Raw genomic sequence first — 113379 nt, forward strand, 5'->3', positions numbered from 1 at the left:
GAGGCCAGCTTGTCCTTGATCGCAATGGGCGGCTGCGTGATCTCGCGCAATTCACCGTCCACGCGGAACCGCACCCGGTAGTGGTACTCATAGGGCTCGAAGTGCAAGTCCGAGGCGCGCAGATTGATGGCATCCACCAGCATTTTCTGTAGGAAGCGCACCACCGGTGCGTCCTCCACGTCGGCCATGTCCTGCGCTTCTTGTTGCGTCGGGCCTTCCTCTTCGGCGATGTCGAAGTCGAAATCGCCGCCAGCAATGCTCTCCAGGGCCTCCGCGGCACTGGTCGCCGAGCCTTGCAGAATCTTGGTGATCTTGTCGTACTCGACGATCACCCATTCGGGCGACAGCTGGGTGGCGAACTTGATGCGCTCGACGACTTCGGGTTCGGTCGGGTCGGCACCGCCGATGAAAAGGCGGTTGCCGCGGCGGCCGAGCACCAGAACCTGGTATTGCTGAGCCAGCTTGTTGTCGATGATGTTCTGCGGCAGGCGCTGGGCATCTACCGCATTCAAGTCCATCAGTGGCACAGCCAGCGCCGTCGCCAGCGTATGCGCCAAGTCAGCCGAGGAGATCGCGCCCGACGCGATCACGGCGCTCACGAAGCTGGACTTCTTCTCCTTGGATTGCCGTACCAGATCCTCTGCGGCCTTGGCCTGCAGCTTGCCCGCGTGCACCAACACGCGAGCCACCCCCGAGAGGGCGGAATGGGGCGGGTCAGCCAGGGTTGTATCCACGTGCCGTGATTCGCTGTGCTCGGTAGTCGGAGGCGAGAGGCGCACCGGGTGCGCGCTTACTCAGCAATGGCCACACTGTATACCCACCATGCAAGGGGGCAATCGGTGGAAATGTGTGTAAGCGCACGGAATGCGCGCACGGCCGTTGCCAGTGATGCTGATTTGCATCATGGCGCCAGGGCTGGGAATGGAAATTGAGAAGACCTGGTCGGGGTGAGAGGATTCGAACCTCCGGCCTCTACGTCCCGAACGTAGCGCTCTACCAGGCTAAGCTACACCCCGATTTGTTCCGACTGATCCACTGCTGCGGAGTGTCGTCACTGTCTTCTTGATCGCTCAGAACGAGCGGTCGATTGACTGAACGGCGAATTCTAGCAGAGCTTCTCGCCATTTGTTAAGTGGTAATGCATTTAAGCATTGTTGCGCGAGTGCTGCCTCGGCACGCGCCGCGTCGCGCGTGGCTTCAAGGGCGCCCGTGCGTCGCACGATGGCCACGATGTCGGCCAAGCGTGCGACCTCACCCTGTTCGATGGCGTGACGTATCAGATCGCGTTCCTCGGCACTGCTGCGGTTCATGGCGATCAGCAGTGGCAGCGTGGGCTTGCCCTCGCGCAGATCGTCGCCGATGTTCTTGCCCAGGGCTTGCGTGTCGCCCTCGTAGTCAAGCACGTCGTCGATGAGCTGGAAGGCGGTGCCGAGTGCACGGCCATAGCCGGCGCAAGCGTCTTCGATCTCCGGCGTGCTGTTGGCCAGCACGGCGCCCAGGCGCGCACTTGCTTCGAACAGCTTGGCGGTCTTGAAGCGGATGACGCGCAGATAACTCTCGACGCTGATGTCCGGGTCGTGCATGTTCATCAGCTGCAGGACCTCGCCCTCGGCGATCACATTGGTCGCGTCTGCGAGTACCTCCAGCACGCGCAGGCTGTTGGCCGAGACCATCATCTGGAAGGCGCGCGAATACAGGAAGTCCCCCACCAGCACGCTGGCGGCATTGCCGAACAGGGCGTTGGCCGTCTGCTTGCCGCGCCGCAACGACGACTCGTCGACGACGTCGTCGTGCAGCAGGGTCGCGGTGTGGATGAACTCCACCACGGCGGCAAGTTCAAAGCGCTCGTGCTGGGTATAGCCAAGCGCGTTGGCGAATAGCAGTACCAGCTTTGGCCGCATGCGCTTGCCGCCAGCATGCACGATGTAGCCGGCAATCTGATTGATCAGGGCGACATCGGAGGTGAGGCGGCGCGCAATCACGGCATCCACCTCGCGCATTTCCGCGTTCAGCGCGGCCAGAACCTCAGCAACAGGGGACGAGGCAGACAGGTCTTGCACTCTCAGCTCACTTTGGGGCGAAGCGGTCATTATAGGAAGCTCGTGGGAGGCCCAAGTTCGCTCCGGCCGCGCGGCGCGGCGCGCCTCAGACAGGCCGGCAATGCCGCTTGATTCAGGGTTAACGCCTGTGCTACACTCGCGGGCTCTGCGCTCAGGTCATGGGCGTAGTCAAGGCTTGCCGTCAATCATTGGCGGCGAGTGGTTTCACTGAAAGGGCTGATATGTACGCGGTCATAAAAACCGGCGGCAAGCAATACAAAGTTGCTGCTGGCGAAAAGATCAAGGTAGAACAGATTGCTGCGGATGTTGGCCAAGAGATTGTGATCGACCAGGTTCTGGCTGTCGGAAACGGCGCTGAACTCAAGGTTGGCACTCCCTTGGTTGCTGGCGCAAGCGTCAAAGCCACTGTTGTGGCACAGGGCAAGCACGACAAGGTGCGCATCTTCAAGCTGCGTCGTCGCAAGCACTACAAGAAGAGCCAGGGCCATCGCCAAACGTATACCGAGCTGGAAATCAGCGCGGTGAATGGCTAATCCGGCTTTCGCCAACAGTTCAAGGAGTTAATCCATGGCACAGAAAAAGGGCGGCGGTTCCACACGAAACGGCCGCGATTCCAAACCGAAGATGCTGGGTGTGAAGGTCTATGGCGGCCAGACTATCTCTGCAGGTTCCATCATCGTGCGTCAGCGCGGTACCAAGTTCCACGCCGGCACGAACGTCGGCATGGGCAAGGACCACACGCTGTTCGCGCTGATCGACGGTCAGGTCTCGTTCGCCATCAAGGGCGAAAAGAGCCGTTCGACGGTCATCGTCACGCCGGTCTAAGTTTTTCGGACCAGCGGTCGCGGTGGGGTGGCAGCAGCCGGCCACACCGTGCAGCAACAGCCCCGGCTCAGTCCGGGGCTTTTGTTTTTCTACGGCTGCATCGAGTCGGGCTCCTTGAGGGGCCTGGCTTACCATAGCCCCGCCCGGGCTCAAGGGATCTGACATGAAGTTCGTAGACGAAGCCACTATCGATGTTGTGGCCGGCAATGGTGGTGCCGGCTGTGCGAGCTTTCGCCGCGAGAAGTTCATTCCCTTCGGCGGACCGGACGGTGGCGACGGTGGTCGTGGTGGCAGCGTGTTTGCCGTTGGCGACCTGAACCTCAATACCCTGATCGATTACCGCTACGCGCGCCGCCACGAGGCGCGCAATGGCGAGGCAGGGCGAGGCTCCGATCAGTACGGCGCCGCGGCCGACGACATCGTGCTGCGCATGCCGGTGGGTACCATCATCAAGGATGTTGAGACCGATACGGTGATCGCCGAGTTGCTGGAGCCGGGCGAGAAAATTCTCATCGCCAAGGGCGGTGACGGTGGCTTTGGCAATCTGCACTTCAAGAGCAGCACGAACCGCGCGCCGCGCCAGAAGACGCCCGGTTGGCCCGGCGAGGCCAAGAAGCTCAAGCTTGAGCTGCGCGTGCTGGCTGATGTGGGGTTGCTGGGCCAGCCCAATGCCGGCAAGTCGACGCTGATCTCGGCGGTCTCCAACGCCCGGCCCAAGATTGCCGACTACCCGTTCACGACCCTCCACCCCAACCTCGGCGTCGTGCGTGTCGCGCCCGAGAAGAGTTTTGTGGTGGCCGATATCCCCGGGCTGATCGAGGGCGCCGCCGAAGGCGCCGGCCTGGGTCACCAATTCCTGCGCCACCTGCAGCGCACGCGACTGCTGCTGCATGTGGTCGACCTGGCGCCGTTCGATCCGGCCGTGGATCCGGTGGCGGAGGCCAAGGCCATCGTGGGCGAGTTGAAGAAGTACGACCAGGCCCTGTACGACAAGCCGCGCTGGCTGGTGCTCAACAAGCTGGACATGGTGCCGGCAGAGGAGCGTGCCGCGCGCGTGAAGGACTTCGTCAAGCGCTACAAGTGGAAGGGCCCGGTGTTCGAAATCTCCGCCCTTACGCGCGAAGGCTGCCAGCCCTTGATCCATGCGATCTATGAGCATGTCGCCGAGGCCCAGCGCGTGCATGTGGAAGTCGATCCGCGCTTCACGCCTGTGGAGGGCGGCGAGCAGGAGCAGGCATGAGCCAGGGGCCGCTGAAGAATGCGCGCCGCATCGTCGTCAAGGTGGGTTCCAGCCTGGTGACGAACGAGGGGCGCGGCGTCGATGCCGAGGCGATCGGCAACTGGTGCCGTCAACTCGCTGCCTTGGCGGCGCAGGGGCGTGAGCTGGTGATGGTGTCCAGCGGTGCGATTGCCGAAGGCATGAAGCGCCTGGGCTGGGTGACGCGGCCCAAGGAAGTGCATGAACTGCAGGCGGCTGCGGCCGTCGGCCAGATGGGCCTGGCGCAGATGTACGAGAGCAAGCTGCGCGAGCAGGGCATGGGCAGCGCCCAGGTGCTGCTCACGCATGCCGACCTGGCCGATCGCGAACGCTATCTGAATGCGCGTTCCACCCTGCTGACGCTGCTGCAGCACCGTGTGCTGCCGGTCATCAACGAGAACGACACCGTCGTCAACGACGAAATCAAGTTCGGCGACAACGACACCCTGGGTGCGCTGGTCGCCAACCTGGTGGAGGCCGATGCCCTGGTGATCCTGACCGATCAGCGCGGCCTGTACTCGGCCGATCCACGCAAGGATCCAGCCGCGCGCTTCATCGATGAAGCGATTGCGGGCACGCCCGAGCTGGAGCAGATGGCCGGTGGTGCCGGCTCCAGCATTGGCCGCGGCGGCATGATCACCAAGATCCTGGCCGCCAAGCGTGCCGCTGGCAGTGGCGCCAACACCGTGATCGCCTGGGGGCGTGAGCCGGATGTGCTGTTGCGGCTGGCCGCGGGCGAAGCCATCGGCACGGCGCTGCTGGCCAGTACGCAAAAGCTCGCGGCGCGCAAGCAATGGATGGTTGACCATCTGCAGATGCGCGGCGCCGTGCTCGTCGATGCTGGCGCTGCCGCCAAGCTGCGCGACGAGGGCAAGAGCCTCTTGCCGATCGGCGTCTACGAGGTGCAGGGCGAATTCCATCGCGGCGATGTGATCGCCGTGAGGGATGCCAGCGGCGCCGAGCTGGCGCGTGGGCTCACCAACTATTCAAGTGCCGAGGCGCGCCTGATTGCGCGTAAGCCCTCGTTCGAGATCGAGGGCGTGCTCGGCTATGCGGCCGAGCCCGAACTCATCCACCGCGACAACCTGGTGCTGCGCTAAGCCGGATCTTTGGGCGTCTCGCCGGCGTCCTCGGGGGCATGCTGCTCATGCTCACCGGCAGCGTCATGCGGCCCGCGCCCGCCTTCGCCGCGATGCTGCGGGCGCATGCCGGCGCGCAGGTAGCGGTTGTGGTGGTTCATGCGTGGCAGGAAGCGCGCCAGCTCGGTCAGCGCCATCTGGTAGACGCCGCGCTTGAACTCGATCACCGCTTCCAGCGGAACCCAGTACTCGTTCCAGCGCCAGGCATCGAACTCGGGGTGGTCGGTGGCGCGCAGATTCATGTCGCTGTCGCGGCCCATCAACTGCAGCAGAAACCAGATCTGCTTTTGCCCGCGGTAATGTCCGCGCGCGTCGCGCCGTATGAAGTGCTCGGGCACTTCGTAGCGCAGCCAGTCGCGTGTGCGCGCAATGATGCGCACATGCTCGGCCCTCAGCCCCACCTCTTCATGGAGCTCTCTGAACATCGCCTGCTCGGGCGTTTCGCCATGCTTGATGCCCCCTTGCGGGAACTGCCAGGAATGGGTGCGGATGCGCTTACCCCAGAACACTTCGTTCCTGTGGTTGAGCAGGATGATGCCGACGTTGGGCCGGAAGCCTTCACGGTCGAGCATAATCAACCTCAAATCTATAGTTGGTTTGATTATTGCATTGGGCCCACGGTCCTGCATGATCCTCGCTTACCCTCAGACCCCCGTGCGTTCAGACCTGACCCTGGATGCGCCCACACCTCAGTCCCGTTCCGATGAAAGCCTCCCAGTTCTTCATTTCCACGCTCAAAGAAGCGCCCGCCGATGCCGAGGTGGTGAGCCACAAGCTGATGATGCGCGCCGGCATGATCAAGCGCCTGGGGGCCGGTATCTACAACTACATGCCCATGGGGCTGCGTGTGATCCGCAAGGTCGAGGCCATCATCCGCGAGGAGATGAACCGCGCCGGCGCGGTGGAGCTGCTGATGCCGGTGGTGCAGCCGGCCGAGCTGTGGCAGGAGACCGGGCGTTTCGACAAGATGGGCCCCGAGCTGCTGCGCGTGAAGGATCGCCATGACCGCGACTTCATCATCCAGCCGACTTCCGAAGAGGTGATCACCGATATCGCCCGGCAGGAACTGCGCAGCTACAAGCAGCTGCCCAAGAATTTCTATCACATCCAGACCAAGTTCCGTGACGAGCGCCGGCCGCGCTTCGGCATCATGCGCGGCCGCGAGTTCACCATGAAGGACGCTTACTCCTTCGATCGCGATGTCGCCTCCGCCGGGCGCAGCTACGAGAACATGTACGGCGCCTACTGCAAGATCTTCGATCGCCTCGGCCTGCAGTACCGCGCCGTCGCCGCCGATACCGGCGCCATTGGCGGTGATCGTTCCCACGAATTCCAGGTGATCGCCGATACCGGCGAAGACGCCATCGTCTACTGCCCGAGCAGCGATTTCGCCGCCAACATCGAGCTGGCCGAGGCCGTGGCCCTGCTGGACGCGCGCGGCACGGCCGCACAGGCGCTGGTGAAGACGCCGACCCCGGGCAAGGCCACTTGCGAGGACGTGGCGGCGCTGCTGGGCCTGCCGCTGACGCAGACCGTCAAGTCCCTGGTGCTCGCCACCGACGAGCTCGATGAGCAGGGCGTCATCGTCAAGTCCACCGTCTGGCTGCTGCTGGTGCGTGGCGATCACGAGCTCAACGAGGTCAAGGCGGGCAAGGTCGAAGGGCTGAAGGGAGGCTTCCGCTTCGCCAGCGTGGCCGAGATCGACGACCACTTCGGCTGCAAGCCGGGCTATCTGGGCCCGATCGGTCTGAAGAAGCCGGTCAAGATCGTGGCCGACCGCACCGTGGCCCAGATGTCGGACTTCGTCTGTGGCGCCAATGAGGCCGACTTCCACTACACCGGTGCCAACTGGGCGCGTGACCTGCCCGAGCCCGACCTGGTGGCCGACATCCGCAACGTCGTGGTGGGCGATCCCTCGCCGGACGGCAAGGGCGTGCTGGCGATCCAGCGTGGTATCGAGGTGGGCCATGTGTTCTATCTGGGCACCAAGTACTCAGCCGCGATGAACGCCAATTTCCTGGACGAGAACGGCAAGCCCCAGCCGATGGAGATGGGCTGCTACGGCATCGGCGTGACCCGCATCCTGGGCGCCGCCATCGAGCAGAACCACGATGCGCGCGGCATCATCTGGCCGGATGCGATCGCGCCCTTCACCGTGGTGCTGTGCCCGATCGGCATGGACCGCAGCGAGGAAGTGAAGCTGGCGGCCGAGCGCCTGCACGACGAGTTGCAAGCCCTTGGCGTCGATGTGCTGCTGGATGATCGCGGCGAGCGCCCCGGTGCCATGTTTGCCGACTGGGAGCTGGTGGGCGTGCCGCATCGCGTGGTGCTGTCCGATCGTGGCCTCAAGGAAGGCCAGGTCGAGTACCAGGGCCGCCGTGACGCCGAGGCTACCAAGCTGGCGCTGGCCGAGGTGCTGGCCCATCTGAAGGGCAAGCTCAAGCTTTGAAGCGTCGCGGCCTGTTCTTCGCAGCGCTGGCGGGGCTGGCGCTGCCCGGTCGTGGCTGGGCCGGCGCACAGATCGAGGAGCCGCTGCAGGACCAGGTGCGCTCGGCGCTCTCCTCGGCGATCGCCAACAGCGCGCCGCCCAAGCCACGCTTCGATTCCACCGATACCCGTCTGGCCTATCTGCGCTGGCTGGGCGTGATGAGCGAGCGCCTGAAGAGCCGCAAGAGCGAGGCGCTCACCCGCATCGAGTTCCTTGAGACCGTCTGGTACGAGGCCAAGCGGGCCGGGCTGGAGCCCGCCCTGGTGCTGGGCCTGGTGGAAGTGGAAAGCGGTTTCCGCAAATACGCCATCAGCGTGGCCGGCGCGCGCGGCTATATGCAGGTGATGCCCTTCTGGGCCAAGTCCATCGGCGATGGCCAGGCCTCCAGGCTGTTCCATATGCAGACCAATCTGCGCTTTGGCTGCGTGATCCTGCGCCACTACCTGGACCGCGAACAGGGCGATATGTTCCTCGCCCTGGGCCGCTACAACGGCAGCCGCGGCCGGCCCGAATATCCGAATGCGGTGTTCGCCAACCGGCGCAAATGGCTGCTGCCGGAGGAGCGCTGATCAGCGCAGGCCCTGCCAGCTCTTGGGCGTGGCGCCCACCAGGCCGGCCAGTTCCAGCACCCGCTCGGCACTCTCGTTGACCATCTCGGCGATGCTTTGCGGGTGATGATAGAAGGCCGGCAGGGGCGGAAAGATGATGCCGCCCATCTCGGTGACCGCCGTCATATTGCGCAGATGCGCCAGGTTGAAGGGCGTCTCGCGCACCATCAGGATGAGGCGGCGGCGTTCCTTCAGGGTGACGTCGGCCGCGCGCGTCAGCAGGTTGTCGCCAAAGCCATGCGCGATGGCGGCCAGGCTCTTCATCGAGCAGGGCGCCACCACCATGGCGGTGCTGGCAAAGCTGCCGCTGGCCACACAGGCGCCCACATCGCCGGGCGCGTAAGCCGCATCCGCTTCGCGCTCCAGCGCGTCGCGGCTCAGCCCCAGCTCATGATGGGCATTCAGCACCCCGGCCGGGGTGAGTATCAGATGGGTCTCCGCGCCCAGCTCGCGCGCGCGCTGCAGCAGCCGCAAGCCATAGGCCGCGCCGGTGGCGCCCGTGATGCCGACAACCAGGCGTTGCCGCATGCCTCAGGCCTGCTGGCCCAGCATCTGCTGCAGCTCGCCGGCCTCGTACATCTCCATCATGATGTCCGATCCGCCCACGAACTCGCCGTTCACGTACAGCTGCGGAATGGTGGGCCAGCTGGCGTAGTCCTTGATACCCTGGCGCACTTCCTCGTCTTCCAGCACGTTGAAGGTCTTCAGGTCATTGACGCCGCAGGCCTTGAGGATCTGGATGGCGCGGCCGGAGAAGCCGCACATCGGAAACTGGGCCGTGCCCTTCATGAACAGCACCACGCGGTTGCTCTTCACCAGGCTGTCAATGCGTTGTTGAACGTCGCTCATGTCGTCTAGTCCTTGCAGGGTTGGAGGGCGCTGCGGCCGCGGATAAAAAAACAATGGCCGCGCATGGCGGCCATTATCGGCGAGGGGCAATGCCCGGACGCGCGGCGTGGGCGGATGCTGGCTCAATAGCTGTATGACAGGCCCAGCTGCAGCACCGGCTTGTAGCGCATGTCGCGCAGCAGATCTTCCACCGCCTGGGCGCTGCTCTGGCCCAGACGGAAGCCGCCATAGCCGCCACCCACCAGCCCCAGGTCGGCACTGAAACCCCAGCCGCCACGCAAGGAGTGCCCTGTATAGCCGATGCCTAGATAGGACAGCGAGGCGCTCGGATCGCCGCGCTCGGCGCCCGACAGCATGCTGACGCTGCGTTGCCCCAACGCGAAATTCTGGCTCTGCAGCGCGGCGCCCTGGCCCAGTGCCAGGCCCGAACTGCTTTGTGAGAGCGACAGTGGCCCCATCAGCAGACCGCCGGTGGCGCGCAGGCCGCCCTGGATGCCATGGCCGAGGCCCGAACCGGTGAGGTAGTAGTCGCCCAGCAGATTGGCGCTCAGCAGGCGCGAGCCGCCGCTGCGCAGCGGTTCGGCCAGCAGGCCGATGTTGACGTCCTGGCTGCTCAACTGGATGCGGGCCTGCCAGCGTCCCAGGCCCTGGGGCTCCAGCTTGAGCCCGTTGTCGGCCCAGGCGCTGTGGGCGGCACACAGTCCCGCAACAGCCATCAAGAGCCCCGCCAGATGAGTGCGTGAAACTCGAGCTATGACCCGCATGACGATCTCCCGGTGCGTGGAGGAGGGCGCGCATTGCGTGACCCTCGGAGCTTGATGCTACGCCCCGGCCCGGCCCTTGTGCAGCGCAAATTGCACGGTGTTGGGCTTTCTGTTGCGGGCTTGCCCAGGCGCGGCTTCAGCCCGGCCAGCGGCCCCCGCTGGCACGTTGCTGCTCGCCCAGGTCGCGCCGGCAATCGACGTCGGCAAACCCTGCCGCCTGTAGCGCGGCCGCGACGGCCGGGGCTTGGTCGTAGCCATGCTCCAGCAGCAGATGGCCACCCGGCCGCAGATGCGCCGGTGCGCCCTGGGCCAGGCGGGCCAGGTCGGCCAGGCCATCGCCACCCGGTGTCAGCGCCGCCAGCGGTTCATGCCGCAGCGCCCGCAAATGCGGGTCATCGCCGGCGATATAGGGCGGGTTGCTGACGATCAGGTCGAAGCGCTGCCCGGCGAAGGGCTCCCACCAACTGCCCAAATGGAACTGCACGGCCAGCCCCAGGCGCTGCGCATTCGCCGCCGCGACGGCCAGCGCCGCGGGGCTGCGGTCCGAGGCATGCAGCTCGGCGCGGGGGCAGCGGTGCTTGATGGCCAGCGCGATCGCACCGCTGCCGGTGCCCAGGTCCAGCACCCGCGGCGTGGCCAGGCTGCTGGCCTGCAGCAGCTCCAATGCCCAATCCACCAGCAGCTCGGTGTCGGGGCGCGGCACCAGCGTGGCGGGGCTGACCTGCAGGCGCAGGCCATGGAATTCCTTTTCGCCCGCCAGATAGGCCAGCGGCACGTCGTCGAGGCGCTGCGCCAGCCAATCCGCAAAGCGCGCGCTCAAGGCCGGCGGCACGGTGGCGTCGTCATGGGCGATCAGCCAGGAGCGATCGCACTGCAGCAGCTGCGCCAGCAGCAGCTGGGCTTCCAGGCGCTCCAGGCCGGCCGCGCGGGCCTGTGCCAGGGCCTCGGCGACGGTCATGCCCGGCCTTCCAAGGTGGCCAGCTGCTCGGCAGCCTGGGCCTGTTGCAGGCCCTGTACAACGTCGCCCAGGTCGCCGTCCATGATGGCGCCCAGCTTGTAGAGCGTCAGGTTGATGCGGTGGTCGGTGAGCCGGCCCTGCGGAAAGTTGTAGGTGCGGATGCGGTCGCTGCGGTCGCCGCTGCCGATCAGGCTCTTGCGCGTGGCAGCCTCCTTGGCGGCGCGCTCGTTCTTGTCCTTGTCGCGCAGGCGGGCGGCCAGCACGGCCATGGCCTTGGCCTTGTTGCGGTGCTGGCTGCGGTCGTCCTGGCATTCGGCCACCAGGCCGGTGGGCAGGTGGGTGATGCGGATCGCGCTGTCGGTCTTGTTGACGTGCTGGCCGCCAGCACCGCTGGCGCGGAAGGTGTCGATGCGCAGCTCGGCTGGGTTGAGCTGGATCTCCTCGGCCTCGTCGGGTTCCGGCATCACTGCCACGGTGCAGGCGCTGGTATGGATGCGCCCCTGCGATTCGGTGGCCGGCACGCGTTGCACGCGATGCCCGCCCGATTCGAACTTGAGCCGGCCGTAGACCGAGGGGCCTTCGATGCGCAGCACCAGTTCCTTGTAGCCGCCCAGATCGGATTCATTGGCCGAGAGGATTTCGGTGCGCCAGCCCTGGCTTTCCGCGAAGCGCATGTACATGCGCGCGAGATCGCCCGCGAACAGTGCCGATTCATCGCCACCGGCGCCGGCGCGGATTTCCAGAAAGGCCGGGCGCTCGTCATCCGGATCGCGCGGCAGCAGGGCCAGCTGGAGTTCTTCGTGCAGGCGCGCGAGATCGGCCTCGGCGCTGCCGATTTCCTCGCGCGCCATCTCGGCCACCTCGGGGTCGGACAGCAGTTCGCGTGCGGCGATCAGGTCGCGCTCGCGCTGCAGATAGGTCTGGTAGCGCGTCACCAGGTCCGAGACTTCGGACTGTTCCTTGGTGAGGGCGCGGTAGCGCTTCATGTCGGCGGCGATGGAGCCGTCGGCCAGGGTGGAGTCGAGTTCGTGCAGTCGGAAGCCAAGGCGTTCGAACTGCTGGCGCAGGGAGTCTTTCATGGGAGCGTCAGGGGGCTGGAGCACGAAGGCCGCGCCCAGCATGCGGGCGCGGGGTTGCGGGCTGGTGCAGCGCCGCTAATGCTCGGCCGGGTCGCGGGTGCTCTTGCGCAGGAACAGGCGCGAGACGGTATGCGCCAGGGCCACGCGCTGTTCGCCGTCGGCGGCGTGCAACTCGGCCAAGGTGCCATGCAGCATCTTCTGGGTGAGGCCGCGCGAGAGTGCTTCCAGCACCGCCTCGACGTCCTCGCCGCGCGCCAGCAGCTTGCGGGCGCGCTGGATCTCGAGGGCGCGCCAGTCATCGGCCTGGGCATTCAGAGCCTGGATCAGCGGCACGGTGTGGCGCTGGCCCAGCCAGTGCACAAAGCTCTGCACGCCGTTCTCGATGATGGCCTCGGCCTGCTCGACGGCGGCCTGGCGCTTTTCACCGGCAGATTGCACCAGCTGCGCCAGATCGTCGACGGTGTAGAGATACACGTCGTCCAGCTGGGCGACTTCCTGCTCGATGTCGCGCGGCACGGCCAGATCGACCATGAACATGGGCTTGCGCTTGCGCTTCTTCAGCGCCCGCTCCACCGCGCCCAGGCCGATCAACGGCAGGCTGCTGGCGGTGCAGGAAATCACCGCGTCGAATTCGTGCAGGCGATCGGGCAGGTCCGACAAGCGCATCGCCTCGGCACCCAGATGGCCGGCCAGCTTCTCGCCGCGCTCCAGCGTGCGGTTCGCCACCGCCATGGCCTTGGGGTTCTTGGCCGCGAAATGGGTGGCCACCAGTTCGATCATTTCGCCGGCGCCAACGTAGAGAACCTTGATTGCGCTGAGATCCTCGAACAGCTGGGCTGCCAGGCGCACCGAGGCGGCCGCCATGCTGATGGAGTGGGCGCCGATCTCGGTGGAGCTGCGCACTTCCTTGGCCACCGAGAAGCTGCGCTGAAACAGCTGGTGCAAGGTGGTGCCCAGGGTGCCGGCCTGGTCGGCCTCGCGCACCGCCTGCTTCATCTGGCCCAGGATCTGCGGCTCGCCCAGCACCATTGAATCCAGGCCGCTGGCCACGCGGAAGGCGTGGCGCGCCGCGGCGCTACCCTCCATCACATAGGCATGGTCCATCAGCGCCGAACTGCCCACGCCGCCCACCTCGGCCAGCCAGGCCACCGTGGGTTGCACCAGGGCCGGGCTGCCGGCCACATAGAGCTCGGTGCGGTTGCAGGTCGAGAGCATGGCCGCCTCGGGCGTGGCCTTGCGGGGGGCATGGGCCTGCACCTGGTCGCGGAAACCGAGCAGGGTGGGCGCCAATTGCTCCAGCGAGAACGCGAAACGTCCGCGCAGGTCCAGGGGCGCGGAGTTGTGGTTCAGGCCGAGAGCGAAGACCGTCATGGGGCGATTATAAAATTTGAGCCGAATCTTTGCGGGCGGCCGGGGCCGGCTTTCCGCTCTCGAACTTGATGCGCATCAAGCTTGCCTGTTTTTCAGAACCGTTGGGCACACCGTGAACCTCGTCGACGCCCTCGGGCACCTGGTCAATCTGTTCGCGCCCGCCTGGGGCGTGGCCGCCCTGATGGCGCTGGCGATCAAGCTCGTCTGGCGGCGCGAGCATCATGCCCTGGCCTGGCGCCGCCTGCTGCTGTGGGGTGGCTTGGGCGGTAGCCTGGCGGTGCTGGTGGCGCTGGCCTGGCTGGCGCGCGACGGCACCATGCTGGGCTACGGCCTGACGCTGCTGGGCGTGGTGTTGCCTCAATGGTGGCTGACGCTCAAACGCTGAGGGCCGCGCCCAATTCGGCCTGCAGGGGCACCTCGGCGCGCAGCGAATGCGCGAAGGCCTGGCTGATCTGCACATCGATCAGCTGATTCATCAGGCGCGGGTGACCCTTGAAGTTGACGATGCGGTTGCACTCGGTGCGCCCCATCAATTCGCTGGCGTCCTTGCGGGCGTTGCCCGAAACCAGGATGCGTTGCGTCGTGCCCACCATGCGCTGGCTGATCGCAAGCGTGTTGGCCTCGATCACGGCCTGCAACTCCTGCAGGCGCCTGACCTTGGTCTCATACGGCGTGCTGTCCTCCAGGTTCGCCGCCGGCGTGCCCGGGCGGGGGCTGAAGATGAAGCTGAAGGAGGCGTCGAAGCCTACGTCGTCGACCAGCTTCATCAGCTTGGCATGGTCGTCCTCGGTTTCGCCCGGGAAGCCGACGATGAAGTCGCTGGCGATGCGGATGTCGGGCCGGATGGCGCGCAGCTTGCGGATCGTGCTCTTGAACTCCAGCGCCGTGTAGCCGCGCTTCATCGCCATCAGGATGCGGTCGCTGCCGTGCTGCACCGGCAGATGCAGATGGTTCACCAGCTGCGGCACCTTGCCATAGGCCTCGATGAGGCGCTGGCTGAATTCATTCGGATGGCTGGTGGTGAAGCGCAGGCGCTCGATGCCGGGGATCTCGGCGCAGTATTCGAGCAGCAGGGCCAGGTCGGCGTATTCGCCGGTGTCCCCCATCTTGCCGCGGTAGGCGTTGACGTTCTGCCCCAGCAGATTGAATTCCTTCACGCCCTGGTCGGCGAGGCCGGCGATCTCGGTCAGCACGTCCTCGAAGGGCCGCGACATTTCCTCGCCGCGGGTGTAGGGCACCACGCAATACGAGCAGTACTTGGAGCAGCCCTCCATGATGGAGACGAAGGCGCTGCCGCCATCGACCTTGGCGGGCGGCAGATTGTCGAACTTCTCGATCTCGGGGAAGCTGATGTCCACCTGCGGGCGCGCCTGCTCACGGCGCGCGGCCAGCATGGCGGGCAGGCGGTGCAGGGTCTGCGGGCCGAACACCACGTCCACATAGGGCGCGCGCTCGATGATGGCCGCGCCTTCCTGGCTGGCCACGCAACCGCCCACGCCGATCATCACGCCCTTGGCCTTCAGATGCTTGACGCGGCCCAGGTCGGAGAACACCTTCTCCTGCGCCTTCTCACGCACCGAGCAGGTGTTGAAGAGGATCAGGTCGGCCTGTTCAACGTCGTTGGTGGGCTCGTAGCCTTCGGCGGCGCCCATCACATCGGCCATCTTGTCCGAGTCGTACTCGTTCATCTGGCAGCCAAAGGTCTTGATGAATACTTTTTTCGTCGTGCTCATGGCATTGCTCCGACCGGGCGGGGCGACGCGCGCGCCCGCCGGGCCTGGTGAATCAGTGGCGGATCAGGGCTTGGACCAGACCTGCGCGGCGCGGTCAAACTGCCAGCTGGCAGCCTCTTGGGGCGTGCGGGGCCAGGTCTTGTTGGCCAGCTCGGCCTCGTTGAGGACCCACAGGTCCATCAGCAGGCCCGAGATGTCCACGGTGTAATGCACCACCAGCTTTTGCCCGACCAGGGCGGCCGACATCTGCAGCAGGTTCTCGGTGCCGCGGATGCGGCTGCCGGGTGCCAAGCGCGCTGGCTGGCCGTTCAGCAGCACGTCGGGCGGCTGCAGCACCGTCAGCTCGCCGCGCAAGGCTTGGGCGGGAAACTGGCGATGGACTTGCGCATGAGCCGAGAGGCTCATCGTTGCGGCCGCCAGGGCGGCAAGTACACAGCGGTACATGGTATGTGTCCAGTGGCTGCGGAGGTCAGGAATGCTAACCAGAAAAGACAACGGCCCGGGAAACTTTGCTTTTGAAGGCGGGTTCCTCGGGCCGTCTGTGCCCGACCGTGAGGTCGGGTGTCGGTGTTTTGGTGGCGCTTCAGGGATTCGAACCCCGGACCTGCGGATTATGATTCCGTCGCTCTAACCGGCTGAGCTAAAGCGCCTCAAGCCCACCATTGTAGCCAGGTTTTCGAGGACAATGCAAGCACTCGCGCAAGGGTCACAAAAAATATCTGTTCGCGCCGGGTTCCAGCTCGTCCAAGAGCGCACCGAAAGCAGCATTCATGTTCAGTTTCTTCAAGAAGAAGTTTGGCGCCACACCCGCTCAGGAGCCGGTTCTGGTGCCAGTGCCGCCGGCGAGTTCCGCGGCACCCGACCTGGTGGCGCCAGCCGCTGCGCCGCAATCCACTCAGCCGGTGGTGGCCGAAGCCGCGCCGCGCAAGAGCTGGCTGGAGAAACTCAAGCAGGGGCTGCGCAAGACGGGCTCCAGCATCGCCCAGGTCTTTACCGGCACGCAGATCGACGACGCGCTGTATGAGGAACTGGAGGCGGCGCTGCTGATGGCCGATGCGGGCGTGAAGGCCACCGAGTTCCTGCTCGAGGACCTGAAGCGGCGCGTCAAGGAGGCCAAGGCCACCGAGCCCTCGGCGGTGCGCGGCTTGCTGATCGAGTCGCTGACCGAGCTGCTCAAGCCGCTCGAAAAGGCGCTGAGCGTGGGCGAGCATCAGCCCACCGTGGTGATGGTGGTGGGCGTGAACGGTGCCGGCAAGACCACCAGCATCGGCAAGCTCACGCGCCACCTGGCGGACGCCGAACAGAAGGTGTTGCTGGCCGCGGCCGACACCTTCCGCGCCGCGGCGCGCGAGCAACTCTCGGTATGGGCCGATCGCACGCGGGTGGAGATCGTCAGCCAGGAGGGGGGCGATCCGTCGGCGGTGACCTTCGATGCGGTGGTGGCCGGCCGCGCGCGTGGCTGCGATGTGGTGATTGCCGACACCGCCGGCCGCCTGCCCACCCAGCTGCATCTGATGGAAGAGCTGAAGAAGATACGCCGCGTGATCGGCAAGGCCCAGGCCGAGGCACCGCACGAGGTGCTGCTGGTGGTGGATGGCAATACCGGCCAGAACGCGCTGACCCAGGTGAAGGCCTTCGACGATGCGCTGGGCCTCACCGGCCTGATCGTCACCAAGCTCGACGGCACGGCCAAGGGCGGGGTGCTGGCGGCGATTGCACGCGAGCGGCCCATCCCGGTCTACTTCATCGGCGTGGGCGAGAAGCTGGAAGACCTGCAGACCTTCAGCGCGCGCGAGTTCGCGCAGGCGCTGCTGGAGTGAGGCGGGAGGGGCTCAGCCCATGCCTCCCATGCCCTTGAGCCCCTTCATCCCGCCCATCTTCTTCATCATCTTCATCAGGCCGCCGCCGCTCATCTTCTTCATCATGCCCTGCATCTGGTCGAACTGATTCAGCAGGCGGTTGACGTCCTGGATCTGTACGCCGGCGCCGGCGGCGATGCGGCGCTTGCGGCTGGCCTTGCTCTTACCGTCCATCAACAGGGCGGGTTGGCGGCGCTCCTTGGCCGTCATGGCATTCAGGATGCCTTCCATGCGCTTCATGTCTCGCTCGGCGCGGTCCATGTCGGCCTGACCCGCCTTGGCAGCCATTTGCGTAGGCAGCTTGTCCATCAGGCTGGAGAGGCCGCCCATCTTCTTCATCGACGAGATCTGCGCGAGGAAGTCGTTGAGGTCGAAACCGCTGCCGCTCTTGAGCTTGCCGGCCAGCTTCTCGGCCGCCGCCAGGTCCACGCCCTTGCTGACCTCTTCCACCAGGGCCACGATGTCGCCCATGCCCAGCACGCGGCCGGCATGGCGCTCGCCGTCGAACACCTCCAGCCCATCGATCTTTTCAGACACGCCGGCAAACTTGATCGGCGCGCCGGTGACCTGACGCACCGAGAGTGCGGCCCCGCCGCGCGAGTCGCCATCCAGCTTGGTGAGGATCACGCCGGTGAGCGGCAAGGCCTCCTTGAAGGCCCTGGCGGTGTTGATCGCATCCTGACCCTGCATGGCGTCCACCACGAACAGGGTCTCGACCGGGTTGAGCGTGGCGTGCAGCTCCTTGATCTCGGCCATCAAGGCCTCATCGATCGCCAGGCGGCCGGCGGTGTCGACCAGCAGCACGTCGAAGTAATGCTTCTTGGCGTAGTCCAGCGCCGCCAGCGCGATCTCGCGCGGCTTTTGGTCGGGTGAGGAGGCGAACCATTCGCCTCCGGCCTGGGCGGTGACGGTCTTGAGCTGCTCGATGGCGGCGGGGCGGTAGACGTCGGCCGAGACCGTCAGCACCTTTTTCTTGCGCTTCTCGATCAGGTGCTTGGTGAGCTTGGCGGTGGTGGTGGTCTTGCCCGCCCCCTGCAGGCCGGCCATCAGGATCACCGCCGGCGGCTGGGCCGCCAGGTTGATGTCGCTGACGCCCTCGCCCATGGTGGCGGCAAGCTCCTTGTGCACGATGCCCACCAGGGCCTGGCCGGGGGAGAGCGAGCCCACCACCTCGGCGCCCAGGGCTTTTTCCTTCACCCGCGCGATGAAGTCGCGCACCACCGGCAGGGCCACGTCGGCCTCCAGCAGGGCCATGCGCACTTCGCGCAGCATGTCCTGCACATTGCTTTCGGTGATGCGGGCCTGGCCGCGCATCGTTTTCACGAGCAGGCTCAGGCGGTCGGTCAGGGTGGATGCCATGGGGGGAGGCGCCACCGGGAAGGTGGTCGCGCATAAGTACACTGTGGCGATGATTTTATCGTTCGCCACTCCAGAGTCCGTGAGCGCCTGGCTTGCGGGGCTCAGTTTGCTCTGCGCGGCCGGCTATACGGCCGCGGCTTTCACCGCCGAAACGCGCCAGCAGGGCCTGCGCGGCATGCTGGTGGCGGTGTGGGCGGTGCACCTGCTGGCGCTGCTGCTGGACATCGCCGGCATCGGCCTGCCGCAGCCCGGCGCGCGCTTCGGCTTTGCGCCGGCGCTGTCGATGACGCTGTGGCTGGTGCTGGGCGTCTATCTGGTGGAGAGCCGCTTCGTGCCGCTGCCGGGGGCGCGCCGCGTGCTGTCGGCGCTGGGGGCGGCCGTGGTGCTGCTGGCCTGGGCGTTTCCGGGCGAGAGCCGGCCGCTGGCCGCCTCGCCCTGGGCGCCGCTGCATTGGGTGATGGGGCTGGCCTCGTACGGCTTGTTCGGTGTGGCCGTGCTGCATGCCGCGATGCTGAATCGCGCCGAGCGAGAGATGCGTTCGCGCAAGGGCCAGGGCGTGGTGGCGCTGGGCATGCCCTTGCTCAGGCTCGAGCGCCTGACCTTCCAGTTCGTGGGCGCGGGCGTGACCGTGCTGTCGCTGGCCCTGCTGCTGGGCTGGTGGTTCACGCCGCATTGGCGCTGGGACCACAAGAATCTGCTGTCCGTGCTGGGCTGGCTGGTGCTGACCGGCCTGCTCACCGGCCGCCATGTGTTCGGCTGGCGCGGCCGGCGCGCCACGCGCTGGCTCTACTTCGGCGCCGCGCTGCTGCTGCTGTCCTATGCCGGCTCGCGCTTTGTGCTTGAGGTGGTGCTGCAGCGGGGAGTGGTCTGAATGTTGAAATTCCTGGTCCTGATCGCCTTGCTGGCGCTGCTGTTCTACATGCTGGGCCTGAAGCGCGCGCGGCCGCCACAGGCTGGGCGGCGCGATGAAGCGCCTGCGCCGTCGCCGGCCCAGCCCCAGGCGATGGTGAGCTGCGCCGAGTGCGGCCTGCATCTGCCGCAGCAGGACGCCTTGCCCGGCCGCGGCGGGCAGTTCTGCAGCGCTGCGCACAGGGCGGCCTTCGAGGCGCGCAACCCGCCTCCGGCATGAGGCAAGACCTGCCCCCGGCCGATCGTCGCGGCACCGAACGCCGCCGTGCCGAGCGCCGGCGCAGCCAGCGTCGCGGCCCCGATGCCGGGGCGGACGCACAGGCCTCGTGGTTCGGCCCCAGCCAGGGCGATACCGACTGGGGCGGGCTGGCCCATGAGGCGCCGGAGGGCGCGGGCGGCGATTCGCAGTTCTTTTTCCAGCCGGCGCGTCACCTGCATGGCGATGCGAGCGGCGATGCCTTCCAGCGCCTGTATCGCGCCTTCCTCGGCGCGCGCGCGGCGCTGGGGCTGGCGCTTGCCGCGACGCAGCTGATGGCGCGCGCCTTCGGCACGCTGGCGCCCGATTGGCTGCTGGGCCTGTCGGTGGGTTATGCGGCGCAGGCGCTGGGGCTCTGGCTGTGGTCGAACTTCGTGCAGGCCGGCGCAGCGCGCCAGCTGGCGCGGCTGACGGGCTGGCAATGGCTGCTCAGCATCGGCTTTGACCTGGCCCTGTTCGGCGCCTTGCACATGCTGGACGCGGGCAGCGGCCTCAGCTTTGCCGCGCTCTTCATCATGCCGGTGTTGATGGCCGGCGTGCTGACGCCCCGGCTGTTTGCGCTCGCCACCGCGGCGCTGGCGACCCTGGTGCTGCTGGGGGCGGCACTGTGGTCGCTGGCGCATGGCGTGGATGCCGGCCTGCGTCTGACCCAGGCCGGCCTGGTGGGCAGCGGCTTCTTCGTCGTCAGCCTGCTCGCCAGCGAGCTGGCCAGCCGGCTGGCGCGCGAGGAGCAATCCGCGCGCGGCAGCATGGAGCTGGCGCGCCAGCAGGCCGAGCTGAACCGGCTCGTGATCGACGAGATGCAGGAGGGCGTGCTGGTGGTGGACCGGCGCGGCCGCGTGCGTGCCGCCAACCCGGCCGCGCGGGCGCTGCTGTCGGACGGCGGCATGGTGCGCACCGCGCCGTTCCAGCTGCGCGGCGTGCTCGCCTGGGCCCCGCTGGTGGCGGCGGTGGAGCGCGCTTTTGCGGAGGGCGTCTGGCCGGAGGCCGGGCGGGACGTGCAGCTGGAATTCCATGTCGCGCTGCAGCGCAGTCTGCGCGTGCGCATGCGCTTCACGCGCCGGCGCGAGTCCGATGCCAGCGAGGACCTCTGCGTGCTCTTTGTCGAGGACAACCGCAATGTGCAGGCGCGCAGCCGCCAGGAGAAGCTGGCCGCGATGGGGCGCGTGTCGGCGGGCATCGCCCACGAGATCCGCAACCCGCTGGCGGCGATCGCCCAGGCCAATGCCCTGCTGGCCGAGGACGGCCTGGACGCGCGCAGCGCGCAGCTCACCGGCATGGTGGCTTCCAATGTGCAACGCCTCAAGCGCATCGTCGACGATGTCATGGAGGTGGCCCCCGGCGTGGTGCCCGAGCCGATGCCGGTGAATGCCAGCGAGCTGGTGGCGCAGGTCTGTCAGGACTGGGCGCGCACCAACGGCCTCGAGCTGGCGCCGCGCAGCGAGTTGCTGCGCGTGGAACTGGCCGAGCATGCCATCCAGGTCAGCTTCGAGCCCGAGCATCTGCGCCGCATCCTCGTCAATCTGCTGGACAACGGCCTGCGCCACGCGCATGAGCTGCCGGGGGCGGTGCAGGTGAGCCTGCGCGCGCAGTCCGAGCAATGGGCGGTGTTGTCGGTGCTGAGCCTGGGCGATGCCATACCGCCGGATGTGGAGCGGCATCTGTTCGAACCCTTCTTCTCCACCCGCAGCCGCGGCTCCGGGCTGGGCCTCTATATCTGCCGCGAGTTGTGCGAGCGCTATGGCGGGCGCATCGAGTACGCCCGGCGGGTCGAGCTGGAGCCGCCCGGCAATGAGTTCTCCGTCATACTCAAGCGCGTGGCCGCCCACGCCGTCCCGACATGAGCACAGCAGCACCCGCATTCAGCCTTCTGGTCGTCGACGATGAGCCCGATCTGCGCACGCTTTACGAGCTGACCCTGCTGCGCGAGGGTTATGAGCTGGACACCGCGGGCAGCGTCGAAGACGGCCTGGCGCGACTGAAGGCCAGGCGCTACAGCGCCGTCATCACCGATATGCGCCTGCCCGATGGCAGCGGCCTGGACATCCTGCGCTGGCTGGAGCAGCAGGGCCGCCAGGAGAAGACGCTGGTGATCACTGCCTATGGCTCGGCCGAGAACGCGGTGGAGGCGCTCAAGGCCGGCGCCTACGACTACCTTACCAAGCCGGTGGACCTGCGCCAGTTCCGCATGGTGGTGGCCTCGGCACTGGGGCGCATGCCGGCCAGCCTGCCCTCGGTCGTGCCCTCGCAGCTGCCCTCCGAGGCGGCCACCCAGGAGCCGACCCTGCCGACGCCGCGCGCGCCGGCGCCGCTGCCCCGCAAGGCGGCGCCCAGTGCCCAGGCGCTGGCCGACACGCGCGCGGCCACCGCCCTGGATCGTTTGGTGGGCGACTCGCTGGCGATGCAGCAGGTGCGCGCGCTGATCGAGAAGGTGGCGCGCAGCATGGCGCCGGTGCTGCTGCACGGCGAGTCGGGCACCGGCAAGGAGCTGGTGGCGCGCGCCATCCACGATGTCAGCGCGCGTTCGGCCCAGCCCTTCATCGCGGTGAACTGCGGCGCCATTCCCGAGCAATTGCTGGAGGCCGAGTTCTTCGGCTATCGCAAGGGCGCCTTCACCGGCGCCAGCGAAGACCGCGAGGGCTTCTTCCAGGCGGCCAATGGCGGCACCCTGTTCCTGGATGAAATCGGCGACCTGCCGCTTGCCATGCAGTCCAAGCTGCTGCGTGCGCTGCAGGAGCGCTCGGTGCGGCCGGTGGGGGCGGTGGTGGAGGCGCCGGTGAATGTGCGCCTGCTCAGCGCCACCCACAAGGATCTGGCGCTGGAGGTGGGGGCGGGGCGCTTCCGGCAGGACTTGTATTACCGGCTGAACGTGATCCAGATTCGCGTGCCGCCGCTGCGCGAGCGCATCGAGGATCTGCGCCCCATCAGCGAGCGCGTGCTGACGCGCATTGCCCAGGATGCCGGGGTGACGCCGGTGCCGGTGCTCACCGCGGCGGCGCTGGCGCAGTTGGCGCGCTATGCCTTCCCGGGCAATGTGCGCGAACTCGAGAACCTGCTGCACCGCGCCCTGGCGCTCTCAGGCGGCGAGCGCATCGACGCCGACGACCTCGGCCTGCCCGAGTCGCTGCTGGACGATGCCGAGTTCACGCCCAGCGAGCTGGGCGGCCTGCCCGGCGAGGCGAACACCGTGGTGGCGCCCGGCGGTGCCGAGCAGCCCCTGCCCAGCGATCTGGCGGCCTATCTGGACGAAGTGGAGCGCGGCATCCTGATACGGGCGCTGGAGCAGCACCGCAACAACCGCACCGCCGCAGGCGCCAGCATGGGCTTGTCGCTGCGACAGATGCGCTACCGCATGGCGCGTCTGCACATCACCGTGGGTGAGAGTGATGGCAGCGAGGGGCTCTGAGTCCGGCGCGCCGGGGTGGCCAGATGGGTGGTGTGAAGGCTGGTGGCAGGCGGCCACGCGTCTGGACTCGCCCAACTTCGGCACGCGCCCCGAGGGCATGCCCATCGATCTGCTGGTCTTGCACAGCATCAGCCTGCCGCCGGGCGAGTATGGCGGCGATGCGATCGAGCGCCTGTTCACCAACCGGCTCGATTTCGATGCCCATCCGTATTACCAGACCATACGCGGCCTGCAGGTCTCGGCGCATTTCCTGATACGCCGCGATGGCGCGCTGCTGCAGTTCGTCTCCTGCGACCAGCGTGCCTGGCATGCCGGCGCCTCCAGCTATTGCGGGCGCGAGAACTGCAATGACTACTCCATCGGCATCGAGCTCGAAGGCCTGGAGGGCGAGCGCTTCGAGGCGGCGCAGTACGAGGCCCTGCAGGCACTGCTCGCGGGCCTGCGCCGTGCCTACCCGATTCGCAGCGTGGTCGGGCATGAGCATGTGGCGCCCGGCCGCAAAAAAGACCCCGGCCCGGGCTTCGACTGGGCCCGGCTGCGCAGCAGCGTGGCGAGTGCCGGTCTTGAGCTGCCGATGATCTAGGGGTCTGCACCAGGGCTGGGCCGGCGGCAGGATTTCCGGCCCGCGATGAGGTGCCGCCGACGCGGTCCGCGCCGGCCCTGCGAGATCCCGCCGCGACGCTTATTTGGCGCGGCCTCGCGGCCGATTTGGCGCTGCAGGCCCGGCAAACAAAGGCCCCTGTGTGCACAGCCCCGATGCCATCGGGCCTGGCGCTAGGCCGCAGCCCCGCGGCAGCCCTTGGATGGCGGCGGGCGAGCCTTTCGCTAGCGTGTCAGGTCTTGCCCGTCAACGGGGTTCGCACGCTATTGGTAGTGCTTGAAGAGGCCTGGACCCCCAGATATAGTGTCTCTTCATGCTATCCTTCTGACTTGGGAAATCACTGACATGCCCGTCGCAGCCGCTGCCGTCAGCCCTCGAACCTTGGTGTCTGCCAAGCGTTCAGGCGATCAGGCAATGCGTGGATGGGCCCGGAAAGGCGCCGCTCACTGCGGCGCTTTTTTGTCGGTGATCACCCGGTCAGCACCATCGCATGCGCCGGAACGCGCAGACCTCGTCTTGCGTTCCGTGGAGTGCCGCTTTGACCGGGCGCCTCCCAAACCATTTGAAGCCTGAAGCCCGACCGCCCGGTGGCGCGTCGTGGTTTTGCCCATTTCAGATTCGAACGAGACCAGACGAGGAAAGAAAAGCATGCAAACCGTTGTTGCCAGCACGCCTGCCGAGCACGCGCACACCGCCTCCGTGGGCGGCGGCGCACCCAAGCAATCGACCCATTCGGCCTATGCGGCCTACCAGATCATCCGCCGCAACGGCGCGGTGGTCTCGTTCGAGCCCAGCAAGATCGCCATCGCCCTGATGAAGGCCTTCCTGGCCGTGCATGGCACGACGGGTGCGGCCTCGGCCAGCGTGCGCGAGACGGTGGACGGCCTGACCGAAGCGGTGGTGCGCGCACTGCTGCGCTCGCGCCCCAGCGGCGGCACCTTCCATATCGAGGACGTGCAGGACCATGTGGAACTGGGCCTGATGCGCGGCGGCCACCATGAAGTGGCGCGCGCCTATGTGCTGTACCGCGAGCGCCGTTCGCAGGAGCGCCTGCGCCAGGGTGAGGTGGCGGCGCCGGTGGCCGAGGCCCAGCTGACGGTGATCGACGGCGGCGTGCGTGTGCCGCTGGACCTGGCGCGCCTGCAGGGCCTGATCGTGTCGGCCTGCGCCAATCTGGGCGCCGACGTGAAGCCCGATCCCATCCTGGCCGAGACCAAGCGCAACCTCTACGACGGCGTGCCCATCGACGAGGTCTACAAGGCCGCCATCCTGGCCGCCCGCACCCTGATCGAGAAGGACCCCGGCTACACGCGCGCCACCGCGCGCCTGCTGATGCACACCATCCGCCGCGAGATCCTCGGCGAAGAGGTCACGCATGAGCAGATGCAGGCCCGCTATGTCGACTACTTCCCCGGCTATATCAAGAAGGGCGTGCAGGCCGAGTTGCTGGACGAGCGCCTGCAGCAGTACGACCTGGTCAAGCTGGGCGCGGCCCTGAAGGCCGAGCGCGACCTGCAGTTCGATTACCTGGGTCTGCAGACCCTGTTCGATCGCTACTTCCTGCACAGCGATGGCAAGCGCATCGAGATGCCGCAGGCCTTCTTCATGCGCGTGGCGATGGGTCTGGCGCTCAACGAAATTGACCGCGAAGCGCGCGCGATCGAGTTCTACGAGGTGCTCTCGAGCTTCGACTTCATGAGCTCGACGCCCACGCTGTTCAACTCCGGCACGCGCCGCTCGCAGCTCTCCAGCTGCTACCTGACCACCGTGGCCGACGATCTGGACGGCATCTACGAGGCGCTGAAGGAAAACGCGCTGCTCTCCAAGTTCGCCGGCGGCCTGGGCAATGACTGGACCCCGGTGCGCGCGCTCGGCTCGCACATCAAGGGCACGAACGGCAAGAGCCAGGGCGTGGTGCCCTTCCTCAAGGTGGTGAACGACACCGCGGTGGCGGTGAACCAGGGCGGCAAGCGCAAGGGCGCCGTCTGCGCCTATCTGGAAAGCTGGCACCTGGACATCGAAGAGTTCCTGGAGCTGCGCAAGAACACCGGCGACGATCGCCGCCGCACCCACGACATGAACACCGCGAACTGGATCCCCGATCTGTTCATGCGCCGTGTCATGGATGGTGGCGACTGGACGCTGTTCAGCCCCTCGACCTGCCCCGACCTGCACGACCTGTTCGGCAAGGCCTTCGAAGAAGCCTATGTGGCCTACGAGGCCAAGGCCGACCGCGGCGAGATCAAGCTCTTCAAGCGCATGCCAGCCAAGGACCTGTGGCGCAAGATGCTCTCGATGCTGTTCGAGACCGGCCATCCCTGGATCACCTTCAAGGACGCCTGCAACGTGCGCTCGCCGCAGCAGCATGTGGGCGTGGTGCACTCGTCCAACCTCTGCACCGAGATCACGCTCAACACCAACGACAACGAGATCGCGGTCTGCAACCTTGGTTCGGTGAATCTGGTGCAGCACCTGAAGGACGGTCAGATCGACCACGACAAGCTGAAGAAGACGATTGCCACGGCCATGCGCATGCTGGACAACGTCATCGACATCAACTACTACGCCGTCAAGAAGGCGCGTGACTCGAACCTGCGCCACCGCCCGGTGGGTCTGGGCATCATGGGCTTCCAGGACGCGCTGTATGCGCTGCGCACGCCCTATGCCTCCGAGGCAGCCGTCGAATTCGCCGACCGCTCGATGGAAGCCGTCTGCTACTACGCCTACTGGGCCTCGACCCAGTTGGCCGAAGAGCGTGGCCGTTACTCCTCGTACCGCGGCTCGCTGTGGGATCGCGGCATCCTGCCGATCGACTCGCTGAACCTGCTGGCCGAGGCACGCGGCGGCTATGTGGAAGTGGACCGCAGCAGCAGCATGGACTGGGATGCCCTGCGTGGGCGCATCGCCGCGCATGGCATGCGCAACAGCAACTGCGTGGCGATCGCCCCCACGGCCACCATCTCCAACATCATTGGCGTGGATGCCTCGATCGAGCCCTGCTTCGGCAACCTCTCGGTCAAGTCCAACCTCAGCGGCGAGTTCACCGTCATCAACGAATCGCTGGTGCGCGACCTGAAGAAGCTGGGTCTGTGGGACGACGTGATGGTGATGGACCTGAAGCACTTCGACGGTTCGCTGCGTCGTATCGACCGCGTGCCCGAAGAGCTCAAGGCCCTTTACGCCACCGCGTTCGAAGTCGAGACGCAGTGGTTGGTGGAAGCCGCGGCGCGCCGCCAGAAGTGGATCGACCAGGCGCAGTCGCTCAACATCTATATGGCTGGTGCCTCGGGCAAGAAGCTCGATGAGACCTACAAGCTCGCCTGGTTGCGCGGCCTGAAGACGACCTACTACCTGCGCACCATGAGCGCCTCGTCGGCCGAGAAGAGCACGGTCACGAAGTCGGGTCAGTTGAACTCGGTGTCGAACGCTGGCGGCATGAACGCAGCACCCGCAGTGGCCGCGCCGGCACCGCAGGCAGCACCTGTTGTCAGCGCGGATGCAACGCCCGCCACCGACATCAAGTTCTGCTCGATCGACGATCCGGGCTGCGAGGCTTGCCAGTAATTGAAGTGCTTGCCGCGATCGCCGAGAGGTGGTCGCGGCAAATCATGAACGCCCGCGATGCGAGTGTTCATCGATGCAAACGGCGATCGGCTGTTTTTCGAATGCATCGATGAGCGCTTGAACAGCAGCACTGCAGAGCGCGCTCAGGCTGCGCAAAATCGATGCAGGCCAGCAACAGCGAACACGCTGCGCTGTCAAGAAGTCCTTGGTGTTTGAACACAACACTCTGATAATTCACGACGATAGGAAGGCCACCATGTTGGTTTGGGAAGAAGAACTGAAGCCCACGCAAAGCGCGACTGTTAGCGCCCACACAAACGCAGCGACGAGCACTCCGCCGGTCGCGCGTGCCGAAGCCTCCGCGCAGCATTCTTCCGCCGCCTCTTCGCATGACGCCGCCAGCACGCGCCGCGTCAACGCCGCCGACAAGCGCATCATCAATGGCCAGACCGATGTAAATCAGCTGGTGCCGTTCAAGTACAAGTGGGCCTGGGAGAAGTACCTCGCCACCTGCGCGAACCACTGGATGCCGCAAGAGGTCAACATGTCGCGCGACATCGCGCTGTGGAAGGACCCGGCCGGTTTGAGCGAAGACGAGCGCCGCATCATCAAGCGCAATCTCGGCTTCTTCGTCACCGCCGATTCGCTGGCCGCCAACAACATCGTGTTGGGCACCTACCGTCACATCACCGCGCCCGAGGCCCGCCAGTTCCTGCTGCGCCAGGCCTTCGAGGAAGCGATCCACACGCACGCCTACCAGTACATCGTCGAGTCCCTGGGCCTGGACGAGAGCGAGATCTTCAACGCGTATCACGAAGTGCAGTCGATCCGGGACAAGGACGAGTTCCTGATCCCCTTCATCGACGCCATCATGGATCCGCACTTCGTCACCGGCACGCCGCAGAATGACCAGACCCTGCTGAAGAGCCTGATCGTGTTCGCCTGCCTGATGGAAGGCCTGTTCTTCTACGTCGGCTTCACGCAGATCCTGGCCATGGGGCGCCAGAACAAGATGACGGGTGCAGCCGAGCAGTACCAGTACATCCTGCGCGACGAGTCCATGCACTGCAACTTCGGCATCGACCTGATCAACCAGATCAAGTTGGAGAACCCGCATCTGTGGACGGCCGAGTTCAAGGCCGAGATCAAGGCCCTGTTCCTGAAGGCGGTGGAGCTGGAGTACCGCTATGCCGAGGACACCATGCCGCGCGGCGTGCTCGGCCTGAATGCATCGATGTTCAAGGGCTATCTGCGCTATATCGCGAACCGTCGCGCCACGCAGATCGGCCTCGAGGAGCTCTTCCCGAACGAGGAAAACCCGTTCCCCTGGATGAGCGAAATGATCGACCTGAAGAAGGAACGCAACTTCTTCGAAACCCGCGTCATCGAATACCAGTCCGGTGGCGCGCTGAGTTGGGACTGACAGGGCACCCGTGGGTACGGCGCCGAACAGTCCTTTGTTGAAAGCTCATCAATGAGATCAAGCTTTGCAAGCCCTCAACCGACCGACATAGAAGCGGCGGTGTGGGCTTGTGCCCCCATTCATCGTACTGAGGCGCTCCTCCTGGGCGACTCTCAGGCGGTGAATAACTGCACTGCGGCGGACCGGTCCGTGGCGGGCAGTGACTTTTCCACTTGATCAAGGAGAAACGAAATGGCAACTGCAAAGAAGGCGCCGGCCAAGAAGGCCGCTCCCGCGAAGAAGGCTGCTCCGGCTAAGAAGGCCGCAGCTCCGGCAAAGAAGGCCGCTCCGGCCAAGAAGGCTGCCGCACCTAAGAAGGCTGCTGCGCCTGCCAAGAAGGCTGCTGCACCGAAGAAGGCTGCTGCTCCTGCCAAGAAGGCCGCTGCACCGAAGAAGGCTGCCGCTCCTGCCAAGAAGGCCGCTGCACCGAAGAAGGCTGCCGCTCCTGCCAAGAAGGCCGCTGCACCGAAGAAGGCTGCTGCTCCTGCCAAGAAGGCCGCTGCACCTAAGAAGGCTGCCGCTCCTGCCAAGAAGGCCGCTGCACCGAAGAAGGCTGCTGCTCCTGCCAAGAAGGCCGCTGCACCGAAGAAGGCTGCTGCTCCTGCCAAGAAGGCCGCTGCACCCAAGAAGCCGCCCGTCAAGGCTGCTGCAAAGGCCAAGCCGGCTGCCAAGGCTGCTGCAAAGCCCGCCGCCAAGCCGGCTGCCAAGAAGCCTGCCGCCAAGAAGGCTGCTGCTGCCCCTGCTCCTGCTGCCAAGCCTGCCGCTGCTCCCGCAGCCAAGACCGCACTGAGCCCGCAAGCTGCCTGGCCCTTCCCGACCGGCAACAAGCCCTGAGCTTGAACGCATGGGCCCCACGGGGCCTTGTGTATGAAACCCGGCCCCGGCCGGGTTTTTTTATGGGTGGAAGATTTCCACCGTATAGCCGGTGACGCGCTGCTTGCCGGTGCTGAGCACCAGTTGCAGCCCCTGCTCAGCACCGGCCGCCAGGCTGTTCTTGCCAAGGTTGAACTCTGCCGGCGAGAGTGCGCGGCGCGCCACGATGGCGCCGTTGGCGTCGGTGAGGGTCAGGTCCACCCAGGGCAGGGCGAGTTCCCAGCCGCTCTTGTTGCGCAGGCTCAGGCTCAGCTTGTAGTGATTGCCCGAGGCCGCGAGCGTCAGCGCGCTGCTTTCCACGCTGATCGCGTCGATACGCTTCCAGGGCTTGATCTCGCAGCCGAGCTGGGCGCAGGCGGCCCGCAGCTGGGGCAGGGCCTGCGGATAGATGGCGGCCGCGGCATCGCGGAAATGCCAGAGCACCTGGGCCGCCAGGCCCATTGCCAGCAAGCTGCTGCCCAGGGCCAGCGCCAGGCGCACCGGGCGGCGCTGCCAACGGGCCTGCCCTTCGGCGCGCTTGAGAAAGCTCGGCACCGGCGCCGCGGCCGGCGGCGCTGCATCGGCGGCGCTGCTGGCCGCGGCGGCCAGGCCGGGCGCCAGCACCACGTCCTGGTCGTCGGCCGGCGGCAGCAGGGGCTCGGGCGCTGGCGGCAGGCCGCGCGGCTCGGGCAGGGGTGCTTCGGGCTCCGGCTCTTCGGCCGGCTCGGGCTCCCAGTAGGGTTCGCGCCGGTCCGCGGCCGTGGCCGGCTCCTGCGCGTCCCGTATCAGCTGGGGGTCAGGGCTTGCCTCGGCGGGCGCAGCGTCGGCGGCCGGTTCGGCGGCGGGCCTGCGCGTATCCGCGGGGATGACCCAGGTGACCTGCTCGGCCGGTGCCGGGGCCTGCTCCAGCGGGGTGTGGCCGGTGGGCTCGGGCACCTGCGCCTGCGGTGGCCAGGGTGGCGGCGCCTCGCGGTCCATGTCGAAGAGCTGCTCGCGGGCGTCGAACACCTCGGCACAGCGGCCGCAACGCACCCAGCCATCGGAGACACGCAACTGATCCTGCACCACCCGGAAGATGGTGCCGCAAGCGGTACAACGGGTGGCCAGGCTCATGCGCGGATCATGCCATTACTTCACTGAGCCTCTCAGGCCTGGCGCTGCGCCGTCATCAGGATCCAGCCCTCTTCGCTGTCGCTCACCTCGAGCTTGGCCCAGGGCGCATAGGCGGCCTTGAGCTCATCGGCCTGACGCTCCAGGATACCGGCCAGCACCAGGTGCGCGCCGGGGGCCAGATGCGCGCAGAGCAGGGGCGCGAGCAGCTTCAGCGGCGAGGCCAGGATGTTGGCCAACACCAGCGGGTACTCGCCCTTGGCGGCATCGGGCAGGGCGGCGTGCAACTGCACGTGGTTGGCTTCGGCATTGGCCAGCGAGGCGGTGATGGCCGCCGGATCGATGTCCACCGCGTCGATCTGCTTGGCACCGTGCAGGGCCGCGCCGATGGCGAGGATGCCCGAGCCGCAACCGTAGTCCAGCACGCGATCCCAGGCGGGTGCCTGGTGGGCATGCTGCGCAATCCAGCGCAGGCACATGCGCGTGGTCGGGTGCGTGCCGGTGCCGAAGGCCAGGCCCGGATCCAGGCGCATCACCTTGGTGGCCTGGGCCGGCGCCTCATGCCAGGAGGGCACGATCCAGAACTCGGGCGTGATCTCCACCGGCGCGAACTGCGATTGCGTCAGGCGCACCCAGTCCTGCTCGGCCACCGCCTGGATGGTCTGCACATGCACATCGGCAGCCCAGTCCTGCGCCAGCACCAGGGTGGCGGCCTCGGTGGCCTCGGCCTCGGTGGCGAACAGGGCCTTCACCACCGAGCGCTCCCAGCCGCCCTTGGGCGCGGGCATGCCGGGTTCGCCAAACAGGGCCTGTTCGGCGGGCGTGTCGGCATCGGCGTCTTCCACCGAGACGGCCAGCGAGTCGATCTCCATCAGCGCGTCGCTGACGACCTCGACATCGTCCTCGCGGCAGACCAGGATCAGTTCGTGCAGGGTGGCGGACATCAGCGCTTGTGCTGGGACATCCAGCCTTCCAGGTAATGGATGGAGGTGCCGCCCTCGATGAACTTGGCGTCCACCATCAGCTCGCGGTGCAGCGGGATATTGGTCTGTATGCCTTCCACCACCGTCTCCGACAGCGCGATGCGCATGCGCGCCAGCGCCTGCTCGCGCGTGTCGCCATGGGCAATGATCTTGCCGATCATGGAGTCGTAGTTGGGCGGCACGAAGTAGTTCGTGTAGGCGTGCGAATCCACGCGGATGCCGGGGCCGCCGGGCGGGTGCCACATGGTGATGCGGCCGGGCGAGGGCACGAACTTGACCGGGTCCTCCGCATTGATGCGGCATTCGATCGCGTGGCCGCGCATGGTGATGTTGCGCTGGGTGAAGGGCAGCTTCTCGCCGGCGGCGATGCGGATCTGCATCTGCACGATGTCGATGCCGGTGACCATCTCGGTGACCGGATGCTCCACCTGCACGCGCGTGTTCATCTCGATGAAGTAGAACTCGCCGTTCTCGTAGAGGAACTCGAAGGTGCCGGCGCCGCGGTAGCCCATCTTGCGGCAGGCGGCCGAGCAGCGGTCGCCGATCTTCTCGATGACGCGGCGCGGGATGCCCGGTGCCGGTGCTTCCTCGATGATCTTCTGGTGGCGGCGCTGCATCGAGCAGTCGCGCTCGCCCAGCCAGACGGCGCTCTTGTGGCTGTCGGCGAGGATCTGGATTTCCACATGGCGCGGGTTCTCGAGGAACTTCTCCATATAGACCTCGGGATTGCCGAAGGCAGCACCCGCCTCGCTGCGCGTCATCTGCACCGCGTTCACCAGCGCCGCCTCGGTGTGCACCACGCGCATGCCGCGGCCACCGCCGCCGCCGGCCGCCTTGATGATGACCGGATAGCCCACCGAGCGGGCGATGCGGATGATTTCCTTGGGGTCGTCGGGCAGGGCGCCTTCCGAGCCGGGCACGCAGGGCACGCCGGCGCGGATCATGGCCTGCTTGGCCGAGACCTTGTCGCCCATCATGCGGATGTTTTCCGAGGTCGGGCCGATGAAGGTGAAGCCGCTGCGCTCGACGCGCTCGGCAAAGTCGGCGTTCTCGGAGAGGAAGCCGTAGCCGGGATGGATGGCCTCGGCATCGGTGACCTCGGCGGTGGCGATGATGGCCGGCATGCTCAGATAACTCTGGGCTGAAGCGGCCGGGCCTATGCAGACGGCCTCGTCGGCCAGCTTCACATACTTGGCGTCGCGGTCGGCCTCGGAATACACCACCACCGATTTCACCCCCAGCTCGCGGCAGGCGCGCTGGATCCGGAGCGCAATCTCGCCCCGGTTCGCAATCAATATCTTCTTGAACATGGCCGGGCCTTACTCGATCACGAACAGGGCTTGACCGAATTCCACGGGTTGGCCGTTCTCGACCAGGATCTTGGTGATGGTGCCGCTCTTGTCGGCGTCGATCTCGTTCATGATCTTCATCGCCTCGATGATGCAGATCGGCTCGCCTTCCTTGATCTGCTGGCCCACCTCGGCAAAGGACTTGGCGTTCGGGCTGGAGGCGCGATAGAAGGTGCCCACCATCGGCGACTTCACCACATGGCCGGTCTCGGCCGCGGGGGCGGGCGCGGCCACGGGCGCTGCGGCCACCGGGGCGGCGGCAGCCACCGGCGCGGCGGCAACGGGCATGGCCTGGGCCATCGGCACCATCACCGTGCCGTCGGACTTGACGATGCGCACCTTGCCATCGGCTTCGGTGATTTCAAGTTCAGAAATGTTCGACTCGGACACCAGGTCGATCAGGGTCTTGAGCTTGCGCAGATCCATAAGGCTTACCTCCAACGGGAAGATTGATTGTTGTGCTTCTAATGCCGGCCAGGCTGGCGGCTGGCTCGATCTCAGCCCGCCGGACTGAGCTTGGCCAGCGCGTACTGCAAGGCCAGCTGATAGCCCTGGGCGCCCAGTCCGCAGATCACGCCATCGGCCAGATCCGAGAAATAACTGTGCTGCCTGAAGGCCTCGCGCTTGTGGATATTGGACAGGTGCACTTCCACAAACGGCAGCGCCACCGCCGCCAGGGCGTCGCGCAGGGCGACACTGGTGTGGGTGTAGGCTGCCGGATTGATGATGATGAAGCGGCATCCGTCCTGCACCGCCGCCTGGATGCGGTCTACCAAGGCACCCTCGTGGTTGCTTTGGAAGGATTCCAGCGTGATTCCGGCTTTTGCTGCTGTCTCGGCGAGATCAGCATCGATTTGCGGCAAAGTTCGCGCGCCATAGATCCCAGGCTCCCGCGTTCCGAGGAGATTGAGATTGGGGCCGTGAATCACGAGAATCTGCATCAGCGACGTGCGTAGCGGTTTAGAGCCTGGACACTAGAAGCTTGAAAGGCTGAACTTTAAGCGTTTTAGGACCAGATCCCGCCAACTAGCCAAAAATAATCTGCTTGACCAGTTTGGCGCTTTGCGGCTGACTTTCGGCAGGCCGGTGGGGCTCGCGCTAGCTCAGGCCGCGCGCCATCTGGCGCAATTCGTCCAGCTGGGTGGCGCCCAGCTTGCGCCACACCGGCTCGCCCTGCGCGTTGAAGGCCACCGAGAAGGGCAGGCCGCCCTGCGTGTTACCAAGTGTGCGTGCCAGATCGGTGCCGGTCAATCCGGCCAGGGCATTGGGGAAGTTGAGCGGCAGCTTGCTCAGGAATTCCGCCACCGGCTTGGCGGAGTCGACCGCCAGCCCCAGCACCTGCCAGTTTCCATGCTCGCCCGCGAAGCGATTGATCTCCGGCAGCTCCTTGACGCAGGGCGCACACCAGGTGGCCCAGAAATTCAGCAGCAGGGGTTTGCCGCGCAGGCTGGCGCTGGCCAGGCCCTGGCCGTCCAGGGTCTCGAAGCGGGCGGCCCAGAAGGCGGATGCGGCGTCCGAGAGCGCGGGCTCACCGCCGCGCTGGCGCAGCGCCGCGACGACGCCAAGCAAGGCCGCGCCGGCACCGGCGGCGCCCAGCAACAGGGTTTGGCGGCGCTTCATTCGGCTTGCTCCAGCATCAGTTTGCGCAAAGCGGCCAGATCGCCGCGTTCGCTGCGGCCGCGCGCGTCGCGCTTGAGGGCGCCGCGCTGGTCGTCATAGTCCAGGATGGTCATGGCAATGGTCACGCTCTCCTGCAGCGCGCGGCAGGGTGCGGCAAAGCTCAGCACCTGCACCGCTTCGCCGCGCGGCCCGGTGGTCTCGCCCGTCTCGTAGTCCACGCTCATATTGATGAGCGCAATCTCGGCGGCCTTGCTGTCGTCGCAATAGAGTTGCAAATGGATGTTGTTGAGCCGGGTGGCGGTGCCGCGCCAGACCGCGCCGCACAGATGCGGGCGGAACTCGCCCAGGCGTTCCATCCATTGCGCCGCCAGCTCGCGCAGGGCCAGCAGCTCCTGCGGCTGGGTGTCGGCGCAGAACAGCGCCAGGTAGTCGCGCACCTCGTCTTCCAGCTCGTCGTTGCTGGGCAGGGGGGCATGCTTGCCCAGGCCCAGCTGCTTGACGGCGCGACGCTTGGCGGGGCCGTACTCCAGGCCTTCTTCCACCACTAGGCGGGCGGCGGTGGCGGCGATCTCGGCGCTGACGGGATGTTGTTCCATGCTCATTCGGGTAGTGCCACGGCCGGCATGCGGGCCTCGATGGTCGCCGATCTGGCGATCACATAGGGGCTGGAGGGGCGTTTCTCGAAGCGCTTGGGCGCCGGCAGCATCACCGCCAGGCGCGCCGCCTGCCAGGCGCTGAGCTGGCCGGCATCGACGCGGAAGTAGTGGCGTGCCGCCGCCTGGGCACCGAACACGCCCTCGCCCCATTCGACATTGTTCAGGTAGATCTCGAGGATGCGCTGCTTGCCCAGCAGGGCCTCCAGCATCAGCGTCAGCACGAACTCCTGGCCCTTGCGCAGCAGATGGCGTTCACCGCTGAGGAAGAGGTTCTTGGCGAGCTGCTGGGTGATGGTGGAGCCGCCCACCACCTTGGGTGCGGGCTTGGCCGCCAGGCGTGCCGGGGCGCGGTTGCCCAGCTTGGCCAGGCGCGCTTCCTCGCGCTGGTTCTTCTCCCAGGCCTTCTCCAGCGCATCCCAGTCGACGCCGCCATGCTCGCTGAAGCCGGCATCCTCGCTGGCGATCACCGCGCGCTTGAGCTGTTTGGAGATGCGCGCATCGTCCACCCATTGCTGGCTCCACAGGATCTGGTGCTTCTCCACCGCCAGCCGCCAGGCTTCGGAGCGCTGGAAGCTGGTGGATTCGGGCGCCAGCACATTCATCAAGGCGATGCGCGCGGCGAAATAGAGCTGCAAGGCCAGCACCGCCATGGCCAGCAGCAGCAACAGGCGTAGCAGCGACCTCATGCGCCGCTCACTTGCTTCTTGCCAGCTGCGCGCGCAGCGCGGCCAGCACCGGCGCGGTCTCGGGCCGCACGCCGCGCCACAGCGCAAAGGCCTCGGCCGCCTGCTCGACCAGCATGCCCAGGCCGTCGCGCCCCTCGGCGCCCTGGGCTTCGGCCCAGTCCAGGAAGGGCCGGGCCGCCGCGCCATACATCATGTCCACCGCCAGGCCGCCGCTGCGCAAGACCTGACCCTGGACCGGCACGCCCGCGCCGGCCAGGCTGGCGCTGGTGCCGTTGACGAGGATGTCGAAGCCGCCGCTGCAGCCGTCCAGGGTGGTGGTGGCGAGCCGCACGCCATGTTCGGCGGCCCAGGCCTGGTGCGAGGCCACCAGGGCGGCGGCCTTGTCCAGCGTGCGGTTGGCCAGCACCAGCTCCGCCGGCCGACCGGCGATCAGGCTACCCAGCACCCCCGCCGAGGCACCGCCGGCGCCCAGCAGCAGCACGCGCCGGCCCGCCAGCGGGCGGCCGGCATTGCCTTCGATGTCGCGCACCAGGCCCAGGCCATCGGTGTTGTCGCCCCACCAGCCCTGGCTGTCGAAGCGCAGGGTGTTGACGGCACCTGCCAGCGCGGCGCGCGGGCTGTGCCGGCGCGCCAGCGCGAAGGCCTCGAACTTGAAGGGCACGGTGACGTTGCAGCCGCGTCCGCCGGCGGCCGCGAAGGCCTCCACCGTCGGCCCGAAGGCGTCCAGCGGGCACAGCAGGCGCTCATAGACCAGCGCCTGCCCGGTCTGGGCCGCGAAGGCTGCGTGGATGAAGGGCGATTGGCTGTGGGCGACGGGATTGCCGGCCACGGCATAACGGTCGGGGCTGCTCATGGTTGTGCACTGAGGCTGGTTTCCAGCCCGTCCTCGCGGGTGAACTTGAAACGTGAGGTGATCACCAGCACCTCGGCGCCCTGGCGCATCGCGGCCGTGAAGGGGCCGAAGGGGCCGGCGGCGCGGGCGATGGCAATGGCGCGCCGATCCAGCACCGCATTGCCCGAGCCCTGCACGATGTCGGTCTCGACCACCTTGCCCTTGAAATCCACGTGGATGTTCATGGTCAGCTCGCCATACAGCTTGCGGCCCTTGTACTGCGGGAAGTCGCGCGTGCCGCGCTCCTCGATGCGGCGGCGCAGCGCGTCGTAGTACTGGGCATAGACCACCTCGCGCGTGGCCGGGCTGATGTAGCGCTTGCGCGGGCGCGCGTTTTCCTCGTTCACGCGCTTCTCGATCTCGGCCAGCAACTGCACCAGCTGGCGGCGCTTCTCGGCCTGCTCGCGCGCCTCGGGCGTGCCCTTGTCGCGCTGCGGGTCGGGCGGCGGCAGCAGGGCCAGCTCGCGGCGCACCTGGGCCAGCAGCTGCTGCTGCACCTCCTGCAGCTTGGCGATCTGGGTGTGCGACAGCTCGGTGCTCTCGCCCTGCTCGGTGCGCGGCGAGGGCGCCAGCGGCGAGGTGGCGCGCCCCACCGTGCCTTCACCGCCGCCGGTCAGGCTGGCCTGGGCCAGCGCCTGCGCCTTGGTTGGGGTCTCCTTGCTCTTGGCATTGACCAGCACCACCTCGAGCGGCGTGTCCTCGAACAGGCGGTTGAAACGCTCCGGATCGACGATGCGCAGCATCAGCAGGCCCGCATGCAGGCCCACGGAGATCAGCAGCGCAAGGTGCAGTGTGGAGAGCTTGCGCACGGCTCAGGTCGGTGCGGCCTCGGCCTTGGTGTCCGCCGGCTCGTCCGCGCCTACATCGGCGTTCATGTCGATCGCCAGCGTCAGCGGGCCGCTGGCCTCGGTCTCGTCATCCTCGGGCAGTTCGACATCCTCGTCCGGCGCCTGGGCCTCGTCCAGGCGCTCGACCAGGCTGGCATGCACGTCCAGCGTCATCTCGTCGCAACCGGTGATGCGCACGCGCACATGGCTGCCGCGCGCCAGGCCTTCGCAGCCCAGCGCCTTGAACACCAGCGGCAGGGTGTCGGCGCGCACCAACCCATCCTTCATCACCGAGGCGGTGAGTTCGGTGATGGCGTTCTGCTGCAGATAGCGCAGCGTCCAGTAGCGCTCGATGCCCGACTGGAAACCGTTGTAGGCGGTGTAGGCCGCGTCGAAGCCCGAGATGATGGAGAACAGCTGCGCGTCCTTGGGCTTGAAGGGCGCGGCCAGCGCGGCGGTGCGGCCGTGGCGGGCGCAGGCAATGATCTGCCACTGGTTCACCAGGTCCACATAGCGGCGCAGCGGCGAGGTGGCCCAGGTGTATTGCGCCACGCCCATGCCGGCGTGCGGCAGCGCCTTGGTGCCCATGCGGACCTTCACGCCGGGCGCCAGGCTGGCCTGGCTGCGGTAGATGGCGGGCAGGCCCAGCTCGTTCAGCCAGCCGCCCCAGCTGCTGTTGGCCAGGATCATCGCCTCGGCCACGATCAGGTCCAGCGGCGCACCGCGCACGCGCGTGCCTATGCTCACCAGCTCGCCGCCCTCGGGTTCGCTCAGGCCGCCGCTGTCGAGGCGGAAGTTGTAGTCGGGGCGGTTGAAGTTCTCGGGCTTGCCGCGCACCACCTCGCGCTGCGCCTTCAGCGCCTGTGCCAGGCGGAAGGCAAAGGCGAGCTCGGCGGCATGCGCGTAATCGGCCGGCGCGGCGCCGGTCAGCGTGGCCTCGGTGATCACCGCGTCCAGCTTGTCGTGGCGCAGATTGGAGACGATGGCGACGCGCTCCAGCCGCGTCTCGCTGCCCTGAATGGCCAGCGTGGCCTCGTCCAGCGTCACGTACAGCGACACCGCCGGGCAATCGCGCCCCTCGATCAGCGTGTAGGCCTGCACCACCTCGTCGGGCAGCATGGTGAGCTTCCAGCCCGGCATGTAGACGGTCGAGAGGCGTTCGCGCGCTACCTTGTCCACCGCCGAGTCCGGCTGTATAGCCAGGCCCGGCGCGGCGATGTGGATGCCGAACACCACCGTGCCCGTGCCCAGGCCCTGCACCGAGAGCGCATCGTCGATCTCGGTGGTGGCCGAGTCGTCGATCGAGAAGGCGCGGGCGCTGGAAAGCGGCAGCTCGTCCTTGATCTCGGGGGCCGTGAGGGCCGGGAAACCGGTGCCCTTGGGGAAGTTCTCGAACAGGAAGCGCTTCCAGTGGAACTGGTAGGCGCTCGTGATCGCGCCGGCGCCCTTGAGCAGGTCCAGCGGCGCTTTCTGCGCGCGCTTGGTGGCCTCGACCACGGCCTTGTACTCGGGGCCGTTCTTGTCGGGCTTGAAGAGGATCTTGTAGATCTGCTCGCGGATCGCATCGGGGCAGCGGCCGGCGGCCAGCTCCTCGGCCCAGGCCTCGATCTGCAGGGCTTGCTGGCGCTTGCGCTCCAGGCCCAGCAGGGCCGCCTTGACGATCTCCTCGGGCGCCTTCTTGAATTGGCCACGGCCCATGCGGCGGAAGTAATGCGGCGCTTCGAACAGGCGGAACAGCGCGGCGGCCTGGTGCGTGACCCCGGCCTTGGCATCGAAATAGTCGCGCGCCAGGTCCGCAAACGCGAACTCGCCCTCGGGGGCGAATTCCCAGGCCAGATCCAGGTCGATCTCCTGGGCCAGGCGCTGGCCTTCGGCGAGCAGCTCGGCCGGCGCGGGTTTGTCGAACTTGAGCAGCACATTGGCCGCCTTTACTTTGACGCGCTTGCCCGAATCGAGCTCGATCTGCATCGAGGACTCGGCTTCGGACATCACACGGCCGGCGAGGAATTTTCCGGCTTCATCGAACAGGGCAAACATATGGGCGGCATTGTCGCTGATCGGCCGGGGCCGCCGGAGCGCTTCGGTAAGAGCGTGTTTGCGATCCCCTCATGGCGCCCGTTGCCCCGCAAAGGCAGGGGATGCAAGGCGCAAACCGCAGCCGGGTTGGACACCCGGCGAGGATTTGCAACGCTGCAGACGCTGTCTTTGCGGGGCAACCCGAAGGGCAAGGCAGCCCAGGGGCGCACTCGTCGTTGCACCCCTTGGCCAGGCGGCGAGCCTGGCCTGCGGCGCGCGCCTAGATTGCGCCCCTGGGCTGCCTTGCGGGCACCATGAGGGGGTCGTAAACACGCTCTAAGATGCGCGGCTCGGCTGTTACCGCAGCTCATGCAAAGGCAAATCATGAAACTTGCTCTCACTGCCCTGGCCCTGGCGGCCTGCACCCATGTCGTGGCGCAAACGCCCTACCCGAGCACGCCGCAAAAGCCGGTGAGCGACAACTACCACGGCACCGTGGTGGTGGATCCCTACCGCTGGATGGAGGACATGAAGTCCGCCGAGTTCCAGGGCTGGCTGCGCAGCCAGGCCGATTACGCCAAGGCCAGCCTGGCGCAGATCCCCGGCCGTGCGGCCCTGCGCGAGCGCCTGGGCCAGCTGGCCGACGCGGGTGAGAGCACCGGCGGCTACGAGATCGTCGCGGGCAAGCTGTTCTACATGAAGCGCGCACCGGGCCAGAACCAGTCGCGCCTGTGGGTGCGTGCCGGCGTCGAGGGCGTAGACCGGGAGCTGCTGGACCCCAACAACATTGCCGGCGAGCCGGGCAAGCATGCGATCGACTGGTACACCCCCTCGCCCGATGGCCGCCTGCTGGCGGTGGGCCTGTCCAGCGGCGGCTCCGAGAACAGCGTGCTGCGCGTGCTCGAGGTGGCGAGCGGCAAGTTCCTCGACGAGGCGATTGCCCACACCGGCCTGAACCAGTACGGCGTGGCCTGGTTCAAGGACATCAGCGGCTTCGCCTACAACCGCCATCCGGCCGACGAGCGCTACAACAAGAGCGCCGTGTTCATGCACAAGTTGGGCCAGGACCCGAGCAAGGACCAGCCGCTGTTCGGCTGGGAGGTGAGTGCCAAGGAGAAGTTCGCGATCGCCGATCTGCCCTATGTCTACCTCAGCAAGGGCTCGCGCTGGGCGCTGGCCGAGGTGCTGCATGGCGACGCGGTGGAGCGCTCCTACTGGGTGGCCCCGGCCGACCAGTTGCACCTGGGTGCCGCAACGCCCTGGCGCCGCATCATCAGCCCGGCCGACAAGATCACCCAGGCGGTGATCTCGGGCGACCAGGTCTATGCCCTGAGCCAGAAGAAGGCCTCGCGCCGCGAACTGCTGAGCCTGGATCTGCGCGCCAAGACCACGCTGTTCCGCGGCGTGCTGCCGGCCGGCGAGAGCGTGCTGCAGCACATCAGCGCGGCCGACGATGCCGTCTATGTGAAGGCGCTGGATGCGGGCGTCAGCAAGCTCTGGCGCGTGGCCAAGAAGGGCGGCGCGGAGGTTGCCACGGTGGCACTGCCCTTCGAGGGCACGCTGCGCGAGATCAGCCCGCTGGCTGGCGGCGAATTGCTGGTGCTGCACGAGGGCTGGACCGAGGCGCCGCAAAGCCTGGTGCTGAATCCGGGCAAGGCCGCAGCACCGGCCCGGCGCGTCGACGTGCAAAAGCCCAACAGCCTCGACACCTCGGGTGTGCAGGCGAAACGCGTGATGGTGAAGAGCCATGACGGCGTGATGGTGCCGCTGTCCATCCTCTCGTCCAAGAGCGCGCCGCTGGACGGCAAGCGCCCCACCGTGCTGAGCGGCTACGGCGCTTATGGCATCACGCAGGAGCCGCGCTTCGGCGCCACCCGCCTGGCCTGGCTGGAGCGCGGCGGCGTGCTGGCGATCTGCCATGTGCGCGGCGGCGGCGAGCTGGGCGAAGACTGGCACCAGGGCGGCTACATCCTCACCAAGCAGAACACGGTGTCGGACTTCATCGCCTGCGCCGAGTACCTGATCGCGCACCAATACGCCTCGCCCGCCACCCTGGCTGGCACCGGCGGCAGTGCCGGTGGCATCACCATCGGTGGCGCCATCACGCAGCGCCCCGAGCTGTTTGCCGCGGCGCAGAGCGCGGTGAGCCTTTCGGACATGCTGCGCATGGAGTTCACGCCCAATGGCGCGCCGAACATTGCCGAGTTCGGCACCGTCAGCAACCCGGCGCACTTCAAGGCCATGTACGCGATCAGCCCCTATCACCGCGTGCAGGACGGCCGCGCCTACCCGGCCGTGATCGCCACCACCGGCGCCAACGACCCGCGCGTGGAGGCCTGGGAGCCCGGCAAGCTGGCCGCGCGCCTGCAGGCGGCCAACCCCGAGAGCTACAAGAGCCGGCCGGTGCTGCTGCGCGTGGACTTCGAGGGCGGCCACGGCATGGGCTCGGGCGTCGCGCAGCGCCTGGACGAAACCGCCGATGTCTGGAGCTTCTTCCTCTGGCAGTTCGGTGACGCCGGCTTCCAGCCGAAGCCCTGAACAACGAGGGGCCAGCGCAAGCTGGCCCCTCGTGCTTAGACGGTCATGCCGCCGGACACTTCCAACACGGCGCCGTTGACATAACTCGCCTCGTCGCTGGCCAGGAAGGCATAGACGTTGGCGATCTCCTCGGGCTTGCCCAGGCGCTTGAGCGGCACATGGGCGCGCATCTCGTCCATCACCTTGTCGGGGATGGTGCCGAGGATGGGGGTCTCGATGAAGCCCGGGGCCACCGCGTTGACGCGCACGCCCTTGGGGCCCAGCTCGCGGCTCCAGGTCTTGGTGAAGCCGATCACGCCGAACTTGCTGGCGGCATAGTTGGTCTGGCCGAAGTTGCCGTAGATGCCCACCACCGAGGAGGCGTTGAGGATCACGCCGCCGCCCTGCGCCACCATGGTGTCGGCCACCGCCTGGGCGCAGTGGAAGACGCCGCGCAGGTTCACGTCGATGACGGCATCGAACTGCTCCAGGCTCATCTTCTGCAGGCGCGCGTCCTTGGTGATGCCGGCGTTGTTCACCAGCACGTCGATGCGGCCGTACTGTTCCAGCACCGCGGCCGTCATCAGGTCGACCGAGACGCGGTCGGTCACGTCCAGCACGCGACCCATGGCGCTGGCGCCGGCGGCCTCGCAGGCCGCGACCGCGGCATCCACGCCCTCGGCACGCCGGTCGCACACCACCACGGTGGCGCCTTCCTGGGCAAACTTGAGGGCGGTGGCCAGGCCAATGCCCTGGGCGGCGCCGGTGATGATGCAGACCTTGTTCTTCAAACGCATAGGAGAAATTCCGTCAGTTCGTGGAGGTAGTCGTCGAAATCGGACAGGCCGTGATCGCTGCCTTCCAGCAGCTTGATGCGGCAGCCCGCGTAGCGGGCCTGCATCTCGCGCCAGTCCAGCACCTCGTCGCCCTTGGCGATCACCGCCAGCAGGCGCTCGGGATGGGCCAGCTTGCCGAGGGTTTGCGCGCGCAGCTCGTCGACGAACTCGGCGCGGAAGAAGAACTTCTCGTCCGGGTTCTGCCAGCAGCTGTGCTCGCCGATATAGCGCGCCAGGTCGCGCGCCGGATCCACCGCGGGGTTCAAGAGCACGGCGCGGCAGCCGGTGGCCTGCGCCACCTGGGTGGCATAGAAGCCTCCCAGCGAGCTGCCCATCACGGCCATGCGCTCGCGCGGCCAGGTCTGGATCAGCGCCATGACTTCCCGCATGGCCGCGGCCGGCGAGGGCGGCAGCTGCGGGCAGGCCCACCGCAGCTGCGGGCGCTGCTCGCCCACCCAGGCCGCCATGCGCTGGGCCTTGGCCGAGCGTGGCGAGGAGCGAAAGCCATGCAGGTAGAGCAGGTGGGTGGTGCGGTGAGGCATGGGGCCGCAGTCTAGCGGCAGGGCCGCCCGCGGTCTGTCAGCCCGGCGTCACCGGCGACGTGCGATGAAGCACGGTTTTCTGGGTGCGATCGGAGTTTGGCCGCATTGACGGGTGCGGCCGGCACGGCGACAGTCGCGCCTTTGCTGCTCTTTTGCATCTGCAATCCCAATCCCATCCATGAGCTCTACCCAGAACCTCACCGCCGTTGCGGCCGCCCTGCTGCTGCTGGGCGCCACGGCCCACGCGCAGACGACCGCTCCCGCTGCCCCTGCGAACGGCGCTTCCGCACCCGCGGCCACGCCGCCACGTCCGGCCGCCGATCCCGCCGCGCCCAAGCCCTTTGCCGAGGTGAGCAAGGATGCCAAGCGCCAGGACGGCCTGTTCCCGATCTGGCGCAAGGACGAGAAGGTCTGGCTGGAGATCCCCAAGGCGCAGTTCAACAAGCCCTTCATGTTCACCGTCAACTACGCCAATGCGGTGGGCGAGCGTGGCCTCTATGCCAGCCAGATGGGCCGCGCCCTGATGGCCGAGTGGCGCCGCGTCGGCAACCAGGTGCAGCTGATCGCGCTCAACACCAAGTTCCGCGCCGAGGGCGGCGGCAAGCTGGCCGGCGAACAGGCCTTCTCGCCCAGCCTGCTGGCCTCCGGCACGCTGGCCAGCGCCGAGCATCCGGAGCGCAAGTCGGTGCTGGTGGACGCGGCCCTGCTGCTGACCGACATCCCCGGCATGTCCACGCGCCTGGAGATGGCCTACCGCCTGCCCTTCGCGGCCGACCGTGCCAACTCCTATTTCGAGGCCGCGCGCGCCGACGCCAAGCTCAGCACGCTGACCGCGCGCATGCACTTCGCCACCCCGCGCATCCCGGCGCCGCCGCTGACCCCCGCGCCCGTGCCCATGCCCACGCCGCCGCAGGCCACGCCGGACCCGCGCAGCATGTTCCTGAGCTTCGTCTACAACTTCCAGGCCCTGCCCGAGACCGTGATGGCGCCGCGCCGGACCGATCCGCGCCTGGGCCATTTCGCCGAGTCTTTCAGCGATCTGAGCAATGACAACAAGCCGAACCCGCGCGTCCACTACCTGAAGCGCTGGCGCCTGGAGAAGCAGGACGCCAGCGCCGCGCTGAGCGAGCCGGTGCAGCCCATCACCTACTGGATGGACAAGAACATCCCGGCCAAGTACCGCGGCGCGGTGGAGGCCGGCATCCTGGAGTGGAACAAGGCCTTCGAGAAGATCGGCTTCAAGAACGCCGTGGTCGCCAAGCAGCAGCCCGATGATGCCGATTGGGACAATATGGACGCCGGCCATGCCTCGATCCGCTGGTTCGTCGGCGCCGACGTGGGCTTTGCCATCGGCCCCAGCCACGCCGATCCGCGCAGTGGCGAGATCCTGGACGCGGACATCGGCATGAGCGATGTGTTCGCCCGCGGCGGCCGCGCCTTCATTGCCGAGGACGTGGGCCCGGGCAAGCATGCGGCGCATGCCGATGAGGACTTCTGCAACTACGCCCACGAAGCCGCCGCCGAGATGGGCTTCGCGATGGACGTGCTGGAAGCGCGCGGCGAGATCGCGCCCGACAGCCCCGAGGCCGAGGCCTTTGTGCAGGCGCGCATCAAGGACGTGATCATGCACGAGGTGGGTCACACCCTGGGCCTGAAGCACAACTTCAAGGCCTCCACCACCGTCACGCAGGCGCAGCTGAGCGACAAGGCCTACACCGAAGCCAAGGGCATCTCCGGCTCGGTGATGGACTACAACGCCTACAACCTCGCGCTGCAGGGCGAGACCCAGGGCAGCTACAACAACACCACCCTGGGTGCCTACGACTACTGGGCGATCGAATACGCCTACAAGCCGCTGGCCCCCGAGGCGGAGGCGGCCGAGCTGGCCAAGATCGCCGCGCGCAGCACCGAGCTGCAGCTGGCCTATGCCGACGACGCCGACGCCGACCTGTTCGACGGCATCGATCCGCTGGCGAACCGCTTCGACCTCGGCGCCGACCCGATGGCCTATTTCAAGCGCCGCCTCAAGCTCTCGCAGGAGCTGTGGGGCCGCGTGCAGGACCGCAAGCCGCAGGCCGGTGACGATCCGCTGCGCCAGCGCCGCTCGCTGGTGAACGGTTTCAACCAGCTCTACCGCGCGGCCGAGCTGGTGGGCAAGTATGTCGGCGGCATGCATATGCAGCGCGACCTGCCGGGCTCCACCGGCCGCACCGCGTTCAGCCCGGTCGAGCCGGCGCAGCAGCGCGAGGCCCTGAAGTTCCTGGCCAGCGGCCTGTTCAGCGCCGATTCCTTCCGCTTCCGCCCCGAGTTCCTCAGCACCCTGCAGGTGGACTACAACGAGTGGGAGCGCGTCGGCCCGATGAACATCCCGGCCGCGGTGGCGCGTGTGCAGCTGGTGGTGCTGGACCGCCTGCTCAACGCCAATACCGCGCAGCGCCTGATGGACCTGCCGGCCTATGTGCCTGAGAAGCAGCGCAAGGGCATCATCTCGCTCAGCGAGGTCTACGGCACCCTGCAGTCCAGCATCTGGAGCGAGCTCAAGAGCGGCGCCGAGATCGACCGCCTGCGCCGCAATCTGCAGCGCGAGCACCTCAAGCGCCTGCAATCCGTGCTCACCAAGGGCGGTGCCCCCGGCGTGATGGCCGATGCCTACGCGCTGGCGCGCCTGCACGCGGTGCAGCTGCAGAGCGATCTGCGCGCGGCGCTGGGCAAGGGCGGCCAGTCGGTGGAGACGCGCGCGCACCTGGCCGAGAGCCTGGACATGCTGGGCAGCGTGTTGCGCGCCAATATGCAGCGCAGCTGACCGTCAGCCTGAGCGGGCGCCCCGCCCGCAATGCAAAAGCCGGCCTCAGGGCCGGCTTTTTTTGTGTCATTTCGGCGCGCTGCGCCGCCCGTCCTGGGCCACGATGTCCCACACCGCGATGAACATGGCGGCGATCAGCGGCCCGATCACGAAGCCGTTCAGGCCCAGCACCGCCATGCCGCCGAGGGTGGAGACCAGCACCACATAGTCGGGCATCTTGCTGTCCTTGCCGACCAGCAGCGGGCGCAGCAGGTTGTCCACCAGCCCGATCACCAGCACGCCATAGGCGATCAGGCCCAGGCCCTGGCCGATCGCGCCGGTGGCCAGCAGGTAGATGGCCAGCGGCAGCCAGACCAGGCCGGCGCCCACCGCCGGCAGCAGCGACAGAAAGGCCATCAGCACCGCCCACAGCACCGGCGCGTGCACGTCCAGCACCCAGAAGGCCAGGCCGCCGAGCGCGCCCTGCAGCGCGGCCACGGCGATATTGCCCTTCACGGTGGCGCCGATCACGGCGCGGAACTTCTCCATCAGGCGGCGCTTGTGGGCGGCGCGCAGCGGCAGGGCATGGCGCAGCAGCACGGACAGGCGATCGCCATCGCGCAGCAGGAAGAACAGCAGGTAGAGCATGACGAAGAAGCTCACCACCACATCGAAGGTGTCCTGGCCGAAACCGAAGGCCTTGGTGGCGATGGCCTGGCTGAGCTGCTTGAGCGCCTCGGTCAGCTTCTGCTGCAGGTCCAGCGGATCGCTGACGCCGAGTTTTTCCAGCCCGCTGAGCAGGCCGGCGGGCAGGGCCGCGTAGACCTGCTGCACATAGCCGCTGAAGCTGAACTCGCCGGACTTGAGCTTGGCATAGAGCGCACCGGCCTCCTGGGCCAGCGCGATGCTCACCAGCGTCAGCGGCAGTATCACCAGCAGCAGTACCAGGCTCAGCGTCAGCAGCGCCGCCAGGGTGGCGCGCTGGCCGCAGCGCCGCAGCATCCAGCGGTGCAGCGGCGCGAACACGATCGCCGCGGCCGTGCCCCACAGCAGCGCGCCGTAGAGCGGCCAGAGGATCCAGGCGAAGGCCAGCGTCACCAGCGCCAGCAGGACCACGAAGCTCTTGTCCTGCAGGGCGGGTGAGTTGGCGGACGAGTCGTCGGAGGGGGCAGCTGACATGGGGCGCTCTCGGCGGGCTGGAGAGCGGCCATGGTAGCCGGGGCGGCAGCGCCGGCCTCAGCGGCCCTTGGCCTCCAGCGCCGCCAGCAGCTTCTCGTGGATGCCGCCGAAGCCGCCATTGCTCATGCACAGCACATGATCGCCGGGCCTGGCGGCCTTCACCACCGCGGCCACCAGGGCGTCGACATCGGTGCCGACGAGGGCCTGCGCGCCCATCGGTGCGAGTGCCTCCTTGGCGTCCCAGCTCAGCCCGGCCTGGTTGCAGAAGCTCAGGTCGGCTTCCTCCAGGGCCCAGGGCAGCTGCGCCTTCATGGTGCCCAGCTTCATGGTGTTGGAGCGCGGCTCGAACACCGCCAGGATGCGCTCGCTCGGTGCGATCTTGCGGCGCAGGCCGTTCACCGTGGTGCGGATCGCGGTGGGGTGGTGGGCGAAGTCGTCGTAGACCTTGACCCCGCCCGCCTCGCCGCGCAGCTCCAGCCGGCGGCGCACGTTCTGGAAGCTGGCCAGCGCGGCGGCCGACTGCTCGGGCGTCACGCCCACATGCTCGGCCGCGGCCATCGCCGCCAGCGCGTTGAGCTGGTTGTGCTCGCCCAGCAGCGCCCATTCCACGCGCGCCACCTTGAGGCTGCCGCGTAGCACGTCGAAGGCCTGCGGCTCGCCGCGCGCACGCAGCGCGCCGGGCTCTTCCTTGCGCGAACCGAAACGCTGCAGCTCGCTCCAGCAGCCGCGCGCCAGCACGCGCTGCAGCGCCTCCTCGCGTGCGTTCACGATCACGCGGCCCGTGGCCGGCACGGTGCGCACCAGGTGGTGGAACTGGGTCTCGATGGCGGCCAGGTCGGCAAAGATGTCGGCGTGGTCGAACTCGAGGTTGTTGAGGATGGCGGTGCGCGGCCGGTAATGCACGAACTTGCTGCGCTTGTCGAAGAAGGCGGTGTCGTATTCATCGGCCTCGATGACGAAGCATTTGCCCGCGCCCAGGCGCGCCGACACGCCGAAGTTCTGCGGCACGCCGCCCACCAGGAAGCCGGGCTGCAGGCCGGCATGCTCCAGGATCCAGGCCAGCATCGAGGTGGTGCTGGTCTTGCCATGCGTGCCCGCCACCGCCAGCACATGGCGGCCCTGCAGCACATGGCTGGCCAGCCATTCGGGGCCGCTGGTATAGGGCAGGCCCTGGTCCATGATGGCTTCCATCAGCGGGAAGCGGCCCTCGCTGGAGCGCGTCACCACATTGCCGATCACGAACAGATCGGGCTTGAGCTCCAGCTGCTCGGCGCCGAAGCCCTGGATCAGCTCGATGCCCAGGGCCTGCAGCTGCTCCGACATGGGCGGGTAGACATTGGCGTCGCAGCCGGTGACACGGTGGCCGGCTTCGCGGGCGAGGGCGGCCAGGCCGCCCATGAAGGTGCCGCAGATGCCGAGGATGTGGATGTGCATGGGAATGGCGAGGAACGGGGCAAGAGAAGGGCGCCGGTGGGCGCGCGGCGCTTCAGCGCAGCGCGGTGCGGGCGGCCTGCAGCGTGGCCTGGATGTCGGCCTCGCTGTGCGCCGCGCTCACGAAGCCGGCTTCGTAGAGCGCCGGCGCCAGGTAGACGCCGCCGTCCAGCATGCCGTGGAAGAAGGCGTTGAAGCGCGCACCGTCGGTCTTCATGACGGTCTGGTAGTTCTGCGGCAGCTCGGGCATCAGGAAGAAGCCGAACATGCCGCCCTCGCAATCGACGCTGAAGGGCACGCCGTTGTCCATGGCCACGGCCGCCAGGCCGTCCACCAGCTGGCGCGTCCTGGCGCCCAGCGCCTCGTAGAAGCCGGGCTTCTGGATCTCGCGCAGCGTCGCCAGGCCGCAGGCGGTGGCGACCGGATTGCCCGACAGCGTGCCGGCCTGGTAGACCGGGCCCAGCGGCGCGAGCTGCTTCATGATCTCGCGGCTGGCGCCGAAGGCGGCCAGCGGCATGCCGCCGCCGATGACCTTGCCGAACACGCTGACATCGGGCTTGAAGCCGGGCAGCAGCTTGGCGTAATGGCCTTGCGCGCTCGCCAGCCCGACGCGGAAGCCCGTCATCACCTCGTCGAACACCAGCAGCGCGCCATGCTCGCTGCAGAGCTCGCGCAGGCGCTTCACGAAGGGCACGGCGGCGCGCACGAAATTCATATTGCCGGCGATCGGCTCGATGATGACGCAGGCGAGCTCCTTGCCGTGCAGGGCGAAGGCCTCCTCCAGCTGCGCGACGTTGTTGTACTCGAGCACCAGGGTGTGCTGCGCCACCTCGGCCGGCACGCCGGCGCTGGTGGGGTGGCCGAAGGTGGCAAGACCCGACCCCGCCTTCACCAGCAGGGCATCGGTGTGGCCGTGGTAGCAGCCCTCGAACTTGATGAACTTGCTGCGGCCGGTGGCGCCGCGCGCCAGCCGGATCGCGCTCATGGTGGCCTCGGTGCCCGAGCTCACCAGGCGCACCTGCTCGATCGAGGGCACCAGCTTGATGATTTCCTCGGCCAGCTCGATCTCGCGCTCGGTGGGCGCGCCGAACGAGAAGCCGTCCAGCGCCGCCTTCTGCACCGCCTCCAGCACCGCCGGGTGGCCGTGGCCGAGGATCATCGGGCCCCAGGAGCCGATGTAGTCGATGTAGCGCTTGCCCTCGGCATCGATGATGTAAGCCCCTTCACCGCGCTTGATGAATCTGGGCGTGCCACCTACCGCGCGAAATGCGCGCACGGGCGAATTCACGCCGCCGGGGATGGAGCGCTGGGCGCGCTCGAACAGAGCTTGGTTCTGACTCATGGCAGGAAGGGAAGAAAAGGGTTCAGTGGATGCGGCGCGGGCCGCGCGTGGGCGGCTCGTCGGCCATCAGGTCGCCGGGCTCGGTGTCGGGCAGCAGGGGCTGGCTGCCCTCCATGCCCTCTTCGCCTTCTTCGGCGGGCGGCATGGCCCAGAAGAAGCGGTCGGGCACGGCATTGCCCATGCCGGGGCGGAAGCCCGCGTCCAGCGCCTGGTCCAGGAAGGACAGGGCCTCGCCCACCGCGGTGTGGATCTCGGAGCCAACCGACAGCAGCGCCGCCAGCGAGGCCGAGAGCGTGTCGCCCGCGCCCACGAAGCTGACCTCGAAGCGCTCGAACTTCTCGCCGGTGATCGGCCCCTGCGGATTCGCCAGCACGTTGTCGACGAACTGATTGGGCAGGCTGATGCCGGTCACCAGCACATGACCCGTGCCATGCTCGCCGGCGGCCACCGCCAGCTCGCGCGGCGAGGCCGGGCGGTCCGCGTCCCAGTCGGGCAAGAGGAAATCGGTGAGGGTCTTGTGGTTGCCCACCAGCACCAGGGCCTGCGGCAGCACCAGCTCGCGGAAGGCATCCAGATAGCTCTGCTGCTGCTCCTCGTCGAGCCAGGTGATGGCGGGCAGATAGGCCACCAGCGGCACATCGGGGTAATCACTGAGCACTTCGGCCACCGCGCTCACGCCCTCGGCGCTGCCCAGGAAGCCGACCTTCCAGGCCGCCACCGGCACGTCTTCCAGGATGCTGCGCGCCTGCTCGACGATCACGTCGGCATCGAGCTCATGCTGCTCGAACACCTCGGCGGTGTCGCGCAGCAGGATGGCCGTGACCACCGGCAGCGCATGCGCACCCATCGCCGCGATGGTGGCCACGTCGCCGGCGATGCCGCCGGCGCCGCTGGGGTCGCTGGCGTTGAAGCTCATCACGCACGCGGGTGCGGGTTGCTCCTGCTCGTCTTGGCCCTGGATGGTCTCGGCGGGGGAATGGTCAGGGCTGCTCATGAAGTGGGGATTGGGGTTTCACCCGAGGGTGAGGACGTCAGCGCGTCGTGGTCTTGAAGGGCTTGCAGCAGGGCGTGACGAAGGACCGAAAAGCCTGTTGCATCTGTGCCTACTTGCTCAATGGGCGGAGGGGGGCGCGTAGCTACAATCTTCGCATTGTAGTGAGCAAACCATATTCACCGTGACCGAAGCTAGTACCTGGATGTGCCTGATCTGTGGCTGGATTTATGACGAAGCCGCAGGTGACCCCGAGCACGGCATTGCCCCAGGTACCGCATGGGCGGATGTGGACATGAACTGGACCTGCCCCGAATGCGGGGCCCGCAAGGAAGACTTCGAGATGGTCCGCATCTGACGCGGACTGTTTGAAACCTTCTGCCCTTTCCATACGCTGAGGAGAACAAGGGTTGGACACAATGGCTCCCCAAGCACCTGGCGCAGCGACCAAGGTGCTCGTCATCGACGACAGCAACACCATCCGCCGCAGCGCCGAGATCTTTCTCAAGCAAGGCGGGCACGAGGTGGTGCTGGCCGAGGATGGCTTCGACGCGCTTTCCAAGCTGAGCGACTACAAACCCGATCTGGTGTTCTGCGACATCCTGATGCCGCGGCTCGACGGTTACCAGACCTGCGCCATCATCAAGCGCAACCCGCAGTTTTCCGGCGTGCCGGTGATCATGCTGTCCAGCAAGGACGGTCTGTTCGACAAGGCGCGCGGCCGCATGGTGGGCTCGCAGGATTACCTGACCAAGCCCTTCACCAAAGACCAATTGCTGCAGGCGGTGCAGATGCACCGCCGCGGCCCTTGATTCGCCCGGCCAGATGATCGATGAAGCCGGCCAATGAGATGCCCGACAGAGGCGGCGTGACGAGGAGTCCACATGACGATACACAAGATTCTGCTGGTCGATGATTCCAAGACCGAGCTGCATGCGCTCAGCGAGATGCTGAGCAAGCGAGGCTTCGTGGTGCGCACCGCCGAGAACGGCGAGGAAGCCTTCAAGCGCCTGGAAGAGGAAGTGCCAGACCTGATCCTGATGGACGTGGTGATGCCGGGCCAGAACGGCTTCCAGCTGACCCGCGCCATCACGCGCGACGAGCGCTACGCCAATGTGCCGGTGATCATGTGCACCAGCAAGAACCAGGAAACCGACAAGGTCTGGGGCATGCGCCAAGGCGCGCGTGACTACGTGGTCAAGCCGGTCAAGTCCGACGAGCTGTTGGCCAAGATCAAGGCGCTAGGCTGAGCATGGCCAACAAGCAAGCACTGCGCGAACTCCAGCAACGCCTCGCGCAGCGCATGCAGGCCGCGCGCGAAACGCCGCAGGCGGCCTCCTGGCTGGCGGTGGAATGCGCCGGCGTGGCGCTGCTGTTCTCGCTCAAGCAGGCGGCCGAGATCTTCACGCCCGTGGCCATCAAGCCGGTGCCCTACACCGAGCCCTGGGCCCTGGGGGTGGCGAACCTGCGCGGCGGCCTGCACACGGTGGTGGACTTCGCCGCCTTTCTGGGCCTGCGCGAGCCCGGCGTGCGCGGCGATGTGACGCAGCAGCGCCTGGTGTCGATCAACCCCGAACTCAATATCAACTGCGCCTTGCTGGTCGACAAGCTGCTGGGCTTGCGCGGCGACGAGCAGTTGCAGCCGGTGGCGGATGTGCCGTCGGCGACGCCGCGGCCGGCTTTTGCGGGTGCGCTGCGGCGCGACGCCGAGGGCCGGCATTGGCAGGTGATCGACCTGGAGGCCTTGTCCAGGTTCGAACCGTTCTTGCGTATTGTGGTGTGATGCGTGGCGCCAGCCGGCGCGGGCATTGCGTCAATCAACCGACAACATGAGGGTGAGATGAGCTTCCTCGACAAGATCAAGAAATTGGGCGCGACCTCCGAAGGCCAGGAGGCCGGCGAGACCACCGCCCTGGATGCTCAGGCAGGCGTACATGCGAGCGACACCGGTCCGCGCAGCGAGTCCAGCTCCATCATTTCCGAAGCGCTGCCGACCGACAACGTGGCGGCGGACTTTGTCGACACCAATGCGGGCTTCCAGTCCACCGCCTCGGCGCCCGACACCATCAGCGCCGCGCCCGGGCTGATGCCGGCGAAGGCCGAAGACCGCGGCCGCCGCCAGAAGCTGTTCACCGCCCTGGTGGCGGTGGGGGTGCTGGGCACGGCCACCACGGTGGCGCTGAGCCTGGTGAACGCGAACCGCAGCGCGGCCCAGGTGCGCGCCACCGGCCAGGCCATGATGCAGTCGCAGCGCCTGGCCAAGTCGGTGTCCACCGCCCTGGTGGGCAATGTGGGCGCCTTCGCCGAGCTGAAGGAAAGCATCGGCGTGCTGGGCAGCGTGGTGCGCAATCTGCGCAACGGCGAGGGCGAGCTGGCGATTGCGCCCGGCAGCGTGCAGCCGGCGCTGGAGACCGTCGCGCCGATGGTGGAGCGCGCCGAGAAGAACGGCAACACCGTGATCGCGCAGGAGAAGGTGCTGACCCAGGTGGGTAAGGCGCTGCGCACCATCAACCGTCAATCCTCGGACCTGCTGGAAAGCGCCGAGGCGGTGGCCTCGCTGTCGCTGCAGCAGGGCGGCTCGCCAGCCGAACTCTCGGCCGCGGGCCAGCTGGTGATGCTGACCCAGCGCATCGGCAAGAGCGCCAACGAGTTCCTGACCCAGGAGGGCGTGAGCCCGGAGGCGGTGTTCCTGCTCGGCAAGGACCTGAACTCCTTCCGCGAGATCACCGAGGCCCTTATCAACGGCAACCCCGAGCTGCGCCTCAAGGGCGCGCATGACCCGCAGCTGAAGGAGCGCCTCAAGACCCTGCTGTCGCAGTACGAGCAGACGCGCAAGGAAGCCTCGGCGATTCTGGGCAATCTGCAGGGCCTGGTGGCGGCGCGCGAGGCGCAGGCCGCGATCCTCAACGACAGCGAACCGCTGCGCAAGGGCCTGGACGAGATCGCCCAGCAGCTCGAGTCGGCCGGCGGCCTGGGCTTCGGCCTGCTGCTGGCGATGCTGGCTTCGCTGGCGGCCCTGGTGGTGGGCGCTTTGGGCTTTCTGCGCCTGTATGTGGCGGGTCAGGCGCATCGCGCCGAACTGGCCGAGGCGCAGAAGCGCGAGGCCGAGGTGCAGGAGCAGGAGGCCAAGCGCGTCAACGACGCCAACCAGGCCGCCATTTTGCGTCTCATGAACGAGCTGCAGTCGGTCGCCGAGGGCGACTTGACGCAGCAGGCTACGGTGACCGAGGACATCACCGGCGCGATCGCCGACTCGGTGAACTACACGGTGGAAGAGCTGCGCCTGCTGGTGACGCAGGTGCAGTCCACCGCCGGCCGGGTGACCGAAACCACCGGCCTGGTGGACCAGACCTCCACCGAGCTGCTGGCCGCTTCCACCGAGCAGCTGCACGAGATCCGCGCCACCGGCGAGGCGGTGCTGCAGATGGCCGAGCGCATCAACCAGGTGTCGGCGCAGGCGCAGGAAACCGCCGAGGTGGCGCGCCAGTCGCGTGCCGTGGCCGAGACCGGCAAGCAGGCCATGGCCAACACCATCGGCGGCATGAACTCGATCCGCGAGCAGATCCAGGAGACCTCCAAGCGCATCAAGCGCCTGGGCGAGAGCTCGCAGGAAATCGGTGAGATCACCGAGCTGATCTCGGACATTACCGAGCAGACCAATGTGCTGGCGCTGAACGCGGCCATCCAGGCGGCCTCGGCCGGCGAGGCCGGCCGCGGTTTCTCGGTGGTGGCCGAAGAAGTGCAGCGCCTGGCGGAACGCTCGGGCGACGCGACGCGCCGCATTGCCGCGCTGGTGAAGACGATTCAGACCGACACCCACGACGCGGTGGCCGCCATGGAGCGCTCCACGCTGGGGGTGGTGCAGGGTACCAAGCTGTCCGATGCGGCCGGCAAGGCGCTGGACGAGATCGACGAGGTGTCGCGTCGTCTGGACGAGTTGATCGCCCGCATCTCGAACCAGGCGCTCAGCGAGGCGCATTCCGCCAACGAGGTGGCCTCGAACATCCAGCATATTTTTGCGGTGACCGAGCAGACCGGTGAGGGCACGCGCTCCACCGCCCAGATGGTGCATGAGCTCTCGCGCTCGGCCGATGCCTTGAAGCAGTCGGTGGCGCGTTTCAAGGTTGGCTGATCGCTGACAACCGCACCAAGCACAGAACGATAGACAGAGAAAAGTCAAAGGCAGACCCGGCATGGACTTCTCGCGAGATTCCGAGTTTCCGCCCGACCTCAGCCCGCTGGCCTGGGTGCAGGAGGAGTTGCGCCGCTCGCTGGAGTCCGTGCACAAGACGCTGCGGCGCGCGCTGCGCGATGCCGATGCGCGTGTCACGACGCTGGGCCTGGAAACGCATCCCAGCCAGCCCCTGCAGGCCGCCGCGGCGCAGCTGCACCAGCTCGCCGGCGTGCTCTCGCTGGTGGGCCTGCCCGCCGGTGCGGCGCTGCTGCGGGCCGCCGAGCAGGCGGTGGAGCGGCTGGCGCTGGACCCGGTCAACGTCGACCCGCCCACCGTGCAGGCGGTGGAGCGCGCCGACTTCGCGCTGCTCTCGCTGATCGCCAAGCTGCTGGCCGGCAACAAGACCAGCACGCTGGCGCTGTTCCCCAGCTACCGCGCGCTGCAGCAGCTCAACGGCGTGGAGCGCATCCACCCGGCCGATCTGGCGCAGCAGGAATGGAGCTGGCGCGATCTGCCGGCCGATGCCAAGGCCCCGGCCCTGGCGGCCGAAGCGGCACGCGCCGGTTTCGAGGCGGCCCTGCTCAAGCATATGCGCGCCCCGGCGCCCCAGCATGCGCAGCATTTGAGCGATCTGTGCGCCGGCGTGGCGCAGACCCAGCCGGGCGCCCATGGCCGCAGCCTGTGGTCGCTGGCGGCCGCGCATTTCGAGGCCCAGGCCCTGGGCCTGCTGAAGATCGACGCGCTGGTGAAGCGCCTGGGCTCGCGCCTGCTGGCGCAGCTGCGCGCGGGCGCGCAGGGCGATGCGGCGGTGTCCGAGCGCCTGGCGCAGGACCTGCTGTTCTTCTGCAGCCAGGCGCAGGCGCCGGCCGCGAGCCAGCATGCGCCGCGCCTGCTGGCGGTGCGCCGTGTCTATGGGCTGGACGAGGGCGCAGGCCCGACCGATTACGAAGACGACAGCCTCGGCCATATCGACCCCAGCTGGGTCACGCAGGCGCGCAAGCGCGTGGCGCAGGCCAAGGAATCCTGGTCCTCGGCGGCGGAGGGCGAGAGCCACCGCCTGGCCGGCCTGGACGAGCAGTTTGCCGCGGTGGGCGATTCGATCGAGCGCCTGTTCCCGAGCGGCGAGGTGCTGGGCCAGACCCTGCGCCGCGCCGTGGTGGCCACGCTGCGCTCGGGCAAGCCGCCCGAGCCCACGCTGGCGATGGAGATCGCCACCAGCCTGCTGTATGTGGAAGCGGCGCTGGACGACGAGGCCTTTGACCACCCCGACCAGGCCGAGCGCGTGATCCGGCTGGCGCGGCGCGTCGAGGCGGCCTCGCGCGGCGAGCCCGCGGCGCCGCTGGAAGCCTGGATGGAGGACCTGTACCGCCGCGTCTCGGATCGCCAGACCCTGGGCAGCGTGGTGCACGAGTTGCGCAGCAGCCTCTCCGAGGTCGAGCGCCAGGTGGACGAGTATTTCCGCGATCCCTCGCAGCGCCAGCTGCTGATCCCCGTGCCCAACCAGCTCGGCGCCATGCGCGGCGTGTTCTCGGTGCTGGGCGTGGACCAGGGCGCGCTGACCTGCGTGCGCATGCGCGACCAGATCGACGAACTGGCCAATACCGAGGTCGACCCGAGCCGCTCGGGCCCGCGCGAGCAGTTCGAGCGCCTGGCCAACAATCTCGGCGCGCTGGGCTTCCTGATCGACATGCTGAGCGTGCAGCCGCAACTGGCCAAGCGCATGTTCCGCTTCGATGAAGCCCGCGGCAGCCTGATCTCCTCGGTGGGGCGCGAGCGCCTCAGTAAGCCGGTGGCCAGCGAGCCCAGCCTGCTGGCCCAGGTGCAGGCCGCGGCGCAAGCCGTGGCCGAGGGCGAGCGCCCGCAGGCCGAGCTGGCACGCGACCTCGAGCGCCTGACCCTGCAGGCGCGTGCGGCGGACGAAACCGCGCTAGCGAACGCCGCGCAGTCGGCCCAGCGCATGCTGGAGGAGCCGGGCGATACCTCGGCCCTGCCGCTCACGGTGGAGCTCACCGAGCCGGCCGAGCCTGCTGAATCCGCTGAACCCGCCGAGAGCGAGGCAGCGCGTGCCCAGGCGGCGCAATCGCTCAACGACTTCCTGGCCGTGCATGTGCCGGCACCGGCGGTGCCGGTCGCGGCCGCCGCGCCGGCGCCGGAGATCGTCGACGAGGAGATGCTGGAGATCTTCCTCGAGGAGGCCACCGAGGTGCTGGCGAATGCGCGCGTGGCGCTGGCCGAGCTGGAGCTCGACGCCGCCAATCGCGAGCAGCTGACGAATGTGCGGCGCGCCTTCCATACCTTGAAGGGCAGCTCGCGCATGGTCGGGCTGAAGGAGTTCGGCGAGGGCGCATGGGCCTTCGAGCAGCTCTACAACGCGCGCCTGGGCGAGCAGGGCGTGGCGGATGCCGCGCTGCTGAGCCTGAGCCAGCAGGCCCTGGATTACCTGGCCGGCTGGAGCGCCGAGATCGCCGCCAAGGCGCCCATCACCCATGACGCCGAGGTCTTGCGCGCCAGCGCCGACGCGCTGCGCCTGGAACAGCGCCTGCTGCCGGTGGGCGCAGCGGCTGTGGTCGAGCCCGCTGCCGTCGAGCCTGCCGCGGAACCCGCGGTGGAGCCCGTGCCTGAGCCTGAGCCGGTGCTGGAGCTGCCGATCGAGATGCTCGACGCGCCCGCCACCGAGCCTCTGCTGGAAGAGGCGCCGCTGCTTGAGTTGCCCGAGGCCGAGGAGCTGGGCGAGCTGCTGCCCGTCATGGAGGTGGCCGAGCTTTCGCATGCCGATACCGAGTTGCTGGGCCTGGAGCTGAATCTGGACCTGCCCGCCGCGGCGGCTTCGGCGAGCAGCGATTTCGAATTGCCCGAGTTCGAGCTCAAGCTGGATCTGGGCGAGGCGACCGCGGCGCCGGCCATGCCGGTGCTGGACGAGGAGCTGACGCTGGACCTGGGCGCGCTGGACCTGCCGGCCGTGAGCGAGCCGGAGCCCGCGCCCGAGCCCGAAACCCTGGCGCCCAGCCTGGAGCTGGTGGGCGGTACCGATGTGCAGGCCGCCGCCGAGGCGATCGAACCGATCGAACCGGAGGAGGCCGAGCCCGAGTCCGACGAGGGCGTCAAGCTGATCGGCCCGCTGCGCATCAGCATCACCCTGTTCAACATCTTCCTCAACGAGGCGGACGAACTCTCGCGCCGGCTCTGCACCGAGCTGTCCGAGTGGGCGCTGGACCTGGCTTCCGGCCTGCCCGCCAGCTGCGAGCCCCTGGCCCATGCGCTGGCCGGCAATGCCGGCACGGTGGGCTTCGACGAACTCTCGGCCCTGGCGCGCGCGCTCGAGCATGCGCTGGAACGCGCCGCCCAGGTGCGCCAGCTGGGCGCCGACGAGGCGCGCCTGTTCAACGATGCGGCGGAAGAGATCCGCCGCCTGCTGCACCAGTTCGCGGCCGGCTTCCTGAAGAGCGTCGAGGGCGATCTGACCGCACGCCTGCAGGCCTACCAGCCGCCGCCGGAGGATGTGGCGGAGTCGCGCCCCTCCGAGCTGCCGGACGACGCGCTCAGCGAGCCGCAGGCCCTGCCGATCCCGCGCGCGGCGGACGATTTCGAGGTCGGCCTGCCCGACCAGATCGACGACGAGCTGTTCCCGATCTTCGAGGAAGAGGCGCCCGACCTGCTGCGCGATCTGCAGGCCGGCCTGCGCGACTGGATGGCCCATCCCGGCGATGTCGGCCGTGCCGGCGCCTGCATGCGCGCCCTGCACACCTTCAAGGGCGGCGCGCGCCTGACCGGCGCGATGCGCCTGGGCGAGGCCGCGCATTTGCTGGAATCCGCCATCGAGGCCTTGTTGCACCAGGGTCAGGCCGATGCCGCCGAGGTGCGCAGCCTGCAGGACCAGGGCGATGCGCTTGAGCAGGCCTTCGACACCCTCAAGCAGGCGCGGCTGGCGCCCAAGCCGGTGGCGCAGCCCGAGCCGGTGGTGCCGCCGCCGGTCGCTGCCGAGCCAGTCGCTGTGGCCATGGCGCCGGCCGAGGCGCTGCCCGCGGAAGTCGCCGAAGCGGCGCCGGCCGCCGAAGCCGCCCAAGCCACTGAAAGCGGCCCGGCCGGGGCGCAGATCGACTGGTCGCGCTTCACCCAGTTCCAGCCCAGCGATAGCGGGCTGGGCGGCGACGGCGGCCTGGGCGGCGCCCAGGCGCTGGTGCGGGTGCGCGGTGCCCTGCTGGAGCGCATGGCCGCACAGGCCGGCGAGGTCAGCATCCGGCGCGCGCGCCTGGAATCCGAGATGGGGCAGATGAAGAATGCCCTGCTCGATCTGGACGACAACCTGGACCGCCTGCGCACCCAGCTGCGCGAGCTGGAGCTGCAGGCCGAGGCCCAGATGGGCGCGCAGGAAGAGGCCGCCAAGCATGCGGCCAAGGATTTCGACCCGCTCGAGTTCGACCGCTACACGCGCTTCCAGGAACTGACGCGCATGTTGGCCGAGTCGGTCAACGACGTGGCCACGGTGCAGCGCAGCCTGCAGCGCAATGTGCAGACCGGCGAAGACGAGCTGGCGGCGCAATCGCGCCTGACGCGCGAGTTGCAGGACGACCTGTTGCGCACCCGCATGGTCGAGTTCGACAGCCTCAGCGAGCGCATGCACCGGGTGGTGCGCCTGGCCGCGCGCGAGACCGGCAAGCAGGTGCAGCTGCTGGTGAACGGCGCCCAGGTCGAGCTGGACCGCAGCGTGCTGGAGCGCCTGGTGGGCTCCTTCGAGCATCTCTTGCGCAACAGCGTGATGCACGGCATCGAGCCGCCGGTGGAGCGCGTCGCCAAGGGCAAGCCCGAGCTGGGCACGATCCAGGTCCAGCTCGCCCAGGAGGGCAACGAGGTGGCCATCACGGTGCGCGACGACGGCCGTGGCCTGGACCTGGCGCGCATTCGCGAGCGCGGGCTCAAGCAGGGGCTGATCAAGCCCGATGCCACGCCCAGCGATGAGGAGCTGATGCAGCTGATCTTCGCGCCCGGCTTCTCCACCGCCACCGAGATCACCGAGCTGGCCGGCCGCGGCGTCGGCATGGACGTGGTGCGCGCCGAGGTCAACACCCTGGGCGGCTATATCGATCTGCATTCCACGCCGGGGCAGGGCGCGGCCTTCGAGCTGCGCGTGCCGCTCACCACCGCGCTCACCCAGGTGGTGGTGCTGCGCTATGGCGAGCAATCGGTGGCGGTGCCCGCCAGCCTGATGGAATCGGTGCAGCGCATCAGCCCGGCCCAGATCGAGCAGGCCTACGAGGCCGGCGAGCTGGTGGTGGGCGGCGAGCGCTTCCCCTTCTACTGGCTGGGCGGCCTGATGAAGCAGAGCGAGCGCGGCGTGCCGCATGGCAAGACCCTGCCGGTCGCCTTCGTGCGCAGCGCCCATCAACGCCTGGCCGTGCATGTGGACGAGGTGCTGGGCAACCAGGAAGTCGTGGTCAAGAACCTCGGGCCGCAGCTGGTGCATGTGCCGGGCCTGGCGGGCATCAGCTTGCTGGCCTCGGGCGAGGTGGCGCTGATCTACAACCCGGTGGCGCTGGCCAACCGCTACGGTGCCGAGGCGCAGGCCGCGGCGCGCCACGCGCTCGGCCATGCGGCCGCCGGGACGGTGGCGGCCAGCATGGTGGCGGCCGAGCCGCTCGCACCGCTGGTGCTGGTGGTGGACGATTCGCTCACGGTGCGTCGTGTCACCCAGCGCCTGCTGGAGCGCGAGGGTTACCGCGTGCACCTGGCCAAGGACGGCCTGGAAGCGATGGAACGCCTGGCCGAGGAGGAGCTGCCGGCGGTGGTGCTCTCGGACATCGAGATGCCGCGCATGGACGGTTTCGACCTGGTGCGCAATCTGCGCGCCGACAGCCGCCTCGCCACGCTGCCGGTGATCATGATCACCTCGCGCATCGCGCAGAAGCATCGCGACTATGCGCACCAGCTGGGCGTGGACGACTACCTGGGCAAGCCCTATGACGAAGAGCTGCTGCTGAGCCTGATCGCCCGCTACACTGCCCGGTTGCTCACGGGTTGAGCGCTGGAGGCTTGGCGTCATGTCGGAAGTCGTTGATCACCTTGCGGAACTGACCGGATTCCGGGACCGTGACGTCATGGACGTCACCCTGGTGTCGGCCCTGCGCGACATGCTGGAGCCGAGCTCGGTGGCGATCTTCCGCTGCGTGGGCGACGCCGGCCAGCAGCGCTGGGTCACGCGGGCGCGCCTGGCCGCGGGTGATGTGGTGGCGAGCGCCGATTCGCTCTGGGCCGATCCCGACAAGCTGCCGCGCGCCGAGGATCATCCCAAGCGCCTGGATTGCATGCACCAGCGCAGCGTGATGCAGCTGCGCGATGGCGAGCGCTGGACCACGCTGTTCCCGCTCGCGACCGACCGCGAGGTGGTCGGGGTGCTGGAGATCACCACCACCGAGAAGCTCAAGACCTCCGACCAGCGCACGGTGGGCGGCATCCTGCGCATCTATCACAACTTCCAGGGCCTGCTGGACTACAGCGAGCGCGACACCCTCACCGGCCTGCTGAATCGCAAGACCTTCGACGAGAGCTTTCTCAAGGCCGTGGGCGAACTGCCGCGCGCGCATGAAGAAGCGCAGACCCATGCCGATGGCGACCGGCGCCACGAGGACGGCCAGCCGCGCTACTGGATCGGCGTGGTCGACATCGATCACTTCAAGTCGGTGAACGACCGCTTCGGCCACCTGATCGGCGACGAGGTGCTGCTGCTGCTGTCGCGCCTGATGCGCAACAGCTTCCGCTTCCACGACCTGCTCTACCGCTTCGGCGGCGAGGAGTTCGTGGTGCTGATGCGCTGCGAGGACGAGAGCGACGCCGCCCATGCCTTCGAGCGCCTGCGCCACAACACCGAGAGCTACCAGTTTCCGCAGGTCGGCCAGATCACCGTCAGCGTGGGCTTCACCCAGGTGCGGGTGGGCGATTCGCCGGCGATGGCCTTCGAGCGTGCCGACAAGGCCGTCTATCACGCCAAGGCGAACGGCCGCAACCAGGTGCAAAGCCATGCGGTGCTGGTGCAGAGCGGGCAGATGACCGAGGTCGAGCAGCTCAGCGACATGGAACTGTTCTGATGAACTACTGGCGCCGCCGCAGCCTGATGCTGCTGCTGGCGCTCAGCGCCAGCCTGACCGTCGGCAGCCACTGCCGCGCCGATCGCCGCGACCGGCTGGAGGCGCCGCCCGCCGCTATTGCGCAGGCCGCCAGCGCCGAGGCCCCGGCCTACGAGCAGCGCGATCTGGACTGGGTGGATGCCAGCCGTGCGCGCGCCGTGCCGGCCCGCCTCTACTGGCCCAAGCAGGTGGCGGACGGTGCGCGCGTGCCCCTGGTGGTGTTCTCGCACGGCATCGGCGGCTCGCGCCGCGGCTACAGCTATCTGGGCGCCTACTGGTCCTCGCAGGGCATTGCCAGCCTGCATGTGCAGCATGTCGGCAGCGACCGCGAACTCTGGTTCGGCAATCCGCTCACCCTGGTGTCGCGCCTGCAGGATGCGGCGCAGGAGCGCGAGGCCCTCAACCGCGTGGGGGATGTGCGCTTCGCGCTGGACCAGATGCTGCATGGCGAATGGGCGGCGCACATCGACACCGAGCGCATCGTGGCCGCCGGCCATTCCTATGGCGCCAACACCACCCTGCTGCTGGCCGGCGCCCGCGTGACGCGCGCTGGCCAGGCCCTGGATCTGCGCGAGCCGCGCATCAAGGCCGCCATCATCATCTCGGCGCCGCCCTTCTATGGCGAGCCGGATGTGGCGGCCATCCTGCAAGCCATCCGCATCCCGACCCTGCACATCACCAGCACCGAGGACGTGATCCGCATCCCCGGCTACTACTCCGACGCGCGCGACCGCGTGCGGGTCTTCGAGGCCACCGGCAGCGCCACCAAGGCCCTGGCGGTGTTCGAGGGCGGCTCGCACAGCATGTTCACCGACCGCGCCGGCACCGGCGGCGCCCTGCTGAACCCGCAGGTCAAGGCCGCCACCAAGGACCTGACCCTGGCCTTTCTGCGCAGCGTGCTGGATGGCCGGGACGACGGCCTGCGCGGCTGGTCGGAGCGCTATCGAGACATCCTGGCGCGCTGGCTAAGCCAGGGCTCGTGACTTCACCACCGCATAGCGCAAGAGGGTGCGCGTGCGCGCCTGCTCATGGATCACGAGCGGCGCCGGGTAGTCGCGCCCCAGCTGCAGACCGCAGGCCTGCAGCTCCAGCGGCTTGGCCAGCCAGGGCGCATGGATCAGCTTGGGCGGCAGCTTGGCCAGTTGCGGCAGGTAGCGCTTGATGAAGCGCCCCTCGGCATCGAACTTCTCGCTCTGGCTGACCGGGTTGAAGATGCGGAAATAGGGCTGGGCGTCGCAGCCGCTGGAGGCCGCCCATTGCCAGCCACCGTTGTTGGCGGCGAGATCGAAGTCCAGCAACTGCTGCGCGAAATAGCGCTCGCCCCAGCGCCAGTCGACGCCCAGATCCTTGATCAGGAAGCTCGCCACCACCATGCGCAGGCGGTTGTGCATATAGCCGGTCTGGTTCAGCTGCAGCATCGCCGCATCGACGATGGGGTAGCCGGTGCGGCCCTCGCACCAGGCCTTGAACAGGGCCTCGGCGGCCGCGCCGTCCTCCCATTCGATCAGCTCGTACTCGGGCCGGAAGGCGCGCTCCACCACATGGGGGTGGTGGTGCATCACCTGGTGGTAGAAGTCGCGCCAGATCAGCTCGGAGAGCCAGACCTCGGCGCCATGGTCGCCGCCCTGCATGCGCGCATGGGCCGCGCGCGCCAGCCGGCGGATCGAGATGGTGCCGAAGCGCAGATGGGTGCTGAGGTAGCTGGGCCCCTTGACGGCGGGGAAGTCGCGCGTGCGGTCGTACTGGTCCATGCGCGCCAGGAACTCATCGAACAGCCGCGCCGCGCCACGGCTGCCGCCGCGCAGCAGCTCCGGCAGGCCGGCGGGCTCGAAGCCGATCTCGCCAAGACCCGGCACCCGGCCCGCGTGCGGGGGCAGGGCGGCCAGAGCGGCGGCATGGCGCGCCACCGCATAGCTGCGCAGCTGGAAGGCATCGACAGCGCGCAGCCAGGCGTTCTTGTAGGGCGTGAACACGCCATAGGGCCGGCCCAGGCCGGTGAGGATCTCGCTGCGCTCGAAGATCACATGGTCCTTGTGGCTGAAGAAGGCTACGCCCTGGGCCTGCAGGGCCTGCTTGACGGCGGCGTCGCGGGCCAGGGCCTGGGGTTCGTCATCGTGGTTGCAGAACACCGCGTCCACGCCCAGCTCGGCCGCCAGCCGTGGCAGCTCCGCGCGCGCCACCGCGTGGCGCACGATCAGGCCCGCGCCCGGCCGCAGCGCGGCGAGCTCCTCGTTCAGCGCCGTCAGCGCGTCGAGGATGAACTCGACGCGGCGGTCGGCGCGCGGCAGGGCGTCGAGGATCTCGCGGTCCAGCACGAACACGCACAGCACCTCCGCGCTTTGCCTGAGGGCGTGGTAAAGCGCGGCGTGGTCGTCGGCGCGCAGATCGCGGCGAAACCAGACCAGGGCACGTCGGTGGATCTTTTCCATGGCCGCGAGTGTCGATGAAATAAAATGCCCCCATGTCCAAGGCCCGCATCGACCTCACCAACCAATTCCTGATCGCCATGCCGGGCATGCTGGACGATAGCTTTGCCGGCTCGGTGGTCTATATGTGCGAGCACAACGAGAAGGGCGCGCTGGGCCTGGTGATCAACAAGCCGATCTCGCTGACCCTGGGCAATCTGTTCGAGAAGGTCGAGCTGAGCCTGGAGGACGAGGACCTGGCGGCCCGCCCGGTGTTCTATGGCGGCCCGGTGCAGACCGAGCGCGGTTTCGTGCTGCACGAGCCGCTGGACGCGCAGGGCGGCCACTACAACGCCACCCTGGCCGTGCCCGGCGGCCTGGAAATGACCACCAGCCGCGACGTGCTGGAGGCGCTCTCCAACGGTGCCGGCCCCAAGCGCCTGCTCATCACGCTGGGCTATAGCGGCTGGGCCGCCGGCCAGCTGGAAGAGGAGATCGGCCGCAATGGCTGGCTCAATGTGGACGCCGCGCCCGAGATCATCTTCGACACGCCGGTGGAGCAGCGCTACGAGAAGGCGCTCGGATTGCTGGGCATCGACCCGCGCATGCTGAGCCAAGAGGCCGGCCACGCATGAGCCCGGCCGTGCAGACCCCGGCCCGAATTCCACAATCTCTATTGGCATTTGATTTCGGCACCCGACGCATCGGCGTCGCCACCGGCAATGCCTTCCTCAAGTCCGCCGAGGCGCTGCGCCATATCGCCGCCGACACCGACACGCTGCGCTTCGCGGCGATCGAGAAGCTCATCAAGGAATGGCAGCCCGACGCGCTGGTGATCGGCGTGCCTTTCCATCCCGATGGCGCCGAGCATGAGATGACCCTGGCGGCGCGCCGCTTCGGCCGCCAGCTCAAGGGCCGCTTCCGCCTGCCCGTCTACGAGGTGGACGAGCGCTACACCAGCGTCGAGGCCGAGGCCCAGGGCGCGCGCGATGTGGACTCGGCCGCCGCCGCGCTGATCCTGGAACAATTCTTTCGCGAGCATTCATAGCAGCCAACATCATGAGCACTCTCTTACTCGACGCCGAGGCGCTGTACGCCGACCTGCTGAAGGGCGTCAGCAGGCTCTTGCACCCCGACACCGTGCTGGTGGGCATCTGGTCCGGCGGCGCCTGGCTGGCCGAGCGGCTGCAGCGCGATCTGAGCCTGGCCGGCGAGCCCGGCGTGATCTCCAGCTCGCTGCACCGCGACGACTTCGGCTCCAAGGGCATGTCGGCCAGCGCCGACCACACCAAGCTGCCCTTCGAGGTGGAGGGCCGCCACATCCTGCTGATCGACGATGTGCTTTACACCGGCCGCACCACGCGCGCCGTCATCAACGAGCTGTTCGACTTCGGCCGTCCGGCCAGCGTCACGCTGGCGGTGCTGGTGGACCGCGGTGGCCGCGAGCTGCCGATCGAGCCGGCCTTCTCGGCCGCGCGCGTCAACCTGGCCGCCGCGCTGCGCCTGCGCCTGGCGCGCGACGAGAGCGGCCGTTTCAGCTTTGATGTGAAGGGCGACTGAGATGCTCTCCAAACGCAACCCCCAACTGAACAAGCATGGCGAGCTGGTGCACCTGCTCTCCATCGAGGGCCTGCCCCAGGCCACCATCCACCAGATCCTCGACACTGCCGGCACCTTTCTGTCGGTGAACGACCGCGACGTGAAGAAGGTGCCGCTGCTGCGCGGCAAGTCGGTGTTCAACCTGTTCTTCGAGAACAGCACGCGCACCCGCACCACCTTCGAGATCGCCGCCAAGCGGCTCTCGGCGGATGTGATCAACCTGGACATCGCCAGGTCCAGCACCGCCAAGGGCGAGACCCTCTTGGACACGGTGGCCAATCTCAGCGCCATGCATGCCGACATGTTCGTGGTGCGGCACAGCGAGTCGGGCGCTCCCTATCTGATCGCCCAGCATTGCGCACCGCATGTGCATGTGGTGAATGCCGGCGACGGCCGCCACGCGCATCCGACCCAGGGCCTCCTGGACATGTACACGATCCGCCACTACAAGAAGGACTTCCGCAATCTGACGGTGGCCATCGTGGGCGACATCGTGCACTCGCGCGTGGCCCGCTCCGACATCCATGCGCTCAACATCCTGGGCGTGCCGGAGATCCGCGCGGTCGGCCCCAAGACCCTGGTGCCGGGCGATCTGCGCGAGATGGGCGTGCGCGTCTGCCACGACATGGCCGAGGGCGTGCGCGATGCCGACGTCATCATCATGCTGCGCCTGCAGAACGAGCGCATGAGCGGCGCCATGCTGCCCAGCGCCGGCGAGTTCTTCAAGAACTTCGGCCTCACGCCCGAGAAGCTGGCGCTCGCCAAGCCCGATGCCATCGTGATGCATCCGGGCCCGATCAACCGCGGCGTCGAGATCGCCTCCAGCGTGGCCGATGGCGGCCAGAGCGTGATCCTGCCCCAGGTGACCTTCGGTATCGCGGTGCGCATGGCCGTGATGAGCATCCTTGCAGGGAACGAAGCATGAAGATACTGATCAAGAACGGCCGTCTGGTCGACCCGGCCTCGGGCCTGGACCGCATCGGCGATGTGGCGATCGCGGCCGGCCGCATCGTCGGCCTGGGCGATGTGGCGGGCGATTTCGATGCCCAGCGCGTCATCGATGCGACGGGCCTGATCGTCGCGCCCGGCCTGGTGGACCTGGCGGCGCGCCTGCGCGAGCCCGGCCTGGAGCAGAAGGGCATGCTGGAGAGCGAGCTCAACGCCGCCGCGGCCGGTGGCGTCACCAGCCTGGTCTGCCCGCCCGACACCGACCCCGCGCTGGACGAACCCGGCCTGGTGGAGATGCTCAAGTTCCGCGCCCGCAAGCTGAGCCTGTGCCGGCTGTTCCCGCTCGGCGCGCTGACGCGCGGCCTGGCCGGCGAGACGCTCACCGAGATGGCCGAGCTCACCGAGGCCGGTTGCGTGGGCTTCTCGCAGGCCGAGCATCCGATCAAGAACAACCAGTTCCTGACGCGCGCGCTGCAATACGCCGCCACCTTCGACTACACGGTCTGGCTGCATCCCATGGATCCCTGGCTGGGCGGTGGCGTGGCGGCCAGCGGCGCGGTGGCCACGCGCCTGGGCCTGGCCGGCGTGCCGGTGACGGCCGAGACCGTGGCCCTGCACACCATCTTCGAGCTGATGCGCGCCACCGGCGCGCGCGTGCACCTGTGCCGCATTTCCAGCGCCGCCGGCGTGGAGCTGGTGCGCGCGGCCAAGCGCGAGGGCCTGGCGGTGACCGCCGACGTGTCGATCAACTCGCTGCACCTCACCGATGTGGACATCGGCTACTTCAACCCGGCGATGCGCCTGAACCCGCCGCTGCGCCAGGGCCGCGACCGCGCCGCGCTGCGCGCCGCGCTCGCCGATGGCACGCTGGACGCGCTGGTGAGCGACCACATGCCGGTGGAGAGCGACGAGAAGACGCTGCCCTTCGCCGAGGCCATGCCCGGCGCCACCGGCCTGGAGCTGCTCCTGAGCCTGGCGCTCAAATGGGCCCATGACGAGGGCCAGCCGCTTGCCCGCGCGCTCGCGGTGGTGAGCTGCGAGCCCGTGCGCGTGCTGGGCTCGGCGCTGGGCTCGCTGGCGGCCAGCGCCGGCCGCCTGGTGGACGGCGGCGTGGCCGATCTGTGCATCTTCGATCCGAGCCAGCATTGGGCGGTGACGCCCGAGCAGCTGGTGAGCCAGGGCAAGCACACGCCGTTCGCCTTCGAGATCACCGGCTTCGAGCTGCCGGCCCGGGTGCGCTACACGGTGGTGGCCGGGCATATTGCGCACGAAGCCGCCGACCAAGCTGCACAGGCTGCCGCCTGAGATGCGCAGCCTGATCGCCGTTTGGCGCTTGCTGCGCATGGTCCTGCATGTGCTGTGGGGGCTGCTGCTCATCAAGCTGCGCTTCGGCAGCCTGGACCAGGCCGCGCGTCATGCACGGGTGCAGCGCTGGTCGGGCGGCCTGCTGCGCCTGCTGGGGGTGCGCCTGGCTTGCACGGGCCGGGCCCGGCCCGGCGCCAAGCTGCTGCTGGCCAACCATGTGTCCTGGCTGGACATCGCCGCCGTGCACGCGGTGCTGCCCGAGGCGCGCTTCGTCTCCAAGGCGGACGTCAAGCATTGGCCCGTGGTGGGTGCGCTGACCGCCGGCGTGGGCACGCTCTTCATCGAACGCGCCAGCAAGCGCGACGCGCTGCGCGTGGTGCACCAGACCGCCGAGGCGCTCAAGGCCGGCGACACCGTGGCGGTGTTCCCCGAGGGCACCACCGGCGCCGGCCCCGAGTTGCTGCCCTTCCACGGCAATCTGCTGCAGGCCGCCATCGCCACCGAGATCCCGCTCCAGCCCCTGGTGCTGCGCTGGCACGAGCCGGGCGAACGCTTCAGCAGCGCGGCGCGCTATATCGGCGACATGACGCTGCTGCAAAGCCTGTGGGCCATCGCCAGCGCCCGCGGCCTGGGCATCGCGGTGCAGATCCTGCCGGCGATGGAGACCGCGCATGCCGATCGGCGCGCGCTGGCCGAGCATGTGCGCGGCGAAATTGCCGCGGCACTGGAAGCCGGCTGACCCCTAGGATGGGTGGCCGCCAACGGCCGATTTCATAGCTTTTTCAAGACGGCGCTGCCGCTGCGCTGCAACAGTCCGTGGCTTGCAAACCCTCAGGGAGAACAGCCATGAACAAGCATCGTCTACCCAGCCTCACCGCCCTGGCGCTGGCCTGCGCCAGCCTCGGCCCGGCCCAGGCGGGGGTCGTGGTGGGTTCCTACGACCCGCAGTTCGGCCCGACCCTGCCCGAGCTCTCCTACCGTGGCAGCTTCAGCTTCAACCTGCCCGACAGCTGGGTGGACTATGCGCTCAGCCACAACAACGATTTCGTCGATCTCACCGGCGAGAACATCTGGGCCAGCGTGAACCTCACGCTGTTCGAGACCGCCAATCCGGCCAACGCCGTCAGCGCCAGCTTCAATATGCATGTGGACCTGGTGGAGATCGACCGCACGCTGTTGCACCTGCGCAGCTGGAGCAGCTTCTCCGCGGCCACGCCGAACCAGCTGAATGGCTTTGCCGCGGCCAATTTCAACCAGTTTTCCTTCCAGTATGACTACGGGCTGCCGCAACTGACCTGCCTGCATTGCAACGACCCCGATCCAGGCTCGTCGGCCGAGGACGTGCAGGCCGACCTGCTTGGATTCGATCAACTGGTGTTCCACCGGGATGACGCGGGCCAGGGCCGCCTTGGCAAGGACGGCAACGGCCATGAGCTGGGGCTGCGCAGCACCATCAACGACCAGGGGCTTGTGGTCTACAGCCAGGCAGCGCTGCCGGGGAGCGGCCAGCAGGTGCCCGAGCCGGGCACCCTCTATGAGGCGCTGGCGGCGCTGGCGGCCCTGCTGCTGATACCGCGCCGCCGCCCCTGAGCGGCGCGCGCGCTTCAATGCAGGCGCCCGGCGGGTAGCGCCAGCGTCAGCGCCCGGCGCAGCGCCTGGGCGGTATCCCAGTCGCGCGCCTGCTGCCAGGGCGCCTCGAAGAAGGCCTCGTCGGGGCTGGCCGCGCGCAGGCGCGCCAGCAGGGCCTGCCAGCGCCCCTGGGCCAGGCGCGGGCGCGTCAGGCGGGCGTTCTCGCGCAACTGCTGCGTGCAGGAGGCCAGCGCGATGGCCGCCTGCGGCTGCTCCAGCAGCAGGCCCAGCGCGGCATGGTCTTCCAGGCAGCCCAGCAGATGCTCGCGCATGTCGAAGGCATTGAAGGCGCTCAGCGCCTCGGCGAGGCGCTCGCATGCCGGCGCCTGGCGGCCGGCCAGCAGGTCCAGCTTGCCCAGCCACCACAGGGCGTGCGCCGCGCCGCGCCGGTCGCCCGCCGCCAGGCAGATCTTCAGCGAGCGCGCCAGCCCCGCTTCGGCGGCGCCCAGCGCGCCGGCCTCGAAGTCCAGCTGGGCCAGCGAGAGCTCGGCCTCGGCCTCGGTCTCGAGGTGCTTGATCTGGCGCGCCAGCTGCAGCGCGGCCTGCAGGTGCGTGGCGGCCTGGGCGGCCGCGCCGCACCAGGCGTGGATCTGGCCCAGCTGCAGCTGCACCGTGGCCTCGCCGACCTGGTTGCCGCAGAGCTGGAACAGCTGCAGGGCCTCGTGGTCGGCCGCCAGCGCGCCGGCCGCATCGGCGCAGCCCAGGCGCGTCAGCGCCAGCGTGGAGAGGGTGGCGGCCACGTCGAAGGGGTTGTCGCGCTGGCGCCGCAGCGCCAGGCAGGTCTGCAGATCGGCCAGCGCGGCGGCGTGGTCGCTCTGGCTCCATGCCAGCGCCGCGGCCACGTAGAGGGCATGGGCATGGGCCTGCGCGTCGGCCTGCACCGCCGGCAGGGCCAGCAGGCCGCGCAGCAGGGCACGCCCCTCGCCCGAATAGCCGCGCAGGATCCAGAAGCCCTGCAGGGCCACGGCCAGCTTCAGCGCCAGAATCGGGTTGCCGCCGGGGCCGAGCGCATGCCCGGTGGCAGCACGCAGATTGTCCTGCTCGGTCTCGAGCCGGCCCAGCCAGTAGCCCTGCTGGGGGCCGTGCAGGCCGTCGCGCCCCAGCTTGGCGAAGGCGAAGTAATGCGCACCATGCTGCCCACCCATGGCCTCCAGCGTGCCGGCGGCGGCGAGCTTTTCAAGCGCGTATTCGCGTATCGTTTCCAGCATCTGGTAGCGCATACCGTCGGCGGTCTCGGCCTGCATCAGCAGCGATTTCTCCACCAGGGCGCCCAGCAGGTCCAGCACCGCGTCGACGTCGAGCGGCGTGCCGCCGCACACGGCCTCGGCGGCCTCCATGTCCAGCCCGCCCCTGAACACGGCGAGGCGCTGCAAGAGCAGCTGTTCGGCCTCGGGCAGCAGGTCGTAGGACCAGTCGACCAGCGCACGCAGCGATTGCTGGCGCTGCTGCAGCACCTGCGAGCCGCCGGTGAGCAGCTTGAAGCGGTTGCCCAGGCGGCGGTTGATGTCGGCCAGGGAGAGCGTGCGCAGGCGCGCCGCCACCAGCTCGAGCGCCAGCGGTATGCCCTCCAGCCGCGCCACCAGCTCGGCCACCGCGGGGGCCTGCGCCTCGTCCAGTTCGAAGCCGGGCCGGTGCGCCTGGGCGCGCGCGACGAACAGGCGCACCGCGGTGGACTGGCGCAGCGTGGCGAGGTCGTCGCCGGCGCGCGGCACCGGCAGCGGCTGCACCAGATAGGCATGCTCGCCCGGGATGCGCAGGGCCTCGCGGCTGGAGGCGGCCAGGCGCACATGCGGGGCCGCCCTGACGATGGCATGCGCCATCTCGGCCGCCGGCTTGATGAGGTGCTCGCAGTTGTCGAACACCATCAGCACGCGGCGCGTCTGCAGAAAGCTGCACACCGATTGCAGCAGGCTGCGCTCGGGCTCCTCGCGCACGCCCAGCACCTGGGCCGCTTCGGCCAGCGCGAGCGCGGGGTCGCTGATCGGCGCCAGGTCGAGGAACCACACACCGTCGGGGAACTGGTGCATCAGCTCGGCCGCGGCCTGCAGCGAGAGCCGGGTCTTGCCCAGCCCGCCCATGCCCAGCAGGGTCACCAGGCGGGCGCTGCCCAGCAGGGCCTTGATGTCGCGCAGCTCCTGCTCGCGGCCGATGAAGGGGGTGCTCTGCTGCGGCAGGTTGTTGGGAATGGCCTGCACCGGCAGCCAGCGTCCGTCCACCTGCACCACGCGGTAGACCTTGTCGCCATCGGGCGGCGCCGTCGGCAGCTGCTCGGGCGGCCCGACCTCGAAGATCTCCACCGGCGCCGACAGGCCCTTCATCATCCAATGCCCGTGCGAGTCGAGCCGGCAGCCGTCGGGCGTGCCCAGCGCGGCGCGCGCCTCGGCGCTGAGCAGGGTCTGGCCGCCCCGGGCGATCGCCATGACGCGCGCCGCGGTGGGCTTGGCCAGGCCGTCCACTTCCAGCGGCTTGGCGCCGCGCATCACGTCCGCGGCGGCGTTCTCGCGCAGCAGCACCGGCCCGACATGCAGGCCGGCACGCGCGCGCAGCGGCACCGGCAGCGCGGCCAGGGCGCGGTGATAGGCCTGGGCGTAGCCGACCGCATCGGCGGCGGCATCGAACAGCAGCAGCATGCCGTCGGTCTTGTCGATCTCGCGGCCGCGCCAGGGCGGCAGCAGGTCGCGCGCGACGCGGTCATGGTCGGTCCAGACCTGGGCCATCGCGGCATCGCCCAGCGCCTCGGAGAGCTGGGTGCTGTCGACCACATCGGTCAGCAGCAGCGCCTTGGTGTCGTGCTGGGCGTTCACAGCAGGCTCGTGACGCGCACGCTGCTGCCCTCGTGCTCCACCTTCACGTCCTTGCCGCTGCTGCGCGCCAGCCGGATCATGTGCTCGTTGGTGGCGAGGATCTCGGCCACGAAGCCGCGCACGCCGCGCGCGGCCGCATGCTCGGCCAGGCGCTGCTGCAGGCGGCCCCCCAGGCCCTGGCCCTGCCAGTCGGGGTGCACCATGAAGGCGGTCTCGGCCAGATTGGTGCTGGGGTCGACCATGTACATCGCATGCGCCACCAGCTCCGGCTGCTCGCGCGGGCCGCTGGTCGCCACCAGGGCGACCTCGTTCTCGTCGTTGAGATTGCACAGGCGCTGCACGTCGCGGTTGGAGAGGCCGCGCAGCTTGCGGAAGAAGCGCGTGTAGATGTCGCGTTCGGGCAGCTGATGGAAGAGCGCGCGGATCGCGTCGCCATCGCTGGCCTGGGCCGGGCGCAGCAGCAGCGGGCGGCCGTCCTTCAAGCGCAGCTGGCGCTCGTCCTGCACGGCATAGGCATGCAGATTGCGCAGGCCCTGGTCGGCCGGCACATAGCCCAGCGCCTGGGCCGCCTCCAGCAGGCCCGGGCGCGCCGCCGGGTGGGCGATCTGGATCAGCGCCACCGCGCGCTCGCGGATCGACTTGCCGAACAGATGGGCGATGCCGTACTCGGTGATGACGTAGTGCACGTCGCTGCGCGCGATCGCCACGCCCTCGCCGGCCTGCAGGCTGGCGCGGATGCGCGAGCTCAGGCCGTCGTCCTCGGTGGCGGCCAGGCAGATGATGGCCTTGCCGCCGGGCGAGCGCGAGGCCCCCTGCAGGAACTCGGCCTGCGCCGCCAGGCCGCCGTAGAAATCGCCGTGGAACTGGTCCACGCAGACCTGGCCGGTCAGGTCCACCGCGAAGGCCTGCGTCACCGACACCATCTTGTGCTGGGCGGCAATGGTCCAGGCATCGCACACCGCCTCGATGGGCTGGAAGGAGAACAGCGGGTTGCCGTCGATCAGCTCGTAGAGCCGGCGCGAGCCCATCGCGAAGCTCGTGACGATCTTGCCGCGCTGCTGGCTCTTGCGCCGGCCGGTGAGGATGCCGCGCTCCAGCAGCGGGATGATGGCGTCGGTGATGACGTCCGAATGGATGCCCAGGTCCTGGCGGTCCACCAGGTACTTGAGCGCCTCGTTGCTGAAACGGCCGAGGCCGATCTGCAGCGTCGAGCCGTCGTCGATCACGCTGCCGATGTAGCGCGCGATCTGCTCCGAGATCTCGCCCTGCGGTGCCTGGTGCAGGTACTCGATCAGCGGCGTGTCCACCGGCACCAGATGGTCGATCTCGCCCACATGCAGGGTCGAGTCGCCCATGGTGCGCGGCATGTGCGGGTTGACCTCGGCGATCACCAGCCCGGCCTTGGCCACCGCCGCCTTGCTCACGTCCACCGAGACGCCCAGGCTCACGTAGCCGAACTCGTCGGGCATCGAGACCTGGATCAGCGCCACGTCGACCGGGATGCGGCCGATCGCGATCAGCTGGGGCACGCGCGCCAGCGAGATCGGCACATAGTCCGCCAGGCCATGGCGCACCGCGGCGCGCATGTCCTGGCCGACGAAGAAGCAGCGATGCCGGTACTTGGTGAGCGGCGCGCCGGCGGCGTCGTGCTGCACCGCGCGGTCGGTGAGGAAGTGCAGCAGCTCCACGTCCTGCGGCGCCGGCGCGAGCGCCTCCAGCGCCGCCACCAGGCTGCGCGGCGTGGCGCAGGCCGTGCCCACGAACACATGCGAACCGGGCCGTATCAGGCGCAGCGCATCGCTGGCCGAACAGATCTTCTCGGCGCAGGCCAGCAGGCGCGGATCCAGGCCGGCGCCGGGCTGCTCGGAGGGTTCGCTGGCAAGGAAGCGGCTCTGCCAGGCATGGGCCAGGCGGGCCAGCAGGCCCGCCGCGGTGGCCGGGGCCGGGTCGTGGCGGGCGTCGGGGCGTGCGTCGTTTGGCGTCATGTTCATGCGGGGCTCCCCGTCGTGTTAACTGGCCCTAGCGGCAGCGGCAGCCAGCACCTCGCAGCCATGCTGGTAGCCTTGTTCGACGATGTCGTCGAAGCGGCTCCACTCCAGCATGCCCACGCGTGTCAGCGGCGGGTTGAAATACAGGTCGATCTGCTGGCGCGCCTCGCGCTGGCGCGAGTTGCTGTAGAGCACGGTGACGTTCATCAGATAGGCCGCCAGCGAGGGCAGGCGATAGCGGCGCCGGGCGCGCGGGCGCAGGCGATCGCGCAGCAGCGCCCAGGGCCCCGGCACCTCGTCGAAATCGAGCCGGCGCGGCTTGTGGGCGCTCAGGTCCACCGCGATCACGCGGCCGATGCCCCAGCGGCGCCGCATCACGTCCACCGGCAGGTTGTTGAAGCTGCCGCCATCGCAGAGCAGATCGCCCTCGTGGATGACCGGCGGCAGGGCCCCCGGGATCGCCACGCTGGCGAGGATGGCCTTCAGCAGCGAGCCGCGCTGCAGCACCTGCTCGCGCGCCTGCGAGTAGTTGGTGGCGACGCAGAAGAAGTTCTTCCACAGGTCCTCGGCCTGGGCGGCATGGCCGGTGAGCACCTGGATGTTGTGCTCGACGCTGCGGCGCAGGCGCTGGCCGCGGATCAGCGAGACCAGCGGCAGCCAGTTGAAGTCGCCGGTGGGGTTGAGCGCGAAGGCGCGCCGCGCCGTGTTCACCAGCAGCTCGAGCGGCTGGTCGCTCGCCACCAGCACCGCCATCACCGCGCCCACGCTGGTGCCGCCCACCATGTCGATCTGCTCGCCATGCTCCTGTAGCGCGCGGTAGATGCCGATATGGGCAAAACCGCGCGCGCCGCCGCCGGCCAGCACCAGCCCGACGCCCTGGCGGCTCACCAGCCGCGCCAGCCTGGCGATGTCGCCGGGCAGGCGCGGGCGGATGTGCTGGTGGTCGGCGAGCGGGCGGCGCGCCAGCCAGTCGGCCGTGCCCTGCGGGCTGAGCCGCTCGCTCGGGTGCAGCAGCACCAGGATCTCGGTGGCCTCGGTGCGCGGCGGCCGGCAGACCAGGCATTCGGTCTCGATCTCGTGCAGGCGCGCCGGCTGGTCGGCATCGGCCAGCAGCAGCAACTCGTCGCAATGGCGGCAGCAGCGCTGCGTCCAGGGCGTGGCGCTGGCATCGCTCACCAGCAGCACGAAGTCGTGCAGCGATTCGATCTCGTCCAGCCGCACCGCGATGCGCCGGCTCGCATCCAGATCCTCGGGCGGGCGCGCGCTGATGCCAGGCGTCAGCAGCTGCGCATCCAGCTCGGCCGCGGTGATCAGGGCGACCCGGCCATGCTGCCTCAGCTGGCCGGCCAGCTGGCGCGCGAAGTCCAGCGCATCGACGCCGGCGCTGATCGGCACCAGGCCGATCGTGACTGGCTTGTCCAGCAGGGAGCGGCTGCCCTCGGTCTTGAGGCGGGCGATGATCTGGCGCGTCAGCGCGATCGAGACCTGCTCGCTGATGCCCAGCAACTGCTTGAAATGCTGCTTGGACAGGCGCACCAGCACCGAGTCGCGGATCGCCACCAGGGTGGCCGAGCGCGGCTCATCGGTGAACAAGCTCATCTCGCCGACGATCTGCCCGCGCGCGATCTCGCGCACCGCGCGCTGCTCGCCGAACTCGTTGCCGATATAGGTGCGCAGGCGGCCGCTGACGAGCAGATACATGGCGTCGCCTGGCTCGCCCTGGGTCATGAGCGGCTGGCCGGCGGCGATCTCCACCCATTCCAGGCGCTGCAGCAGCAGCTCGACGGCCGCAGGCTCGATCTCGCCGAGCAGCTCCGGCAGGTGCCGCAGCAGCAGGGCCTGCAGATGGGGCGGGTGCGTGGCGGACGGAGCGGGCGGGGCGGGAGAAGCGCAGCTGAGCATGGCGCGCAGTCTGGCCGGCCGCGCGCCGAAAGTCCTGAAAAAGCTATGAAAAAGCCGCCAGCAGGCGCTCGGCGTCCGTGTCGCTCAGCTGGCTACCCTGTTGCATCAGCGCCTGCGCCAGGCCGGGGCCCAGGGCGCCCTGCAACTGCGCCTGCAGGGCGGCCCATTGCTGCTCGATCCAGCCATAGGGGCGCGCCTGGCGCTGCTCGAAATGCTGCCGCGCCAGGCCCAGCAGCTGCGCCGCCGCCTGCGGCCGCTGCAGCGCCCAGGCCAGCAGCGGCAACTGGGTGAGGGCGTAGGGCACGTCGAACCGGCGGGCCAGCTGCAGGGCCGGGCCGCAGGCCTGCAGCGCCGCCTCGCATTGCCCCTGAGCGATCAGCGCCGCCAGCAGATAGCACTGCACATAGGCGCTGCTGGCGCCGGCCTGCACGCTCGGCCGGGCGAGCATGGCGCGCGCCAGCGCCGCCGCCTCGGCATGGCGCTCCAGCAGGAAGATCAGGGCCAGCACATTGCTCTCGGCCACGTCGGCGGCGTCCTGCCAGGCGAGCGCCTGCGCCAGCGCCAGCTCCTCGCGATGATCGCTGAGCGCGGCTTCGAGCTGGCCGCACTTGAGGTGGTAGCTGCCGCGCGCCGCCGCGGCCACCAGGCGCAGGCGCGCGCTCCACTCGGGATGCCGGCCCAGCAGCGCGGCGATTTCGGCCAGCGCGCGATCGACCTCGGGGCTGGCCGAGGGCGCCGCGCGCACCAGGCTCACCAGGGCGCGCAGCAGGTCGCGCTCGTCGCCCAGCGCGCCCAGCGCGCGCAGCTGCGCGCAGGCGCGCATGGCCGCCTCGCTGGCGCGCGGGCTGCCGCGCATCACCAGCTGGCGCGCGAACTCGCGCCACCAGTGGGCCTCGGTGGCGGCCGACAAGCGCCCGCCCAGCAGCGCCTCGCAGTCGGCGACCCAGCCATAGGCCTCGCCGCGCCAGGCGCTGTAGGTGGTGAGCATGCCCACGCAGGTGGCCAGGGCCAGCGCGCTGTCGGGCTCGTGCTGCATGGCCCAGCGCAAGGCGCTGCGGGCGTTGTCGAGCTCGGCGAAGCAGAGCGCGTTGATGCGCGGGTTGGCGGCGCCATCGGCCTGGTCCTGCTGCTGGCGCAGGCGCTGCATCAGCTGGCACAGCGCCCTGGCATGGCCCCGGCGTGCCGCCTCGGCCTCGCCGGCCTCGTCCAGCAGGGTCAGGGCGTAGAGGCGCATGGTCTCGAGCAGGCGGTAGCGCGGCGCGCTCTCGGTGGCCGCCAGCTCGGCCACCACCAGCGAACGGTCCACCAGCGCGGCCAGCCCGTCCACCAGGCTCCAGCGCGCGCTCTCGGCGGTGTCGGTGGCGGCCATCAGCAGCTCCAGGCTGAAGCCGCCGCTGAACACGCCCAGTTGCCGGAACAGCCGCTGCTCGGCGGGCGCCAGCAGGCCGTGGCTCCAATGCAACGCGGCTTGCAGGGTCGGGTGGCGCGCCAGGCTGCCGCGGTGGCCGCGCTTGAGCAGGGCAAAGCGCTCGGCCAGCGCATCGTGCACGCCCTGCAGGCCCAGCAGGGGCACGCGCGCGGCGGCCATTTCCAGCGCCAGCGGCAGGCCGTCGAGCTGGCTGCACAGCGCGCGCAGCAGCGGCAGCTGCTCCGCCCCCAGGCGCAGGCGGTAGTCGGCCGCGCAGGCGCGCGCCGCCAGCAGGCCGATGGCGCCGCTGCGCAGCGCCTGTTCGGCGGCCGTGTCGGCGCCGGCGATCTCCAGCGGCTCCAGCCTTTGCTCGCGCCCGCCGGCCAGCGGCAGCGGCGCCTGGCTGGTCACCAGCAGGCGCAGGCTCGGCTCGGCCGCCAGCAACAGCGCCGCCAGCTCGGCGGTGGCCGGCAGCAGATGCTCGGCGTTGTCCATGATCAGCAGGCGCCGAGCGCCCAGGGCCGGGGCCAGCAGGGCGGCATCGCTGGCGGGCCCGTGCAGCTCGAGCGCGCGCGCCAGGGCCGGCAGCAGCTGGCCCGGTTCGGACAGGGCGCCGAGGTCCAGCCAGAGGGCGCGCGCGGCGCGGCTGTCCAGGCTCAGGTCATGGGCGTCGCGCAGCGCCTGGGCCAGCGCGGTCTTGCCCACGCCGGCCGGGCCCAGCAGGGTCACGCAGCCGGCCTGCTGCATGGCGCGCAGCAGGCGCGCCAGGTCGTCCTCGCGGCCGAACAGCTGGCAGCCGCCCAGCGCCACCAGGGCCGGATTGGCGAGCGGGCTGGCGTCCATGCCCGTGGCCGCTACGGTGAAGCGGTAGCCATGCCCCGGCACGGTCTCGATCAGCTCGGCGCCCAGCACCCGGCGCAGGGCGGTGATCTGGGCGGCGATATTGTTCTCTTCCACCACCAGGCCGGGCCACACCTGGTCGAGCAGCTCGGCCTTGGTGACCAGGCGCCCGGCGCGCTCCACCAGCACGGTGAGCAGATCGAAGGCGCGCGAGCCCAGCGGCAGCACCACGCCATCGGCGCGCAGCAGCCGTTCGCGGGTCAGCAATTCGAAGCGGGCAAAGCGCCAGTTGGTGGAACGCATCTTGGCAGGGTTGGGGCCGCACGCGTGCGGCTGCCGGCGTCTGTGATGGCCGGGCGAGTATGCCTGACAGGCTACAGTTGCCGCATGAACCTGCAAATCCGGCGCGTCGGCATCGACACCTGGCGCGAGAACGTGGCCTATCTGCACCGCGACTGCCCGGTGGTGCGCGCCGCGGGCTTCCAGGCCCTGGCCAAGGTGGAGATCCACGCCAACGGCCAGACCATCCTGGCGGTGCTGAACGTGGTGGACGACGAGCGCATCGTCAGCGCCTGCGAGCTGGGCGTGAGCGAGGACGCGTTCGCGCGCCTGGCGGTGGGCGAGGGCCACGAGGCCAGCATCGCGCATGCGGAGCCGCCCGGCTCGATCGCCGCCCTGCATCGCAAGATCAATGGCGAGCGCCTCACCAAGGACGACCTGCACGCCATCATCCGCGACGTCGCCCAGGCGCGCTATTCCAAGATCGAGCTGGCCGCCTTCGTGGTGGCCACCAACCAGTACGAGCTGGACCGCGAGGAGGTGCTGCACCTCACCGAGGCCATGATCGCGGTGGGCCGCAAGCTCGACTGGCAGCGCGAGGTCGGCCATGGCCTGGTGGTGGACAAGCATTGCATCGGCGGCATTCCCGGCAACCGCACCTCCATGCTGGTGGTGCCCATCGTCGCCGCGCATGGCATGTTGTGCCCCAAGACCAGCTCGCGCGCCATCACCTCGCCGGCCGGCACGGCCGACACCATGGAGGTGCTGGCCGAGGTGGAACTGGGCTTCGAGCGCATGGTCAGCATCGTGCGCGACACCCATGCCTGCCTGGCCTGGGGCGGCACCGCCGATCTCTCGCCCGCCGACGACATCCTGATCTCGGTGGAGCGCCCGTTGTCGATCGACTCGCCCGGCCAGATGGTGGCCTCGATCCTGTCCAAGAAGATCGCCGCCGGCTCCACCCATCTGGTGCTGGACATCCCGGTGGGTCCGAGCGCCAAGGTGCGCTCGATGGCCGAGGCGCAGCGCCTGAAGAAGCTGTTCGAATACGTGGCCGGCCATCTGCGCCTGCAGCTGGACGTGGTGCTGTCCGACGGCCGCCAGCCGATCGGCCGCGGCATCGGGCCGGTGCTGGAGGCGCGCGACGTGATGCAGGTGCTGCAGGGCGACCCGGCCGCACCGCAGGACCTGCGCCAGAAGGCGCTGCGCCTGGCCGGGCGCATGATCGAGTTCGACCCCGATGTGCGCGGCGGCCAGGGCTACCAGATCGCGCGCGACATCCTCGACTCGGGGCGCGCGCTGGCGCAGATGAACGCCATCGTCGACGCGCAGGGGCGCCGCGCCGAGCCGCCACAGGTGGGCAGCCTGCAGGCCGAGGTGCTGGCCGAGGCCGACGGCGTGCTGGTGGCGTTGGACAATCTGCGCATCGCGCGCATTGCCCGCCTCGCCGGTGCGCCGCAGGTGCCCGGCGCCGGCCTCGACCTGTTGAAGAAGCTGGGCGATCCGGTTGCCAAGGGCGAGCCGCTCTACCGCATCTATGCCCAGTTCGACGCCGATCTGCAGTTCGCGCGCAGCCATGCGCAGAAGGACCCGGGCTGCCGCATCGGCGCCGCCGAGCAATTGCCGCACGAGTTCGCGAGCGGCTCGCTGTTTTCGCTGTGACCCTTTATGAGTTCTGACATCCTGCTGCTGGCCTTCGACGACGAGGCCGCCCTGGCGCAAGACCTGGCCCTGGCGCTGGACGCGCCGCTGGCCTTCATCACGCGCCACCGCTTCCCCGACGGCGAGCTGCGCCTGGTGCTGCCCAAGCCGCTGCCGGCGCGCGTGCTGCTGCTGCGCGGCCTGCAGCAACCCAACGAGAAGCTGGTGGAGCTGCTGATTGCCGCGCCCACCGCGCGCGAGCTCGGCGCGCAGCGGCTGGTGCTGGTCTCGCCCTACCTGGCCTATATGCGCCAGGACATGGAGTTCACGCCCGGCGAGGCGGTCAGCCAGCGCCATATCGCGCGCCTGCTGGCCCAGCAGTTCGACCATGTCATCACCATCGATCCGCATCTGCATCGCATCGCCAGCCTCGACGAGGTGATGCCCAAGGGCGCCGGCGTGGCGCTCTCGGCCGCGCCGGTGCTGGGGCGCTGGATCGCCGCCCGCGTGCCCGGCGCGTTGCTGATCGGGCCCGACGAGGAATCGGGCCAGTGGGTGCGCGAGGCCGCGCAGGCCGGCGGCCTGGATTGCGCGGTGGGCCACAAGGTGCGCCATGGCGACCACCAGGTCACGCTGGCGCTGCCGGAGCTGGCGGTGCAGGGCAGGGCGGTGGTGCTGCTGGACGACATGGCCTCCACCGGCCGCACCCTGATCGGCGCGGCCCAGGGCCTGCTGGCGCGCGGCGCGGCCTCGGTCGACGTGGCGGTGACGCATGCGCTCTTCAATGGCGATGCGCTGCCGGCCCTGCAGGCGGCGGGTGTGCGTCATGTCTGGAGCAGCAACAGCGTGCCGCACGCCAGCAACGCGGTCTCGGTGGTGTCGCTATTGGCCGAGGCCTGGCGTAGACTGGGCTGACACAAACAACATTGGGCGTGCTGGCCGGCAAGGCCGGCGCGGGGCCTGACTCGATGCAACTGCTCAAGCTGGTGGCCAATCAGGTGACGGTGGGCGCGCCATTGCCCTTCAATGTGCGCGACGAGCATGGCGGGCTGCTGCTGGCCTGCGGCCAGCTGGTCTACAGCGACAACCAGTTGCAGAGCCTGCTGGCGCGCGGCATGTTTGCCGACGTCGAGGAAATCAAGGCGCTGGCCGCCGGCCGCAAGGTGGTGGCACAGCCGCCCACGCTGTTTGCGCGCTGGAACCATATCTACTGGAGCCTCGACCGTCTGGCCCATGCCAGCCAGGAGCCCGCCGGCCTGCAGCAGGGCTGCCATGAACTGGCCGACGAGCTGATGGCGATGGTGCGCCAGGACCCCGATGTGGCCGTCTACCAGATGGTGCGGCAGGAGGCCCATCACTACCGCATGTACGGCCTCACCCATACGGTGTTCGTGGCGGCGCTGTGCCAGCTGATCGCGGCGCGCCTGGAGTGGCCGGCCGAGCGCCAGCGCTCGGCGGTGCTGGCGGCGCTGACGATGAATCTCAGCATCCTGGAGCTGCAGGCCCGCTATGCGGTGTTCGGCCGCCTCACGCAGGAGCAGCGCGACGAACTGCGCGGCCACCCCGAGGCGGCGGTGGCGCGTCTGCGCGCCGCCGGCGTGGCCGATGAGGAATGGCTGCAGGCGGTGCTGGAGCATCACGAGCATGCCGATGGCCAGGGTTATCCGCGCGGGCTCACCGCGGTGTCGGAGCTGGCCCATCTGCTGCGCCTGGCCGATGTGTTCCTGGCCAAGATCAGCCGGCGCGAGGGCCGCCCGCCGCTGGACATCAAGGAGGCCGAGCGCCAGGCCTATGCGCAATGGCCCGGCAGCCCGATGGTGGCGGCGCTGATCAAGGAGATCGGCATCTACCCGCCGGGCGAGTTGCTGGCGCTGGCGAGCGGCGAGAAGGCGGTGGTGATACGGCGCGGGGCCGGCATGCAGACGCCGCTGGTGGCGGCGCTCACCGACAAACGCGGCCTGCCGATCACGCAGACGCCGCGCCGCGACACCGCCCAGGCCGACTACGCCGTCAAGGCGGTGGAGGCCGACAAGACCCTGGTCACGCGGGTGCCGCTGGAGCGGCTCTACGGCCTGCTCAGCTGAGCGGCTGTTGGCCTTGGCGCCACAGTTGCGACAGAAATATGACTTAAGGCATGGTCGGCCCGGCCGATATGCCTAGCATGGTGCCAGGCAGGGGCGTGATTGCGCCTGCCGGGTCAGTCCTTGCTAGTCATTCAGAAGGAGACAACATGACATGTTCGAAGCAGTGGCGCTTGGCGCCTCTTGCCGCGGCCCTTTTCTTTGCAATCGGTGCGCAGGCGCAAACAGGCGGCGAGTCCGCCTTTTCTTTTTCTGGCTTCGCAACGCTGGGGGTAGTGGGCACCAACACCGACGCGGCCCAATATGCGGGCAACGGCCAGGTGCGTGGCGCCGACAAGTCCTGGAGCGGCGAGGTCGACTCCAAGCTCGGCGTGCAGGGCACCTTCAAGGCCAACGCGATGTTCTCGGGCACGGTGCAGCTGCTGAGCAAGCAGAACGGCGAGGGCAACTTCACGCCCGAGCTGGAATGGGCGTTTGCCAAGGCGCAGATCACGCCCTCGCTGGCGCTGCGCCTGGGGCGCATGGGCGGCCCCTTCTTCGCGGTCTCGGACTTCCGTGACGTCGGCTATGCCAACACCTGGGTGCGCCCGCCGATGGACGTCTACGGCCAGGTGCCGTTCAGCAATTTCAATGGCGCGGACCTCAACTTCCAGACCAATACCGGCCTCGGCACCCTGAGCGCGCAGCTCTTCGGCGGCCAGGGCCGGACCACTGTGGCGCGCACCAAGGTCGACTTCAAGAAGATGCTCGGCTTCAATGCCACGCTCGAGATGGACAACGGCCTGAGCCTGCGCGTCGGCCATCTGCAGGGCCGCCTGACGGCCCACACCACCACGCTGGCCGGCCTGGTGGCGCTGATACGCACCACGCCCTTCACCAGCACCGCCAACGAGCTGGACCCGACCGACAAGAAGGCCACCTTCACCGGCCTGGGCGCCACCTGGGACAGTGGCAACTGGATCGTCAGCGGCGAATACACGCAGCGCCGCACCGACACCTATGCCGCCGATACCGATGCCTGGTACCTGACCCTGGGCCACCGCATCGGCAAGTTCACGCCCTATGGCACGGTGTCGCAGCTCAAGCATGTGGACAGCAACGTCACCAATGTGATCCCGGCCGCCACGCCGCAGCTGGCCCAGCTCAAGGCCACGGTGGACGGCTTCGTGGCCAGCCAGCACCGCGCGCAGAAGACCTGGGCGCTGGGCCTGCGCTGGGATGCCTATCGCAATGTGGCGCTGAAGGCGCAGGTCGATCGCGTCAAACCCGATGGCCCGGGCTTCTTCATCAATCAGCAGCCCGGCTTCGGCACGGGCGCCTCGGTCAATGTCTACAGCCTGGCTGTGGACCTGGTGTTCTGAGGCAGGAGGCCCATGATGAGCAACAAGACATCCTCCGCTCTCCTGGCCGTCGCGCTGCTGAGCCTTGGCGCCGCCGCGCAGGCCCAGGTGGCCGTGATCGTCAACCCCAAGAGCCCGACGGCCAGCATGACGGCCGACCAGGTGGCCAGCATCTTCCTCGGCAAGAGCAACACCCTGCCCAGCGGTGCCACCGCGGCCGCGGTGGACCAGCCCGAAAGCGCCGCGGTGCGCGAGCAGTTCTACACCAAGGTCACCGGCAAGCAGGCGGCCCAGGTGAAGGCGGCCTGGTCGCGCCTGGTGTTCTCGGGCAAGGCCACGCCACCGAAGGAACTGGCCAGCTCGGCCGAGGTGAAGAAGTTCGTGGCCGGCAATGCGGACGCGATCGGCTACGTCGAGAAGTCGGCGGTGGACGGCAGCGTCAAGTCCGTGTTGACCGTCGACTGACGGTTTGAGTCAATGCCCCCGTGGGCGCGCTGCCAGGGCGCGCCCCACAAGGAGAAGTGCATGAACGTCAAGACCCGAATCTGGCTGCTGCCCGTGTTGGCCGCGGCCGTGTTTGCCATCGGGATCGCGGTGGTGTTGGCCTATTCCACGCGCAGTTCCAGCGCGATCCAGGATGTGGGTGCGGTGCACTCGCCCTATCTGGATGCCACCAACCAGTTCGCCTCCCAGCTGGAGGCGCTTGGCGCCACCATCCAGAGCGCGGTGGCCGAGGGCGAGAAGAAGCGCCTCGACGAGGCCAATGAGCGCGCCGCGGCGATGCGCAAGACGCTCGCCACCATCAAGGCCATCGATGGCAAGGGCGAGATGGCGGGCAAGCTGGGCGCCAGCTTCGAGGCCTATTACGCGGCGTCTTCCGAGACCGCCCAGCTCTTCCTGGGCATCAAGCAGGGCGACCAGGCCGGCGCCATTCCGAAGATGCAGGCGGCGCTGAAGAACCTCGAGGCGGTGCTGGCGGACGCCAGGCGCCAGGCCCGCGAGGGCTTCGACGAGGGGCTGGAGCATGCCAAGCGCGGCGTCACCGCAAGCGTCTGGGCGGTGGTGATCAGCGGCCTGGTGGTGGTGCTGTGCCTGGGCGTGGGCTCCTTCCTGGTGATCGGCAGCGTATGGCGCCAGCTCGGCGGCGAACCCGAATACGCGCGCGACGTGATGCGCCAGATGGCCGAGGGCGATCTGTCGCAGGACATCCGCGTCAGCAGCGGCGCCGAGGGCAGCCTGCTGGCGGCGGTGCGCGACATGTCGCAGGGCCTGGCGGCGATCGTCAGCAATGTGCGCAGCGGCACCGACTCGATGACCGTGGCCTCGCGCGAGATCGCGGTGGGCAACCACGATCTTTCGGTGCGCACCGAGAAGCAGGCCAGCTCGCTGGAGCACACCTCCAGCAATATGCAGAACCTCACCGAGACGGTGCGCCAGAGCGCCGATGCGGCGGCGCAGGCGAACCAGCTGGCCGGCTCGGCCGCGGCGGTGGCGCAGCGCGGTGGCGAGGTGGTCTCCCAGGTGGTCACCACCATGGAGGAGATCAACGACAGCTCCAAGAAGATCAACGACATCATCGGCGTGATCGACGGCATCGCCTTCCAGACCAATATCCTGGCCTTGAATGCCGCGGTGGAAGCCGCGCGCGCCGGCGAGCAGGGGCGTGGCTTCGCGGTGGTGGCGGGTGAGGTGCGCAGCCTGGCGCAACGCAGCGCCGAGGCCGCCAAGGAGATCAAGTCGCTGATCGGCGCCAGCGTCGACAAGGTCGAATCCGGCAGCCGCCTGGTGCAGAACGCCGGCTCCACCATGGGCGAGATCGTCGCCAGCGTGCAGCGCGTGTCCGACATCATCGGCGAGATCACCGCCGCCTCTACCGAACAGAGCCAGGGCATTGGCGAGGTGAACCAGTCCATCACCCAACTCGACCAGATGACGCAGCAGAACGCCGCGCTGGTGGAGCAGGCGGCCGCCGCGGCCAGCAGCCTGGAGCAGCAGGCGCAGGCGCTGCAGACCGCGGTCTCCACCTTCAAATTGAGCTGAGCCGTGCCGCCGGGGGGAGCGGGGCGGGCTTTCCTATAATCCGCCTCCTTTCCCCTGAATCGGACCCTGCCTTGAAATTCCTGCTCGACAACTGGTATCTCGTCCTTGCTGCCCTGGTGTCCGGGGGCATGCTGCTGTGGACCACGTTCGCGCGCAGCACCGGCGCCGGCGCGGTCTCCACCGCCGAGGCGGTGCGCCTGGTGAATCGCGAGAAGGCGGTGCTGATCGATGTCTGCAGCGCCGCCGAATACGCCGCCGGCCATGTGGCGGGGGCCCGCAACGTGCCGCTTGACAGCGTCGAGGGCCACAAGCAACTGCCCAGCAACAAGACCCTGCCCCTGGTACTGCTGTGCCAGAGCGGCGCGCGCGCCAGCAAGGCTGCTGGCATTCTTCGCAAGGCCGGCTATGCCAATGTGCAGGTGCTGGCGGGTGGCCTGAAGGCTTGGCGCGAGGCCAACCTGCCGGTCGAGAAGAGCTGAACGACGTTGAAGAAGAGAAGGTTTGCGCGATGCGTGCCGTGAAGATGTACACCACCCAGGTTTGCCCCTACTGCGTGCGCGCCAAGGCGCTGCTCAAGCAACGCGGTGTGGAAGCGATCGACGAAGTGCGGGTGGATCTGGACCCCGGCCAGCGCGACGCCATGATCGCGCTCACCGGGCGTCGCACGGTGCCGCAGATCTTCATTGGCGACACCCATGTGGGCGGCTGCGACGAGCTGATCGCGCTGGACCACCGTGGCGGCCTGCAGCCGCTGCTGCAAGGCGCCTGAAGCCCGCCCGGATTCCGGGCCCCGCATGGCCTGGGTCATAATGCCTGCCGCTGCCCGCAGCAAGAACGCTGGCGGGCTTCACTATTTGGAAAGACACCATGGCCGACGAGACCAACACCCCCGTGTTTCAGATCCAGCGCATGTACCTGAAGGACTTGTCGCTGGAGCAACCGAATTCGCCGCAAATCCTGCTGGAGCAGACCCAGCCTCAGGTCGACATCAACCTGGCCCTGGCGGCCGAGGGCGTGGCCGACGGCATTTTTGAGGTCTCGGTGACCGCCACCGTGACCACCAAGGTCGGCGACAAGACCCTGTTCCTGATCGAGGCCAAGCAGGCCGGCATCTTCGAGATCCGCAACCTGCCGCAGGAGCAGGTCGAAGGCATCCTGGGCATCGTCTGCCCGCAGATGATCTACCCCTATCTGCGCGCCGTGGTGTCGGACGTCTGCACCCGCGCCGGCTTCCCGCCGGTGCTGTTGTCGGAAGTCAACTTCCAGGCCATGTTCGAAGCTCAGCAGGCCCAGCGCGAAGCCGCGGCCGCCGCACCGACCATCAACTGAGAAGCGCAAGCATCAGCGCCGCAAGGCATGGAGGCGCCCAGTGCTGACGAGCATCGGGCGCTTTTTTACTTTGGCCCCCGGCATGGGGGCGTGAGCCAGCTATGAAGATCAGTGTTTTGGGTGCCGGTGCCTGGGGCACGGCCCTGGCGATACAGGCCGCCGAGCGGCACGAGGTGCTGCTGTGGGCGCGCGATGCGGACGCCGTTGCCGCGATGCGCGCGGCGCGCCGCAACGAGCGCTATCTGCCCGAGGCAGCCCTGCCCGCGGCGCTGCAGCTGAGCGCCGACCTGGCGGCGGCGATCGCGCATGCGCGCGAGGGGCTCATCATCATCGCCACGCCGATGGCGGCACTGCGCGGCATGCTGGCGGCCCTGCCGGCCGGCGCGCGCTGCCTCTGGTTGTGCAAGGGCTTCGAGGCCGGCACCGGCCTGCTGGGTCATGAGATCGCGCGCGAGGCCGCGCCCGCGCTGACGGTGGGCATTCTTTCCGGCCCCAGCTTTGCGCAGGAGGTGGCGCTGGGTCAGCCCACCGCCCTGGTGGCGGCCAGCTTCGATGCCGCGCTGGCGCAGGCGGCGGTGGAGGCCTTCCACAGCGAGCGTCTGCGCGTCTACACCTCGGCCGATCCGGTCGGCGTGGAGGTGGGCGGCGCGGTGAAGAACGTGATGGCGATCGCGGTGGGCATTGCCGACGGCCTGCGCCTGGCGGCCGAGGCGCGTGGCGATGCCGCACAGAATCGACTCAACGCGCCCGGCCTGAATGCGCGCGCGGCGCTGATCACCCGCGGCCTGGCCGAGATGCTGCGCCTGGGCCTGGCGCTGGGCGCGCGCACCGAGACCTTCATGGGCCTCTCGGGCATGGGCGACCTGGTGCTGACCGCGACCGGCGATCTCTCGCGCAACCGCCGCGTCGGCCTGATGCTCGCGCAAGACCTGGCCCTGGCCGACATCCTGCGCCAGTTGGGCCATGTGGCCGAGGGTGTCTACAGCGCGCCCACGGTGCTCAAGCGCGCGCAGGACCGCGGCGTCGACATGCCCATCACCGCGGCCGTGGTGGCGGTGCTGGAAGGCCGGCTGGGCCCCGCCGCGGCGGTGGACCTGCTGATGGGCCGCCAGGCCCGTTCGGAGCATTGATGCTGCTGCTGGACCGCCGCGCGCTGATGCAGGCCGCCGTTGGCATGCTGGCCGCCGGCTCGGCCCGGGCCGAGGCCTGGCCGAGCCGCCCGATCAAACTGGTCGTGCCCTTTCCGGGCGGCAGCTCGCCCGACATCGTGGCGCGCGCGCTGGCCGAGGCGCTGGGCGCGGCCCTGGGCCAGCCGGTGCTGGTGCTGAACCAGCCGGGCGCCGGCGGCAATATCGGCACGGCCATGGTGGCCAAGGCCGTGCCCGATGGCTACACGCTGCTGTTCACCATCCAGGGGCCGCTGGTCACCGCGCCCCTGCTGGCGCGCCGGCTGCCCTATGACCCGGTGCGCGACCTGCAGCCCATCAGCCTGGTGGCCAGCTCGCCCAATGTGCTGGTGGTCTCGCCCGCGCTGGGCGTGCGCACGGTGGCCGAGTTCGTCGCCGTGGCGCGGGCGCGCAAGGGCGCGCTCAACTACGGCAGCGTGGGCAATGGCAGTGCCGCCCATCTGGCGATGGAGTCCTTCAAGGCGCGCGCCGGCGTCGAGCTCGGCCATGTGCCCTACCAGGGCTTCCCGCAGGTGGTGAACGCGCTGCTGGCAGGCGAGGTGCAGGCCGGCTTCATGGTGCCAGGTATTGCCATGGGGGCGGTGAAGGCCGGCAGGCTGACGGCCCTGGCCGTCACCAGCCTGGGGCGGGCCGCGGCCCTGCCCGAGCTGCCGACCCTGGTGGAGCAGGGTTATGCCGGTTTCGAGGCGATCTCCTGGCAGGCGGTGCTGGCGCCGGCGCGCACGCCCGCGCCCATCGTGGCGCGGCTCTCGCAGGAGCTGGTGCGCATCATCAAGAGCGATGCGCTACGCAACCGCCTGCTGAGTCAGTACTTCAGCGCCACCGCCAGCTCGCCCGAGGGCCTGGCCCAGCTGATGCGCAGCGAACGCCTCAAATGGGCGGCCGTGATCCAGGCCGCCGGCGTGCAGCCCGAGTAGCTCAGCCAGCGGCCCCTGCGTAGCCGTTCTGGCGCCAGGCCTCGAACACCGCCACCGCCACGCTGTTGCTGAGATTGAGGCTGCGCTGCGCCGGCAGCATCGGCAGGCGCACGCGTTGGCTGGCCGGAAAGCCGTCGCGCAGCGCCGGTGGCAGGCCGGCGGTCTCGCAGCCGAACACCAGAAAGTCGCCCGGCTGCCAGGCCGTCTCGGTGAGCAGATGGCTGCCGCGCGTGGTGAAGGCGAACATGCGTTCGGGCGCGGGGCTCTCCGCATCGAGAAAGGCTTGCCAGCTGGCATGGCGGTGCACCGCCGCGTACTCGTGATAGTCGAGCCCGGCGCGCTGCAGCAGGCGGTCTTCCATCAGGAAGCCCAGCGGCTCGATCAGGTGCAGGCGGCAGCCGGTGTTGGCGGCCAGCCTTATCACATTGCCGGTGTTGGGCGGGATCTCGGGGTGCACGAGCACGATGTTGAACATGGCGGTCTGGACTTCCTGATTTCGTCAATCGGCCGGCGTGCGCGCCAGCACCCAGGCCTGCACGGACGCGGCACCGGCGCGACGCAAGGCGCCGGCAGCCTCGAACAAGGTGGCGCCGCTGGTCATCACATCATCGACCAGCGCCACCTTGGCGCCACGCAGGCCGGCCTGCGCGGCGGGCTCGACGGCGAAGGCATGCTGCATATTGGCGCGGCGCGCATCGAGCTGCAGGCTGGCCTGCTGCGCGGTGTCGCGCACGCGCAGCAGCAGGCCGGCGGCGCAGCGCCATTGTCGCCGCTGCGCCAGGCCGCGCGCGATCTCCAGGCTCTGGTTGTAGCCGCGCTCGCGCAGGCGGCTTGCGGTGAGCGGGATGGGCAGCAGCAGGTCGGGCGCCTCGGCATCAAGGAGCGCGCGGTCCAGCAGCTCGACCAGCAGCGCGCGCCAATGCAGCGCGTCGTGGAACTTGAAGCGCTGCAGCAGCCGGTCCCAGGGGAAGCCGTAGTCCAGCGCCGCGATGCAGTGGCTCAGCGGCGGTGGCGCGCGCAGGCAGCTGCCGCATGCCGGGCCGGCGCCGGGCGGCAGCCGCAGCGCGCAGAAGTGGCAGCGCGGCACGGGCGTGGCGTAGCGCGCCGCGCAGTCGCTGCACAGCCGTTGCGGCGACCAGCGCCGGCACACGGCACATTGGCCAGCCACACGCGGCAGCCGCGCTGCCAGGCGCGCGATGAGGGCATCGGCCAGAGGCGGGGCGAGCGCGGGCATGGCTCAATATACTGCCGCGATGACGAGTGACGTGATCGATGGACAGCGGGCCGGTGCCCAGCTGGATGCCGGCGCCTTGCGGCATCAGCGGCGCCGCCTGGCGGCTGCGCCCGAGGCGCCCTGGCTGCACCGCGAGGTGGCGCAGCGCATGGCCGAACGCCTGCCCTTCATCAAGCTTCAGCCCCGCAGCGTGCTGCTGTGGGACGCCTGGCTGGGTGCCAGCGCGCAAGCACTGCGTGCGCAATACGCCCAGGCGGAACAGCTGCTGGTGGAGGACGAGCCGGCCTTGCTGGCGCGCAGCCAGGGCCTGCTCAAGCGCGGGCTGTGGTCGCGCCTGCGTGGCTTGGCGCAGGGCGCGGCGCAAGGGCAAGCCCTGACCCCCGCGCAGGTGCCGGCGGGTGTGGCCGAGCTGGTGTGGGCGAATATGAGCTTGCATGCGCAGGCGGAGCCGGAGGCGGTGCTGCGCGCCTGGCACGAGGCCCTGGCGGTGGACGGCTTCCTGATGTTTTCCTGTCTCGGGCCCGACAGCCTGGTGGAGCTGCGGCCGCTCTACGCCGAACTGGGCTGGGGCCTGCCGGCGCCGCCCTGGCTGGACATGCACGATATCGGCGACATGCTGGTGCATGGCGGCTTTGCCGATCCGGTGATGGATCAGGAGCGCCTGAGCCTGACCTGGGCCGATGGCGAGGCCTTGTTGAACGATATGCGTGCGCTGGGCGGCAATGTCGCGCGGGCGCGTTTCGCGGGCCTGCGCGGGCGCCAATGGCGCAGCGCCTTGCTGCGCGCGCTCGAGCGCCTGAAGGGGCCGGATGGCCGCCTGCGCCTGACGGTGGAGTTGGTCTACGGCCACGCCTTCAAGGCCGCGCCCAAGCTGCAGGTGCAGGCCGAAACGGCGGTGTCGCTGGAGCAGATGCGCGCAATGGTGAAGCGCCCGCGCTGACTTGCTCCGGATCAACGCCGCACACGGCGACGCACAAAGACCACAGCCCCGTTATGGGGCTACGTTAGAATCCGCCGCGATTTGAATTTCAGCAGCGCCAGGGTAATCGATCCCGATCTGGCGCTCGTTGAGCGAGGTCAACCCCGGTTCAAGAAGTCTCGCATGCCGCCGCGGCAGGTGACGCAGGACATGGGGTGGACATCGGTCCAGCGTCGGTGTTGACCATGTGGCGCGCAGCGCGCGCGGTCTGTACCCTCGATCAATCTGGGATGTTGCGGCAGCGAGCGCCAAGCTCTCTGCCGCAAAGTCCGTGGCGAAGTTTTTGAACAGAAGTGACGACCATGAAGATGATGAACACACGAGTGCATCAGCTGGGGCGCCGAATGAGCCAGCTGGCGGTGACCCTGGGTGCCGCCCTTGCCAGCCACGCGGCCTTGGCGGTGAACGACCTGCCGGGCGGTCCGGCGGTCAACCAGCTCAACCTGCATCCCCCGGTCACCAAGATCGCGTCGGAGCAGATGTGGCTGCACAACATGATGTTGTTCGTCTGCCTGGCGATCTTCGTCGCCGTGTTCGGCGTGATGTTCTATTCCATCTTCAAGCACCGCAAGTCCAAGGGCGCGGTGTCGGCCAACTTCCACGAGAGCGTCAAGGTCGAGATCGCCTGGACCATCGTGCCCTTCATCATCGTGATCGGCATGGCGCTGCCGGCCACCAAGGTGGTGGTGGCGATGAAGGACACCACCAATGCCGACCTCACCATCAAGGCCACCGGTTACCAGTGGAAATGGGGCTATGACTACCTGAAGGGCGAGGGCGAGGGCATCGGTTTCCTCTCCACCCTGGACGTGGCGCAGCGTGAGATGTCCAACTCGGGCAAGCCCGAGGCGGTGGACAACTACCTGCTGAAGGTGGACAACCCGCTGGTCGTGCCGGTCGGCAAGAAGGTGCGCATCATCACGACCGCCAACGACGTGATCCATGCCTGGATGGTGCCGGCCTTCGGCGTCAAGCAGGACGCGATCCCCGGCTTCGTGCGCGACACCTGGTTCCGCGCCGAGAAGGAAGGCGATTTCTACGGTCAGTGCGCCGAGCTGTGCGGCAAGGAGCACGCCTACATGCCCATCCATGTGAAGGTGCTGTCGGCCGCGGCCTACACCGCCTGGGTGGATGGCGAGAAGAAGAAGCTGGCCGCCAAGGCCGATGATCCGAGCAAGGTCTGGGAACTGCCCGCGCTGCTGGCGCGCGGCGAGAAGGTCTACAACGCCAACTGCGCGGCCTGCCACAAGGCCGACGGCAAGGGCGCCGGCCCGATCAAGCCGCTGGACGGCTCGCCCGTGGTGCTGAACGACGACAAGCTCAAGCAGGTCGCGGTGCTGCTGAATGGCCAGAACAACGGTGCCATGCCCTCGTGGAAGCAGCTCGGCGATACCGACATCGCCGCGGTGATCACCTACACCAAGAACAACTGGTCCAACAAGACCGGCCAAGTGGTGCAGCCCGCCGAAGTCGTGGCCGCGCGCAAATAATCATCGGACGTCAAAGAAGGAATCAACATGAGTGCTGTGCTTGACCATCACGGTCATGACGTTCATGACCACCACGATCACCATGCCCCGACGGGCTGGCGTCGTTGGGTGTTTGCGACCAACCACAAGGACATCGGTACCCTGTATCTGCTGTTCTCGTTCACGATGCTGATGATCGGCGGCATCCTGGCGCTGTGCATCCGCGCCGAGCTGTTCCAGCCCGGCCTGCAGTTCTTCAATCCCGAGCTGTTCAACCAGTTCACCACCATGCACGGCCTGATCATGGTGTTCGGCGCCATCATGCCGGCCTTCGTGGGCTTCGCGAACTGGATGATCCCGCTACAGATCGGCGCCTCGGACATGGCCTTCGCGCGCATGAACAACTTCAGCTTCTGGCTGATGATTCCTGCCGCCATCATGCTGGTGTCGTCCTTCTTCATGCCCGGCGGCGCCCCCGCCGCGGGCTGGACGCTGTACGCACCGCTGACCCTGCAGATGGGCCCCTCGATGGATGCCGGCATCTTCGCGATGCACATCCTCGGCGCCTCGTCGATCATGGGTTCGATCAACATCATCGTCACCATCCTGAACATGCGCGCGCCCGGCATGACGCTGATGAAGATGCCGATGTTCGCCTGGACCTGGCTGATCACCGCCTACCTGCTGATCGCCGTGATGCCCGTGCTGGCCGGTGCCATCACGATGACGCTGACCGATCGCCACTTCGGCACCTCGTTCTTCAGCCCCGCCGGCGGCGGCGACCCGGTGATGTACCAGCACATCTTCTGGTTCTTCGGTCACCCCGAGGTCTACATCATGATCTTGCCGGCCTTCGGCATCGTCAGCCAGATCGTGCCGGCCTTCGCCCGCAAGAAGCTGTTCGGCTACGCCTCGATGGTGTACGCGACCGCCTCGATCGCGATCCTGTCCTTCATCGTGTGGGCGCACCACATGTTCGCCACCGGCATGCCGGTGACGGGCCAGCTGTTCTTCATGTACGCCACCATGCTGATCGCCGTGCCCACGGGCGTGAAGATCTTCAACTGGCTGGCCACCATGTGGCGCGGTTCGATGACCTTCGAAGTGCCGATGCTGTGGGCCGTGGGCTTCATCTTCGTGTTCACGATGGGTGGCTTCACCGGCCTGATCTGCGCGATGGCGCCGATCGACATCCAGATCCAGGACACCTACTACGTCGTCGCCCACTTCCACTACGTGCTGGTGGCCGGCTCGCTGTATGCGCTGTTCGCCGGCGTCTACTACTGGGGCCCGAAGTGGACCGGTGTGATGTTCTCGGAGACGCGCGGCAAGATCCACTTCTGGGGCTCGCTGATCAGCTTCAACGTGACCTTCTTCCCGATGCACTTCCTGGGTCTGGCCGGCATGCCGCGTCGCTATGCCGACTACCCGCTGCAGTTCGCCGACTTCAACGCCATCGCCTCGGTGGGCGCGTTCTGGTTCGGCCTGATGCAGGTCTACTTCTTCCTGTTCGTGGTCATCCCGATGATGCGCGGCAAGGGCGAGAAGGCTCCGATGAAGCCCTGGGAAGCTGCCGAAGGCCTGGAATGGCAAGTGCCGTCGCCGGCGCCCTTCCACACCTTTGAAGAGCCGCCCAAGCTGGACGCCAGCGCCACCAAGATCATCGGCTGAGCACCATGGCCCTGACCCCCGAGCAACGCAAGAGCAACCGGCGCCTGGCCTTCATCCTGGCCTCGGTGGCGGCCGTGTTTGCGATCGGCTTCATGGCCAAGATCGCCTACCTGGGGTTCTGAACGCATGAACACACCGCGTTGGCATGTCAGCCAGATCCTGCGCCGGGACAACCGGCTCATGGTCGGCAAGCTGCTGGTCGTGGTGGGCCTGATGTTCGGCTTCGGCTATGCGCTGGTGCCGCTCTACCGGGCCGTGTGCACGGCCCTGGGCATCAACGTGCTGTCGCTCTCCGAGCGCCAGCATGCGGTGCGCGCCGAGGATGTGAAGAACACCCAGATCGACTACAGCCGCACCATCAGCATCGAGTTCGATGCGAATGCGCGCGGCCCCTGGGACTTCAAGCCCGCGGTGTCGCATCTGCAGGTGCATCCCGGCGAGCTGACCACGGTGATGTACGAGTTCCGCAATATCCAGAGCCGCACCATGTCGGCCCAGGCCATCCCCAGCTATGCGCCCAAGCAGGCGACGGCGCATTTCAACAAGCTGGAATGCTTCTGCTTCAACGAGTACACGCTCGCCGCGGGTGAAAGCAAGCAGTGGCCGGTGGTGTTCGTGATCGACCCCAAGCTGCCCAAGGATGTGAAGACCATCACCTTGTCCTATACCTTCTTCGAGGTGCCGGGCAAGAAGCAGGCCGAGCTCAAGAAGCCGGAGTCGCGCATATGAGCAAGGCGGGTGAGGATTTCAAGCAGGCGGTGGCCCGCAAGGGCAGCTTCCTGCAGACCATGAAGGCGGTGGCCTGGTCGTTTTTCGGCATCCGCAAGGGTGCCGGTTATGAGAAAGATGTGGCGCAACTCAATCCCGTGCATGTGATCATTGCCGGGGTGATTGGGGCGGCGCTGTTCGTGCTGGTGTTGGTGCTGCTGGTCAATTGGGTCATTGGCAGCGGCGTCGCCGGCAACTGATAAGCATTTGGTTTGAACTGCAAAGTTTGAAGTTCGAGGAGAGAAGCATCATGTCGGCTGCGACGACTCAGGGGAAGACTCCCTATTACTTCGTGCCCGGGCCCTCGCGGCATCCGGTGATGGCCGCCATCGGCCTGTTCTTCGTGATCCTGGGCGCTGGCCAGTGGATCAACGATCACCAATGGGGCGCCTACTCGCTGGCCTTTGGCCTGCTGTGGTGGGCCTTCGTGCTCAAGCAGTGGTTCGGCGACGCCATCCGCGAAAGCGAAGGCGGCCTCTACAGCGAGCGCATCGACGTCTCGTTCCGCTGGAGCATGGGCTGGTTCATCTTCTCGGAAGTGATGTTCTTCGCGGCCTTCTTCGGCGCGCTGTACTGGGCGCGCGTGCACTCGGTGCCGGCGCTGGGCAGCCTGGAGAACGCGCTGCTGTGGCCCGACTTCAAGGGCCTGTGGCCCAGCGTCGCGGCCGGCCTGACCGCCTCGCCCGCCGGCACCGTGGAAGCCTTCAGCACCGTGGGCCCCTGGCCCCTGCCGACGGTCAACACCGCGCTGCTGCTGACCTCGGGCGTGACGCTGACGATCGCCCACCATGCCCTGCTGGACGGTAATCGCAGCAAGACCATCGCCTTCATGTGGATCACCGTGCTGCTGGGCATCACCTTCCTGGTGGTGCAGGGCTACGAGTATTCGCATGCCTACCATGAGCTCAACCTCAAGCTGAGCTCGGGCGTGTTCGGCTCCACCTTCTTCATGCTGACCGGCTTCCACGGCTTCCACGTCTTCGTGGGCATGCTGATGCTGCTGTTCATCACCCTGCGCCTGCAGAAGGGCCACTTCACCAAGGACCGCCACTTCGGCTTCGAAGGCGCGGCCTGGTACTGGCACTTCGTCGACGTGGTGTGGCTGGGCCTGTACGTGGTCGTCTACTGGATGTGAGCATGGGGGCTGCTGCAGCCCCTGGCCATGCCAAAGCAAAAGCGCCGCATGCAGCGGCGCTTTTTTCGTTCTTTGCCAGCCCGGCTTCAGCGGCCGACCGGTATGCCGGTCGGCTGTATCCAACCCAGTGAGTAGCTGATCCAGATGAACAGGAACAGGGCGATCGACACGCCCACGCGCACCGCCAGCGCGCGCGCCATATTGGCGCCGCGCTGTTCCTTCCTGCCGTTCTTCAGCATGAACAGGCCGGCGGCCGCGAGGGCGCCGAGGATGCCGATGAAGGCGATCGCGAAGATGAATTTCATGGCCGGCATTATTCCCCATCATGGCTGAGGCAAGCCCGCTGCAACGCCGCCTGATCGTGCTGCTGGGCACGCTGCTGGGCATGGCCATCACCGCCGCGCTGGGCTTCTGGCAGCTCGACCGGGCGGCCCAGAAGCGTGCGCTCGAACAGGCCATCGCGCAGCGCGGCCAGCAGGCGCCGCTGGGCAATGCCGAGCTGCGCGGCGATGCGCAGCAGCTGCACCGGCGCGCGCAGTTGCGCGGCCATTGGCTGGCCGACAAGACGGTGTTTCTGGACAACCGTCCGATGGATGGCCGGGTCGGCTTCTTCGTCGTCACGCCGCTGCGGCTGGCGGGGCGCGCGGAGTCGCTGCTGGTGCAACGCGGCTGGGTGCCGCGCGACCAGGCCGACCGCACGCGCCTGCCCGCGCTGGCCACGCCGGCCGGCGAGGTGGAGGTCGAGGGGCGCTTGGCCGCGTCGCCCTCAAGGCTGTACGAGCTGGGCCAGGGCAGCGCCGGCGCGATCCGGCAGAATCTGGCACCCGATGCCTATGCGGCCGAGCTCGGCATCCCGCTGCTGCCGGCCGCGCTGCTGCAAACGCGGGCTGCGGCTGCCGACGATGGCTTGCTGCGCGACTGGCCGGCCCCGGCCGTCGACATCCACAAGCATTACGGTTACGCCTTTCAATGGTTCGCGCTCTGTGCGCTGCTTCTAGGTCTCTATGTCTGGTTCCAAGTCATCCGTCCCCGGCGCCGCCGCCCCATCGCCTGAGCAGGCCGACGCGCCGCTGTCCTTCACGGTGCACAGCCAGCCCCAGCCCGGCGCGATGGCCGGTGCCGCCAACGCGCAGCAGCGCGCCGGCCGCCTGCGCATGCTGCTGGTGGTGGCGGTGTGCGCCGCGCCGGTGCTGGCGTCCTACTTCACCTTCTACGTGCTGCAGCCGCGCGGCAAGGCCTATGGCGAGCTGATCACGCCTACCGTGGACCTGCCGCCCAGCCTGAGCCTGCAGGACCTGCGCGGCCAGCCGGTGCCGGCCGAATCGCTCAAGGGCCAGTGGTTGCTGACCCTGGTGCAGGATGCGCATTGCGACAGCGCCTGCGAGCGCCTGCTCTTCATGCAGCGCCAGCTGCGCGAGATGATGGGCAAGGAGCGCGACAAGATCGACAAGCTCTGGCTGGTGCCCGATGACCAACCGCTGCGCCCCGAGGTGCTTGCCGCCGTCAGTGCCGGCGTGCCGGTGACGGTGTTGCGCGCGCCGCGCGCCCAGATCCAGGCCTGGCTGAAGCCGGCCGAGGGCCATGGCCTGAACGAGCATCTGTTCCTGATCGACCCGATGGGCCGCTGGATGATGCGCTCGCCGGTGCAGCCCGACCCGTCCAAGGTCAAGAAGGACCTGGACCGCCTCATCAAGGCCAATGCCGGCTGGGACAAGCCCGGACGCTGATCGCCGCCGCCCCGCCTGCCATGAACGCCTTCGACTTCACCCCCTGGCTGCGCCTGCTGCTGCTGGGCACCCTGATCGGTGCTGGGCCGCTGCTGTGGTGGCGGCTGCGCCATCGCGGTGCCGGGCTGGGCCCGCGCCTGCGCGCGCTGACCCTGCTGACGCTGTTCCTCACCTTTGACCTGGTGCTGTTCGGTGCCTTCACGCGCCTGACCGACTCGGGCCTGGGCTGCCCGGACTGGCCCGGCTGCTATGGCAGCGCCTCGCCGCTGGGCGCCAGCGTCGACATCCACGCCGCCCAGACCGCCATGCCCAGCGGGCCGGTGACGCATGGCAAGGCCTGGGTGGAGATGATCCATCGCTACCTGGCCAGCGGGGTCGGCTTCCTGATCCTGGTGCTGTGTGTGCTGAGCTGGTGGCAGGCGCGGCGCGGCGCGGCGCGCCCGATCTCGCCCTGGTGGCCCACCGTCACCCTGCTGTGGGTGTGCATGCAGGGGGCCTTCGGCGCGCTCACCGTGACGATGAAGCTGTTCCCCGCCATCGTCACCCTGCACCTGCTGGGCGCCATGGGCCTCCTGATGCTGCTGGCCTGGCAGGCCGAGGCCTATGCGCCGCGGCCGCTGGCCTGGCCGGCCGGCGACCGCCTGGCCGCCTGGGCGCTGCTGGTGCTGGCGCTGGCGCAGGTCAGCCTGGGCGGCTGGGTCAGCACCAATTACGCCGTGCTGGCCTGCAGCGAGTTCCCGCAATGCCAGGGTCAATGGTGGCCGGCGATGGATTTCGAGCATGGCTTCACGCTGTGGCGCGCGCTGGGCGTGGGCCACGACGGTGGCTGGCTGCCGTTCGCGGCCCTCACGGCCATCCACATGAGCCACCGCATCGGCGCGCTGCTGGTGTTCGCGGCGCTGCTGGGGCTGGCTTGGCGCTGGCACCGCCGGCCGCTGTCCGAGGGCCCGCTGTGGGCGCGCCGCCTGCTGCTGGTGGCCGGCTGGCAGCTGCTCTCCGGCCTCTCCAACGTGGTGCTTGACTGGCCGCTGCTGGCCGCCCTGGCCCATACCGGCGGGGCCGCGGCCCTGCTGCTGATCCTGAGTTTCATGTTGGCGCGCCTGCACGCAGCGCAGCGCGCCGCTGCCCTACGATAGACGCTTCCCATGTCAACGACCCCCACCACCCTCGCTGCCCCCGGCGCGCCCTCGCGCTGGCAGCAGTTCTACCAGCTCACCAAGCCGCGCGTGGTGCAGCTGATCGTGTTCTGCGCGGTCATCGGCATGGCGCTGGCGGTGCCGGGCTGGCCCAGCGGCCCCGAGTGGGGCGTGATCCTGGCCGCCACCGTGGGCATCTGGCTGGTGGCCGGCGCGGCCGCTGCCTTCAACTGCCTGATCGAGCAGCAGATCGACTCGAAGATGAAGCGCACCGCCTGGCGCGCCACCGCCAAGGGCGAACTCAGCCGTGTCCAGACCCTGAGTTTCTCGGCCCTGCTGTGCGGCATCGGCTCGGCCATCCTGTGGGTGTGGGTGAATCCGCTCACGATGTGGCTGACCTTCGCCACCTTCGTCGGCTACGCGGTCATCTACACCGTGATTCTCAAGCCGATGACGCCGCAGAACATCGTCATCGGCGGCGCCTCGGGCGCGATGCCGCCGGTGCTGGGCTGGGCGGCGCTGCGCGGCGAGGTGGGCCCCGAGGCGCTCATGCTGTGCCTCATCATCTTCCTCTGGACGCCGCCGCATTTCTGGGCGCTGGCGCTCTACCGCACCGAGGATTACCGCAAGGCCGGCCTGCCCATGCTGCCGGTCACGCATGGCTCGGAGTTCACGCGGCTGCAGGTCTTTCTCTACACCTGGATCCTGCTGGTGGCCACGCTGCTGCCCTTCCTCACCGGCATGAGCGGCTGGATCTATCTGGCCAGTGCGCTGGCCCTGGGCCTGGGTTTCTGCGCCTACGCCTTCAAGCTCTGGCGCCAGTATTCGGACGAGCTGGCGCGCGCCACCTTCCGCTTCTCCATCCTCCACCTGTCGCTGCTGTTCGCGGCGCTCTTGCTGGACCATTACCTGATGCCCTGGATCGCCTGAGATGCAACGCAACACCACGAGACGACTGTTCCTGGCGGCCCTCAGCGCGCTGACGCTGGCGGCCTGCGACCAGATCGGGGGCGCGGCCAAGCCCGCCTTCCGCGGCGTGGACCTGAGCGGCGCCAGCTATGCCCGCCAGCTGAGCCTGCCCGACCAGGATGGCAAGCCGCGCAGCCTGGCGGACTTCAAGGGCAAGGTGGTGGTGGTGTTCTTCGGCTACACCCAATGCCCCGATGTCTGCCCGACCACGCTGGCCGAACTGGCCCAGGTGAAGAAGTCGCTGGGCGCGGATGGCGAGCGGGTGCAGGGCGTGTTCATCACCGTCGACCCCGAGCGCGACACGCCGGAACTGCTCAAGCCCTATATGACGAGCTTTGACCCGAGCTTCGTGGCCCTGCGCGGCAATGCCGAGCAGCTCAAGGATGCGGCGCGCGAGTTCAAGGTCTATTACGCCAAGGTGCCGGGCAAGACGCCCGAGAGCTACACCATGGACCACACCGCCGCCAGCTTCATCTTCGACACCCAGGGCCGGGTGCGCGTGTTCGCCCGCTACGGCGCCGGCGCCCAGGCGCTGGCCGACGACATCAAGCTGCTGCTGAACGAGCGCTCGTAAAGACAAAGGCCCCTCGCGAGGGGCCTTTTGCATGGGGAAGGGCGATCGGCTCGCTCAGGCCGTTTCGGCCAGGGCCTTGCGCATCTTCTTCATTGCCGCCACCTCGATCTGGCGGATGCGCTCGGCGCTGACGCCGTATTCGGCCGCCAGGTCATGCAGGGTCATGCCGCCGCTGCTGTCGTCGTTGACCTTGAGCCAGCGCTCTTCGACGATGCGACGGCTGCGCTCGTCCAGCACCGCCAGGGCGCGCGAAATGCCGTCACCGGCCAGCGCGTCGCGCGAGCGGCTTTCCAGCACGCGCGTCGGCTCCTGGCTGTCGTCGGCCAGGTAGGCGATGGGGGCGAAGCTCTCGCCGTCGTCATCGGTCTGGGGCTCCAGGGCCACGTCGCCACCCGCCATGCGGGTCTCCATCTCCAGCACTTCCTCGCGCTTGACGTTGAGCTCGCGGGCCACATGGTCCACCTGGGCTTCGGTGAGCGTGTTGCGGTGCGTCTGGCCCTCGGCGGCGTCTTCCTTCAGGCTGTGCTTCATCGAGCGCAGATTGAAGAACAGCTTGCGCTGTGCCTTGGTGGTGGCCACCTTGACCATGCGCCAGTTGCGCAGGATGTACTCGTGGATCTCGGCCTTGATCCAGTGCATGGCGTAGGACACCAAGCGCACGCCCTGGTCGGGGTCGTAGCGCTTGACGGCCTTCATCAGGCCCACATTGCCCTCCTGGATCAGGTCGCCCTGGGGCAGGCCGTAACCCATGTACTGGCGCGAGATCGACACCACCAGGCGCAGGTGCGAGAGCACCAGCCGGCCGGCGGCTTCCAGATCGCCATGCTCGCGCAGGCGGCGCGAGAAGGACTGCTCCTCCTCGGGGGTCAACAGGGGCAGGCGGTTGACGGCGCTGATATAGGCATCCAGATTGCCCAGCGAGGGCAGCAGCGCCCAGGGGTCGCGTACTTGCAGTGCAGTGGCGTTGGACATCATGCTCATGGCTTTCTACCTCTCCCAGCCGCTATGGCTCGACGTCCATAATATTAGCACTCATGGCGAATGAGTGCTAAAGGCCACCGAGAAGCAAATTTTCTCAGCTATTTCGACGCCTCCAGCGAGGGTGCGCGCTAACTTTCTGCGCGGCAACCGGCCTCAGATCAGTCGATCAGACCGAAATCCGGGCTGCCCACCATGCCTTCGATGTCGAGCAGGATCAGCATGCGCTCGCCGACCTTGCCCAGGCCGGTGACGAAGCGGGTGTCGATGGCGGCACTCACCTCGGGCGCCGGCTTGATGGCGTCGGCACCCAGTTCCAGCACGTCCGACACCGAGTCCACCACCACCCCGACCACGCGCGAGCAGACGTTCAGCACGATGGAGACGGTGAAGGCGTTGTACTCCGCCGGGCTGCCAAGGCGCAGGCGCAGGTCCACGATGGGCACGATCACGCCGCGCAGATTCACCACGCCCTTGACGAAGGCGGGTGCGTTGGCGATGCGGGTGGGCGCCTCGTAGGAGCGGATCTCCTGCACCTTCAGGATGTCGATGCCGTATTCCTCGGCGCCGATGCGGAAGGTCAGGAACTGCCGGCTGGCAAAGGACTTGTGATCGTCGGCGAGCGTCAGCGCTTGGTTGGGGCGGGTGGCCAGTTCGGTAGAGCTCATGGGGCGAAGGCTTGGGATGGTTCGATGGTTGGACGCGCTGCCCGCTATTGTGCCTAGCCGGGCCGGGCCTGCCGCGGCAATAAACCGCGGCGGCCCGGCCATTGTGCTCAGTCCGCGGCGCTGGACATGGCGCCGGCGCTGGCGGGCAGGTCGAGCACAAAGCTCGCACCCTGGCCCGTCGCGCTGCGGACCGTCAGGCTGCCGTTCATCGCTTCCACCAGGCGCTTGCAGATCACCAGGCCGATGCCCGTGCCCTCGGCCTGGCTGAGCTCGCGCCCGAGCCGGTTGAAGGGCTGGAACAGCTGGGCCTGCTGCGCCTCGCTGAGGCCCAGGCCGGTGTCGGCCACGGTGATTTCGATGCGCTCATCGCCCAGCGCCCGGCTGCTCACCCGCACCTGGCCCTGCGGGTGGTTGTACTTGACGGCATTGCTGAGCAGATTGGTGAACACCTGCTTGAGGCGCGTGGCATCGGCGTAGACCTGCTGCGCGTCGGCCGCCAGTTCCACGCTGTAGGCAATGCCGCGCTTGGCGGCGTCGGCTTCCAGCATGGCCCAGGTCGACGCCAGCAGCGGTTCCAGCGCCTGCGGGGCCAGCTCGAGCTTGAGCGCGCCGGTCTCGATGCGCGACCAGTCCAGGGTCTCGTTGATCATCTCCAGCAGATGCCAGCCGGCCGCGCGTATCTGCGCCAGCCAGCCGCGCTGCTGCTCGCTGAGCTGCTGCTCGCCGCCCAGTTCCAGCAGCTGGGTGAAGCCCAGCATGGCGTTGAGCGGGGTGCGCAATTCATGGCTGATGCGCGAGAGGAACTCGTTCTTGGCCTGGTTGGCGGCCTCGGCGGCGCTGCGGGCGCGCTCCAGCTCGCGCAGCCTGAGCTGGTCGGTGACGTCTTCCACCACGCCCACCAACCGGAACGGCTCGCCGCGGGCATCGCGCTGCATGCTCACCAGGGCGCGCACCTGCACGATCTGCCCGAACTTGGTGATGTAGCGCTTGTTGCGGCGATAGCTGTCGATCTCGCCCCGCAACAGGCTGCGGCCCAGGCGCAGGTCTTCGGCGCGGTCGTCCGGATGGGTGATGGCGATGCTGGAGCGCTGCATCAGCTCCGCGCTGCTGAAGCCCACCAGGCGGCAGAAATAGGGGTTCACCTGCTGCGGCACGCCGCGCAGATCGGTGAACACCAGCCCGACCGCCGCGTGTTCGAAGATGTTGCGAAAGCGTTCCTCGCTGGCGTGCAGGGCCTCGGCCGCGCGCTCGCGTTCCTGCACCTCGCGGCGCAGCTCGGCGGTGCGCTCGGTCACCAGGTCGGCGATGCGCTTGGCGCGACCGGTCACGGTCAGCAGCAGGGCACCCAGCAGGGCCGTGCTGATCAGGCCGACCACGGCGAACAGCAGGCTGCCCATGCCGTCGTGGCTGGGCATGGGGCCGGCGGCCCAGGCACGCAATTCCCAGGCCCGGCCGGAGAACTGCAGCTTGTGCACGCGGCTCAGGGGTGGCAGCGTCTGCGCCGCGCAGCCCGGCTTGCCGGCCAGCAGCGGCCGGGCGGTGTGCGGGTCGGTATCCACCAGGCAGAAGGCCAGGTAGGGTGCGCTGGCACGCACCACGGTGTCGAGCACCTGGTCGGGGCGGATGGTCGCGAACACCATGCCGCGCAAGGCCTGCTGGCGCAGCGCCTGATTGTCCGGCTCACCCGGCTCGCCCGCATAGACCGCCTGGTACAGCACCACGCCGGTGTTGTCGGCGCTGTCCTGCGAGAGCCGGAAGCCGGCGGTGGCCGCGGGCAGGCCGGTGCGCGCGGCGTGGTCGAGCGCGGGGCGCGCCTGCGGAATCGCGCGGATGTTCACGCCCAGCGCGCTGGCATTGCGTTGCAGGGGCTCGATCAGGCGGATCGCCAGCTTGTCCTCGTCGGTGGCGATGCGCAGATCGCCCGCGCGCTGGCGCTCATGTACCCGATAGTCGGCCAGGCCGTCACGGCGGGCCGCCGCATCGAAGGCCGCCAGCTCGCTGGGGCCCACCCTGGCCGCCCAACCCAGCGCCAGCAGGCGGCTGCCGGTGGCCAGCCGCGCCACGCTGCCGCGTTCGAACTCGCGCCGGTTCAGGTTCGGGTAGATGCTGAACAGCACCTGGTTGGCTGCCAGCGCCTGCAGCGGCTCCTGCAGCGCGGTCTCCAGCGCGTTGGCGGCCGCCAGCGCATCGCGCTCGAAGGCCTGGCGCTGGCCCTGTGTCTCCCAGCTGATCACCTGGGAGGTGGCCAGCACCATCAGCAGGGTGGCGGCCAGCATCGGCAGGGCCACGCTGATGCGCCGCGGCGCCCAGGTGGCACGCGGCTGGCCGATCAGGGTGAGGGTGATGGGCGCACCGATCAGTACGCCCAGCGTGTCGCCCACCCACCAATGGCCCCAGGTGGAGGGCAGCTGCGCCAGCGTGGCCGCGCCATTGAGCCACAGCGCTGCCGCGCCCATGCTCGGGCTGATCAGGCAGGACAGGCCGGCCCCCAGGGCGTAGAACAGCGCCAGGTCGCGCGGCTCGGTCAGGCTCAGCTCTTCCGGGTCCGCGCCGCGCAGGCGCTGCACGGCCCAGGCGCCCACCCAGGCCTGCAGCCCAGCGCCCACGCCGATCAGCGCCGGCCCCAGCAGCGAGGGATGGCCGCGCTCCATCGCCAGCAGCACATTGGCGGCAAAGGAGCCCAGCACCACCGCCGGCACCATGCGCCAGCCCCAGCACAGCAGCGCGGCCAGCGCCAGGCCCGCCGAAGGGTAGAGCGGGGTGGCGTAATTGGGCGGCAACGCCAGGCGCAGCGCCAGCACGCTGATGAGGGCGTAGGCCAGGCCCAGCAAGAGGCTGCGCAGGGCCCAGGTGAGGAACGGAGGCGGCATGAAGAAGGGGAGGGCTCGGTGGCAGGGCGGTGCCACTGCGCCATGAGCCTAATGCAAAAACGCCCGGCGCCAGAAGACTGAACGGGCCGGGCGTTTGACTGTCGGCATGGCGCGACGCCATGCGAAAGGACGGTGTCAGACTAGACGTTGAAGAGGAAGTTCAGCACGTCGCCATCCTTGACGACATAGTCCTTGCCCTCGGCGCGCATCTTGCCCGCGTCCTTGGCGCCCTGCTCACCCTTGTAGGCGATGAAGTCCTCGTAGGCGATGGTCTGGGCGCGGATGAAGCCGCGCTCGAAGTCGGTGTGGATCACGCCGGCCGCCTGCGGTGCGGTGTCGCCCTTGTGGATGGTCCAGGCGCGCACTTCCTTCACGCCGGCGGTGAAGTAGGTCTGCAGGCCCAGCAGGCTGAAGCCGGCGCGGATCAGGCGGTTCAGGCCGGGCTCGTCCTGGCCCATCTCGGCCAGGAACATGGCCTTGTCCTCGTCCTCCATCTCGGAGAGCTCGGCCTCGGTCTTGGCACAGATCGCCACCACCGGGCCGTTCTGGGCCGCGGCGTATTCCTTCAGGCGCTCCAGGAAGGGGTTGTTCTCGAAACCGTCCTCGGCCACATTGCCCACGAACATCGCCGGCTTGGCGGTGATCAGGCACAGCGGCTTGAGGATGGTCAGCTCCTCCTTGCTGAAGTCGATGCCGCGCACCGGCTTGGCCTGGTCCAGCGCGGCCTGGCATTTCTCCAGCACCTTGACCAGCGCGATCGCTTCCTTGTCGCCGGCGCGCGCCACCTTGTTGTAGCGGTGCAGGCTCTTCTCCACCGTGCCCAGGTCGGCCAGGCAGAGTTCGGTCTGGATCACCTCGATATCGGAGATCGGATCGACCTTGCCGTTCACGTGGATGACGTTGGGATCCTCGAAGCAGCGCACCACGTTGACGATGGCGTCGGTCTCGCGGATGTGCGAGAGGAACTGGTTGCCCAGGCCCTCACCCTTGGAGGCACCCGCCACCAGACCGGCGATGTCCACGAATTCCACGATGGCGGGCAGGATGCGCTCGGGTTGCACGATCTCGGCCAGCTTCTGCAGGCGCGGATCGGGCAGTTCCACCACGCCCACATTGGGCTCGATGGTGCAGAAGGGATAGTTCTCGGCGGCGATGCCGGCCTTGGTCAGCGCATTGAAAAGAGTGGACTTGCCCACATTGGGCAGGCCCACGATGCCGCATTTGAGGCTCATGAGGGACGCTTTCGAAAGGGGCCAAGCAGGAAGGAGCAGGCTGGCCGGGAGGCAAAGGCGGTATTTTAGTCGGCTTGCCTACAATGAGCTCCATGGAACGATTTGACATCCTGGTGCGCGGCAGCGGTTGCGTCGGGCGGGCGCTGGCGCTGGCCTTGGCGGCGCGTGGTCTGCGCGTGGCCCTGCTGGGCCAGCCCGAGCCCAGCGGCGCGTCGGCGGCGCCGCGCGAGGACGTGCGCACCTATGCGCTGAACGCCGCCTCGGTGGCCCTGCTGCGCGAGCTGCGCGTCTGGGACGCGCTGCCGGCCGACGCGGTGTCTGCCGTCTACGACATGAAGGTGCGCGGCGATGCCGCCGGCGCGCTGCTGGAGTTCAGCGCCTGGCAGCAAGGCGTGCGCGAGCTGGCCTATATCGTCGACGCCGCCGCGCTGGAGGCCGAGCTCGCCACCGCGCTGCGCTTCTCGCCCCATGTGCGCCTGGTCGATGCGCCGGTGCCGGCCGAGTTGCAGGCCTTGTGTGAAGGGCGCGACTCGGCCTCGCGCGCGGTCCTGGGCGTGCGCTTCGACGTGCATGCCTATGGCCACAGCGCGATTGCCGCACGCCTGCGCGCCAGCCAGCCGCACCAGGGCGTGGCCCACCAATGGTTCCGTTCGCCCGATGTGCTGGCGCTGCTGCCCTTCGAGCGGCCCGAGCCCGGCTGTTCCTACGGCCTGGTCTGGTCGCTGCCCAAGCAGCGCGCGGATGAGCTGATGGCGGCCGGCACGGCGGAGTTTGAAGCCGCCCTGCTGGAAGCCAGCGGCGGCGCGGCCGGCACGCTCACGCTGGCCAGCCAGCGCAGCGCCTGGCCGCTGAGCCTGGCGCGCGCCGAGCCGGTCTGCGGCCCCGGCTGGGTTCTGCTGGGCGATGCCGCCCATCTGGTGCACCCGCTGGCCGGCCAGGGCCTGAACCTGGGCCTGGCCGATGTGGCGGCGCTGGCCAGCGTGATCGCCGCGCGCGAGCCCTGGCGTCCGCTGGGCGACGAGCGCCTGCTGCGCCGCTATGTGCGCCGGCGCCAGTTCGACACCTGGGCCATGGGCGAGCTGACCGATGCCTTGCTGAAGGGCTTTGCCAGCGAGGCGCCGGCGCTGCGCGGCCTGCGCAACCAGGGCCTGAGCCTCCTCAATCAAATCGGCCCGCTGAAGCGCTGGCTGACCTCCAGGGCGCTGGGCGCCTGAACCGCCCTCGCACCGATTCTCTACCGAGCACCACCATGAAGCTTTCCCTGATTTGCACCGCCGCGCTGGCGCTCGCGCCCCTGCTTGCCCATGCCAACGAGGCCCTGATCCGCAAGAGCCTGGGCGAACGCCTGGTGGGCGCGCCCAAGATCGACGAGGTCAAGCCCTCGCCCATGCCCGGGCTGTGGGAGATCCGCATCGGCAACGAGATCCGCTACACCGATGCCACCGGCCAATACCTAATCGAGGGCGAGTTGCTGGACCTGAAGGGCCGCCGCAACCTCACCGAGGAACGCGTGGCCAAGCTCACCGCGATCGATTTCGCCAACCTGCCGCTGAAGGACGCCATCGTCTGGAAGACCGGCAATGGCAAGCGCCGCATCGCGGTGTTTGCCGATCCGAACTGCGGCTACTGCAAGCGTTTCGAGCGCAGCCTGCAGGACGTCAAGGACCTCACCGTCTACACCTTCGTGATCCCCATCCTGGGCGGCGACTCGCCCGAGAAATCGCGTGCCGTCTGGTGCGCCAAGGACCAGACCAATGCCTGGCGCAACTGGATGCTGGAAGGCACGCCGCTGCCCAAGCCGGGCGCCGAGGCCTGTGACGCCAGCGCCATCGACCGCAACCTCGCCTTCAGCCGCAAGCATCATGTGAACGGCACGCCGGCGGTGATCTTCGAAGACGGCACGCGTGCCCCCGGGGCGCTGAGCGCCGAGCAGGTCGAGCGCCGCCTGCAATCCATCAAGTCCTGAACCACCCGCGGATCCGCCCCTCATGCCTGCTGCTGTATCCGGCAACCTGCCCTTGAATCCCGTCGCGCTGCGGCTCGGCTACCTGGGCCTGCTGCCCTTTGTGTTCGGCGCGCTGCTGGTCTGGCTGGTGCGCGAGGATGCCCATCCCTATGTGACGGCCGCGCTGTCCGCCTACGCGGCCGTGGTGATCTCCTTGCTGGGTGGCATCCACTGGGGCCTGGGCTTCCGGCAGAGCATTCCATCGCCGCAGCCCTTCGTCTGGGGCGTGGTGCCGGCGCTGATCGCCTGGATCGCGGTGGTGATGCCGCCCTATGCCGGCCTGGTGGTGCATGGGGTGATGCTGATCGCCTGCTATGCAGTGGACCGCCGCAGCTATCCCGCACTGGGCGCCAGTGCCTGGCTGACGCTGCGCTTCCGGCTCAGCGGCGTGGCGGCGCTGAGCTGCTTCCTGGGGGCGGCCGGTAGTTAGGGCCTGCTAACACTGCGCTTGCCCGATGCGTTGCCACCAGAACAGCCGTGAACTAGGCGCAAACCGAAGCCGGGGTCGCTCCCCCGGCGAGGCTTTGCAACGACGTGCACGGCTGTTCTGGTGGCAACCCGAAGGGAACGGGGCTGGCAGGGCCCATCTCGTCGTTGAACTCCTTGCCCAGGCAGAAAGCCTGGGCAGCGTCGTCCGCCTAGACCTGGGCCCTGCCGGCCCCGTTCGCACGGGCAAACGCAGTGTTAACAGGCCCTGAGATGATCCACTACAAGATCGAGATTGCCGACGCGCAAGCGCATCTGTACCGCGTCACCCTGACGGTGACCGCGCCGTCCGCCGAGCAGGCCTTCAGCCTGCCGGTGTGGATTCCGGGCAGCTATATGGTGCGCGAGTTTGCACGCCACCTGAGCGGCCTGCGCGCGCGCCAGGGCCAGCGCGAACTGCCGGTGCATCAGACCAGCAAATGCGCCTGGCAGGTGCGCTGCAGCGGCCGTGCCGCGCTGGTGCTGAGCTACCAGGTCTATGCCTTCGACACCTCGGTGCGTGCGGCCTTTCTCGATGCCCAGCGCGGTTTCTTCAACGGCACCAGCCTGTGCCTGCGCGTGCATGGGCGCGAGGGCGAGCCGCATGGCATCGACCTGGCCGGCCTGCTGCCCGGCTGGCAGGTGGCCACCGGCATGCGCGCGGGCCGCGGCAAGGCCAGCTACGAGGCGGCCGACTACGACGAACTGGTGGACCATCCCTTCGAGCTCGGCAAGTTCTGGCGCGGCCAGTTCAGCGCCGCCGGCGTGCCGCACGAGTTCGTGGTGGCGGGTGCCTATCCCATCCTCGACGGCGATCGCCTGCTGCGCGACGCCCAGCGCATCTGCGAGGCCCAGATCGATTTCTGGCACGGCGCCCATCCGCCCGGCAAGCGCGCCGGCAAGCCGCCCGGAAAACCGCCTTTTGAGCGCTACGTGTTCCTGCTCAACGCGGTGGACGACAGCTACGGTGGCCTCGAGCACCGCGCCAGCACGGCCCTGATCGCCGCGCGCCGCGACCTGCCGCGCCTGGGCCAGACCGAGCTGAGCGAGGGCTATGTGCGCCTGCTGGGCCTGATCAGCCACGAGTATTTCCACACCTGGAACGTCAAGCGCCTGCGGCCCGATGTGTTCGCTAGCTTCGACTACGGCCAGGAGAACTACACCCAGCTGCTGTGGTTCTTCGAGGGCTTCACCTCCTATTACGACGAGCTGTTCCTAGTGCGCAGCGGCCTGATCGATGAGGCCCGCTACCTGAAGCTGATTGCCGGTACCTTCAGCGGCGTGCTGGGTGCGCCCGGGCGCAAGCACCAGAGCGTGGCGCAGTCCAGCTTCGACGCCTGGGTCAAGTACTACCGCCAGGATGAGAACACCCCCAACGCGGTGGTGAGCTACTACACCAAGGGAGCCATGGTGGCGATGGCGCTGGACCTGGCGCTGCGCAGTGCCGACAAGCCGCGCGCTCAAGCAAATGCCGGGCCGTCCCAAGTTTGCTTGTCCCCCTCGGGGGGCGGGGAGGGCGCAGCCCGGAACTCGGGGCCGTCAAGTCTCGACGCGGTGATGCGCCTGCTGTGGCAGCGCAGCGGTGGCGGCCCGATCGGCGAGGCCGACATCATGGCCGCCGTGACCGAGCTGGGCGGTGCGGCGCTGGCGCAAGACCTGACCCTGTGGGTGCATGGCACCGACGATCTGCCGCTGCCGGCGCTGCTGGAGCGCTTCGGCCTACGCTGGGCGGCCGACAAGCCCAGCCTGGCGCAGCGCATCGGGCTGCGCGTGTCCGAGAACGGCAGCATCGTCGTCAAGCAGGTGCTGCAGGGCTCGGCCGCGCTGGCCGCCGGTTTCTGCGCCGGCGACGAGATCCTGGCCTGCAATAGCTGGCGCCTGCGCAAGCTGGAAGACGCGCTGCTGGGCCTGCAGCCCGAACGGCTGACGCACATGGAATGGCTGGTGGTGCGCGACCAGCGCGTGCTGATGCTGCTGCTGCAGCTGCCCACCGGCGAGGCCGCCGCCACGCCGGTGGCGCTGAGCCCTGCGGCCAAGGCGCCGGCGCGCGCGCTGAGCCTGCGCCGGGCATGGCTGGGCGGCTGAAGCCGAGGCCTCGGCGGCAGCATCGACTGGCTTGGATGGGCCTGTTGGCCGGCGTGCTGCTGGCCCATCTCTGGCTGAGCGAGCAGGTGGTCCGGCTGCAGCAGGGCTGGCGTGCGCCGACCGAGGCGATGCCGCCGCGCCTGCAGGCCGCGTTCGTGCGCGAGCTGCGGCCCGCGACGCCTACCCGGCCGGCGGCCCGCGCGCGCGCGCTGGCGCCACGGCCGACGCGTTTTGCGGCCGCGCCGGCGGCCTTGCCTCTGCTGCCACCCCCGGCGCCCGAGCCGCTGCCGGCCATGCCCGCACTGCCCCCGCTCGCCGCGGCGCCCGCGCCGGCGGCATCTGCATCGTCATCAGCCGCTGCGTTTGAGCCCGGCCCCGAATGGCCCGCTTCCACCCAACTGGACTACCGCCTGCTGGGCAACTACCGCGGCGAGGTGCATGGCAGTGCCCAGGTGCAGTGGTTGCGCCAGGGCAGCCGCTACCAGGTGCATCTCGACGTGGCGATAGGCCCCAGCTTTGCGCCGCTGATCTCGCGCCGCATGAGCAGCGAGGGCGAGCTCACGCCGCAGGGCATCGCGCCGCGCCGCTACGACGAGGACACCCGCATCCTGTTCAGCGAGCGCCGCCGCATCACCCTGCAGTTCGAGGGCGAGACGCTGCAGTTTCCGAATGGCCGGCGCGAGGCTGCACCGGCTGGCGTGCAGGACACGGCCAGCCAGTTCGTGCAGCTCACCTGGCTGTTCCTGACCGGCCGCGAGGCCTTGCAGCCGGGGCGGGTGGTGGAGCTGCCGCTGGCCCTGCCGCGGCGGCTCTACCGCTGGCGCTACGAGCTGCTGGGCGAGGAAGAGCTGGAGACCCCGCTCGGCCCCCTCAAGACCTGGCACCTGCGCCCGACGGTGCAGAACACCAGCGGCGACCTGAAGGCGGAGGTGTGGCTGGCGCCCGCCCTGCAATACCTGCCGGTGCGCCTGCGCATCGTGCAGGACGAGCAGACCTATGTGGACCTGATGCTCAAGCAGGCGCCGCTGCAGGAAGCCCAGCCGGTCGCCCAGCCTATAGTTCAGCCCCAAGCAGATCCCCCATCCAAGGAGTCCCCATGAGCTACGAATGCATCCTGACCGAAACGCGCGGCGATGGCGCCCGCAAGACCGGCCTGATCACCCTGAACCGCCCCAAGCAGCTGAATGCGCTGAACGACCAGCTGATGGACGAGCTGGGCCAGGCCCTGCTGGCCTTCGATGCCGATGACAGCATCGGCTGCATCGTGCTGACCGGTTCCGAGCGTGCCTTTGCCGCCGGCGCCGACATCCCGACGATGGCG

General features: G+C 68.5%; 103 protein-coding genes and 2 tRNA genes (2 of these 105 cut by a window edge). 62 read left to right on the forward strand and 43 right to left on the reverse strand.

Annotation, left to right across the window (positions count from 1 at the left end; all coding sequences use genetic code 11):
* From pilB to PFX98_RS12980, 3 genes are all read right to left on the reverse strand, one after another.
* Positions 1-680, reverse strand: partial view of a type IV-A pilus assembly ATPase PilB gene (pilB, locus tag PFX98_RS12970; protein ID WP_425334600.1) — the 5' end (the start) only. Its footprint begins 988 nt before the window's first position; 680 of the gene's 1668 nt are visible here — the first part of the coding sequence; its start codon is at positions 678-680; its stop codon lies off the left edge, out of view.
* Between the two features lie 259 nt (positions 681-939).
* Positions 940-1016, reverse strand: a tRNA-Pro gene (locus PFX98_RS12975).
* Positions 1017-1070: 54 nt separating this feature from the next.
* Positions 1071-2000, reverse strand: coding sequence for a polyprenyl synthetase family protein (locus PFX98_RS12980; protein WP_285235587.1), 930 nt, complete (start codon positions 1998-2000; stop codon positions 1071-1073).
* A gap of 281 nt (positions 2001-2281) precedes the next feature.
* On the opposite strand from PFX98_RS12980, the gene rplU reads away from it, so the two are divergent.
* The 4 genes from rplU to proB all read left to right on the forward strand — a co-directional run bounded on the left by rplU (position 2282) and on the right by proB (position 5243).
* The gene (gene rplU / locus PFX98_RS12985) at positions 2282-2593 is read left to right on the forward strand and encodes a 50S ribosomal protein L21 (RefSeq protein ID WP_195797624.1); all 312 of its coding nucleotides are present in this window, start codon (positions 2282-2284) and stop codon (positions 2591-2593) included.
* Positions 2594-2627: 34 nt separating this feature from the next.
* Positions 2628-2885, forward strand: coding sequence for a 50S ribosomal protein L27 (rpmA, locus tag PFX98_RS12990; protein WP_285230924.1), 258 nt, complete (start codon positions 2628-2630; stop codon positions 2883-2885).
* Between the two features lie 163 nt (positions 2886-3048).
* Positions 3049-4125 (forward strand): GTPase ObgE, encoded by a 1077-nt coding sequence (obgE, locus tag PFX98_RS12995; protein ID WP_285230925.1) that lies wholly within the window; start codon positions 3049-3051, stop codon positions 4123-4125.
* Positions 4122-5243 carry a glutamate 5-kinase gene (gene proB, locus PFX98_RS13000; RefSeq protein WP_285230926.1) on the forward strand — a complete coding sequence of 374 codons (1122 nt, stop codon included), beginning with the start codon at positions 4122-4124 and terminating at the stop codon, positions 5241-5243. The genes obgE and proB overlap by 4 nt, the downstream gene beginning before the upstream one ends.
* Here proB and PFX98_RS13005 read toward each other — a convergent pair.
* Positions 5240-5854 (reverse strand): RNA pyrophosphohydrolase, encoded by a 615-nt coding sequence (locus tag PFX98_RS13005; RefSeq protein ID WP_285230927.1) that lies wholly within the window; start codon positions 5852-5854, stop codon positions 5240-5242. The genes proB and PFX98_RS13005 overlap by 4 nt on opposite strands.
* Positions 5855-5985: 131 nt before the next feature.
* On the opposite strand from PFX98_RS13005, the gene PFX98_RS13010 reads away from it, so the two are divergent.
* Positions 5986-7731 (forward strand): proline--tRNA ligase, encoded by a 1746-nt coding sequence (locus tag PFX98_RS13010; protein ID WP_285230928.1) that lies wholly within the window; start codon positions 5986-5988, stop codon positions 7729-7731.
* The gene (locus PFX98_RS13015; protein WP_425334601.1) at positions 7728-8339 is read left to right on the forward strand and encodes a lytic transglycosylase domain-containing protein; all 612 of its coding nucleotides are present in this window, start codon (positions 7728-7730) and stop codon (positions 8337-8339) included. The genes PFX98_RS13010 and PFX98_RS13015 overlap by 4 nt, the downstream gene beginning before the upstream one ends.
* On the opposite strand, the gene PFX98_RS13020 is transcribed toward PFX98_RS13015, so the two are convergent.
* The 6 genes from PFX98_RS13020 to hemA all read right to left on the reverse strand — a co-directional run bounded on the left by PFX98_RS13020 (position 8340) and on the right by hemA (position 13399).
* Positions 8340-8906, reverse strand: coding sequence for a UbiX family flavin prenyltransferase (locus PFX98_RS13020; RefSeq protein WP_285230929.1), 567 nt, complete (start codon positions 8904-8906; stop codon positions 8340-8342).
* Between the two features lie 3 nt (positions 8907-8909).
* Positions 8910-9227, reverse strand: a complete 318-nt coding sequence (grxD, locus tag PFX98_RS13025) for a Grx4 family monothiol glutaredoxin (RefSeq protein WP_285230930.1) — start codon at positions 9225-9227, stop codon at positions 8910-8912.
* A 122-nt stretch (positions 9228-9349) separates the two neighbouring features.
* Complete coding sequence (locus PFX98_RS13030) at positions 9350-9943, reverse strand: hypothetical protein (RefSeq protein ID WP_285230931.1); 594 nt, start codon at positions 9941-9943, stop codon at positions 9350-9352.
* 184 nt (positions 9944-10127) lie between these two features.
* Positions 10128-10949, reverse strand: a complete 822-nt coding sequence (gene prmC / locus PFX98_RS13035; RefSeq protein WP_285230932.1) for a peptide chain release factor N(5)-glutamine methyltransferase — start codon at positions 10947-10949, stop codon at positions 10128-10130.
* The gene (prfA, locus tag PFX98_RS13040) at positions 10946-12028 is read right to left on the reverse strand and encodes a peptide chain release factor 1 (RefSeq protein WP_285230933.1); all 1083 of its coding nucleotides are present in this window, start codon (positions 12026-12028) and stop codon (positions 10946-10948) included. The genes prmC and prfA overlap by 4 nt, the downstream gene beginning before the upstream one ends.
* Before the next feature lie 75 nt (positions 12029-12103).
* Positions 12104-13399, reverse strand: a complete 1296-nt coding sequence (gene hemA, locus PFX98_RS13045) for a glutamyl-tRNA reductase (protein WP_285230934.1) — start codon at positions 13397-13399, stop codon at positions 12104-12106.
* A 112-nt stretch (positions 13400-13511) separates the two neighbouring features.
* Between hemA and PFX98_RS13050 the strand changes: the two genes are divergently transcribed.
* The gene (locus PFX98_RS13050; RefSeq protein WP_285230935.1) at positions 13512-13784 is read left to right on the forward strand and encodes a hypothetical protein; all 273 of its coding nucleotides are present in this window, start codon (positions 13512-13514) and stop codon (positions 13782-13784) included.
* On the opposite strand, the gene miaB is transcribed toward PFX98_RS13050, so the two are convergent.
* The 3 genes from miaB to PFX98_RS13065 form a co-directional block, all read right to left on the reverse strand.
* Positions 13774-15132: a tRNA (N6-isopentenyl adenosine(37)-C2)-methylthiotransferase MiaB gene (gene miaB, locus PFX98_RS13055; RefSeq protein ID WP_285230936.1), complete on the reverse strand. Its 1359-nt coding sequence runs from the start codon at positions 15130-15132 to the stop codon at positions 13774-13776. The genes PFX98_RS13050 and miaB overlap by 11 nt on opposite strands.
* A gap of 63 nt (positions 15133-15195) precedes the next feature.
* Entirely contained in the window at positions 15196-15537 is a 342-nt protein-coding gene (locus PFX98_RS13060) for a hypothetical protein (protein ID WP_285230937.1), read from the reverse strand.
* A gap of 168 nt (positions 15538-15705) precedes the next feature.
* A tRNA-Met gene (locus PFX98_RS13065) sits at positions 15706-15782 on the reverse strand.
* Between the two features lie 120 nt (positions 15783-15902).
* Between PFX98_RS13065 and ftsY the strand changes: the two genes are divergently transcribed.
* On the forward strand, positions 15903-16952 hold the full coding sequence (ftsY, locus tag PFX98_RS13070; protein ID WP_285230938.1) for a signal recognition particle-docking protein FtsY: 1050 nt from the start codon (positions 15903-15905) through the stop codon (positions 16950-16952).
* Between the two features lie 12 nt (positions 16953-16964).
* On the opposite strand, the gene ffh is transcribed toward ftsY, so the two are convergent.
* Positions 16965-18350 (reverse strand): signal recognition particle protein, encoded by a 1386-nt coding sequence (ffh, locus tag PFX98_RS13075; protein WP_285230939.1) that lies wholly within the window; start codon positions 18348-18350, stop codon positions 16965-16967.
* A gap of 79 nt (positions 18351-18429) precedes the next feature.
* Between ffh and PFX98_RS13080 the strand changes: the two genes are divergently transcribed.
* The 8 genes from PFX98_RS13080 to PFX98_RS13115 all read left to right on the forward strand — a co-directional run bounded on the left by PFX98_RS13080 (position 18430) and on the right by PFX98_RS13115 (position 29382).
* Entirely contained in the window at positions 18430-19221 is a 792-nt protein-coding gene (locus tag PFX98_RS13080; protein WP_285230940.1) for a cytochrome C assembly family protein, read from the forward strand.
* The gene (locus tag PFX98_RS13085; protein ID WP_285230941.1) at positions 19222-19479 is read left to right on the forward strand and encodes a PP0621 family protein; all 258 of its coding nucleotides are present in this window, start codon (positions 19222-19224) and stop codon (positions 19477-19479) included. It abuts the gene before it with no gap.
* A complete protein-coding gene (locus PFX98_RS13090; RefSeq protein ID WP_285230942.1) occupies positions 19476-21359 on the forward strand; it encodes a sensor histidine kinase in 1884 nt (627 codons plus the stop codon). The genes PFX98_RS13085 and PFX98_RS13090 overlap by 4 nt, the downstream gene beginning before the upstream one ends.
* Entirely contained in the window at positions 21356-22921 is a 1566-nt protein-coding gene (locus PFX98_RS13095; protein ID WP_285230943.1) for a sigma-54-dependent transcriptional regulator, read from the forward strand. The genes PFX98_RS13090 and PFX98_RS13095 overlap by 4 nt, the downstream gene beginning before the upstream one ends.
* Positions 22902-23504, forward strand: a complete 603-nt coding sequence (gene ampD, locus PFX98_RS13100; RefSeq protein WP_285230944.1) for a 1,6-anhydro-N-acetylmuramyl-L-alanine amidase AmpD — start codon at positions 22902-22904, stop codon at positions 23502-23504. Before PFX98_RS13095 ends, ampD begins: the two co-directional genes overlap by 20 nt.
* 666 nt (positions 23505-24170) lie before the next feature.
* The gene (locus tag PFX98_RS13105; protein WP_285230945.1) at positions 24171-27086 is read left to right on the forward strand and encodes a ribonucleoside-diphosphate reductase subunit alpha; all 2916 of its coding nucleotides are present in this window, start codon (positions 24171-24173) and stop codon (positions 27084-27086) included.
* 256 nt (positions 27087-27342) lie between these two features.
* Entirely contained in the window at positions 27343-28509 is a 1167-nt protein-coding gene (locus tag PFX98_RS13110; protein ID WP_285230946.1) for a ribonucleotide-diphosphate reductase subunit beta, read from the forward strand.
* 231 nt (positions 28510-28740) lie between these two features.
* Entirely contained in the window at positions 28741-29382 is a 642-nt protein-coding gene (locus tag PFX98_RS13115; protein WP_285230947.1) for a histone, read from the forward strand.
* A gap of 60 nt (positions 29383-29442) precedes the next feature.
* Here PFX98_RS13115 and PFX98_RS13120 read toward each other — a convergent pair whose 3' ends face one another.
* From PFX98_RS13120 to PFX98_RS13170, 11 genes are all read right to left on the reverse strand, one after another.
* Entirely contained in the window at positions 29443-30513 is a 1071-nt protein-coding gene (locus tag PFX98_RS13120; protein WP_285230948.1) for a zinc-ribbon and DUF3426 domain-containing protein, read from the reverse strand.
* Between the two features lie 32 nt (positions 30514-30545).
* Entirely contained in the window at positions 30546-31454 is a 909-nt protein-coding gene (gene prmA, locus PFX98_RS13125) for a 50S ribosomal protein L11 methyltransferase (protein WP_285230949.1), read from the reverse strand.
* Positions 31454-32803, reverse strand: coding sequence for an acetyl-CoA carboxylase biotin carboxylase subunit (gene accC / locus PFX98_RS13130; RefSeq protein WP_285230950.1), 1350 nt, complete (start codon positions 32801-32803; stop codon positions 31454-31456). The genes prmA and accC overlap by 1 nt, the downstream gene beginning before the upstream one ends.
* 9 nt (positions 32804-32812) lie before the next feature.
* Positions 32813-33268 (reverse strand): acetyl-CoA carboxylase biotin carboxyl carrier protein, encoded by a 456-nt coding sequence (gene accB / locus PFX98_RS13135; protein WP_285230951.1) that lies wholly within the window; start codon positions 33266-33268, stop codon positions 32813-32815.
* Positions 33269-33339: 71 nt separating this feature from the next.
* Entirely contained in the window at positions 33340-33783 is a 444-nt protein-coding gene (gene aroQ, locus PFX98_RS13140; protein ID WP_425334602.1) for a type II 3-dehydroquinate dehydratase, read from the reverse strand.
* Between the two features lie 157 nt (positions 33784-33940).
* Positions 33941-34462, reverse strand: coding sequence for a TlpA family protein disulfide reductase (locus PFX98_RS13145; protein WP_285230952.1), 522 nt, complete (start codon positions 34460-34462; stop codon positions 33941-33943).
* Positions 34459-35058: a hypothetical protein gene (locus PFX98_RS13150; protein WP_425334603.1), complete on the reverse strand. Its 600-nt coding sequence runs from the start codon at positions 35056-35058 to the stop codon at positions 34459-34461. The genes PFX98_RS13145 and PFX98_RS13150 overlap by 4 nt, the downstream gene beginning before the upstream one ends.
* A 2-nt stretch (positions 35059-35060) precedes the next feature.
* The gene (locus PFX98_RS13155; protein WP_285230954.1) at positions 35061-35804 is read right to left on the reverse strand and encodes a transglycosylase domain-containing protein; all 744 of its coding nucleotides are present in this window, start codon (positions 35802-35804) and stop codon (positions 35061-35063) included.
* A 7-nt stretch (positions 35805-35811) separates the two neighbouring features.
* Entirely contained in the window at positions 35812-36657 is an 846-nt protein-coding gene (aroE, locus tag PFX98_RS13160; RefSeq protein ID WP_285230955.1) for a shikimate dehydrogenase, read from the reverse strand.
* Positions 36654-37505 carry a TonB family protein gene (locus PFX98_RS13165; RefSeq protein ID WP_285230956.1) on the reverse strand — a complete coding sequence of 284 codons (852 nt, stop codon included), beginning with the start codon at positions 37503-37505 and terminating at the stop codon, positions 36654-36656. Before PFX98_RS13165 ends, aroE begins: the two co-directional genes overlap by 4 nt.
* A 3-nt stretch (positions 37506-37508) precedes the next feature.
* Complete coding sequence (locus PFX98_RS13170; RefSeq protein WP_285230957.1) at positions 37509-39560, reverse strand: ribonuclease catalytic domain-containing protein; 2052 nt, start codon at positions 39558-39560, stop codon at positions 37509-37511.
* A gap of 363 nt (positions 39561-39923) precedes the next feature.
* Between PFX98_RS13170 and PFX98_RS13175 the strand changes: the two genes are divergently transcribed.
* Positions 39924-42077: a prolyl oligopeptidase family serine peptidase gene (locus tag PFX98_RS13175; protein ID WP_285230958.1), complete on the forward strand. Its 2154-nt coding sequence runs from the start codon at positions 39924-39926 to the stop codon at positions 42075-42077.
* Between the two features lie 35 nt (positions 42078-42112).
* Here PFX98_RS13175 and fabG read toward each other — a convergent pair whose 3' ends face one another.
* Complete coding sequence (fabG, locus tag PFX98_RS13180) at positions 42113-42853, reverse strand: 3-oxoacyl-[acyl-carrier-protein] reductase (protein WP_285230959.1); 741 nt, start codon at positions 42851-42853, stop codon at positions 42113-42115.
* Positions 42844-43434, reverse strand: coding sequence for a YqiA/YcfP family alpha/beta fold hydrolase (locus tag PFX98_RS13185; RefSeq protein WP_285230960.1), 591 nt, complete (start codon positions 43432-43434; stop codon positions 42844-42846). The genes fabG and PFX98_RS13185 overlap by 10 nt, the downstream gene beginning before the upstream one ends.
* Positions 43435-43612: 178 nt before the next feature.
* On the opposite strand from PFX98_RS13185, the gene PFX98_RS13190 reads away from it, so the two are divergent.
* Positions 43613-46237, forward strand: coding sequence for a zinc-dependent metalloprotease (locus tag PFX98_RS13190; RefSeq protein ID WP_285230961.1), 2625 nt, complete (start codon positions 43613-43615; stop codon positions 46235-46237).
* A gap of 66 nt (positions 46238-46303) precedes the next feature.
* On the opposite strand, the gene PFX98_RS13195 is transcribed toward PFX98_RS13190, so the two are convergent.
* From PFX98_RS13195 to thiD, 4 genes are read right to left on the reverse strand one after another with little or no spacing between them, the layout of a single operon-like run.
* Positions 46304-47395 (reverse strand): AI-2E family transporter, encoded by a 1092-nt coding sequence (locus tag PFX98_RS13195; RefSeq protein ID WP_285230962.1) that lies wholly within the window; start codon positions 47393-47395, stop codon positions 46304-46306.
* Positions 47396-47452: 57 nt separating this feature from the next.
* Positions 47453-48829 (reverse strand): UDP-N-acetylmuramate:L-alanyl-gamma-D-glutamyl-meso-diaminopimelate ligase, encoded by a 1377-nt coding sequence (gene mpl, locus PFX98_RS13200; RefSeq protein WP_285230963.1) that lies wholly within the window; start codon positions 48827-48829, stop codon positions 47453-47455.
* A gap of 52 nt (positions 48830-48881) precedes the next feature.
* Positions 48882-50168, reverse strand: coding sequence for a glutamate-1-semialdehyde 2,1-aminomutase (hemL, locus tag PFX98_RS13205; RefSeq protein WP_285230964.1), 1287 nt, complete (start codon positions 50166-50168; stop codon positions 48882-48884).
* 22 nt (positions 50169-50190) lie between these two features.
* Positions 50191-51162 (reverse strand): bifunctional hydroxymethylpyrimidine kinase/phosphomethylpyrimidine kinase, encoded by a 972-nt coding sequence (gene thiD, locus PFX98_RS13210; protein WP_285230965.1) that lies wholly within the window; start codon positions 51160-51162, stop codon positions 50191-50193.
* Positions 51163-51364: 202 nt separating this feature from the next.
* Here thiD and PFX98_RS13215 point away from each other — a divergent pair, with 202 nt between their 5' ends.
* From PFX98_RS13215 to PFX98_RS13250, 8 genes are all read left to right on the forward strand, one after another.
* A complete protein-coding gene (locus PFX98_RS13215) occupies positions 51365-51517 on the forward strand; it encodes a rubredoxin (protein WP_133604594.1) in 153 nt (50 codons plus the stop codon).
* Positions 51518-51578: 61 nt separating this feature from the next.
* Positions 51579-51971 (forward strand): response regulator, encoded by a 393-nt coding sequence (locus tag PFX98_RS13220; protein ID WP_285230966.1) that lies wholly within the window; start codon positions 51579-51581, stop codon positions 51969-51971.
* Positions 51972-52043: 72 nt separating this feature from the next.
* Positions 52044-52409 (forward strand): response regulator transcription factor, encoded by a 366-nt coding sequence (locus PFX98_RS13225; protein WP_285230967.1) that lies wholly within the window; start codon positions 52044-52046, stop codon positions 52407-52409.
* Between the two features lie 2 nt (positions 52410-52411).
* A complete protein-coding gene (locus PFX98_RS13230; RefSeq protein ID WP_285230968.1) occupies positions 52412-52942 on the forward strand; it encodes a chemotaxis protein CheW in 531 nt (176 codons plus the stop codon).
* 57 nt (positions 52943-52999) lie between these two features.
* Positions 53000-55291 (forward strand): methyl-accepting chemotaxis protein, encoded by a 2292-nt coding sequence (locus tag PFX98_RS13235; protein WP_285230969.1) that lies wholly within the window; start codon positions 53000-53002, stop codon positions 55289-55291.
* 61 nt (positions 55292-55352) lie between these two features.
* Positions 55353-61349 carry a hybrid sensor histidine kinase/response regulator gene (locus PFX98_RS13240; RefSeq protein ID WP_285230970.1) on the forward strand — a complete coding sequence of 1999 codons (5997 nt, stop codon included), beginning with the start codon at positions 55353-55355 and terminating at the stop codon, positions 61347-61349.
* A 76-nt stretch (positions 61350-61425) separates the two neighbouring features.
* The gene (locus tag PFX98_RS13245) at positions 61426-62412 is read left to right on the forward strand and encodes a GGDEF domain-containing protein (RefSeq protein WP_285230971.1); all 987 of its coding nucleotides are present in this window, start codon (positions 61426-61428) and stop codon (positions 62410-62412) included.
* Complete coding sequence (locus PFX98_RS13250; RefSeq protein WP_285230972.1) at positions 62412-63434, forward strand: alpha/beta hydrolase family protein; 1023 nt, start codon at positions 62412-62414, stop codon at positions 63432-63434. Before PFX98_RS13245 ends, PFX98_RS13250 begins: the two co-directional genes overlap by 1 nt.
* On the opposite strand, the gene PFX98_RS13255 is transcribed toward PFX98_RS13250, so the two are convergent.
* On the reverse strand, positions 63417-64880 hold the full coding sequence (locus PFX98_RS13255; RefSeq protein WP_285230973.1) for a cryptochrome/photolyase family protein: 1464 nt from the start codon (positions 64878-64880) through the stop codon (positions 63417-63419). The genes PFX98_RS13250 and PFX98_RS13255 overlap by 18 nt on opposite strands.
* Before the next feature lie 32 nt (positions 64881-64912).
* Between PFX98_RS13255 and PFX98_RS13260 the strand changes: the two genes are divergently transcribed.
* The 7 genes from PFX98_RS13260 to PFX98_RS13290 all read left to right on the forward strand — a co-directional run bounded on the left by PFX98_RS13260 (position 64913) and on the right by PFX98_RS13290 (position 70298).
* Entirely contained in the window at positions 64913-65491 is a 579-nt protein-coding gene (locus PFX98_RS13260; protein ID WP_285230974.1) for a YqgE/AlgH family protein, read from the forward strand.
* The gene (ruvX, locus tag PFX98_RS13265) at positions 65488-65904 is read left to right on the forward strand and encodes a Holliday junction resolvase RuvX (RefSeq protein ID WP_285230975.1); all 417 of its coding nucleotides are present in this window, start codon (positions 65488-65490) and stop codon (positions 65902-65904) included. The genes PFX98_RS13260 and ruvX overlap by 4 nt, the downstream gene beginning before the upstream one ends.
* 11 nt (positions 65905-65915) lie before the next feature.
* Entirely contained in the window at positions 65916-66416 is a 501-nt protein-coding gene (gene pyrR, locus PFX98_RS13270) for a bifunctional pyr operon transcriptional regulator/uracil phosphoribosyltransferase PyrR (RefSeq protein ID WP_285230976.1), read from the forward strand.
* Position 66417: 1 nt separating this feature from the next.
* Entirely contained in the window at positions 66418-67380 is a 963-nt protein-coding gene (locus PFX98_RS13275; RefSeq protein WP_285230977.1) for an aspartate carbamoyltransferase catalytic subunit, read from the forward strand.
* The gene (locus PFX98_RS13280) at positions 67377-68708 is read left to right on the forward strand and encodes a dihydroorotase (protein WP_285230978.1); all 1332 of its coding nucleotides are present in this window, start codon (positions 67377-67379) and stop codon (positions 68706-68708) included. The genes PFX98_RS13275 and PFX98_RS13280 overlap by 4 nt, the downstream gene beginning before the upstream one ends.
* 1 nt (position 68709) lies before the next feature.
* Entirely contained in the window at positions 68710-69447 is a 738-nt protein-coding gene (locus PFX98_RS13285; protein ID WP_285230979.1) for a lysophospholipid acyltransferase family protein, read from the forward strand.
* A gap of 107 nt (positions 69448-69554) precedes the next feature.
* On the forward strand, positions 69555-70298 hold the full coding sequence (locus tag PFX98_RS13290; protein WP_285230980.1) for a hypothetical protein: 744 nt from the start codon (positions 69555-69557) through the stop codon (positions 70296-70298).
* 14 nt (positions 70299-70312) lie between these two features.
* Here PFX98_RS13290 and PFX98_RS13295 read toward each other — a convergent pair whose 3' ends face one another.
* The 4 genes from PFX98_RS13295 to PFX98_RS13310 are packed head-to-tail and all read right to left on the reverse strand — an operon-like array spanning position 70313 to position 79582.
* The gene (locus PFX98_RS13295) at positions 70313-73141 is read right to left on the reverse strand and encodes an ATP-binding protein (protein WP_285230981.1); all 2829 of its coding nucleotides are present in this window, start codon (positions 73139-73141) and stop codon (positions 70313-70315) included.
* A complete protein-coding gene (locus PFX98_RS13300) occupies positions 73138-75132 on the reverse strand; it encodes a bifunctional acetyl-CoA hydrolase/transferase family protein/GNAT family N-acetyltransferase (protein ID WP_285230982.1) in 1995 nt (664 codons plus the stop codon). Before PFX98_RS13300 ends, PFX98_RS13295 begins: the two co-directional genes overlap by 4 nt.
* Before the next feature lie 18 nt (positions 75133-75150).
* On the reverse strand, positions 75151-77031 hold the full coding sequence (locus PFX98_RS13305; RefSeq protein WP_285230983.1) for a patatin-like phospholipase family protein: 1881 nt from the start codon (positions 77029-77031) through the stop codon (positions 75151-75153).
* 43 nt (positions 77032-77074) lie between these two features.
* Positions 77075-79582 (reverse strand): ATP-binding protein, encoded by a 2508-nt coding sequence (locus PFX98_RS13310; RefSeq protein WP_285230984.1) that lies wholly within the window; start codon positions 79580-79582, stop codon positions 77075-77077.
* 84 nt (positions 79583-79666) lie between these two features.
* Here PFX98_RS13310 and PFX98_RS13315 point away from each other — a divergent pair, with 84 nt between their 5' ends.
* The 11 genes from PFX98_RS13315 to PFX98_RS13365 all read left to right on the forward strand — a co-directional run bounded on the left by PFX98_RS13315 (position 79667) and on the right by PFX98_RS13365 (position 90093).
* Entirely contained in the window at positions 79667-81220 is a 1554-nt protein-coding gene (locus PFX98_RS13315; RefSeq protein ID WP_285230985.1) for a thymidine phosphorylase family protein, read from the forward strand.
* A 6-nt stretch (positions 81221-81226) separates the two neighbouring features.
* Entirely contained in the window at positions 81227-82114 is an 888-nt protein-coding gene (locus tag PFX98_RS13320; protein WP_285230986.1) for a ribose-phosphate diphosphokinase, read from the forward strand.
* Between the two features lie 53 nt (positions 82115-82167).
* Complete coding sequence (locus PFX98_RS13325) at positions 82168-83283, forward strand: HD-GYP domain-containing protein (RefSeq protein ID WP_285230987.1); 1116 nt, start codon at positions 82168-82170, stop codon at positions 83281-83283.
* Positions 83284-83429: 146 nt separating this feature from the next.
* A complete protein-coding gene (locus PFX98_RS13330; RefSeq protein WP_483414193.1) occupies positions 83430-84641 on the forward strand; it encodes a porin in 1212 nt (403 codons plus the stop codon).
* Positions 84642-84656: 15 nt separating this feature from the next.
* Positions 84657-85085 carry a type 2 periplasmic-binding domain-containing protein gene (locus tag PFX98_RS13335; protein ID WP_285230989.1) on the forward strand — a complete coding sequence of 143 codons (429 nt, stop codon included), beginning with the start codon at positions 84657-84659 and terminating at the stop codon, positions 85083-85085.
* Positions 85086-85145: 60 nt separating this feature from the next.
* The gene (locus PFX98_RS13340; protein ID WP_285230990.1) at positions 85146-86660 is read left to right on the forward strand and encodes a methyl-accepting chemotaxis protein; all 1515 of its coding nucleotides are present in this window, start codon (positions 85146-85148) and stop codon (positions 86658-86660) included.
* Positions 86661-86731: 71 nt separating this feature from the next.
* Positions 86732-87139 (forward strand): rhodanese-like domain-containing protein, encoded by a 408-nt coding sequence (locus tag PFX98_RS13345; RefSeq protein ID WP_285230991.1) that lies wholly within the window; start codon positions 86732-86734, stop codon positions 87137-87139.
* A gap of 29 nt (positions 87140-87168) precedes the next feature.
* A complete protein-coding gene (gene grxC / locus PFX98_RS13350) occupies positions 87169-87429 on the forward strand; it encodes a glutaredoxin 3 (RefSeq protein ID WP_285230992.1) in 261 nt (86 codons plus the stop codon).
* Between the two features lie 98 nt (positions 87430-87527).
* Positions 87528-87989, forward strand: a complete 462-nt coding sequence (secB, locus tag PFX98_RS13355; protein ID WP_285230993.1) for a protein-export chaperone SecB — start codon at positions 87528-87530, stop codon at positions 87987-87989.
* 101 nt (positions 87990-88090) lie between these two features.
* Positions 88091-89119: an NAD(P)H-dependent glycerol-3-phosphate dehydrogenase gene (locus PFX98_RS13360; protein ID WP_285230994.1), complete on the forward strand. Its 1029-nt coding sequence runs from the start codon at positions 88091-88093 to the stop codon at positions 89117-89119.
* On the forward strand, positions 89119-90093 hold the full coding sequence (locus PFX98_RS13365) for a Bug family tripartite tricarboxylate transporter substrate binding protein (protein WP_425334604.1): 975 nt from the start codon (positions 89119-89121) through the stop codon (positions 90091-90093). Before PFX98_RS13360 ends, PFX98_RS13365 begins: the two co-directional genes overlap by 1 nt.
* A gap of 1 nt (position 90094) precedes the next feature.
* Here PFX98_RS13365 and trmL read toward each other — a convergent pair whose 3' ends face one another.
* Together trmL and PFX98_RS13375 are read right to left on the reverse strand one after the other, a co-directional pair.
* Positions 90095-90568, reverse strand: coding sequence for a tRNA (uridine(34)/cytosine(34)/5-carboxymethylaminomethyluridine(34)-2'-O)-methyltransferase TrmL (gene trmL / locus PFX98_RS13370; RefSeq protein WP_285230995.1), 474 nt, complete (start codon positions 90566-90568; stop codon positions 90095-90097).
* A 24-nt stretch (positions 90569-90592) separates the two neighbouring features.
* Positions 90593-91327, reverse strand: coding sequence for a ComF family protein (locus tag PFX98_RS13375; RefSeq protein WP_285230996.1), 735 nt, complete (start codon positions 91325-91327; stop codon positions 90593-90595).
* Positions 91328-91346: 19 nt separating this feature from the next.
* Here PFX98_RS13375 and PFX98_RS13380 point away from each other — a divergent pair, with 19 nt between their 5' ends.
* The 7 genes from PFX98_RS13380 to PFX98_RS13410 all read left to right on the forward strand — a co-directional run bounded on the left by PFX98_RS13380 (position 91347) and on the right by PFX98_RS13410 (position 97349).
* Positions 91347-92267, forward strand: coding sequence for a biotin synthase (locus PFX98_RS13380; RefSeq protein WP_285230997.1), 921 nt, complete (start codon positions 91347-91349; stop codon positions 92265-92267).
* 350 nt (positions 92268-92617) lie between these two features.
* Positions 92618-93796, forward strand: a complete 1179-nt coding sequence (coxB, locus tag PFX98_RS13385; protein ID WP_425334699.1) for a cytochrome c oxidase subunit II — start codon at positions 92618-92620, stop codon at positions 93794-93796.
* 27 nt (positions 93797-93823) lie between these two features.
* Complete coding sequence (ctaD, locus tag PFX98_RS13390) at positions 93824-95446, forward strand: cytochrome c oxidase subunit I (protein ID WP_285230999.1); 1623 nt, start codon at positions 93824-93826, stop codon at positions 95444-95446.
* Positions 95447-95451: 5 nt separating this feature from the next.
* A complete protein-coding gene (locus PFX98_RS13395) occupies positions 95452-95568 on the forward strand; it encodes a cytochrome oxidase small assembly protein (RefSeq protein WP_285231000.1) in 117 nt (38 codons plus the stop codon).
* Between the two features lie 4 nt (positions 95569-95572).
* On the forward strand, positions 95573-96175 hold the full coding sequence (locus PFX98_RS13400; protein ID WP_285231001.1) for a cytochrome c oxidase assembly protein: 603 nt from the start codon (positions 95573-95575) through the stop codon (positions 96173-96175).
* Complete coding sequence (locus PFX98_RS13405) at positions 96172-96414, forward strand: DUF2970 domain-containing protein (RefSeq protein WP_285231002.1); 243 nt, start codon at positions 96172-96174, stop codon at positions 96412-96414. Before PFX98_RS13400 ends, PFX98_RS13405 begins: the two co-directional genes overlap by 4 nt.
* Positions 96415-96464: 50 nt before the next feature.
* A complete protein-coding gene (locus tag PFX98_RS13410; protein ID WP_285231003.1) occupies positions 96465-97349 on the forward strand; it encodes a cytochrome c oxidase subunit 3 in 885 nt (294 codons plus the stop codon).
* 86 nt (positions 97350-97435) lie between these two features.
* Here the strand turns inward: PFX98_RS13410 and PFX98_RS13415 are convergent, their stop codons facing one another.
* The gene (locus tag PFX98_RS13415) at positions 97436-97654 is read right to left on the reverse strand and encodes a DUF2909 domain-containing protein (protein ID WP_285231004.1); all 219 of its coding nucleotides are present in this window, start codon (positions 97652-97654) and stop codon (positions 97436-97438) included.
* A 20-nt stretch (positions 97655-97674) separates the two neighbouring features.
* On the opposite strand from PFX98_RS13415, the gene PFX98_RS13420 reads away from it, so the two are divergent.
* Genes PFX98_RS13420 through PFX98_RS13440 form a run of 5 tightly spaced genes read left to right on the forward strand, consistent with a single transcriptional unit; the run spans position 97675 to position 101755 of the window.
* Positions 97675-98403, forward strand: a complete 729-nt coding sequence (locus PFX98_RS13420) for an SURF1 family protein (RefSeq protein ID WP_285231005.1) — start codon at positions 97675-97677, stop codon at positions 98401-98403.
* 28 nt (positions 98404-98431) lie between these two features.
* Positions 98432-99076 (forward strand): SCO family protein, encoded by a 645-nt coding sequence (locus tag PFX98_RS13425; protein WP_342399151.1) that lies wholly within the window; start codon positions 98432-98434, stop codon positions 99074-99076.
* Between the two features lie 20 nt (positions 99077-99096).
* Entirely contained in the window at positions 99097-100212 is a 1116-nt protein-coding gene (locus PFX98_RS13430) for a COX15/CtaA family protein (protein WP_285231007.1), read from the forward strand.
* A gap of 9 nt (positions 100213-100221) precedes the next feature.
* Positions 100222-101142 carry a heme o synthase gene (gene cyoE, locus PFX98_RS13435; RefSeq protein ID WP_285231008.1) on the forward strand — a complete coding sequence of 307 codons (921 nt, stop codon included), beginning with the start codon at positions 100222-100224 and terminating at the stop codon, positions 101140-101142.
* 1 nt (position 101143) lies between these two features.
* Positions 101144-101755 (forward strand): SCO family protein, encoded by a 612-nt coding sequence (locus PFX98_RS13440; protein WP_285231009.1) that lies wholly within the window; start codon positions 101144-101146, stop codon positions 101753-101755.
* A gap of 54 nt (positions 101756-101809) precedes the next feature.
* Here PFX98_RS13440 and rpoH read toward each other — a convergent pair whose 3' ends face one another.
* From rpoH to ychF, 4 genes are all read right to left on the reverse strand, one after another.
* Positions 101810-102730: an RNA polymerase sigma factor RpoH gene (rpoH, locus tag PFX98_RS13445; RefSeq protein ID WP_425334700.1), complete on the reverse strand. Its 921-nt coding sequence runs from the start codon at positions 102728-102730 to the stop codon at positions 101810-101812.
* A gap of 164 nt (positions 102731-102894) precedes the next feature.
* Positions 102895-103401, reverse strand: a complete 507-nt coding sequence (locus PFX98_RS13450) for a chemotaxis protein CheW (RefSeq protein WP_285231011.1) — start codon at positions 103399-103401, stop codon at positions 102895-102897.
* A gap of 107 nt (positions 103402-103508) precedes the next feature.
* On the reverse strand, positions 103509-106271 hold the full coding sequence (locus PFX98_RS13455; protein ID WP_285231012.1) for a CHASE domain-containing protein: 2763 nt from the start codon (positions 106269-106271) through the stop codon (positions 103509-103511).
* A gap of 140 nt (positions 106272-106411) precedes the next feature.
* A complete protein-coding gene (ychF, locus tag PFX98_RS13460) occupies positions 106412-107503 on the reverse strand; it encodes a redox-regulated ATPase YchF (protein ID WP_285231013.1) in 1092 nt (363 codons plus the stop codon).
* Between the two features lie 92 nt (positions 107504-107595).
* Between ychF and PFX98_RS13465 the strand changes: the two genes are divergently transcribed.
* The 6 genes from PFX98_RS13465 to PFX98_RS13490 all read left to right on the forward strand — a co-directional run.
* The gene (locus PFX98_RS13465) at positions 107596-108717 is read left to right on the forward strand and encodes an FAD-dependent monooxygenase (RefSeq protein WP_285231014.1); all 1122 of its coding nucleotides are present in this window, start codon (positions 107596-107598) and stop codon (positions 108715-108717) included.
* A 35-nt stretch (positions 108718-108752) separates the two neighbouring features.
* The gene (locus tag PFX98_RS13470; RefSeq protein ID WP_285231015.1) at positions 108753-109469 is read left to right on the forward strand and encodes a DsbC family protein; all 717 of its coding nucleotides are present in this window, start codon (positions 108753-108755) and stop codon (positions 109467-109469) included.
* 22 nt (positions 109470-109491) lie between these two features.
* Positions 109492-109938, forward strand: coding sequence for a DUF3429 domain-containing protein (locus tag PFX98_RS13475; RefSeq protein ID WP_285231016.1), 447 nt, complete (start codon positions 109492-109494; stop codon positions 109936-109938).
* 269 nt (positions 109939-110207) lie between these two features.
* Positions 110208-112058 (forward strand): M61 family metallopeptidase, encoded by a 1851-nt coding sequence (locus tag PFX98_RS13480; protein WP_285231017.1) that lies wholly within the window; start codon positions 110208-110210, stop codon positions 112056-112058.
* Between the two features lie 35 nt (positions 112059-112093).
* Positions 112094-113158 carry a DUF3108 domain-containing protein gene (locus PFX98_RS13485; protein WP_285231018.1) on the forward strand — a complete coding sequence of 355 codons (1065 nt, stop codon included), beginning with the start codon at positions 112094-112096 and terminating at the stop codon, positions 113156-113158.
* Positions 113155-113379: the 5' end (the start) of an enoyl-CoA hydratase gene (locus PFX98_RS13490; protein ID WP_285231019.1), read on the forward strand. It continues 564 nt past the right edge of the window; the window shows 225 of its 789 coding nt (coding positions 1-225); its start codon is at positions 113155-113157; its stop codon lies beyond the right edge, outside the window. Before PFX98_RS13485 ends, PFX98_RS13490 begins: the two co-directional genes overlap by 4 nt.

This window comes from Paucibacter sediminis (assembly GCF_030254645.1).
Classification (GTDB): domain Bacteria; phylum Pseudomonadota; class Gammaproteobacteria; order Burkholderiales; family Burkholderiaceae_C; genus Paucibacter_B; species Paucibacter_B sediminis.

Coding starts and splice junctions, on each gene's coding strand:
- PFX98_RS12980 (WP_285235587.1), bottom strand. CDS start 2,000: ATGCGCGAGGTGGATGCCGTGATTGCGCGCCGCCTCACCTCCGATGTC.
- rplU (WP_195797624.1), top strand. CDS start 2,282: ATGTACGCGGTCATAAAAACCGGCGGCAAGCAATACAAAGTTGCTGCT.
- rpmA (WP_285230924.1), top strand. CDS start 2,628: ATGGCACAGAAAAAGGGCGGCGGTTCCACACGAAACGGCCGCGATTCC.
- obgE (WP_285230925.1), top strand. CDS start 3,049: ATGAAGTTCGTAGACGAAGCCACTATCGATGTTGTGGCCGGCAATGGT.
- proB (WP_285230926.1), top strand. CDS start 4,122: ATGAGCCAGGGGCCGCTGAAGAATGCGCGCCGCATCGTCGTCAAGGTG.
- PFX98_RS13005 (WP_285230927.1), bottom strand. CDS start 5,854: ATGCTCGACCGTGAAGGCTTCCGGCCCAACGTCGGCATCATCCTGCTC.
- PFX98_RS13010 (WP_285230928.1), top strand. CDS start 5,986: ATGAAAGCCTCCCAGTTCTTCATTTCCACGCTCAAAGAAGCGCCCGCC.
- PFX98_RS13020 (WP_285230929.1), bottom strand. CDS start 8,906: ATGCGGCAACGCCTGGTTGTCGGCATCACGGGCGCCACCGGCGCGGCC.
- grxD (WP_285230930.1), bottom strand. CDS start 9,227: ATGAGCGACGTTCAACAACGCATTGACAGCCTGGTGAAGAGCAACCGC.
- PFX98_RS13030 (WP_285230931.1), bottom strand. CDS start 9,943: ATGGCTGTTGCGGGACTGTGTGCCGCCCACAGCGCCTGGGCCGACAAC.
- prmC (WP_285230932.1), bottom strand. CDS start 10,949: ATGACCGTCGCCGAGGCCCTGGCACAGGCCCGCGCGGCCGGCCTGGAG.
- prfA (WP_285230933.1), bottom strand. CDS start 12,028: ATGAAAGACTCCCTGCGCCAGCAGTTCGAACGCCTTGGCTTCCGACTG.
- hemA (WP_285230934.1), bottom strand. CDS start 13,399: ATGACGGTCTTCGCTCTCGGCCTGAACCACAACTCCGCGCCCCTGGAC.
- miaB (WP_285230936.1), bottom strand. CDS start 15,132: ATGAGCACGACGAAAAAAGTATTCATCAAGACCTTTGGCTGCCAGATG.
- PFX98_RS13060 (WP_285230937.1), bottom strand. CDS start 15,537: ATGAGCCTCTCGGCTCATGCGCAAGTCCATCGCCAGTTTCCCGCCCAA.
- ftsY (WP_285230938.1), top strand. CDS start 15,903: ATGTTCAGTTTCTTCAAGAAGAAGTTTGGCGCCACACCCGCTCAGGAG.
- ffh (WP_285230939.1), bottom strand. CDS start 18,350: ATGGCATCCACCCTGACCGACCGCCTGAGCCTGCTCGTGAAAACGATG.
- PFX98_RS13085 (WP_285230941.1), top strand. CDS start 19,222: ATGTTGAAATTCCTGGTCCTGATCGCCTTGCTGGCGCTGCTGTTCTAC.
- PFX98_RS13090 (WP_285230942.1), top strand. CDS start 19,476: ATGAGGCAAGACCTGCCCCCGGCCGATCGTCGCGGCACCGAACGCCGC.
- PFX98_RS13095 (WP_285230943.1), top strand. CDS start 21,356: ATGAGCACAGCAGCACCCGCATTCAGCCTTCTGGTCGTCGACGATGAG.
- ampD (WP_285230944.1), top strand. CDS start 22,902: ATGGCAGCGAGGGGCTCTGAGTCCGGCGCGCCGGGGTGGCCAGATGGG.
- PFX98_RS13105 (WP_285230945.1), top strand. CDS start 24,171: ATGCAAACCGTTGTTGCCAGCACGCCTGCCGAGCACGCGCACACCGCC.
- PFX98_RS13110 (WP_285230946.1), top strand. CDS start 27,343: ATGTTGGTTTGGGAAGAAGAACTGAAGCCCACGCAAAGCGCGACTGTT.
- PFX98_RS13115 (WP_285230947.1), top strand. CDS start 28,741: ATGGCAACTGCAAAGAAGGCGCCGGCCAAGAAGGCCGCTCCCGCGAAG.
- PFX98_RS13120 (WP_285230948.1), bottom strand. CDS start 30,513: ATGAGCCTGGCCACCCGTTGTACCGCTTGCGGCACCATCTTCCGGGTG.
- prmA (WP_285230949.1), bottom strand. CDS start 31,454: ATGTCCGCCACCCTGCACGAACTGATCCTGGTCTGCCGCGAGGACGAT.
- accC (WP_285230950.1), bottom strand. CDS start 32,803: ATGTTCAAGAAGATATTGATTGCGAACCGGGGCGAGATTGCGCTCCGG.
- accB (WP_285230951.1), bottom strand. CDS start 33,268: ATGGATCTGCGCAAGCTCAAGACCCTGATCGACCTGGTGTCCGAGTCG.
- aroQ (WP_425334602.1), bottom strand. CDS start 33,783: ATGCAGATTCTCGTGATTCACGGCCCCAATCTCAATCTCCTCGGAACG.
- PFX98_RS13145 (WP_285230952.1), bottom strand. CDS start 34,462: ATGAAGCGCCGCCAAACCCTGTTGCTGGGCGCCGCCGGTGCCGGCGCG.
- PFX98_RS13150 (WP_425334603.1), bottom strand. CDS start 35,058: ATGGAACAACATCCCGTCAGCGCCGAGATCGCCGCCACCGCCGCCCGC.
- PFX98_RS13155 (WP_285230954.1), bottom strand. CDS start 35,804: ATGAGGTCGCTGCTACGCCTGTTGCTGCTGCTGGCCATGGCGGTGCTG.
- aroE (WP_285230955.1), bottom strand. CDS start 36,657: ATGAGCAGCCCCGACCGTTATGCCGTGGCCGGCAATCCCGTCGCCCAC.
- PFX98_RS13170 (WP_285230957.1), bottom strand. CDS start 39,560: ATGTTTGCCCTGTTCGATGAAGCCGGAAAATTCCTCGCCGGCCGTGTG.
- PFX98_RS13175 (WP_285230958.1), top strand. CDS start 39,924: ATGAAACTTGCTCTCACTGCCCTGGCCCTGGCGGCCTGCACCCATGTC.
- fabG (WP_285230959.1), bottom strand. CDS start 42,853: ATGCGTTTGAAGAACAAGGTCTGCATCATCACCGGCGCCGCCCAGGGC.
- PFX98_RS13185 (WP_285230960.1), bottom strand. CDS start 43,434: ATGCCTCACCGCACCACCCACCTGCTCTACCTGCATGGCTTTCGCTCC.
- PFX98_RS13190 (WP_285230961.1), top strand. CDS start 43,613: ATGAGCTCTACCCAGAACCTCACCGCCGTTGCGGCCGCCCTGCTGCTG.
- PFX98_RS13195 (WP_285230962.1), bottom strand. CDS start 47,395: ATGTCAGCTGCCCCCTCCGACGACTCGTCCGCCAACTCACCCGCCCTG.
- mpl (WP_285230963.1), bottom strand. CDS start 48,829: ATGCACATCCACATCCTCGGCATCTGCGGCACCTTCATGGGCGGCCTG.
- hemL (WP_285230964.1), bottom strand. CDS start 50,168: ATGAGTCAGAACCAAGCTCTGTTCGAGCGCGCCCAGCGCTCCATCCCC.
- thiD (WP_285230965.1), bottom strand. CDS start 51,162: ATGAGCAGCCCTGACCATTCCCCCGCCGAGACCATCCAGGGCCAAGAC.
- PFX98_RS13215 (WP_133604594.1), top strand. CDS start 51,365: ATGTGCCTGATCTGTGGCTGGATTTATGACGAAGCCGCAGGTGACCCC.
- PFX98_RS13220 (WP_285230966.1), top strand. CDS start 51,579: ATGGCTCCCCAAGCACCTGGCGCAGCGACCAAGGTGCTCGTCATCGAC.
- PFX98_RS13225 (WP_285230967.1), top strand. CDS start 52,044: ATGACGATACACAAGATTCTGCTGGTCGATGATTCCAAGACCGAGCTG.
- PFX98_RS13230 (WP_285230968.1), top strand. CDS start 52,412: ATGGCCAACAAGCAAGCACTGCGCGAACTCCAGCAACGCCTCGCGCAG.
- PFX98_RS13235 (WP_285230969.1), top strand. CDS start 53,000: ATGAGCTTCCTCGACAAGATCAAGAAATTGGGCGCGACCTCCGAAGGC.
- PFX98_RS13240 (WP_285230970.1), top strand. CDS start 55,353: ATGGACTTCTCGCGAGATTCCGAGTTTCCGCCCGACCTCAGCCCGCTG.
- PFX98_RS13245 (WP_285230971.1), top strand. CDS start 61,426: ATGGACGTCACCCTGGTGTCGGCCCTGCGCGACATGCTGGAGCCGAGC.
- PFX98_RS13250 (WP_285230972.1), top strand. CDS start 62,412: ATGAACTACTGGCGCCGCCGCAGCCTGATGCTGCTGCTGGCGCTCAGC.
- PFX98_RS13255 (WP_285230973.1), bottom strand. CDS start 64,880: ATGGAAAAGATCCACCGACGTGCCCTGGTCTGGTTTCGCCGCGATCTG.
- PFX98_RS13260 (WP_285230974.1), top strand. CDS start 64,913: ATGTCCAAGGCCCGCATCGACCTCACCAACCAATTCCTGATCGCCATG.
- ruvX (WP_285230975.1), top strand. CDS start 65,488: ATGAGCCCGGCCGTGCAGACCCCGGCCCGAATTCCACAATCTCTATTG.
- pyrR (WP_285230976.1), top strand. CDS start 65,916: ATGAGCACTCTCTTACTCGACGCCGAGGCGCTGTACGCCGACCTGCTG.
- PFX98_RS13275 (WP_285230977.1), top strand. CDS start 66,418: ATGCTCTCCAAACGCAACCCCCAACTGAACAAGCATGGCGAGCTGGTG.
- PFX98_RS13280 (WP_285230978.1), top strand. CDS start 67,377: ATGAAGATACTGATCAAGAACGGCCGTCTGGTCGACCCGGCCTCGGGC.
- PFX98_RS13285 (WP_285230979.1), top strand. CDS start 68,710: ATGCGCAGCCTGATCGCCGTTTGGCGCTTGCTGCGCATGGTCCTGCAT.
- PFX98_RS13290 (WP_285230980.1), top strand. CDS start 69,555: ATGAACAAGCATCGTCTACCCAGCCTCACCGCCCTGGCGCTGGCCTGC.
- PFX98_RS13300 (WP_285230982.1), bottom strand. CDS start 75,132: ATGAACATGACGCCAAACGACGCACGCCCCGACGCCCGCCACGACCCG.
- PFX98_RS13305 (WP_285230983.1), bottom strand. CDS start 77,031: ATGCTCAGCTGCGCTTCTCCCGCCCCGCCCGCTCCGTCCGCCACGCAC.
- PFX98_RS13310 (WP_285230984.1), bottom strand. CDS start 79,582: ATGCGTTCCACCAACTGGCGCTTTGCCCGCTTCGAATTGCTGACCCGC.
- PFX98_RS13315 (WP_285230985.1), top strand. CDS start 79,667: ATGAACCTGCAAATCCGGCGCGTCGGCATCGACACCTGGCGCGAGAAC.
- PFX98_RS13320 (WP_285230986.1), top strand. CDS start 81,227: ATGAGTTCTGACATCCTGCTGCTGGCCTTCGACGACGAGGCCGCCCTG.
- PFX98_RS13325 (WP_285230987.1), top strand. CDS start 82,168: ATGCAACTGCTCAAGCTGGTGGCCAATCAGGTGACGGTGGGCGCGCCA.
- PFX98_RS13330 (WP_483414193.1), top strand. CDS start 83,430: ATGACATGTTCGAAGCAGTGGCGCTTGGCGCCTCTTGCCGCGGCCCTT.
- PFX98_RS13335 (WP_285230989.1), top strand. CDS start 84,657: ATGAGCAACAAGACATCCTCCGCTCTCCTGGCCGTCGCGCTGCTGAGC.
- PFX98_RS13340 (WP_285230990.1), top strand. CDS start 85,146: ATGAACGTCAAGACCCGAATCTGGCTGCTGCCCGTGTTGGCCGCGGCC.
- grxC (WP_285230992.1), top strand. CDS start 87,169: ATGCGTGCCGTGAAGATGTACACCACCCAGGTTTGCCCCTACTGCGTG.
- secB (WP_285230993.1), top strand. CDS start 87,528: ATGGCCGACGAGACCAACACCCCCGTGTTTCAGATCCAGCGCATGTAC.
- PFX98_RS13360 (WP_285230994.1), top strand. CDS start 88,091: ATGAAGATCAGTGTTTTGGGTGCCGGTGCCTGGGGCACGGCCCTGGCG.
- PFX98_RS13365 (WP_425334604.1), top strand. CDS start 89,119: ATGCTGCTGCTGGACCGCCGCGCGCTGATGCAGGCCGCCGTTGGCATG.
- trmL (WP_285230995.1), bottom strand. CDS start 90,568: ATGTTCAACATCGTGCTCGTGCACCCCGAGATCCCGCCCAACACCGGC.
- PFX98_RS13375 (WP_285230996.1), bottom strand. CDS start 91,327: ATGCCCGCGCTCGCCCCGCCTCTGGCCGATGCCCTCATCGCGCGCCTG.
- PFX98_RS13380 (WP_285230997.1), top strand. CDS start 91,347: ATGACGAGTGACGTGATCGATGGACAGCGGGCCGGTGCCCAGCTGGAT.
- coxB (WP_425334699.1), top strand. CDS start 92,618: ATGAACACACGAGTGCATCAGCTGGGGCGCCGAATGAGCCAGCTGGCG.
- ctaD (WP_285230999.1), top strand. CDS start 93,824: ATGAGTGCTGTGCTTGACCATCACGGTCATGACGTTCATGACCACCAC.
- PFX98_RS13395 (WP_285231000.1), top strand. CDS start 95,452: ATGGCCCTGACCCCCGAGCAACGCAAGAGCAACCGGCGCCTGGCCTTC.
- PFX98_RS13400 (WP_285231001.1), top strand. CDS start 95,573: ATGAACACACCGCGTTGGCATGTCAGCCAGATCCTGCGCCGGGACAAC.
- PFX98_RS13405 (WP_285231002.1), top strand. CDS start 96,172: ATGAGCAAGGCGGGTGAGGATTTCAAGCAGGCGGTGGCCCGCAAGGGC.
- PFX98_RS13410 (WP_285231003.1), top strand. CDS start 96,465: ATGTCGGCTGCGACGACTCAGGGGAAGACTCCCTATTACTTCGTGCCC.
- PFX98_RS13415 (WP_285231004.1), bottom strand. CDS start 97,654: ATGAAATTCATCTTCGCGATCGCCTTCATCGGCATCCTCGGCGCCCTC.
- PFX98_RS13420 (WP_285231005.1), top strand. CDS start 97,675: ATGGCTGAGGCAAGCCCGCTGCAACGCCGCCTGATCGTGCTGCTGGGC.
- PFX98_RS13430 (WP_285231007.1), top strand. CDS start 99,097: ATGAACGCCTTCGACTTCACCCCCTGGCTGCGCCTGCTGCTGCTGGGC.
- cyoE (WP_285231008.1), top strand. CDS start 100,222: ATGTCAACGACCCCCACCACCCTCGCTGCCCCCGGCGCGCCCTCGCGC.
- PFX98_RS13440 (WP_285231009.1), top strand. CDS start 101,144: ATGCAACGCAACACCACGAGACGACTGTTCCTGGCGGCCCTCAGCGCG.
- rpoH (WP_425334700.1), bottom strand. CDS start 102,730: ATGATGTCCAACGCCACTGCACTGCAAGTACGCGACCCCTGGGCGCTG.
- PFX98_RS13450 (WP_285231011.1), bottom strand. CDS start 103,401: ATGAGCTCTACCGAACTGGCCACCCGCCCCAACCAAGCGCTGACGCTC.
- PFX98_RS13455 (WP_285231012.1), bottom strand. CDS start 106,271: ATGCCGCCTCCGTTCCTCACCTGGGCCCTGCGCAGCCTCTTGCTGGGC.
- ychF (WP_285231013.1), bottom strand. CDS start 107,503: ATGAGCCTCAAATGCGGCATCGTGGGCCTGCCCAATGTGGGCAAGTCC.
- PFX98_RS13465 (WP_285231014.1), top strand. CDS start 107,596: ATGGAACGATTTGACATCCTGGTGCGCGGCAGCGGTTGCGTCGGGCGG.
- PFX98_RS13470 (WP_285231015.1), top strand. CDS start 108,753: ATGAAGCTTTCCCTGATTTGCACCGCCGCGCTGGCGCTCGCGCCCCTG.
- PFX98_RS13475 (WP_285231016.1), top strand. CDS start 109,492: ATGCCTGCTGCTGTATCCGGCAACCTGCCCTTGAATCCCGTCGCGCTG.
- PFX98_RS13480 (WP_285231017.1), top strand. CDS start 110,208: ATGATCCACTACAAGATCGAGATTGCCGACGCGCAAGCGCATCTGTAC.
- PFX98_RS13485 (WP_285231018.1), top strand. CDS start 112,094: ATGGGCCTGTTGGCCGGCGTGCTGCTGGCCCATCTCTGGCTGAGCGAG.